General features: G+C 56.9%; 94 protein-coding genes and 1 tRNA gene (2 of these 95 cut by a window edge). 23 read left to right on the top strand and 72 right to left on the bottom strand.

The genetic code is table 11. From position 1 onward, the window contains the following. The 4 genes from NQT62_RS14265 to rpe form a co-directional block, all read right to left on the bottom strand. Window positions 1-87, bottom strand: partial view of a response regulator gene (locus tag NQT62_RS14265; RefSeq protein ID WP_256765407.1) — the beginning only. It extends 561 nt beyond the left edge of the window; the window shows 87 of its 648 coding nt (coding positions 1-87); it begins with the start codon at window positions 85-87; the stop codon falls past the left edge of the window. Between the two features lie 120 nt (window positions 88-207). Further along, complete coding sequence (gene trpE / locus NQT62_RS14260) at window positions 208-1,710, bottom strand: anthranilate synthase component I (protein WP_256765424.1); 1,503 nt, start codon at window positions 1,708-1,710, stop codon at window positions 208-210. Next, window positions 1,710-2,399 carry a phosphoglycolate phosphatase gene (locus NQT62_RS14255; protein ID WP_256765406.1) on the bottom strand — a complete coding sequence of 230 codons (690 nt, stop codon included), beginning with the start codon at window positions 2,397-2,399 and terminating at the stop codon, window positions 1,710-1,712. Before NQT62_RS14255 ends, trpE begins: the two co-directional genes overlap by 1 nt. Then, window positions 2,396-3,091, bottom strand: a complete 696-nt coding sequence (gene rpe, locus NQT62_RS14250) for a ribulose-phosphate 3-epimerase (protein WP_256765405.1) — start codon at window positions 3,089-3,091, stop codon at window positions 2,396-2,398. Before rpe ends, NQT62_RS14255 begins: the two co-directional genes overlap by 4 nt. Before the next feature lie 230 nt (window positions 3,092-3,321). Here rpe and apaG point away from each other — a divergent pair, with 230 nt between their 5' ends. After that, window positions 3,322-3,705 carry a Co2+/Mg2+ efflux facilitator ApaG/CorD gene (gene apaG, locus NQT62_RS14245; protein WP_256765404.1) on the top strand — a complete coding sequence of 128 codons (384 nt, stop codon included), beginning with the start codon at window positions 3,322-3,324 and terminating at the stop codon, window positions 3,703-3,705. Window positions 3,706-3,723: 18 nt separating this feature from the next. Here apaG and NQT62_RS14240 read toward each other — a convergent pair whose 3' ends face one another. Then, entirely contained in the window at window positions 3,724-3,915 is a 192-nt protein-coding gene (locus NQT62_RS14240) for a hypothetical protein (protein WP_256765403.1), read from the bottom strand. Between NQT62_RS14240 and mltA the strand changes: the two genes are divergently transcribed. Continuing rightward, window positions 3,914-5,176, top strand: coding sequence for a murein transglycosylase A (gene mltA, locus NQT62_RS14235; protein ID WP_256765402.1), 1,263 nt, complete (start codon window positions 3,914-3,916; stop codon window positions 5,174-5,176). The two genes, NQT62_RS14240 and mltA, sit on opposite strands and share 2 nt — an antisense overlap. Window positions 5,177-5,187: 11 nt before the next feature. On the opposite strand, the gene NQT62_RS14230 is transcribed toward mltA, so the two are convergent. The 6 genes from NQT62_RS14230 to NQT62_RS14205 all read right to left on the bottom strand — a co-directional run bounded on the left by NQT62_RS14230 (window position 5,188) and on the right by NQT62_RS14205 (window position 16,176). Further along, window positions 5,188-6,624, bottom strand: a complete 1,437-nt coding sequence (locus NQT62_RS14230) for an efflux transporter outer membrane subunit (RefSeq protein WP_256765401.1) — start codon at window positions 6,622-6,624, stop codon at window positions 5,188-5,190. Then, window positions 6,621-9,689: a multidrug efflux RND transporter permease subunit gene (locus tag NQT62_RS14225; RefSeq protein ID WP_256765400.1), complete on the bottom strand. Its 3,069-nt coding sequence runs from the start codon at window positions 9,687-9,689 to the stop codon at window positions 6,621-6,623. The genes NQT62_RS14230 and NQT62_RS14225 overlap by 4 nt, the downstream gene beginning before the upstream one ends. A gap of 2 nt (window positions 9,690-9,691) precedes the next feature. Continuing rightward, window positions 9,692-12,766, bottom strand: a complete 3,075-nt coding sequence (locus tag NQT62_RS14220) for an MdtB/MuxB family multidrug efflux RND transporter permease subunit (protein WP_256765399.1) — start codon at window positions 12,764-12,766, stop codon at window positions 9,692-9,694. Window positions 12,767-12,778: 12 nt separating this feature from the next. Continuing rightward, window positions 12,779-14,056 carry an MdtA/MuxA family multidrug efflux RND transporter periplasmic adaptor subunit gene (locus NQT62_RS14215; protein WP_256765398.1) on the bottom strand — a complete coding sequence of 426 codons (1,278 nt, stop codon included), beginning with the start codon at window positions 14,054-14,056 and terminating at the stop codon, window positions 12,779-12,781. An 18-nt stretch (window positions 14,057-14,074) separates the two neighbouring features. Continuing rightward, window positions 14,075-14,872 (bottom strand): DsbC family protein, encoded by a 798-nt coding sequence (locus NQT62_RS14210; RefSeq protein ID WP_256765397.1) that lies wholly within the window; start codon window positions 14,870-14,872, stop codon window positions 14,075-14,077. 65 nt (window positions 14,873-14,937) lie between these two features. Continuing rightward, window positions 14,938-16,176, bottom strand: coding sequence for an FAD-dependent monooxygenase (locus NQT62_RS14205; RefSeq protein ID WP_256765396.1), 1,239 nt, complete (start codon window positions 16,174-16,176; stop codon window positions 14,938-14,940). Between the two features lie 153 nt (window positions 16,177-16,329). Between NQT62_RS14205 and NQT62_RS14200 the strand changes: the two genes are divergently transcribed. Further along, a tRNA-Phe gene (locus tag NQT62_RS14200) sits at window positions 16,330-16,405 on the top strand. A gap of 22 nt (window positions 16,406-16,427) precedes the next feature. On the opposite strand, the gene NQT62_RS14195 is transcribed toward NQT62_RS14200, so the two are convergent. The 12 genes from NQT62_RS14195 to NQT62_RS14140 form a co-directional block, all read right to left on the bottom strand. Continuing rightward, window positions 16,428-17,453, bottom strand: coding sequence for a hypothetical protein (locus NQT62_RS14195; protein ID WP_256765395.1), 1,026 nt, complete (start codon window positions 17,451-17,453; stop codon window positions 16,428-16,430). A 99-nt stretch (window positions 17,454-17,552) separates the two neighbouring features. Next, window positions 17,553-17,819, bottom strand: a complete 267-nt coding sequence (locus tag NQT62_RS14190) for a hypothetical protein (protein ID WP_256765394.1) — start codon at window positions 17,817-17,819, stop codon at window positions 17,553-17,555. Between the two features lie 54 nt (window positions 17,820-17,873). Further along, a complete protein-coding gene (locus NQT62_RS14185) occupies window positions 17,874-19,355 on the bottom strand; it encodes a pilus assembly protein TadG-related protein (RefSeq protein WP_256765393.1) in 1,482 nt (493 codons plus the stop codon). A gap of 83 nt (window positions 19,356-19,438) precedes the next feature. After that, window positions 19,439-19,840, bottom strand: a complete 402-nt coding sequence (locus NQT62_RS14180) for a response regulator (RefSeq protein ID WP_256765392.1) — start codon at window positions 19,838-19,840, stop codon at window positions 19,439-19,441. Between the two features lie 109 nt (window positions 19,841-19,949). Then, on the bottom strand, window positions 19,950-20,582 hold the full coding sequence (locus tag NQT62_RS14175) for an AAA family ATPase (protein WP_256765391.1): 633 nt from the start codon (window positions 20,580-20,582) through the stop codon (window positions 19,950-19,952). Between the two features lie 41 nt (window positions 20,583-20,623). Further along, window positions 20,624-22,921: a penicillin acylase family protein gene (locus NQT62_RS14170; RefSeq protein ID WP_256765390.1), complete on the bottom strand. Its 2,298-nt coding sequence runs from the start codon at window positions 22,919-22,921 to the stop codon at window positions 20,624-20,626. 18 nt (window positions 22,922-22,939) lie between these two features. Continuing rightward, window positions 22,940-23,074: a hypothetical protein gene (locus NQT62_RS14165; RefSeq protein WP_256765389.1), complete on the bottom strand. Its 135-nt coding sequence runs from the start codon at window positions 23,072-23,074 to the stop codon at window positions 22,940-22,942. 84 nt (window positions 23,075-23,158) lie between these two features. Continuing rightward, window positions 23,159-23,956: a ParA family protein gene (locus tag NQT62_RS14160; protein ID WP_256765388.1), complete on the bottom strand. Its 798-nt coding sequence runs from the start codon at window positions 23,954-23,956 to the stop codon at window positions 23,159-23,161. 172 nt (window positions 23,957-24,128) lie between these two features. After that, entirely contained in the window at window positions 24,129-25,922 is a 1,794-nt protein-coding gene (locus NQT62_RS14155; protein WP_256765387.1) for a DUF1302 domain-containing protein, read from the bottom strand. Between the two features lie 232 nt (window positions 25,923-26,154). Next, window positions 26,155-28,308, bottom strand: a complete 2,154-nt coding sequence (locus NQT62_RS14150; RefSeq protein WP_256765386.1) for an alpha/beta hydrolase — start codon at window positions 28,306-28,308, stop codon at window positions 26,155-26,157. Window positions 28,309-28,355: 47 nt separating this feature from the next. Then, complete coding sequence (locus NQT62_RS14145; RefSeq protein WP_256765385.1) at window positions 28,356-29,453, bottom strand: hypothetical protein; 1,098 nt, start codon at window positions 29,451-29,453, stop codon at window positions 28,356-28,358. Between the two features lie 230 nt (window positions 29,454-29,683). Continuing rightward, window positions 29,684-30,856 (bottom strand): NAD-dependent epimerase/dehydratase family protein, encoded by a 1,173-nt coding sequence (locus NQT62_RS14140; RefSeq protein ID WP_256765384.1) that lies wholly within the window; start codon window positions 30,854-30,856, stop codon window positions 29,684-29,686. A gap of 133 nt (window positions 30,857-30,989) precedes the next feature. Here NQT62_RS14140 and NQT62_RS14135 point away from each other — a divergent pair, with 133 nt between their 5' ends. Further along, complete coding sequence (locus NQT62_RS14135; protein WP_256765383.1) at window positions 30,990-32,426, top strand: FecR family protein; 1,437 nt, start codon at window positions 30,990-30,992, stop codon at window positions 32,424-32,426. Window positions 32,427-32,489: 63 nt separating this feature from the next. On the opposite strand, the gene NQT62_RS14130 is transcribed toward NQT62_RS14135, so the two are convergent. From NQT62_RS14130 to NQT62_RS14075, 12 genes are all read right to left on the bottom strand, one after another. Then, window positions 32,490-43,289 (bottom strand): tail fiber domain-containing protein, encoded by a 10,800-nt coding sequence (locus tag NQT62_RS14130; protein WP_256765382.1) that lies wholly within the window; start codon window positions 43,287-43,289, stop codon window positions 32,490-32,492. Window positions 43,290-43,315: 26 nt separating this feature from the next. Further along, on the bottom strand, window positions 43,316-43,873 hold the full coding sequence (locus NQT62_RS14125; RefSeq protein ID WP_256765381.1) for a hypothetical protein: 558 nt from the start codon (window positions 43,871-43,873) through the stop codon (window positions 43,316-43,318). 120 nt (window positions 43,874-43,993) lie between these two features. Next, window positions 43,994-44,683 (bottom strand): hypothetical protein, encoded by a 690-nt coding sequence (locus NQT62_RS14120; protein ID WP_256765380.1) that lies wholly within the window; start codon window positions 44,681-44,683, stop codon window positions 43,994-43,996. A gap of 33 nt (window positions 44,684-44,716) precedes the next feature. Further along, a complete protein-coding gene (locus NQT62_RS14115; protein ID WP_256765379.1) occupies window positions 44,717-45,643 on the bottom strand; it encodes a peptidylprolyl isomerase in 927 nt (308 codons plus the stop codon). Next, window positions 45,636-46,121 carry a hypothetical protein gene (locus tag NQT62_RS14110; RefSeq protein WP_256765378.1) on the bottom strand — a complete coding sequence of 162 codons (486 nt, stop codon included), beginning with the start codon at window positions 46,119-46,121 and terminating at the stop codon, window positions 45,636-45,638. The genes NQT62_RS14115 and NQT62_RS14110 overlap by 8 nt, the downstream gene beginning before the upstream one ends. After that, window positions 46,118-46,981 carry a hypothetical protein gene (locus tag NQT62_RS14105; protein ID WP_256765377.1) on the bottom strand — a complete coding sequence of 288 codons (864 nt, stop codon included), beginning with the start codon at window positions 46,979-46,981 and terminating at the stop codon, window positions 46,118-46,120. Before NQT62_RS14105 ends, NQT62_RS14110 begins: the two co-directional genes overlap by 4 nt. A gap of 1 nt (window position 46,982) precedes the next feature. Continuing rightward, a complete protein-coding gene (locus NQT62_RS14100; RefSeq protein ID WP_256765376.1) occupies window positions 46,983-48,236 on the bottom strand; it encodes a type II secretion system F family protein in 1,254 nt (417 codons plus the stop codon). Between the two features lies 1 nt (window position 48,237). After that, the gene (locus NQT62_RS14095) at window positions 48,238-49,947 is read right to left on the bottom strand and encodes a GspE/PulE family protein (RefSeq protein WP_256765375.1); all 1,710 of its coding nucleotides are present in this window, start codon (window positions 49,945-49,947) and stop codon (window positions 48,238-48,240) included. A 9-nt stretch (window positions 49,948-49,956) separates the two neighbouring features. Further along, window positions 49,957-50,901, bottom strand: coding sequence for a hypothetical protein (locus NQT62_RS14090; RefSeq protein WP_256765374.1), 945 nt, complete (start codon window positions 50,899-50,901; stop codon window positions 49,957-49,959). Then, the gene (locus tag NQT62_RS14085) at window positions 50,898-52,481 is read right to left on the bottom strand and encodes a type II secretion system protein GspD (protein WP_256765373.1); all 1,584 of its coding nucleotides are present in this window, start codon (window positions 52,479-52,481) and stop codon (window positions 50,898-50,900) included. The genes NQT62_RS14090 and NQT62_RS14085 overlap by 4 nt, the downstream gene beginning before the upstream one ends. Window positions 52,482-52,592: 111 nt before the next feature. Next, window positions 52,593-53,345, bottom strand: coding sequence for an LrgB family protein (locus tag NQT62_RS14080; RefSeq protein WP_256765372.1), 753 nt, complete (start codon window positions 53,343-53,345; stop codon window positions 52,593-52,595). After that, window positions 53,338-53,706, bottom strand: coding sequence for a CidA/LrgA family protein (locus NQT62_RS14075; protein WP_256765371.1), 369 nt, complete (start codon window positions 53,704-53,706; stop codon window positions 53,338-53,340). Before NQT62_RS14075 ends, NQT62_RS14080 begins: the two co-directional genes overlap by 8 nt. 108 nt (window positions 53,707-53,814) lie before the next feature. On the opposite strand from NQT62_RS14075, the gene NQT62_RS14070 reads away from it, so the two are divergent. From NQT62_RS14070 to NQT62_RS14060, 3 genes are all read left to right on the top strand, one after another. Continuing rightward, complete coding sequence (locus NQT62_RS14070; protein ID WP_256765370.1) at window positions 53,815-54,591, top strand: SDR family NAD(P)-dependent oxidoreductase; 777 nt, start codon at window positions 53,815-53,817, stop codon at window positions 54,589-54,591. Window positions 54,592-54,674: 83 nt separating this feature from the next. Continuing rightward, the gene (locus NQT62_RS14065) at window positions 54,675-55,340 is read left to right on the top strand and encodes an OmpA family protein (protein ID WP_256765369.1); all 666 of its coding nucleotides are present in this window, start codon (window positions 54,675-54,677) and stop codon (window positions 55,338-55,340) included. 75 nt (window positions 55,341-55,415) lie between these two features. Beyond that, window positions 55,416-56,027 carry a hypothetical protein gene (locus NQT62_RS14060; protein ID WP_256765368.1) on the top strand — a complete coding sequence of 204 codons (612 nt, stop codon included), beginning with the start codon at window positions 55,416-55,418 and terminating at the stop codon, window positions 56,025-56,027. A gap of 12 nt (window positions 56,028-56,039) precedes the next feature. Here NQT62_RS14060 and NQT62_RS14055 read toward each other — a convergent pair whose 3' ends face one another. After that, on the bottom strand, window positions 56,040-57,806 hold the full coding sequence (locus tag NQT62_RS14055; protein WP_306173682.1) for an AMP-binding protein: 1,767 nt from the start codon (window positions 57,804-57,806) through the stop codon (window positions 56,040-56,042). A gap of 308 nt (window positions 57,807-58,114) precedes the next feature. Between NQT62_RS14055 and NQT62_RS14050 the strand changes: the two genes are divergently transcribed. Continuing rightward, the gene (locus NQT62_RS14050; RefSeq protein ID WP_256765367.1) at window positions 58,115-61,420 is read left to right on the top strand and encodes a hypothetical protein; all 3,306 of its coding nucleotides are present in this window, start codon (window positions 58,115-58,117) and stop codon (window positions 61,418-61,420) included. A gap of 1 nt (window position 61,421) precedes the next feature. Here NQT62_RS14050 and NQT62_RS14045 read toward each other — a convergent pair whose 3' ends face one another. From NQT62_RS14045 to NQT62_RS14030, 4 genes are all read right to left on the bottom strand, one after another. Then, the gene (locus NQT62_RS14045; RefSeq protein WP_256765366.1) at window positions 61,422-62,420 is read right to left on the bottom strand and encodes a CaiB/BaiF CoA transferase family protein; all 999 of its coding nucleotides are present in this window, start codon (window positions 62,418-62,420) and stop codon (window positions 61,422-61,424) included. Between the two features lie 122 nt (window positions 62,421-62,542). Further along, window positions 62,543-64,891 (bottom strand): acyl-CoA dehydrogenase, encoded by a 2,349-nt coding sequence (locus NQT62_RS14040; RefSeq protein WP_256765365.1) that lies wholly within the window; start codon window positions 64,889-64,891, stop codon window positions 62,543-62,545. Between the two features lie 114 nt (window positions 64,892-65,005). Further along, a complete protein-coding gene (locus NQT62_RS14035) occupies window positions 65,006-67,141 on the bottom strand; it encodes a 3-hydroxyacyl-CoA dehydrogenase NAD-binding domain-containing protein (RefSeq protein ID WP_256765364.1) in 2,136 nt (711 codons plus the stop codon). A gap of 18 nt (window positions 67,142-67,159) precedes the next feature. After that, window positions 67,160-68,365, bottom strand: coding sequence for an acetyl-CoA C-acetyltransferase (locus NQT62_RS14030; protein ID WP_256765363.1), 1,206 nt, complete (start codon window positions 68,363-68,365; stop codon window positions 67,160-67,162). Between the two features lie 211 nt (window positions 68,366-68,576). Here NQT62_RS14030 and NQT62_RS14025 point away from each other — a divergent pair, with 211 nt between their 5' ends. Then, window positions 68,577-69,800, top strand: coding sequence for a voltage-gated chloride channel family protein (locus NQT62_RS14025; RefSeq protein WP_256765362.1), 1,224 nt, complete (start codon window positions 68,577-68,579; stop codon window positions 69,798-69,800). A 22-nt stretch (window positions 69,801-69,822) separates the two neighbouring features. Here the strand turns inward: NQT62_RS14025 and NQT62_RS14020 are convergent, their stop codons facing one another. Together NQT62_RS14020 and NQT62_RS14015 are read right to left on the bottom strand one after the other, a co-directional pair. Continuing rightward, window positions 69,823-70,251, bottom strand: a complete 429-nt coding sequence (locus tag NQT62_RS14020) for a type II toxin-antitoxin system VapC family toxin (RefSeq protein WP_256765361.1) — start codon at window positions 70,249-70,251, stop codon at window positions 69,823-69,825. After that, window positions 70,248-70,442 carry a type II toxin-antitoxin system VapB family antitoxin gene (locus NQT62_RS14015; protein ID WP_256765360.1) on the bottom strand — a complete coding sequence of 65 codons (195 nt, stop codon included), beginning with the start codon at window positions 70,440-70,442 and terminating at the stop codon, window positions 70,248-70,250. The genes NQT62_RS14020 and NQT62_RS14015 overlap by 4 nt, the downstream gene beginning before the upstream one ends. Before the next feature lie 107 nt (window positions 70,443-70,549). Here NQT62_RS14015 and NQT62_RS14010 point away from each other — a divergent pair, with 107 nt between their 5' ends. Together NQT62_RS14010 and NQT62_RS14005 are read left to right on the top strand one after the other, a co-directional pair. Beyond that, window positions 70,550-71,191: a TetR/AcrR family transcriptional regulator gene (locus NQT62_RS14010; protein WP_256765359.1), complete on the top strand. Its 642-nt coding sequence runs from the start codon at window positions 70,550-70,552 to the stop codon at window positions 71,189-71,191. Between the two features lie 96 nt (window positions 71,192-71,287). Further along, window positions 71,288-72,463 (top strand): hypothetical protein, encoded by a 1,176-nt coding sequence (locus NQT62_RS14005; RefSeq protein ID WP_256765358.1) that lies wholly within the window; start codon window positions 71,288-71,290, stop codon window positions 72,461-72,463. Here the strand turns inward: NQT62_RS14005 and NQT62_RS14000 are convergent. Next, a complete protein-coding gene (locus NQT62_RS14000) occupies window positions 72,450-73,151 on the bottom strand; it encodes a DUF599 domain-containing protein (RefSeq protein WP_256765357.1) in 702 nt (233 codons plus the stop codon). The genes NQT62_RS14005 and NQT62_RS14000 overlap by 14 nt on opposite strands. A gap of 167 nt (window positions 73,152-73,318) precedes the next feature. On the opposite strand from NQT62_RS14000, the gene NQT62_RS13995 reads away from it, so the two are divergent. From NQT62_RS13995 to NQT62_RS13985, 3 genes are all read left to right on the top strand, one after another. Then, the gene (locus tag NQT62_RS13995) at window positions 73,319-73,768 is read left to right on the top strand and encodes an NlpC/P60 family protein (protein WP_256765356.1); all 450 of its coding nucleotides are present in this window, start codon (window positions 73,319-73,321) and stop codon (window positions 73,766-73,768) included. Window positions 73,769-74,113: 345 nt separating this feature from the next. Beyond that, complete coding sequence (locus NQT62_RS13990; RefSeq protein ID WP_256765355.1) at window positions 74,114-74,692, top strand: hypothetical protein; 579 nt, start codon at window positions 74,114-74,116, stop codon at window positions 74,690-74,692. 12 nt (window positions 74,693-74,704) lie between these two features. Then, window positions 74,705-75,310 carry a hypothetical protein gene (locus tag NQT62_RS13985; RefSeq protein ID WP_256765354.1) on the top strand — a complete coding sequence of 202 codons (606 nt, stop codon included), beginning with the start codon at window positions 74,705-74,707 and terminating at the stop codon, window positions 75,308-75,310. Window positions 75,311-75,382: 72 nt separating this feature from the next. Here NQT62_RS13985 and flgL read toward each other — a convergent pair whose 3' ends face one another. The 11 genes from flgL to NQT62_RS13930 form a co-directional block, all read right to left on the bottom strand. Then, window positions 75,383-76,333, bottom strand: coding sequence for a flagellar hook-associated protein FlgL (gene flgL, locus NQT62_RS13980; protein WP_256765353.1), 951 nt, complete (start codon window positions 76,331-76,333; stop codon window positions 75,383-75,385). Between the two features lie 11 nt (window positions 76,334-76,344). After that, a complete protein-coding gene (flgK, locus tag NQT62_RS13975) occupies window positions 76,345-78,081 on the bottom strand; it encodes a flagellar hook-associated protein FlgK (RefSeq protein ID WP_256765352.1) in 1,737 nt (578 codons plus the stop codon). A 16-nt stretch (window positions 78,082-78,097) separates the two neighbouring features. Continuing rightward, on the bottom strand, window positions 78,098-78,448 hold the full coding sequence (locus NQT62_RS13970; RefSeq protein WP_256765351.1) for a rod-binding protein: 351 nt from the start codon (window positions 78,446-78,448) through the stop codon (window positions 78,098-78,100). Continuing rightward, complete coding sequence (locus NQT62_RS13965) at window positions 78,448-79,572, bottom strand: flagellar basal body P-ring protein FlgI (RefSeq protein ID WP_256765350.1); 1,125 nt, start codon at window positions 79,570-79,572, stop codon at window positions 78,448-78,450. The genes NQT62_RS13970 and NQT62_RS13965 overlap by 1 nt, the downstream gene beginning before the upstream one ends. Before the next feature lie 12 nt (window positions 79,573-79,584). Next, complete coding sequence (locus tag NQT62_RS13960) at window positions 79,585-80,325, bottom strand: flagellar basal body L-ring protein FlgH (RefSeq protein WP_256765349.1); 741 nt, start codon at window positions 80,323-80,325, stop codon at window positions 79,585-79,587. An 18-nt stretch (window positions 80,326-80,343) separates the two neighbouring features. Then, window positions 80,344-81,126, bottom strand: coding sequence for a flagellar basal-body rod protein FlgG (gene flgG, locus NQT62_RS13955; RefSeq protein WP_256765348.1), 783 nt, complete (start codon window positions 81,124-81,126; stop codon window positions 80,344-80,346). A 27-nt stretch (window positions 81,127-81,153) separates the two neighbouring features. After that, window positions 81,154-81,915: a flagellar basal body rod protein FlgF gene (locus tag NQT62_RS13950; RefSeq protein ID WP_256765347.1), complete on the bottom strand. Its 762-nt coding sequence runs from the start codon at window positions 81,913-81,915 to the stop codon at window positions 81,154-81,156. Continuing rightward, entirely contained in the window at window positions 81,915-82,592 is a 678-nt protein-coding gene (locus NQT62_RS13945; RefSeq protein WP_256765346.1) for a flagellar hook assembly protein FlgD, read from the bottom strand. Before NQT62_RS13945 ends, NQT62_RS13950 begins: the two co-directional genes overlap by 1 nt. Before the next feature lie 83 nt (window positions 82,593-82,675). Beyond that, window positions 82,676-83,101 (bottom strand): flagellar basal body rod protein FlgC, encoded by a 426-nt coding sequence (gene flgC / locus NQT62_RS13940; RefSeq protein ID WP_256765345.1) that lies wholly within the window; start codon window positions 83,099-83,101, stop codon window positions 82,676-82,678. A 37-nt stretch (window positions 83,102-83,138) separates the two neighbouring features. Further along, window positions 83,139-83,555, bottom strand: a complete 417-nt coding sequence (gene flgB, locus NQT62_RS13935; RefSeq protein WP_256765344.1) for a flagellar basal body rod protein FlgB — start codon at window positions 83,553-83,555, stop codon at window positions 83,139-83,141. After that, window positions 83,545-85,740 (bottom strand): hypothetical protein, encoded by a 2,196-nt coding sequence (locus NQT62_RS13930; protein WP_256765343.1) that lies wholly within the window; start codon window positions 85,738-85,740, stop codon window positions 83,545-83,547. Before NQT62_RS13930 ends, flgB begins: the two co-directional genes overlap by 11 nt. 135 nt (window positions 85,741-85,875) lie before the next feature. On the opposite strand from NQT62_RS13930, the gene NQT62_RS13925 reads away from it, so the two are divergent. After that, window positions 85,876-86,379 (top strand): hypothetical protein, encoded by a 504-nt coding sequence (locus tag NQT62_RS13925; RefSeq protein WP_256765342.1) that lies wholly within the window; start codon window positions 85,876-85,878, stop codon window positions 86,377-86,379. Here the strand turns inward: NQT62_RS13925 and NQT62_RS13920 are convergent. Then, on the bottom strand, window positions 86,376-88,922 hold the full coding sequence (locus NQT62_RS13920) for a PP2C family protein-serine/threonine phosphatase (RefSeq protein ID WP_256765341.1): 2,547 nt from the start codon (window positions 88,920-88,922) through the stop codon (window positions 86,376-86,378). The two genes, NQT62_RS13925 and NQT62_RS13920, sit on opposite strands and share 4 nt — an antisense overlap. 456 nt (window positions 88,923-89,378) lie before the next feature. On the opposite strand from NQT62_RS13920, the gene NQT62_RS13915 reads away from it, so the two are divergent. Then, on the top strand, window positions 89,379-89,633 hold the full coding sequence (locus tag NQT62_RS13915; RefSeq protein ID WP_256765340.1) for a hypothetical protein: 255 nt from the start codon (window positions 89,379-89,381) through the stop codon (window positions 89,631-89,633). 1 nt (window position 89,634) lies between these two features. Here NQT62_RS13915 and NQT62_RS13910 read toward each other — a convergent pair whose 3' ends face one another. Next, window positions 89,635-91,767, bottom strand: a complete 2,133-nt coding sequence (locus NQT62_RS13910) for a S8 family serine peptidase (protein WP_256765339.1) — start codon at window positions 91,765-91,767, stop codon at window positions 89,635-89,637. 215 nt (window positions 91,768-91,982) lie between these two features. Here NQT62_RS13910 and NQT62_RS13905 point away from each other — a divergent pair, with 215 nt between their 5' ends. The 5 genes from NQT62_RS13905 (at window position 91,983) to fliD (ending at window position 97,360) form a co-directional block, all read left to right on the top strand. After that, window positions 91,983-92,711, top strand: a complete 729-nt coding sequence (locus tag NQT62_RS13905; RefSeq protein ID WP_256765338.1) for a DUF805 domain-containing protein — start codon at window positions 91,983-91,985, stop codon at window positions 92,709-92,711. A 28-nt stretch (window positions 92,712-92,739) separates the two neighbouring features. After that, window positions 92,740-93,459 carry a hypothetical protein gene (locus NQT62_RS13900; RefSeq protein ID WP_256765337.1) on the top strand — a complete coding sequence of 240 codons (720 nt, stop codon included), beginning with the start codon at window positions 92,740-92,742 and terminating at the stop codon, window positions 93,457-93,459. Between the two features lie 175 nt (window positions 93,460-93,634). After that, window positions 93,635-94,888: a flagellin N-terminal helical domain-containing protein gene (locus tag NQT62_RS13895; protein WP_256765336.1), complete on the top strand. Its 1,254-nt coding sequence runs from the start codon at window positions 93,635-93,637 to the stop codon at window positions 94,886-94,888. Window positions 94,889-95,123: 235 nt separating this feature from the next. Further along, the gene (locus NQT62_RS13890; RefSeq protein WP_256765335.1) at window positions 95,124-95,882 is read left to right on the top strand and encodes a hypothetical protein; all 759 of its coding nucleotides are present in this window, start codon (window positions 95,124-95,126) and stop codon (window positions 95,880-95,882) included. A gap of 2 nt (window positions 95,883-95,884) precedes the next feature. Then, on the top strand, window positions 95,885-97,360 hold the full coding sequence (gene fliD, locus NQT62_RS13885; protein ID WP_256765334.1) for a flagellar filament capping protein FliD: 1,476 nt from the start codon (window positions 95,885-95,887) through the stop codon (window positions 97,358-97,360). A gap of 17 nt (window positions 97,361-97,377) precedes the next feature. Here the strand turns inward: fliD and NQT62_RS13880 are convergent, their stop codons facing one another. The 4 genes from NQT62_RS13880 to NQT62_RS13865 all read right to left on the bottom strand — a co-directional run bounded on the left by NQT62_RS13880 (window position 97,378) and on the right by NQT62_RS13865 (window position 102,134). Then, window positions 97,378-98,796 (bottom strand): tetratricopeptide repeat protein, encoded by a 1,419-nt coding sequence (locus NQT62_RS13880; RefSeq protein WP_256765333.1) that lies wholly within the window; start codon window positions 98,794-98,796, stop codon window positions 97,378-97,380. Beyond that, the gene (gene motB, locus NQT62_RS13875; protein ID WP_256765332.1) at window positions 98,793-99,686 is read right to left on the bottom strand and encodes a flagellar motor protein MotB; all 894 of its coding nucleotides are present in this window, start codon (window positions 99,684-99,686) and stop codon (window positions 98,793-98,795) included. The genes NQT62_RS13880 and motB overlap by 4 nt, the downstream gene beginning before the upstream one ends. 6 nt (window positions 99,687-99,692) lie before the next feature. Then, window positions 99,693-100,613: a motility-associated protein gene (locus NQT62_RS13870; RefSeq protein ID WP_256765331.1), complete on the bottom strand. Its 921-nt coding sequence runs from the start codon at window positions 100,611-100,613 to the stop codon at window positions 99,693-99,695. 117 nt (window positions 100,614-100,730) lie between these two features. Next, a complete protein-coding gene (locus NQT62_RS13865) occupies window positions 100,731-102,134 on the bottom strand; it encodes a hypothetical protein (RefSeq protein WP_256765330.1) in 1,404 nt (467 codons plus the stop codon). 132 nt (window positions 102,135-102,266) lie between these two features. Here NQT62_RS13865 and NQT62_RS13860 point away from each other — a divergent pair, with 132 nt between their 5' ends. After that, window positions 102,267-102,614 carry a flagellar transcriptional regulator FlhD gene (locus tag NQT62_RS13860; RefSeq protein WP_256765329.1) on the top strand — a complete coding sequence of 116 codons (348 nt, stop codon included), beginning with the start codon at window positions 102,267-102,269 and terminating at the stop codon, window positions 102,612-102,614. A 2-nt stretch (window positions 102,615-102,616) separates the two neighbouring features. Then, window positions 102,617-103,198 carry a FlhC family transcriptional regulator gene (locus NQT62_RS13855; protein ID WP_256765328.1) on the top strand — a complete coding sequence of 194 codons (582 nt, stop codon included), beginning with the start codon at window positions 102,617-102,619 and terminating at the stop codon, window positions 103,196-103,198. Here the strand turns inward: NQT62_RS13855 and NQT62_RS13850 are convergent. The 12 genes from NQT62_RS13850 to fliS all read right to left on the bottom strand — a co-directional run. Continuing rightward, the gene (locus NQT62_RS13850) at window positions 103,168-103,572 is read right to left on the bottom strand and encodes a hypothetical protein (RefSeq protein ID WP_256765327.1); all 405 of its coding nucleotides are present in this window, start codon (window positions 103,570-103,572) and stop codon (window positions 103,168-103,170) included. The genes NQT62_RS13855 and NQT62_RS13850 overlap by 31 nt on opposite strands. Window positions 103,573-103,674: 102 nt before the next feature. Beyond that, window positions 103,675-104,391 (bottom strand): sigma-70 family RNA polymerase sigma factor, encoded by a 717-nt coding sequence (locus NQT62_RS13845; protein ID WP_256765326.1) that lies wholly within the window; start codon window positions 104,389-104,391, stop codon window positions 103,675-103,677. After that, window positions 104,369-105,583 (bottom strand): flagellar biosynthesis GTPase FlhF, encoded by a 1,215-nt coding sequence (gene flhF / locus NQT62_RS13840; protein WP_256765325.1) that lies wholly within the window; start codon window positions 105,581-105,583, stop codon window positions 104,369-104,371. Before flhF ends, NQT62_RS13845 begins: the two co-directional genes overlap by 23 nt. A 27-nt stretch (window positions 105,584-105,610) precedes the next feature. Continuing rightward, complete coding sequence (gene flhA, locus NQT62_RS13835; protein WP_256765324.1) at window positions 105,611-107,704, bottom strand: flagellar biosynthesis protein FlhA; 2,094 nt, start codon at window positions 107,702-107,704, stop codon at window positions 105,611-105,613. Then, window positions 107,701-108,192, bottom strand: coding sequence for a flagellar export protein FliJ (locus NQT62_RS13830; protein WP_256765323.1), 492 nt, complete (start codon window positions 108,190-108,192; stop codon window positions 107,701-107,703). The genes flhA and NQT62_RS13830 overlap by 4 nt, the downstream gene beginning before the upstream one ends. A 77-nt stretch (window positions 108,193-108,269) precedes the next feature. Further along, window positions 108,270-109,688: a flagellar protein export ATPase FliI gene (gene fliI / locus NQT62_RS13825; RefSeq protein ID WP_256765322.1), complete on the bottom strand. Its 1,419-nt coding sequence runs from the start codon at window positions 109,686-109,688 to the stop codon at window positions 108,270-108,272. Beyond that, a complete protein-coding gene (locus NQT62_RS13820; protein WP_256765321.1) occupies window positions 109,672-110,388 on the bottom strand; it encodes a FliH/SctL family protein in 717 nt (238 codons plus the stop codon). Before NQT62_RS13820 ends, fliI begins: the two co-directional genes overlap by 17 nt. Next, a complete protein-coding gene (gene fliG, locus NQT62_RS13815; RefSeq protein WP_256765320.1) occupies window positions 110,375-111,469 on the bottom strand; it encodes a flagellar motor switch protein FliG in 1,095 nt (364 codons plus the stop codon). The genes NQT62_RS13820 and fliG overlap by 14 nt, the downstream gene beginning before the upstream one ends. Window positions 111,470-111,477: 8 nt before the next feature. Further along, window positions 111,478-113,220 carry a flagellar basal-body MS-ring/collar protein FliF gene (gene fliF / locus NQT62_RS13810; RefSeq protein ID WP_256765319.1) on the bottom strand — a complete coding sequence of 581 codons (1,743 nt, stop codon included), beginning with the start codon at window positions 113,218-113,220 and terminating at the stop codon, window positions 111,478-111,480. 79 nt (window positions 113,221-113,299) lie between these two features. Next, the gene (locus NQT62_RS13805; protein ID WP_256765318.1) at window positions 113,300-114,538 is read right to left on the bottom strand and encodes a hypothetical protein; all 1,239 of its coding nucleotides are present in this window, start codon (window positions 114,536-114,538) and stop codon (window positions 113,300-113,302) included. 5 nt (window positions 114,539-114,543) lie between these two features. Continuing rightward, the gene (fliT, locus tag NQT62_RS13800) at window positions 114,544-114,891 is read right to left on the bottom strand and encodes a flagellar protein FliT (RefSeq protein WP_256765317.1); all 348 of its coding nucleotides are present in this window, start codon (window positions 114,889-114,891) and stop codon (window positions 114,544-114,546) included. A 14-nt stretch (window positions 114,892-114,905) separates the two neighbouring features. Continuing rightward, a protein-coding gene (gene fliS / locus NQT62_RS13795) for a flagellar export chaperone FliS (protein WP_256765316.1) crosses the window boundary here: on the bottom strand, window positions 114,906-115,343 show its 3' portion. Its footprint extends 12 nt past the window's final position; only the last 438 of its 450 coding nucleotides appear in the window; its start codon lies beyond the right edge, outside the window; it ends in the stop codon at window positions 114,906-114,908.

Genomic DNA, 115,343 nt, shown 5'->3' with positions numbered 1-115,343 from the left:
ATCTACGACACCGGGCCACTGCATTTCCAATGATTTGATCAATGCAAGCGCCGACTGGCGATCATCTTCCAAGAGCAACAGTTTCACACATCCTCCCGTTTTTTACAGGTGCACCATGCACGCCTGTAGTTAAAACGGGATGAGTACTCGGTGACTGTTCCCTGTTTGGGGGAGAGGTCCGTTCTGCTGAGGTTGAGCGACTTGGGGCTAGCTGAGCTCGCCGTCCAGTCCGTTTTGAACCAGCTCTGCAGCCCGCATGACAGCGCGGGCTTTGTTCTCGGTTTCCAGCCACTCACTGTCGGCCACGGAATCGGCCACCACACCAGCACCCGCTTGCACGTAGAGCATGTTGTCTTTCACGACACCACTGCGGATGGCAATGGCCACATCCATGGTGCCCGTGAAACTGAGGTAACCGCAAGCACCGCCATACACGCCCCGCTTCGTGGGCTCCAGTTCGTCGATGATTTCCATGGCGCGTACCTTGGGTGCACCAGACAGAGTGCCCGCCGGGAAGGTTGCACGCAACACGTCCATGGCCGACAAACCAGGCCTGAGCACACCCTGTACATTGCTCACGATGTGCATGACGTGTGAATACCGCTCAATCACCATTTTCTCGGTGACCTGTACGCTGCCGGTTTGCGCGATGCGACCGACATCATTGCGGGCCAGGTCGATCAACATCACATGCTCGGCAATTTCTTTCGGATCTGCCAACAACTCGTCGGCGAGCGCCAAATCCTGCTCGACAGTGCTCCCGCGAGGGCGTGTGCCGGCGATGGGACGCAAGGTGATGAGGGATTGTTGGTCAGCTTGCTGGTCTTGGCGAACCAGAATTTCGGGCGAGGAACCCACCACCTGGAAATCGCCAAAGTTGTAGTAAAACAGATAGGGCGATGGGTTGAGTGAGCGCAACGCGCGGTACAGAGAGAGCGCATTTTGCGTGAACCGTTTGGACAGCCGTTGGCCGATCACAACCTGCATGACATCGCCAGCCGCGATGTAATCCTTCGCTTTGGCCACCATGTCAAAGAAGTGGTCTTTGCTCATGTTGTGCTCAATCGGCGTGACCTCGGCAGCGCCACTAAGCGGGATAGACACTGGCGTGCGAAGCTGAACCATCAAGCGGTTTAGTTCAGCTGCACCCTCCTCATAGGCCTGTGCGCTGGACGGATCAACAAAGACGATGAGCTGAATCGTGCCTTTGATGTTGTCCACCACTGCCATGCGGTCGGTGAGCATCAGCAGAATATCGGGAATGCCCAGATCATCGGGCTTGCGGCTGTGTTCAAGACGGCCTTCGATGTACCGAACTGTGTCGTAACCAAAGTAACCGGCCAAGCCACCGAAAAACCGGGACGAGCCTTCAACAGACGGTACTTTAAAACGGGCGTGGTACTGCTCGATAAAAGCCAGCGGATCGCCGGAAAACTGCTCGGTCACGGTACGATGCCCCTGGCTGTCGGTGTGACTGACCTCCACGCGGTTTTCGATCACTTCCAGCGTGATGCTGGACGGCAAACCGATGAAGGAGTACCGACCGGAACGCTCGCCACCGACCACCGATTCCAGCAGGAAAGTGTTTTTTTGGTTGGCCAGTTTGAAGTAGATGGACAGCGGCGTGTCGAGGTCGGCGTAGCATCGGGCGATCAAGGGGATGCGGTTATAACCCTGTGCGACCAACGCATCAAATTCGGAGCGGGAAATCATGGATTCACCTGGATGGGCTGTTGGGCACACACGCGTTCGGCTGCCTGCAACAAGGTATTGATGTGGCCGTCGCACGGTGTGCTTTCAATGGGTCGACCTTCGTTGTAACCATACGGCAAGAGCCAACACGGCACGCCGGCTGCGCGGGCTGCTTGCGCATCATTGAGTGAGTCGCCAATAAACAGCGCCTCGCTGGGCGAGACACCCAAACGTTCGCAGGCTTTCAGCACCGGCAAGGGGTCGGGCTTTTTGCGCTCGAAAGTGTCGCCACCAATGACCACGCTGAAATAACAGGCAATGCCGCTGCGCGCCAGCAGTGGGCCTGTAAAGCGTTCAGGTTTGTTGGTTACCACCGCCAGTTTCAAACCGGCTTGCGCAAACGCCTCAAGCCCCTCAAGCACACCGGGGTAGAACTCGGCATGCTGCCCATTGATCTGTTCGTAATGGGCATGCCAAATGGCATTGGCTTTTTCAAACAGGGCGGCATCCGCGCGGCCATCCAAGCTGCCGGTCAGGCTGCGGTGAATCAGGTTTTCTGCACCCTTGCCCACATAGGTGGCCACTGTGGCCTCGTCCAGCTCCGGCAAGGCAAGGTCGCGCAACATGGCATTGACTGCGGCAGCCAGGTCGGGCACGGTGTGCAGCAAGGTCCCGTCCAGGTCAAACAGGATGGCGCGGATGCTCATGCTGCCCTCTGCGCTGCCACTCCAGCCAACTCGGCGCGCATGGCATCAATCACGGCTTTGTAATCGGGCTTGCCGAATATGGCGGAACCCGCCACAAAAGCGTCTGCGCCGGCTTTGGCAATGGCAGCAATGTTGTCGGGCTTTACGCCACCATCCACCTCGAGGCGAATGTTGTTTCCGCCGGCAGACACATGGGCGTCGATGCGACGGCGCACTTCGGCCAATTTGTTGAGGGTTTGGGGAATGAAACTTTGCCCACCAAAACCCGGGTTGACCGACATAAGCAAAACCAGGTCCAGCTTGTCCATGATGTGGTCCAGCCACTGCACAGGGGTGGCTGGGTTCAGAACCACACCGGCTTGGCAACCTTGGTCACGAATCAGGCTCAGGGTGCGGTCCAGGTGGTCGGTGCCCTCCGGGTGAACACTGATGATGTTGGCACCCGCTTTGGCAAAATCGGGAATGATTCGGTCTGCCGGGCGCACCATGAGGTGCACATCAATCGGGGCCGTGGTGTGGGGGCGTAAAGCCTCGCACACCAAGGGGCCAATGGTCAGGTTGGGCACATAGTGATTGTCCATCACATCAAAGTGAATCCAGTCTGCGCCCGCAGCAATCACATTTTTGACCTCTTCACCCAAACGGGCAAAATCGGCCGACAAAATACTGGGGGCAATCACGAAAGAATTCATGGACATCAACCTGGTGGAATGCGACATGGACACGGTGCGCAACGCACCTTGCAAAGCGCTAGTTTAATCCAAACAGGCTGCCTGACACTGCGTTGGCGACAACAGCGGGTGGGCTTCCATGCAGACGCTGCGGCAAGTCCAATTGTGAATTTGACGTTTTGGGCTCATACTGATCGACCGGAAACCCTTCACCGACGCCACGCGCCGACGAGCGCATATCAAGAGCCATTATGAGCAGCGATTCACCTTACCAGTTTGAAGTGCGTGTCAGCACCCAATTTCTTGATGAGCAAAGCGACAAGGACAAAGGGCCTTACGTGTTTGCCTACACCATTGAAATTGAGAACGTGGGCACCGCCACCGCCCAACTGGTGAGCCGTCACTGGATCATCACCGATGCCTACAAAATTGTTCAGGAAATTCGCGGCGATGGCGTGGTTGGGGAACAACCCACCCTGAAACCCGGTCAGATGTTCCAGTACACCAGCGGCTGCCCGCTACCCACGCCGGTGGGTACCATGAAAGGCGACTACACCTTTGTGGGCGAAGGCGGTGAGCAATTCCAGGTGGAAGTCCCGGAATTCATGCTGTCGATGCCACGGGTGTTGCACTGATTCTGTGCGAATTCCGCATTAAGTCTGCGGCTTGCCCGGATCAGACGATGCGGGGTCATCGTTGGGCTGACGAGCGGTCTGCGCCACGGGCTGATCAACAGCGGGTTCATCGGGTGGTGCAGCATGGTCAACCCGGGCCCGCAGCGTCCACCACATGATGAACACGATGGCGCCCAGCGCCAACACCATTTCTGCAATGAGTAACCACATGTTGATGTATTCCCTGAAAATGCGCCGTATTCAAATGTTCCGCATTGGGCGCTGGTTTTGCCAGATCACCCTGGCTGGCATTGTAGCCGGCTGCGCCACGCAATCGTTACCGCCACAGGCCCAAAAGCCGGTGAATTGTTCCTGCCCAGCCCCTGAGGAAAAACCAGCCGAGAAACCACCGGCCCTGCCTTTGCTGGAAAAGTCGAGTTTTTCGCAACTGCCGGGTTGGGCGAACACGCAAGGGCAGAAAGCCACGCTGAATGCCTTCATAGCGCAGTGTGGCGTATTGCAGCGTCGCAAAGCCACCCCAGCCGGATTGGTGGAGATGTGTAAGCGCGCATCCAGCCTCAACACCGATGAGGAGGCCCGCAACTGGATGGAGAAAGAACTGGATGTGTGGCAGCTGCAGCAGGAGGACGGTCGCAAGGAAGGCCTGTTGACGGGTTACTACGAGCCTTTGTTGAATGGCGCACGCAAGCCGGGTGGCCGCTTTGGTGTGCCCCTGTACGGCGTGCCCTCGGACTTGATCACGGTCAAGCTGGATGAGCTGGTGCCAGAGCTCAAGGGCAAACGCATTCGAGGCCGAATTGAAGGCAACACCTTGGTGCCCTATTACGACCGTGCCGAGTGGGAAACCAATGTGGGCCCACAACGCGGCAAGGTGCTGGTGTGGGTGGATGACAAACTGGACGCATTTTTGTTGCAGGTGCAGGGCTCGGGCCGTGTGAAATTGCCCGACGGCAGCGAGATCCGCTTGAGCTATGCGGACCAGAATGGCTACCCGTACAAGGCCATTGGTCGGGTGTTGGTGGAATGGGGTGAACTGACCACCGCACAGGCCACCATCCCGGGTATTCGCGCCTGGGCTGAGAAGAACCCAACCAAAGTGGACAAGCTGCTGAACAACAACCCCAGCGTGGTGTTTTTTGCGGAAAACACCGTGCTCAGCCCTGAGCAGGGCCCAATCGGCGCACTGGGCCTGCCCTTGACCGGGGAGTTCAGTCTGGCAGTGGACCGCAGCCTGGTGCCCTACGGTGCGTTAATGTGGCTGGACAGCACGAACCCACTAAACCAAAAACCAATACAACATGCTGCATTGGCCCAGGACACGGGTGGTGCAATCCGAGGCCGGGTGCGGGCGGATTATTTTTGGGGCACCGGGCATGCAGCCGGCGAGGCAGCGGGTAAAACCCGCCAAACCCTGCGGTTGTGGCTGCTGTGGCCCAAAGGTGTAGACCTGCCAAAAACTGCGAACGATTAACCTGCGAGCGACTAACGACCAGCAGCCCGCCCACCTGTGTTTTTCAACAATTGAACCACCGCAGCCACGCTGCGGTTCCACAGATTGATGCGGGCGGTTTCAGCATTCAGCTCGGCCACCTGGGCCGAGATCACCGTGAGGGCATCGGCCGTGCCCGCCTTGTATTGGTTCTCAGCCACCTCGCGGGCCAAGCGGGCCGACTGCAAGGCCTGCATTTGCGAGGCACGCTCCTCAGCCAAATAACGAATGGCTGCCAGGTTGTCTTCCACTTCCTGAAAGGCTGACAACACCGTTTGGCGATACGTGGCCGCTGTTTGATCGTACGCTGCACGGGCCTGCTCAACCTGCGCGGACCGGGCACCCGCATCAAACAGATTCAAAGCGAGTGCAGGCCCCACCGACCAGAACCGTGCCGGGGAAGCGGTGAGGTTGGTCCAACTGTTGCTGCGAAACCCGGTGCTGGCGGACAAATTCAAACTGGGGAAGTAGGCGGCACGGGCCACACCGATTTGGGCGTTGGCCGCGGCCACCTGCCGCTCGGCGGAATAGACATCAAACCGGCTGAGCAACAGTTCGGAGGGCAGTAAGTCCGGCGTGGCTGGTATGGCGGCCTGCTCGATGGACCAGCCACCACTGGGGTTCAAGGCCAGGGCTGCAGGGGCCATGCCCAGCAATACGGCGATGGCATTTTCAGTTTGTACCCGTGACAAAGTGGCTTCAGACAACTGCGTGCGGGTGTTGTTCAACACCGTGTCGGCTTGCGCCAAGTCGAGCTTGGACGCCACACCGGCATTGAGCCGGTTTTGGGTGAGGCTGCGAAACCGCGTGTAGGCTGCCACGCTGCGTTGAAGCAGGGCTTCCTGCTCCATCGAAGCCCGCCACAAAAAATAGCTTTGGGCCAACAAGGCCTGAGCACTCACCCGGGCAGAACCCACCAGCGCTGCGGCTGACTGGGCCCGGGCGTCCGCTGCGTCCACACCATTGGACAGTTTGCCCCACACGTCCACTTCCCAAGCCGCCTGGGCCGAGAGTGTGTACAGGTTGGTCACTGGCGACTGAATGACGGTGGAATTGCCCGTGTTGCCGTTGCGGCTGCGGGTGGCGCCCAGGTTGCCGTTCAAGGTGGGGAAGAGGCTGGCCCGTGCACCATCGAGTGCAGCCCGCGCACTGCGGTACTGGGCCTGTGCAATGGCAATGCCCGGGTTGTTTTGGGTGAGCTGTTCTTCCAGCTGGGCCAGGACTGGGTCGTCGAACACCACCCACCAGTCCGCACGGTACTGCACTTGCCCGGCTGTGGGGCGCCATGGGCCGTCCTGCTTGAATTCAGCGGGAACTGCGGTGCCGAGCGGGGGAGTGTTGTACGTTGGTGCCAGGCTGCAAGCGCTGACCGACAGCAACAGTGCTACAGCCCCACACCAGTGCGCAAGGCGTTTGGACAAAGCAATCATCGTTTCGACTTCCCTAGATAGCGGTCCAGCAGGATGTACACCACCGGTGTGGTGTACAGGGTCAACAGTTGGCTCATGAATAGGCCACCCACAATCGCGATGCCCAGCGGCGTGCGCAGTTCGGCACCATCCCCACTGCCCAGGGCCAGCGGCACGGCGCCCAACATGGCCGCCAAGGTGGTCATCAGAATGGGACGAAAGCGCAGCACCGCTGCCCGGTAAATGGCGGGCGCAGCCGATGAGCCTGTTCGGCGCTGCCGGTCGATCGCAAAGTCGATCATCATGATGGCGTTTTTTTTCACAATGCCGATGAGCAAGAGGACACCAATCAGCGCAATGACGCCAAACTCTTCACCGAACAGGATCAGCCCCAGCAAAGCGCCAACGCCAGCCGACGGCAAGGTGGACAAAATGGTGAGTGGGTGCACCAAGCTTTCATAAAGGATGCCCAAGACCAGGTAAATGGTCACCATGGCCGCCAAAATCAACAGCGGCTGGCTGGAGAGCGATTGCTGAAAAGCCCCCGCACTGCCTTGGAATGTGCCCCGCAGAGCCACCGGTGGCGTGAGACGATCATAAGCCTGTTGAACCGCTGCCGAGGCCTCACTGAGCGAATAGCCGGGTGCCAAACCAAAACTGATGGTGGAGGATGGAAAGCCACCATCGTGACTGACGGACAAGGGCGCATTGCCCGGCACCACCCGGGCAAAGGCCGACAGTGGCACTTGCCCGCCATCGGGCGTGGAGAAGCGAATGGCCTTCAGGCTTTCTGGCCCTTGCAGATAAAACTCGTTGAGCCCCAACACCACCCGGTATTGGTTCAAGGGATTGTAGATGGTTGACACCAAACGCTGCGAAAACGCGTTGTTCAACGTGGTGTCAATGTCACGCACACTCAGGCCAAAACGGGCAGCAGCATCGCGATCAATCACGAGGTTATTTTGCAAACCCTTGTCTTGTTGATCGGTGTCAATGTCCACCAACTGCGGCAAGGCTGACATGGCATCGCGGACTTTGGGCTCCCAATCGCGCAGCACGCTCAAGTCATCGGCCAGCAAGGTGAATTGAAACTCGGAACTGGTTTGACGCCCGCCAATGCGGACATCCTGCGCGGGTGTGAGGAACAACGAAGCGCCCGGCACATGGGCCAATTGCTTGCGCAGCCGCCCGAGCACTTCCACCATTTTTGCGCTGCGCTCCTTCAAGGGTTTAAGCGTGACGAACATAAAGCCACCATTGCGGCGCCCCCCACCCACAAAGCCCACCACTGCCGACACATCAGGGTCGGCTTGCACAATCGCCATGAGCTGGTTCATTTTGCCTTCCATGGCCTGGTAGGAAATGCTTTGATCACCACGAATGAAACCCAACAAACGACCGGTGTCCTGTTGAGGAAAAAAGCCCTTGGGAATGTGAATGTAGAGGTACACATTGAGTGCCACCGTGGCCAGCAACAGGACCATGACCACACAGGCGTGACGAATGGACCAGGCCAGGCTTTTTCGGTAACCCCGACGAATCGCTCGTAAACCACTGTCCACCCATGCCATGAAACGGCTGAAGCGCCCGGCCGAAGGCGATGGATCCGAGGGCTTCAGCAGATACGCAGCCATGGACGGTGTGAGCGTGAGCGACACCACCAGCGACACCACAATGGCTGCCGACAAGGTGACTGCAAACTCGCGGAAGAGCCGCCCCACAATGCCGCCCATCAACAACACCGGAATGAACACCGCGATGAGCGACAGGCTAATTGAGATGACGGTAAACCCAATTTCGCGAGACCCGTCCAGTGCTGCACGGTAGGCCGATTTTCCACGCTCCATGTGACGGACGATGTTTTCCTGCACCACAATGGCGTCGTCCACCACGAAGCCGGTGGCCACCACAATGGCCATCAACGAGAGGTTGTCCAGGCTGTAGCCCAGCAAATACATAATGGCAAACGTGCCAATCAATGAAACGGGCACGGCCACACTGGGAATAACCGCGGCGCGCCATTTTTTGAGGAACAGCAACACCACCATCAACACCAGGGCCACTGAAATCAACAGCGTTTTTTCCACTTCTTTCAGCGAGCCGCGAATGGTGGGCGTGCGGTCCAACACCACATCCACACTGATGGCCGCCGGCACCATGGCTCGCAGCTTGGGCAGCAACTCACGAATGCGGTCCACTGTGCCAATGATGTTGGCACCGGGCGAACGATACACCACCAACACCACTGCCGGCTTGCCGTTGGCGGCACCATAGGTGCGAATGTCCTGCACTGAATCAGACACGCGTGCCACATCCTGCAACTGGATGGCGGCACCATGTTGGTAACGCACCACCAAGGGCTTGTATTCATCGGCTTCTCTAGACTGACTGTTCAGCCCGATTTGCCAATAATGGTCGACGCTTTCGACCAAACCCACCGGGCGGTTGGTGTTGGAGTTGGCAATCGTATTGCGCACATCTTCCAGGCTAAGGCCTTTGGCCGACAGGCGGTTGGGGTCAACATCCACCCGTACAGCGGGCAATGCACCACCGCCAATGTTGACCTGCCCCACCCCATCAATTTGCGACAAGCGCTGCGAGAGGATGGTGGAAGCATAGTCGTACAACTCGCCGCGCGTGTGGTGCTCAGAGGTGAGAGCGAGAATAAGAATCGGAGAATCCGCCGGGTTGACCTTTCGATAGGTGGGATTGCTGGGCAAACCCGAGGGCAGCAGTGAGCGGGATGCATTGATGGCGGCTTGAACTTCTCGTGCTGCACCGTCAATGTCGCGGTCCAGATCAAACTGAATGGTGATGCCAGTGCTGCCCTGCGTACTGTTGGAGGTGATCTCGGTCACCCCCGCAATGCGCCCCAGGGCCCGTTCCAGTGGGGTGGCCACCGTGGCAGCCATGGTTTCAGCACTGGCACCGGGCAAGCTGGCCTGTACGCTGATGGTGGGAAAATCCACCTGCGGCAAAGGCGCTACTGGCAAGGCGAAAAAACCGAGAATGCCAGCCAACACCACACCCAGACTGAGCAAGACAGTGGCCACCGGCCGATGGATGAAAATGGCCGAAAACCCCATGCTCAGCCCTCAACCCGCTCGCGTTTTGCCCAGCGATCCAGCGCCAGGTAAATCACTGGCGTGGTGTAGAGCGTGAGCAACTGGCTGAGCAACAAACCACCCACCAAGGCGTAGCCCAGTGGCTGACGCAATTCAGCCCCAAAGCCGGTGCCCAACATCAAGGGCACTGCGCCCAACAACGCGGCCATGGTGGTCATCAGAATGGGCCGGAAGCGCAGCAGGCAAGCTTGGTAGATGGCCTCCTCAGGCGACAGGCCTTCGTTGCGCTCAGCGTCCAGCGCAAAGTCGATCATCATGATGGCGTTTTTCTTGACGATGCCAATCAGCAAAATAATGCCGATGATGCCGATGATGTCCAGCCCGGAACCGGTGGCCCACAAGGCGAGCAATGCACCCACACCAGCGGAAGGCAGGGTGGACAAAATGGTGAGCGGGTGAATAAAACTTTCATACAGCACACCCAGCACAATGTAGACCGTGACCAAGGCGGCCAAGATCAACAACACGGTGTTGCTCAACGATGACTCAAAGGCTTTGGCCGCTCCTTGAAAACCTGTTTCAATCGACACCGGCAAACCCATGGATTGTTGAACAGACCGGATAACCTCGACCGCTTCACCCAGCGACACACCGGGTGCCAAGTTGAACGACACCGTGGCCGAGGGAAACTGGGCAATGTGGTTGATGGCCAGTGCAGTCGGGCGTTCTTCAATGCGGGCCACCGACGACAACGGCACTTGCGTATTGTTGGCACCGGGCACGTAAATGTTGGCCAATGCATCCAGGCCCTCATCCGGGTCCGTCTGCCGTTCCAGAATGACACGGTACTGGTTGGACTGTGTGAAGATGGTGGAGATGAGCCGTTGACCAAATGCGTTGTACAGCGCGTTGTCGATGGCCGACACGGTAACACCCAAACGCCCGGCTGCCACGCGGTCAATATTGACATAGGCCTGCAGACCTTGGTCTTGCAGGTCAGACGCCACATCGCGCAGTTGGGTTTGCTGCCGCAAAGCCTCCACCAAACGCGGCACCCAGTCACTCAAGGTATCCAGGCTTGGCGTGGTCAGGGTGAATTGGTATTGAGTGCGGGACACATTGCCTTCAATGGTGAGGTCTTGCACAGGCTGCATGTACAACTCAATACCCGACACGGATTTCACGGCATCGTTGATGCGCCGAATAATCGCCTCAACCCGATCGGTCCGCTCTTCCAGGGGTTTGAGTGCAATCTGAATGCGACCCGAGTTGAGTGTGGTGTTGGTGCCATCCACGCCGATGAAGGAGGTGAGGCTGAGCACCGCGGGGTCTTTCAGAATGACCTCTGCCAAGCGTTGTTGGCGTTCAGACATGGCCGCAAATGACACCGATTGCGGTGCCACGGTGATGCCCTGGATGATGCCTGTGTCCTGCACCGGAAAGAAGCCCTTGGGAATGAACACATACAACAGCACGGTGAGCAGCAGTGTGGCCAAAGCAGCCAGCAGGGTGGTGGTGCGGTGCTTCAACACCCACACCAGCCCCACGGAATAGCGCTCAATCAGACGGTCAAAGAATGCCCCGGTTTTTTTGTAGAAAGCACCTTGCTCGTTTTCAGGCGTGTGCTTGAGCAGACGGGCGCACATCATGGGTGTGAGGGTGAGCGACACCACGGCAGAAATGAGAATGGCAATGGTGAGGGTGATGGCAAATTCATGAAAGAGGCGACCCACCACATCGCCCATGAAGAGCAGCGGAATGAGCACCGCAATCAGCGACACAGTCAGCGACACAATCGTGAAACCGATTTGCTTGGCCCCCTTAAGCGCCGCTTCCATGGGCTGCATGCCCTCTTCCACATAGCGGGCGCAGTTTTCAATCATGACAATGGCATCGTCCACCACAAAACCGGTGGAAATCACCATGGCCATCAAGGTGAGGTTGTTCAACGAAAAACCGATTTGGTACATCACGGCAAACGTACCAATTAGCGACACCGGCACTGCCAAACTCGGAATGAGGGTGGCACTGGCACTGCGCAAAAACAGGAAGATGACCAAAATAACCAGGGCCACCGCAATCAGCAGTTCAATTTGCACATCAGCCACCGAGGCCCGAATGGTGTTGGTGCGGTCGCTCAGCACATCCACATTCACAGAAGACGGCAAGCCATCTTTGAGCTGTGGCAAGGCCTTTTTCACTTTCTCGGCCACATCAATCACATTGGCGCCCGGTTGGCGCTGAATATTCAGGATCACCGCTTCCTGCGTGTTGGCCCAAGCAGCCAGGCGGGCGTTTTCGGCACCATCCACCAAGGTCGCCACATCGGCCAGGCGCACCGGCGCACCGTTTTTGTAGGCAATCACCACCTGCCCGTACTCTTGGGCAGTTTTCAGTTGGTCGTTGGCATCAATGGTGGAGGCCCGCAGCGGGCCATCAAAGCCGCCTTTGGAAATGTTCACATTGGTGGCGCCAATGGCTGTGCGCAGGGCATCCATGGACAAACCCAGGCTGTTCAAGGCTTCGGTGTTGACCTGAATGCGAACAGCTGGGCGCTTGCCCCCCGCAATGCTCACCAAACCCACACCAGGAATTTGGGAAATTTTCATCGCCACCCGGGTTTCAACCAGGTCGTACATGCGCGTCACAGGCAGGGTGGGCGAGGTGACGGCCAGCGTGAGAATGGGTGCATCGGCCGGGTTGACCTTGCTGTACACCGGGGGCAACGGCAGGTCAGACGGCAACAGGTTGGACGCTGCATTGATGGCCGCCTGCACCTCTTGCTCTGCCACATCCAGACTCAAATTGAGGTCGAAGCGCAAGGTGATGACCGACGCCCCACCCGAGCTGCTGGAGGACATTTGCGACAGACCGGGCATTTGGCCGAATTGCCGTTCCAGCGGTGCTGTAATGGATGATGTAACCACCTCGGGGCTGGCACCGGGATACAAGGCTGTGACCTGAATCGTGGGGTAATCCACCTCGGGCAGAGCAGCCACTGGCAACAAGCGGTAGGCAATGAGGCCGACCAGCACAATGGCCAGCATGAGGAGCGAGGTGGCCACAGGCCGCAGAATGAAGAGGCGCGAGGGGTTCATGGTTGCCCCGCCTTACTGCTCGGGTTTGTGACCCTTGCCACGTTTTTGCTTGTTACCCGCCGAAGGCGTTGCAGCACCCGGCTTGATCACTTCGACTTTGGCACCGTCCTTGAGTTTGTCAGTGCCGTCGCTGACCACCTGGTCGCCGGGTTTGAGTTCACCCTCCACCGCGGTGTAGTCGCCCTCCACATAACCCAGCTTGACCGGCACCATGGACACTGTGTTGTTAGCCTGCACTTTGTACACAAAGTTGCCTTTGGAGCCCCGCAAAATGGCGCCGTTGTTGACCACCAAAGCCTGGGGCTGAACGCCCAACACCAGCCGGATATTTACAAACTGGTTGGGGAAGAGTGCCGTGTTCTTGTTGGGGAACTCGGCCCGCAACTTGAGCGTGCCAGTGGCGGGGTCAATCTGGTTATCAATGGTGACCAGCTTGCCTTGCGCCAAGGGGTTGCGAAACTCGCGGTCCCAAGCCTCGACATCCATGGGCTTGCCGTCTTGAAAGCGGGACACCACATTGGGCAGTTGGGCCTCGGAAACCGTGAACAACACGGTCATGGGATCGAGCTGCGCAATGCTGGTCAGGCCATTGGCGTCGGACGCCTTCACCTGATTGCCCGGGTCCACCTGACGCAAACCAATGCGGCCTGAAATGGGTGCGGTAATGCGGGTGTATTGCAATTGCAGTTGCGCATTGTCCAACTGGCCTTGGTCGGTTTGCACCGTACCTTCCAGTTGCCGAACCAAGGCAGCCTGCGTGTCCACCTGCTGTTTGGCGATCGAGTCTTGCGACAACAAATCCTGATAACGCTTCAGGTCAAGCCGAGCGTTCTCCAATTGGGCCTGGTCGCGCATCAACTGGCCTTTGACTTGCGCCACCTGCGCCTTGAACGACCGTGGGTCGATTTCGGCCAGCAACTGGCCTTCACGGACCATTTGCCCTTCTTTGAAATGCAGTTTGAGCAATTCACCATCCACGCGGGAGCGAACCGTCACCAAACTACGCGGTGTGGCTGTGCCTATGGCATTGACGAGAATGCGAACATCGCGTTGCTGAACTTCAAGGGCAGACACAGGTTGCGGGCGGTCCATACCGCCTGGCCCACCACCAAAACCCCCGGTCTTTCTGCTGGAACCAGGCTCACCCGATGAGCCCGGGTTGGAGCCTGCACTGCGGTGCGTTGCATACCACACGCCACCCCCAATCAAACCCAGCAATAGAATGGCCAGCGCCAGCCGGCCGATGGTTAAACGACGGCCCGAGCGTGGTGCTGCTTCACTGCGAGTCATGGTGCTGCCCAAGTTGATTTATTTGGGTCGGGATGCCAAAGCCACCCGACGATTCAGTTCCGACGCGGGAATGGCACCACTGGCGCGGGTTCCGTCCTGGAAGAAAATGGTGGGTGTGCCACTGACGCCCATGCTGCGGCCCAAGGCCACCAGGTCGTTGATGGGCGGATTGCAATCGGCCTTGCCGCTGGGGGCTTGATCATTCATCATCCAGTCGTCCCACATTTTGGCCTTGTTGTCTGCACACATCACCTTTTGAGCCTTGTCCAGGGAATCCTTACCCAGAACCGGAAACACAAAGGTGTACACCGTGGTGTCCTGCAGTTTGCTCAGGGCCTCTTTGCGGAAGCGTTTGCAATAACCACAGTTGGGGTCTTCAAACACGGCGATTTTGCGCGCACCGTTGCCATGCACGGTTTTCAATGCCAGGTTCACTGGCAGGTCTTTTTCAAAATTGATGGCATTGAGCTTGTCCATCTTGGCTTCGGTCAGGTTGCTCATGGACTTGCTCTCCATGAGATCCCCCAAAATCATGTGACTACCGCTGGCATTGGTGTACACAATTTTCTTGCTGCCACTGTGGTTCACCACCACTTCAAACAGTCCGTCGATGTAGTCCACCTTTTCCACCGACAGAACCTTGACGCCCGAGGCGCCCAAGGACTCATTCATGGCGGCGGTGATGCGGTCGACCTGGGCTTTGGTGGCCGGAGAGGCCTGGACCACGTTCATGGCCAGCACACCCATGGACAAAACAACAGCCGCGGCACTGCGTGACAGGATGCGCTGGTGAGAGGCGGAAAACAGTCGATTCATGATGATTGGATAAAGTCTGAGTGTTTTTAGGACCGCAGCAGCGGCAATTTGTTCAATTCCCGACATTAACGCATGGCCTGCTGAGACAACCAGCGTTTGAGCATGGGAATTTGGTTGACCAGTTGCATGCCCTTGTTGCGCACAAAGGCGGCACCCGGCAAATCCAGCCGGAACAAGGTGTGCAGACCATCGGTAATGATGTGAACGGGTGCACAAGCCGCTTTGCGGCGTCGCTCCCAGGCACGCCAGAGTTGTTCATCGGCCAAACCCAAACGCTGCACGGCCAATAAACGTTTACGTGACGATAATAATTGCGCCAGTTCTGCCACATCCTCCAGTCCCAAATTCAGGCCCTGCCCTGCCAAAGGATGCACCACATGGGCTGCATCGCCCATCAGCACAACCCCTTGGTCAAACCACACGGGTGCCACACCATGTTTGAGCGGAAAAGCGTAGGTTTTGCCACAGGCGATGAGGTCGCCATACAGGTTTTTGACCGCACCGCTGGACACATCAGTCACCCGGCGGGCCATGGCGTCGGCGGGCAGTTGGAGGAAGGCCTGAGACTCATGCAGGGGCATGGACCAGACCATGGACACATAAGGCCCTGGCAAGGGCAACATGGCCAGAATGGAGTCACCCACAAACCATTGGCGCGCGCAGCCGTGGTGCGGCTTTTCGATGGCGAACGTGGTAACCACCCCCTCTGCACTGTAATCGTCCAGTTCAAAGTCAAGCCCAGCCTGGCGACGTGTCTCGCTTTGGGCACCATCGGCCGCAATCAGCAAGCCAGTCCGCACGGTTTTCAGGTTGGAGACCACGGCCCAGGCGCCGTCACGCTCACGCGACAGCCCTTCCACTTTGGAATCGATCCACTCAATGGCGGGCTGGTAGCGCATGGCCGCAAACAGGGCGTCAAACAGGCTGCTTTGCTCGATGATCCAGGTCAGGGTGTCCACCCCCGTGTCGCTGGCGGAAAACCGCAACTCACCCTGGTTATCCCCGGAAGAGTCGCCCCAGATTTGCATGTCGGTGACGGGCTGCACCTTTTCACTGGGAATGTTGTCCCACACGCGCAGCTTGTCGAGTAGGCGCTGGCTGCGGTGAGACAGCGCAAACACCCGAGGGTCGAAGCGTTGGTCTGGGTTGGGCACAAACTGGGGTGGCTTGCGCCCCACCACCGCCACCTTGAAGCCCTGCGACGCCAACACCAGGGCAGCGACCAAACCCACCACGCCGCAGCCAATGATGGCCGCGTCGGGGTGTTGTACAAGCTGGGCAGTGGGGCTGGCCGGGGCAATCATGGTATTTGGCAACACGCGGCATGGCGTGCCGATCAACGAAACGTGAACATCGTACCGCGATTTTGCACGCCCGGTTTGCTTCTTGGAAAAGTTTCAGATAAACTTGCGGGCTTCGGTGATGGATGGCCTAGCCAACACACACCGGGAAAGCGTGGCCGAGTAGCTCAGTCGGTAGAGCAGAGGATTGAAAATCCTTGTGTCGGCAGTTCGATTCTGTCCTCGGCCACCACCCTCCTTTCCTTTCTGCTCACTCATTGCAGTTTTGAGCTTGAAAAACGCCCTTCTCCCAGCCTTCCCCCAAAAAATACTTCCAGCCTGAAGATCAGGGCCCAGTAATCGCTGATGTTGGGTTCAGTGGGCATGTGCCATTCGGGCACCACATCCAGAAAAATAAATTTCTTGTGGATGTCGCGCCGCCAATACGCCTGCAGCACATAGTCGAACACGCTTTTCTGGCGCGCTGTGTCTCCCAGGGCGATCACGGCATAGCGCAGCCCGGTTCGAGAATCCAGCACCTGGTTGTATTCCAGGCTTTGTGAAAAGGCGGTGGCATGACGCTCTTCCTGCCATTCGGCCTGCCCGACCAGGCGCACCGACTGCGCCTCGTTCAGCGGGTGGTTGAGGTCGTAGTACACCCGAGCCACGTAACCCCGTTTGTCAAAATAGGTCAGTCGGTTGAAGCTGTTGAGCTCCCACCGGTCTTCCTCATCCAACACGAAACGCCGCTGGCTGGTTACCCGCACATACGGGTCCAGGTTGGAGCGAACCCGCACACCCGCCCCCAAACTGTTTTTCCAGCGGCCCATGCCATCGCCGGTGCCGCGTTGCTCCAGACCCAAACCGGAATTGTTGCCTTCCAGTTGACGATCGAAAAACCGGTTTGCGCTGTTGGGACGATTGACGGTCTGACGGTCTAGCAGGTCGTCGGCCTCATTCTCGATCAGCAAACGGATGCGGCGTTTGGCAGTGGGCAAATCCAGCCGGAAACGCACGCTCAGGTCACTGGCGGAATTGCCCCGAGTGGTCACCAGCTCTTGTCGAATGCGCAAATACGACTGGTTGTCGACAAACAAGCTGTCGTCGGTGCCAAAAAACCGGTCAATACTGCGGGAGGTGCTGTCAACAAATTCGCTCAGGCCGTAATGAACTTCGCGAACACGGGGCTGCATCCAGTCCGGCAGGTCCGTGTCGACCTGTGTCGCATCCGGCGAAGGGCCAGGGGCGGAATTCTCATCGGCGGCGTGGGCGCCCTGGCCAGCCAGAAAGACGGCTGCCATCAACATTGCTTGAAGAGTACGCATCGCTTGGGGACATGTTGTGTTTTTGTTCGGGGTGCTGCGGTACTGCAAAAACAATGGCTGCGGGTTGAATTGCGGTCAACCCTTGATGATCCCTTTTTGAACAGGCAACCACCAGGTAAAGCCATACACCAATGTTTGAACGGTGATGCGGGCCGTGGATACCCCCGAATGGCGTAGGCGAGACATCGCCAATGGGATTTCCAGCACATGGGCCACAAAAATGAGGATGGCCAGCGTGTCAAGCCAAGGCAGATTCAACTGGAGGACGGGGGCCACAATGGCCAGTAACCAGAATGCGATGAGGCCACCTTGGAGGGCACGCCACAGGGCTGGGTTGCTCATGTCTCACATCTCGCTGTTTTTGTTGTTGAAGTTTCAGTGTAGCGCAAGCGATGCTCAGCGCGTTAAAACCGCCGTTGAAAAACAGTCCATGCCATTGATCTGAACAGTGACACGGTTGACGTCCAGACCGATCACATCCAGTGCGGTGTCCAAAGTGCTGCCGACCACGTTCAGCGCTGCCTTCAAAGGATTATTGATCAATAGAATAGGCAAGTTCAAACCCAATACATTCGCAGTCAAATTTGTTGACAGGGTATTCAAACCTTTTTGGGCCTCAAAACTGTACGAGCCAGACACAGTGGGGTCGGGATAGCCTGCAAACTCCACATTGCTAGCGCTCCCGCTGGCCAGGCTGGTGTTGACATTGGCCACTGTGGGAATGCTGAGACTTGCAGTTAGCGGTGTGGAATACAGGTCGGCTAATGTGGCCGAGTCCGATTGTGGAAGGCGGCATTCAATTCCTTTAACGTCCACCCGCCCGCCACCCGAGGTTGCAGTCAGGTCCATCAAATTGTTGATGGAGGTCGACACGGAAATTTGTTCGGTTTTCGCCGAGGCCAACACAGCGCCACTGTTCAGGCTTTTTTTCGCAACAAACATTTGGGGAGGACTCAGCACGGAAATCCGCAGCAGCGTGCCCATGTTCACTTGGATGACGCCAGCAGGAATACCGGTGGCGGCAGCCAAGGCGGTGGTGTAAGCAATATTGCCCAAGCTCACCGTGGCTCCGGTGAGATCCCCGGCCACTGCAGTGGAAGGCCCGGTGAGAATTTTGCTCATTTGGAACGTGACGTTGTTTAGCTCACCACCGTTTGGAATGCTCACATTTGGCGCACCGTTACCAGCCACATTCAACGCCGCTTTCAACACCTTTGCTGCCGTTACATTGGCATTCAGCAACGTGTCCAAATTCAAGGTATCGCCGGCCTGGAACACATTGAGTTTCGTGCCCAGTTGAAGCAAATCAATTTGCGCATCCGAGGTCAACAATTGCTGAAAACCCACCGCATTGAGGTTAAGGCGGGTACCCAACGCCGAAAACAGGGGCGATAACGCCGAACCCTGGGTATTCAGTGCCAGCAGATTGGTACCCACAATGCCACTGATGAATGGTGTCACCGTGGCCTCGGCGATGGCCTTGACGGGTTTGTTGGTGAGAAAAGCCGCGGGCACGGTTCGGGTTACCGTGACCAACACCGATTGCTGGCAACTGCCGGCCGACAACGCGCTGTTGGTGCCCTTGACCACACAGTTGATGGTGATCTGGTCAGAACCTGCTTTCAAACCATTTTTGGACGCGTAGTCCCGCGCAGCCTGAAAGCCATTGGCAGCGTCGTCGATCTGACTGGCGGCCACCTTGGCCGTGAGGTCGGCAATGCGTTGTACTTCTTCGCGCTCCCACACCACCTGCCCCACGCCGAACACACCAAAGGCGGCAATCGTCATGCCCAGAATGAAAAGCGCCAGCAAGTAGGTGGCGCCCGATTGATGGCGAACATGTCGGTTGCGGTTCAGCCGCGTTTCAAAAGCATGCATGGTGCAACTGCAGACAGGGAGTTAACCCGATTCTGCAACAATTGCTCACAAATCTGAACCCTAAAGAGAGGGGGATCCCCAAATTATTGTGAACTGGCCCGTTTACCGGCCGATTTAATGCGTGCAACCAAGGCTTTGGCCACGCAGGCAATCAACTCCATGGGCGAGGACATGCGCAACACCTGCGCATCGGCCCCGGCCTTCCGGAGTGCCACGCTGTCCATCCACTGATCGCGCTCCTGGATAAAAACCACACCCAGCGCTGGGTGTTTGTTGCGAAGTTGATCCAAGGCCTGCTGGGCACGGGCTGTTGCCGGCAAATCACACAGCATCACATCCACTGTGTTGCCTTGTTGCAAGTAAAGGTCTGCCGCTTGCAGCCCTTCACAGGCTGTAACGCGGGCAAACTGACCCGTGTCGAGCAGCTCCTGTTTCAACTGCTGTCGGCTTGATTGGTTGCGGTCCACCACCAGCACTGTTGTCATGACCCCCTCACGCATTGGTATTTGCCCGTTGTTTAGCAAAAACGGTGCCTGAGAATTTGGCCTGCCATGGCGCAAACAGGCCTTGTTTTGGTGCAGACGGTGCTTGAACCTACGCCGCGGTGCGTGCCAGCGCGTTTTTGACTTCGCGCCACAGTTCGGCCACTTCAGCAGCCGCCTTGGAGCTGGGCGCGGCTTCACTGACCGACAAACCGCGGCTGAGACTGGTGACGAAGTCGCTCCGCTCATGAACAATGGTTTTGAACACGGGCACGCGGGTGGCTTTCAATAACTCAAACACAATGTCGGGGTTCTTGCTGATGGGCGATGCGCCATTGATGACCCACGACACGCGTGCACCGGCCTCCTGCGCCCATTCCAGGGTGCTGGTGGCGCTGTGAATGTCCAGCGGACTGGGCTTGGTGGGAATCATGACCAAGTCGGCCTGCCCCAGCGACTCGCGTATCCATTTTTTGTCAGTCGGTGGCATGTCGAGAAACACGGTGTCGTAGCCCTCGTCTTCCAATTCGCCCAGGGTAAGAAACACGTCGACTGAATTGCCTTTCAGGACAGTGGGGTGCCCTCGATCCCGAAGACTGGCCCAAAACAGGCTAGAGCCCTGCGGATCGAGGTCCACCAACGCCACCTTGCGTTTGCCTTGCTGGGCGGCCTCAGTGGCCAGGTTTAATGACAATGTGGTTTTGCCGGCACCACCCTTGCGGCTGCTAACGATCACAGTCTTCATAAAAGCCCGTCCTGCTGGGGAATGAATGAGAAGGCGAACGCTTATTCTAGCGTGCCAAGGCGATGGGTAAAGAGGGTGTCCACCGTCTGCGGCAACAGGGGCATCTGGATGGTTTGTGCCGCTTGCCACAGGGGGATTTGGTCGACCAGCAACTGGCTACCCACCCAGCCGTCCTGACCACCCAAGAGCACGAAATGGTTGGCATCCGGGTGGGACAAACAGGACCAATGGCGGCTTTGCGAACCGTAACTGGTCTCATCAAAACCCGTGATCAGTCCATGGGCGTTTTTCATGAGTGTTTCACGCGAGCCAGAAGCCGGGAAGGAGCGTGCAGAAAATAGCTTGCCCAGAATGGGCAGATAACCCAACACATGGCGCGGTCGAATTTTGTGCAGGTTGCCCCACATTTGCCAACGCTGCGCCATGCGACATGCTTCGTCCACACAGGCGGGCACATGCTGCGCGCGCTCTGCCGAGGTGAGGGCCTGGAGATCCTCCATCAAGCCATCGGTGAGATAGGTCCATTCATGCATCAGGCTGGGAACGCTGTCTTTCAAACGCAGACGGGCCAGCAGACGAACCAGGGCAGTCAGCAAGAATTCCATTTGCAGGGCGGCCATGCTGTCCGCACTGTATTGACCATTCCAATGTGTGATTGCCTTGCACAGCACCAGGTGGTCGGTGCGGTGAAGGTGTGGGGCACAGTAGTCCGCCAGCTGACGGGCCAGCATGGCCGCCTTGGGTGAAGTAACGTCGCGCTGGATGGCCAGCAGCTCATCCGTGGACAAGCGGCCCTTGGCGTTGAGCAGCTGCTGGGCACGGGCAACTCGGTCATCCCCATTGAACAGAAAACCCAAGCCTGGTGCATCGGCAGGCCGATTGTTGGCCGATACCAAATAACCCGATGCTGGGTTGATGATTTGTGGAAAGTCGTTTGCACACCGACGATGCGACCAACTGGCTGTGGCCAAGTCGCTGCTCAGTACCCAGTCCTCTTCCGGAAAGCCATCCCGATGGGGCAAGGTGGCGGCCAGTACATGGCCGATGTTGCCATGCCGGTCTGCAGCCAGCACATTCAAAGGGGTTACGCCAACACCCGCCATGGCGGCATGCACCTGGCTCACGGTGTGAGCCCGCATGGTTTGCAAAAAGCTGGTGACTTCATCGGTGACCCAATGGCCAGCCCAACGCAAAGCCAGGGTTTCCTGACCAAACAGGCGACCCAACGCGGGGCAATCGGTCAGCACCGGGCCATGACGGGAGTGGCGCAAACGCCGACGCCTGGACCAGGAAAAACGCACACGAATGCGGGTATCGACATCCGTGCAGTGGGCCTGATCGTCGTCACTCAGGCGGACACAATCGGACGCTGCCGCGCGCAGATTGGTGCCGCCCCATGCCACATCGGGGTTCCGCCCAAGCCCCAACACGGGCACCCCCGGAAACATCAGCCCCACGCACTGATAAGACGGGCTGTGCAAGCCCACCAACATCCAGACATTGGGCAGGTGCTGACCCAAGTGGGGGTCGTTCATCAACAGTGGAAAGCCCGTGCTGGTTTTGTGGGCCGACAGGGCAAAGGCATTGCTACCCGAGCGCCCCAACTCGGACAGGAAGTCGGCCAGGCGCTGCGCCACAGTGGGTTGTGTAGCAGACTCGGGCAACTCAAAGCTGGTGAGCACACCGGCCCCCACTTGCCGCAGCTTGCGCCACCAGTGCACAAAATCATGGTTGTGGCGTTGTTCAATCAGGGAGAAGTAAATGGACCAATTGACATCGGCACCCGCCAGGCGCCCAAGCAGTAACACGTCCAGTGGGGTGTAGGGCTCAGGCCGAATACCCAGCAACTTTTCATCCACGCCGCGGGGGCGTTTGGTCTGCACAGCATTCAATCCCAGTACAAATTGCTCAACCCATTGCCGGCTGTCGGCAGGCATGGCCTGCCACATGGCGGGGGCGGCTTTGGCAAAGTCCAGCAAGCGGATTAGGTGGTCCATGTCCACAAAGCCCGACCCACCCATTTCCGACAGGCGCCCCTGCGCCAAACGCTTGAGAAACTGCAACTGCGGACCGCGCTGAAATTCGGTGATCAATCCGAGTGCGTAGGCCGCTTGCGCATCGGTTTGGGCTGTGACGTAGGGAACAAAATGATCGTTGAAGCGAATGACTGTGCCCGGCTCAAGGCTGAGGTTCAGCGCGTTGAATTGGTCCAGCCGCGCTTGCAATGACAAGGTTGGATACCGCACCGACAACCAGCCAAAGCGGCTGGCTGCATGGGCCAGCAAGCGGGCCACCGCCCTGAAGACGCGGCTGCGCGAAGGGCCCAGGGTTTTGAACACGGGGGAACGGTCGCGGTTTTAGCGCAACCCGTAGGAAATCAATTTGCCCAACCTGCGTTGAAACACGCGCTGCTGGCGCTGGCTACGGATGGATTGGACACGCAGGCCCAGTTGGCTGGCCAAAGTGTGAAGGTGTTGAATGGCTGCGCGCATGGCGATCACGTTGAGCTGAATAAGCCATCAGTGTGCCCCTGCCGCATGACAACCGCGTGACAGGGGCCTGCCATGGTGGACGGCTTATGCCGCCTTTCGACCGGCCTTGACCGCTGCGCGCTCAAGTTCTTCATGCATGGCAATAAATTCCTGCGCCAGTTTGTGGGTGGGCATGAAATGGATCATGGGCTGCGAGGCCTCGTGGCTTTCGCGAATTTTGACCGACGATGACAACGTGGTGGGCAACACGGGCAAACCTTCCTCGCGCAACTCGGCCACCAGCTTTTGCGGCAAGCTGGCTCGGGGCTGAAACTGGTTCACCACGATGCCTTCCAGGGCCAGGCCCGGGTTGTGGTCAGCCCGAATTTCGTTGAGAGAATCGAGCAGGTTGTACAGGGCCCGGCGTGAAAACTCGTCACAATCGAACGGCACCAGCACGCTGTTGGCGGCGATGAGCGCAGAGCGGGAGAAAAAATTCAGCGCTGGCGGGGTGTCGATGTAGATGCGGTCGTACCGTCCACCCAGCTCGTCCAGCGCCTCCCGCAGCTTGAAAATTTTGTAACGGCTTTCCAGCTTCACCTGCAACTCCTCCAGCGCGGGATGGCTGGCCAACACATCGAGGTTTTCGTACGGTGTTTCGCTGATGAATTCACTGGCTTGCTTGGGTCGAATCTTGAAGTTCAAGGCCTGGTCAAACAGGTCGGCCAGGGTGTATTCCAGCGCCTCACCCCCCTGCCCGGTGATGTACTGGGTGCTATTGCCCTGGGGGTCCAGGTCGATCAAGAGGGTTTTAAGACCCGCATTGGCCGCAATGGCAGCCAGGTTGGCCGTGATGGTGGACTTGCCCACGCCACCTTTTTGGTTGAATACCACGCGACGCATGCGCCTGCTCCTCAATGTGATTGCTGGGTGTGATTTTCACTAATGTATCAAGTTTTTACAGGATCGTGCAGTGCAGCATTGCTGATGCTGTTGGGAAAGCAGCTGGCGTAAAAAAACCCGGCCAAGGCCGGGTTTGAGGTCACAGCCCGTGGGCTGCGAAGTTCTGTGGTTTTTAGAAAGAGTAGGAGGCAGACAAGCTGATGAAGTCGCGGTCGCGGAACACGTCATAAGCGGCCGAATTCACAAACTTGACGTAGTTAATGGAGGCCTTCGTGTTTGCATCAAACTCAAAGCCCAATCCCAAGCCCAGCGCCTGCCGGCCCTCATTGAAGGCTTGACCGGGTTCGGGCGACCAGCCGTCGACGTCATGCGCCCACGAAATTTGCGGGAACAGGTCGATGGAGCCGAGGGCATCGCGGTACTCGCCAGTCAAACGGGCACGGTAGCCCCAGGCAAAGTCAGTGACAAAGCCGCCGGAAGACACCGCATCAGGCGCAGACAAACTGCCGTTGGCCGTACCGAATACGGGGCTACGTCCGTACCTTGCCCCAGCAATACCACCGGCACCAGCGACGCCTTTTGCCTCAGGCAGGCCCGATACAAAGGTTGCTCCCACCTCAGCCAGGAACAAGTAGCGGCTGGCACCCAAGACCCGATCAAACTGTTTGATCACCGAACTTTGGATTTGGGTGACGTCGAATGTGTCGAAACCGCTGACCTTTTGACCAGCAGCGGCTGCGTTATACCGCTGACCAAAATAAGAGGCGCTTCCGTAACCGGCGTTCAATACGGAAAGCAACAGATCGGCGGTGTTCAACTGCAGCGGCACGTCTTTCGAGTATGTCACTTCCCCCGACCAAGCCCAGGAGCCCACATTGGTTGCAAAACTCAAACCAAAAACGCCGATGTCTTCCGGATACTCCAGCAGGTACTTTGCAGAAAACGGGCTGGCTGTGGTTTGCTTGACCGCGCTGATAATCGGCAAACGGCTGTGGTATTGGGTGTAGTAGGCGCCAAATTCTGCGCCCAAATCGGTAGAGTACTTTCTCAAGGCCACACCAAATTGGCCGCTGTTTTTGGGCTGAACGTCCAGTGTCCGGAATACGCCCACACCACCAGTCAATGCGGCGTTGGAGTCAGGCCCCACCGATACAAAGTTACAACCATCCCCTGCGATATCGTTGGAGGCAAAGTAGGTACCACAGCCTTCCGTCACGGTTTTGCGCCACTTCAGCTGATAAAACGCTTCCAGGCTGGTGGTGTCATTCAGGCCAAGGTTGAAGTAGAGATGCTCCGACGGGGTGAAGGCTTCCTTCAGGTCAACACCAGGGCGTCGCAATGCTGACAAATCCAGGGTGTTGATGCCGCTCAGCGGGCTGAAGATCAGCGTACTTTCACCCCACCCGATCACTTGACGGCCCAGGCGGACCGACAACGGCATGCCATTGATGTCCGTGTTTTTGTATCCGTAGGCGTCCAGCACATCAATGCCATCAAAGCGGCTGTAGGGGTTGAAACTACTGTCGTTCAGCTCGGTGTTGGGAATGTATCCATTGGGTGCATGGCCTTTGGCCACTGCACGATTATTCAGGGCATCGTCATAAAACCACTTCACCCGGGTAAAAAAGCCGTAGTCATCCGCCTTTTTCAATTCAAATTCGTGAATGCCCTTAATCACCGTCGAGAAACGGTCTCCGGCATCGTAGTTCAGGTTGCCGTCATCGGTTGTTGTACTGGCACCCCGACCACCCATGCCGTTGTTTGCGCCAATCAACCGGGGTTCGCGCCCCTCCACCCGCCAGGAACTGCCCACACTCACCGTGGAGTTCACCGTCAAGTCATAGTCACCAACTTGATAATTTTCCGCATGCGCCGGCAAAGCCGCTGCGGTTAGAAGACCCACTGCAATCATGCTGCGCACAGACGCACTGGTACGAGAACGCGAAAAAGACGCGAGTTTGGACATGTCACCTCCGTTGCACGCCCTTGGGGGCGCTGTTTTTAATCATTTTTAGAGTCATTGAACTGCCGCCATGCGCTGGTTCCTCCAAACCAGTGCGTTAGAGGCAATGTTCTAAAAATGTATCACCGGAATAAACAATGTGGGAAGCACTTAAAAACTTTGCCCCGGTGCAGTGGTGAATTCACTACAACACCAGGGCAAGATTGCAAAATAATGTAAGAAACTACCGATGCAATTACTTCAGGACTGGAAGGTTCAGGCTACCTTTCAAAGCCACCACGGGCGACAAGCCGTCCCGGGAACCGGTTCCCAAGTATTGGGGGTGATAGCCATACACCAGCAGGCCCAGCTTTTCACCGTCGGCCAGGCGCTCGGCCACGCCGTTCAATTCCACATGGCGCTTGCCAAAACCGCGGATGGGAGTGACCTGGTCATCAATGAGTCGCCAAGCACCATTGCGGTTGACGCCCAGCCCCACAAACAACATGGGGTCACAACCCGGGTCCAGCCCCAGCAGACCGATCGGTGAGGTATTGATACCCGTGTTCAACTGGCTGCAGGCTGGGTTCATCAGGGGCGCCGCTGGTGGTGCAATCTCCAGGGTCCCGGTGGTGATACCGGCCAGGGTGTTCACACCGGCGGGCAAATCGATCGGGAATACAGCCGGTGCAAAGGGGTACCGCAACAGCCCGCCAGCCGAGCTCAACAGCACCGACGTGGGATCGGCCCCTGGCGTGAAGTCGATGGTCACTGGCGCAATGGCTGACTTGGTGTTGCCGCCTTTCATGCTTGGGCCGTTGGCTGCAAAGAAGACGTTCTCATCCACCCACACCGACGAATTCGGGCTGGCCTGGCTGGCGCCCACATCGTCAGTCAGGCTGACGCAAATTTTGCCTTTGTTGGCAACCAGTTCAGCAAAGCCTTTGTTGTTGGCCACTTTGGCAATGGCCTGCGCTTCGCTGGGGGTGAACAACTTTTCCACCAGGAAGGCGAACTGGGCATCCTGAATGCTGAGTGCGCCGCATGCAAATGGGCCTGCCGGTTTCTGGAATTCAATCTCGTTCAAGCCATTTTGCGTACCCTGGGCAGCCAGGTCGGCCAGGCCGGGCACCATGGACGGCGACAGGGGCAGGATGTGTCCGCTTTGGTGGGTCAATAGCCGAACGTCGGCCGCTTTGCCCTTGCTGTCTTTCAATTGGCGATAACACTGCACATTGTGCCAGGCGTCATTGAAGTTAAAGAGCGTGTCGCGGAAACCTTGGGTAAAGAGCACGTCCACCGCGGGTGGCGTTTTGGGTGCCAGGCCGGCGGTCACTGTTTGTTGCAGGAAGGTTTGCGCGCCAGGAACTTCGGAATCGCACCAGTAGCTTGGGCTGTGATACCGGAAGAACGCCTTGGCCCCTTCCGGGAAACGGTTGGCCAGCGAGCCGCGCAACAGGGTTTCGCGAATCAGCATGTCCTGCCCGCTGGTTTGCAGGGCTTGCACCTGCCCGGCTTGCAGTTTGGGCTGAAGCGAACCACTTTCACCCCCCGCCACCAGCAACAAGGCCCAGCCCGACTTGACCGTGCCAAGGGGCGTGATTTCGCCCTCCGCGGGCTTGAAGTCTTTGATGCCATAAGCACCGCCGGGATTCAAACTGTAGCGCAGGTCGTTCCAGGTGATGTCCGGTGTCATGGCATCCAGCCGCTGCTTGGGGTCGATGTTGTTGATCAACAACTGATAACCACCCCCATAGCTGCCGCCGGTTGAACCCAAGACCAGGTTCAGCTTTTTGTTGCCCACCGGTTTGTCGTTGGCATAGCGCAGCCAGTCTAGGTGGGTTTCCGCCCAATCCAGAATCTGCAACAGGTCTTGCCCTTCAAAGTCAGGGTCCATCACTCGAACGGTGCCGCCACTGTCACCAAACCCGCGCTGGTCGATGCTGATCACGCCGGAACCGGCGTCCACCAGGCGCTTGAGCAAACCGGACGCGGTGGTTTCGCGGCTACCACCATAACCATGACCATGCAGCACCAGTGGATTGCCCTGTTTGCAATTGAAGGACGCCGGTTCGAACACCGTGAATGCGATGTTGTAGCCACTGGCCGATTGCAGGTTCACACTGAAGGTGCCGCCGCCAGCGCGTGGACTGTCCGCATTTTGACTACACGCTGGGGCCTCAAATTCACGGTTGGTACCGGCAAAGTCGGTGTTGGCCGAGTTGGCCGTCAACACCACAGGCACCGGATTGGGATTGGGATTCGGATTTTCAGTTGGCGTGGTGGGCGTGCCGCTGCCTGATGGATCACTGCCCAGCAATGCGCTGTCGCCGCCACCCAGGCAGCCGGTGAGGGAAATGCAAAGCAGGCCTGTGGACAGGCCAATGCCCAAGCGTGAAGGGTACTTCATGGTGATGTCTCCGGAGTGTGCCCTGTTGATTCGGGCTTCTGGCATTGTTACTGCCCGATGACAAACTCTGGATTCAGGGCGCTATCGTGGTCACTGACCGTCCTGAAGAACAGGGACATCAAGCCACCTTGCATGGAAGCCGCAGACCGGGGACTACCATTGAATTGCGCCTCATCAGCCCTGTTCATGATCTCGGCTAGATTCTGAATTTGGGCTGCGCGCCTGAATTTTTCAATCACTGCCTGGTCTTTTTTGGGGTCGGCCCAGTGTTTGCCATCTCGCGGAATGAGGCTGCGCAACAAAATAACAAGACCAGGATTCCACTGGCGCGCCTCGTACACCAGCATTTCATCATTGCTGTGGGCTTCGCGAAGCAGCCCCCAACCCTCTACATCGCGATGAGTGCTGTCGATTGTCCGCGTTGGGGCACCGAGCTGTGAACGGTCCCATGCCTCATCGCGAAACGGACCGGTTGTTGGATGAATGTCGTGCATCACGGCCGCTGAAATTCGGCAATCCATGCTCGGGTCGACATGACTGCCACTGGCGACATCGATCAAGTCATCCAGCGTGTCGAGTTTGATGGACTCCGTGCCTGGCCCCTCCAGCAAAGACCATGGCATACCCATGCGTTGCCGATGGTCAACCCACGCCTTGAAAGCCGACGGTGACAACAAGTTCAGGGGCAATACCGCCAACAAAGCCCGTGCGGCCAACTGGGGCGACGTAAACTCAAGTTGCGGCAACTCCTGAAGAAGTGACTGACTGGCGTGGTTTAGTTCAATCAGGTTGTCCTCCAACACCTTGAACCGATATTGGGCTTCCCGAGTGGTTTGGTACCGCGGTATCTTTGCCGACAGGCAAGCGCTGTCAATATTGACCGGATGGTTGTCGTACCTGAATATTTTCTCGTCTATTTTGCTGCGCAAGTCCATGCCGATTTTTTGCCCCAGCCCGTTTAAACCGGCAATACAAAAACGGGTGTTGATGAGGGTTTCCACCAGCGCAATCGAGTATTCCTGCTTGTTCACCGAGGAGGCCTTGATGCCACCTGTGTCCAGAAGGTGGTAGCGCATCTTTCCATTCAGATGACAGGGCAGTGGCAGCGGAACTGGGTCCAGGTTGCCGGGAACTGCGGGCGACATCTGCGGCCGCCACAACCTCGACACAGTACCGATAAACCTTGCCATCGGTCGCTGGGGATTTTCCCCCCTCTCAGGTACCGGGGGTGGTGCGCCTCGGGATGGGGCGCGACGATTACAAAAGGACATCAGTTGGCGAAACGGCATGGTGAGCACCCAGAAAATGCCCGATGGATTGAAGGGGCAGCACACCTTGAGTTGCCGTTTGAGGCATTGGGTTCAAGTCAAATTGTTTAAATCTGGTGATAGGCCCTGAACCAGTCCACGAACTGCTGAACACCGTCGCTCAGGGCGGTGTTGGGTCGAAAGGATGTGGCCCGTTGCAACGCCGTGGTGTCTGCACAGCTCTGGCTTTTTTCCAGGATGGGGCCCGTGATGAATTCTTTCACCGCACGGGTGTTCAGCGCGTTTTCCAGGGCCGCGATAAGCTCTTCAATCGAGACCGGCTGATTGTTGCCAATATTCAGCACTCGCCAGGGGGCGCTGCTGGTGGCCTGGTTGGGCATTTCAGTGAGCCAGGCAGGGTCTGGCTCAGCCGGTGTGTCACTGGCGCGAACCACCCCTTCCACCAAATCGGTGATGTAGGTGAAATCGCGGGTGTTGCTACCGTCGTTGTAAATCTGAATGGGTTTGCCTTCCAGGATTTTTTTGGCGAAGGCAAACAAGACCGAATCGGGTCGCCCCCAAGGGCCATACACGGAGAAAAAGCGCAACCCGGTGGTCGGCAGTTTGAACTGGTGGCTGTAAGAATGGGCCAACAATTCACAGGCACGCTGGGTGGCCGCATCCAGCCGCTGCGGGTGATTGGCGCTGTCGCGCTCACTCATGGGTTTCTGAAAACCCGCACCGTACACGGCATGGCTACTGGCATACGTTAAATGTTGAATGCGAAAATGGCGGCAAGCCTCCAGCAAAGCCACAAATGCGGTGATGTTGTTTTGCACGCAATCTTGCGGGCTGGAATTGCTCAGGTATTTGTCGGTTTGCCCAGCCAGGTGAATCACCCGTTGTACCTTGTAAGTCTCCAGCGTCTCCATCAGTTCCGGCCCCACACACAAGTCCGCTTTCACACTGTGGTACTTTGCGCCAGTCCGCTTGGCCACCTCATCCAGCATGGCCAGGCGCTCGCGTTTCAGACGGGTGTCGTAATGGGTATTCAGGCTGTCAAAACCAATGACTTTGTCGCCCCGTTCCAGCAAAGCCTTGGCGGTGTGAAAGCCGATGAAACCCGCATGACCCGTGATCAGCACGGTTTGCTTTTGATCAGCCTGCTTGATGCCTTTGGGATCGATCTCCTGCAATTCCGCCATGTCCTGGGTTGGGGTCACCAAAGGCCCGGTGGCTGCTGTCGTTTTTAATCCACCTTGGCCGGGGATTGCATCCCGGTGCTCATTGCGAATACCCATCGTGATTCCGCTAATTGGGGGATAAACAGCACCCCTATTTGGACAATTGATTTGAAAAGCTTTCTGCACACTAGGCTGATCATCTTGCGCAAGCACATGAAAAATCAACCGATTTCAAACAGGAGGCCCTCGAATGGCTGCACCCACCGCACTGATTAAAGATTTGGAAGGCGAAGTTAGCGTTACCCGAAACGGGGAAGTTGTCAACTTGAAAGCGGGCGACGCGCTGTTGCCCGGCGATGTGGTTAAGACAGGCTCCACAGGCCGGTTGGCGCTGGAATTTCCTGGCCTGGCTGGACAAGTGGCTGCCGCTGGCATCATGACTGCCAACGGCAAAATTACCCTGGGCGAACAGGAAGGCCCCAACGGCCCCCAAATGGTTGTGAGCGAGGACGGGGATTGCTTTGAATTCACGACCGAAGTCGCCGAGAACTCGGCAGCCATGGAAGCCGACGGGGGCATGGGCCTGTTTGGTGCGCTGGCTGGCGCGGGCGGCGGCGGTGCACTGGGTCTTGGTGCCCTGGCAGCCGGTGCATTTGTGGCCGGTGGCGGCAGCGATGGCGGCGACTCCGGCAGCAACCTCAGCACATCGGGCTCGGGTGGCAACGGCGGCAGTGGCTTGGGCGGCGGGCTCAACAGCGGCGAATTTTCAAGCCAGGACAGCCCACAAAGCCTGCAGGAATTTGCCAACCAGAACCTGACCCAAGAGAACCTGCAGACTTCCCTGCTCGACCCAATCACAACCGCAGGACAGAACAGCGCCAGCGACCCAGCCTCAACCCCGGACAACCTGTCGACCGGTGTACAAGACAGCGGGATGGGTGGTGCAGAAAACCTGCATGACCTGTTGGTGGCAGCCACTGGCCCTGGCACCCCTCAAGCGGACGTGGTGAATCAACTGGTTGACGGCCTGGATGCTACACCGCTGGGTGAGCCGCTGGCCCCCGTCACCCATGAATTGCAAAGCCTGGTGAACACGGACATTGGTCTGAACACCCTGCTGGATGCGGCACCGCTGGATGGACTGACATCGGGTGGGCTGGTCACGTCCGTGGTGAACACCGCCAGCGAACTGTTAAGCCCCGTGGCTCAACAAGTGGAGCCTGTGGGCATGGTTCTGGACCAATTGGGTTCAGTCGCCCCGCAAGTCGACACTGTGCTGGACGGTTTGGTTGGCCAATTGACTCAAGGCCTGGAAACCGTGTTGTCCGGCGGTTCTTCCAGCGGCACACCCGATTTGAGCACCGTGCTGAGCCAATTGAACCCGGATGGACTGCCTGCTGTTGATGGGTTGCCATCGGGGGACCTGCTGTCGGCTGGCTTGCCCACCGGCGATGCACTGCCCACCAGCGGTTTGCCCACTGAATTGGCACCGCTGGCCGGACAGGTGGAAGGCTTGCTCGGTGGAGCCGACACATTGACGAACGCGCTGCAAGGCGCGTCTTCACCTGCAGGCGGCGGTGGCGGTGAAATCATCAACACAGTGACCAGTGGGATTTCTTCTGGTGCCGATGCGTTGGGACACAGCGGTTTGCCGATAGACCCCACCCACCTCAATACCGGTATTTGATCAGCCAGTATTGATTGCATGAATAAAGAGGCTCACTGGGTGAGCCTCTTTTTTTTTGAACAATCAACCCATCTTGATCCAGCTGGCGCGGATCATTTTTCCGGCAGCCAAGGCTTTGACCGAGTTGCCGTCGCCGATCAGGTCGATACCCTCACTCTTGATGGGAATCACCTTAACCTGGCCTGCGTTCACGATCACCGTGGCGGTGGCATAGCTGCCATCCATGGCACTGGTGTTGACGGTGTAATGGCCGTCAGCCGGTGCAGCAAACAAGAATGCTGGCATGCCTGCGCCCGCATACACTTCCGCGCTGCCTGTGTTCACCACCTCAGCTTTCACATTGCGTGCGGTGGCGATGTTGGCCTTCAGGCTATCTACTTCCAGATTGCGAATGCGGGCCATTTCCGCTTCCAAACGTTCGGTGTATGCAGCCTTGGTGCGCAGGGCTTCGGCGGTGAAATTGCTCACAACCAGGTTGGGGGTGTGAACGGTCAAGGTGCTGCCATCATCGGACACGGTGAAGGTGTTGCTCCACGTGGCCTCCACTTTGCTCAGGCGGCTTTCGGTGGTGCCCACCCGCTTGTCCAAGCGCCCCAGGGCGTCGTCCAGTGCGGTAATTCTCTCCGTGTTGGCAGCAATTTTGAGCGCATTCTCAGCAATTTTTTCCACGTTTACATCAATGGCTTTTTGCAACGAGTCCATTCGGGTATTGGCCGATGTTTTCCAGTCTTCCAAACCTTTTACCCGGTCGTCCATTTGGTCTACACGAACACCCAGTTCACCCAGCTTCTTGCCCTGGGTTTGTACCGTGCTGTCCAGTGATTTCAGCTGCGCATTTAGTTTGCCGACACCGGCTGCAGCCAAGGCACCCAAGCCACTATAGTCCACACTGTAATAACCACTGACATTGACCTGCGCCAATTCGGGAAACAGCATCGCCAACTCCTGTGCAATCACACCGACGCGAACCTGTCCCGTGGGGTCATTGATGAGGCGATAGCGATAGGCACTCATGCGCGTCAGGTTGTCCAGAATGGTTTGGTTGTCCATCTGGTTAATGTCGGTTTTTAGGCGGCGGTCTGAGGTCAGTTGCACACCGGAGGCATACACATTACCGCTGGCGCGAATGTCGCCGGTGACCTGCAATTTTCCACCCAGCAAGTTGCCCGATGTGGCTGCGCCGTCTGCTCCAATCACGGTGGTGTCGGTGGTTCGGCCCAGCACAATGGTGTTGCTGGTACTCACCAAGCTTTCAGCACCTAAGGCTGTGGCGTAACTTAATTGAGTCGCCGTACCTGGGCGAGCACTGCTTCCCAAAAATGTATTATATGCGCCCGTTGTGTTGGCAAATGAGGTATCCCCGCCAGGAGAAGCGTAACCCGCACGCGAACCCACCGCCACATTAGATCCCCCTGTGGAGGCACCATACAAACCTAAATATCCGATGGCGACGTTTTGACTGGCTGCCGTCGCATTGCGCATCGCCGACCTACCAACGACAACATTACTATCACCTGTGGAATTAAATTCCATGGCATATGAACCAATGGTGACATTGTCACCACCATTAGACGCTCGGTTGGCCAAGCTACCGATGGCGATATTATTCGAAGCGTTTCCATATTGGAGGGCCAACGTCCCCAAAGCCACATTGTTACTGCCGGTAGTCACGCCAGTCAGCGCATTGTTTCCAAACGCCAGATTTTGAATACCACTGGTTAAGCTCACCAAGGTGCCTGGCCCAAACGCAAAATTACTCCCCGATAAATTACCAGCGTTATCGACATCGGTCTTTGTTAGCACAACATCACCGGAGCGGCTATTAAAAGTTTTTACGCCTGTGTTAGCAATCAAGATCGATCCCGAGCCGTTGGTGATGGATAGTCCTGCTCCAGCTGTCAAGTTGCCCAAACTGAACCCAGCCCCATTGCCAATTAACAATGCCCCATTGGCCGCCGCAGAACCATCCAAACCTGTGCCACCACGGGCTGCCGAGACGGTACCATTACTGATATTGCTGCCATTCAGGTTGGTCAGTGCACTGCCATCACCACTGAATGAAGCAGCAGAAAATGCACCGCCAATGCCGAGGCTTCCAGTGATGCCCACATCACCCGTAACCTGCAAAATCTTGTTCTGAAGAATTCCACTGCTGGCGGTGCCCGTGGCACCAATCACGGTGGTGTCGGTGGTTCGGCCTAATACAATTGTATTGCTGGTCGAGACCTGCGCATCAGACCCCAAGGCAGTGGCGTAATTCAATTGAACGCCCGAATTCGGTCGTGCGTAGGCGCCCAAATAAGTATTATTGCTGCCGGTGGTGTTGGGGTTGGTTGCACTAAATGCGCTGTCGGCGTAACCGGCATTCACACCCAACGCCACGTTGGCAGAACCTGTGGTATTGGCCCACAAGGCTGACATGCCCAAAGCCGAGTTAAGTGCCCCCGTGGTGGAACTGTACAAAGCACTTTGGCCCAGCGCCGAGTTAAAGCCACCCGTGGTGGCCTTTCGCAGGGCGCTTTGGCCTACAGCAGTGTTATTGGAGGCAGTGGTTTGATCGCCCAGCGCCGAACCACCCAATGCTGTGTTGTTGCTGCCAGAAGTGTTGACATACATGGCATAGGCGCCCACCACCGTGTTGTTACTGCCATCCACGTTCTGAATCAAACTGGACAAGCCAACGGCTGTGTTTTGTGCGCCCGAGGTATTGTCGCGCAGCGCATTAATACCCAGTACCGTGTTTTGACCACCTCCGCTCTGAGCATTCACCATGTTGTTTCCACCCACAACCATGTTGGGTACAGCCACGCCACCCGATGAGTCAGACACCAACAATCGCAAGGCAGACACAGCGCCAGAGAAATTGCCTGTTGTTGCATTCAGGGTATTCAGTGTTAAAGCACCGCCCAGAGACAAATCACCGGTGACGCCCACATCACCCGTGACCTGCAAAATCTTGTTCTGCAGAATTCCACTGGTGGCGGTGCCTGTGGCACCAATCACGGTGCTGTCGGTGGTGCGGCCCAACACGATGGTGTTGCTGGTGCTGACGGATGAAAATGCGCCCAGCGCTGTGGAATAGGACAGATTTGAATCGCTTGGTCCAGCCGAGTGCCCAATCGCCGTGTTGTAACTCCCCGTTGTGTTGGTTGCCAATGCAGAGTAGCCCACTGCCGTGTTTCGATCGCCGGTCGTGTTGTTGTACAAGGCATAAGTACCATCAGCCGTGTTTCTCACACCAGTGCTGCTGAATTGCAACGCACCAAAACCCGTGGCAGTGTTGCTTTCACCGGTGGTATTCGATTGGAGGGATCGATAGCCTGCAGCCGTGTTTTGATAACCCGTGCTGTTGAATTCAAGTGCCTTGTACCCGGTGGCTGTGTTTTGATTGCCTGTGGTATTGAACTTCAGCGCATGGTAGCCAGTGGCCGTGTTGGCGTATCCAGTGGTGTTGCTCAGCAGCGCACTGTAACCGAATGCACTGTTTCTATAGCCTGTTGTGTTGGCATATAGCGCACTACTACCCATTGCAGTGTTGGAATAACCTGTCGTGTTGGAGGTCAAGGCATACACCCCCACCGCAGCGTTGTCCGAGCCGGTTGTGTTGGCATACAAAGCATCAGTTCCAATGGCAATGTTGTTATTGCCGGTGGTGTTGCTAATCAGGGCCGACGCGCCCAGTGCCGTGTTCAGATAACCCGTGGTGTTGGAGTTCATGGCCAGGTGCCCAATGGCCACATTCAATCCACCCGATGTGTTGTTGGCCATCGAGCCGTTACCAATGGCCACATTGCCGCCAGCGCCACTGGGAACACCTCCCAGCGCCCCAACCCCGATCACGATATTTGGATTTGTAACGCCGCCGGAAGAATCACCCAACAACAGACGGTTTGCAGCCAAATTGCCTGTGAATACAGCGGAAGCACCGGTGATCACGCCACCCAAAGACAGATTGCCACTAATGCCGACATCCCCAGTGACCTGCAATATTTTGTTTTGCAGAAGGCCGCTGGTGGCAGTGCCCGTGGCACCAATCACTGTGCTGTCCGTGGTGCGGCCCAGCACAATGGTATTGCTGGTAGTCACCACTGCATTATTGCCCAGCACGGTGGCATAGCTCAGATTGTTTGAAATCTGGGTATTGTTACCAATCGATAAATTGTTGCTACCGTTTGTTAGACCCTGTGCGGCTTGTTCGCCGATGGCGATGTTACCGGAGCCTGTCAATAAGGAACCCCCAGCGCGATGACCAATTGCAATATTGCTGGCACCAGCGGTTAAGCTGGACATCGCATAATGGCCCAACACCGTATTTGCACCACCAGAGCTAAGCCCGTAGAGGCTATTGTTTCCGACAGCAACGTTGTAAACACTCCCCGCCATTTGCAGGGCGTTAACGCCAACAGCCACGTTTTGAGAGCCAGTCATGTAAGCCGCAGCACTGGAACCAATCGCGGTGACCAAAGAGCCATTGCCGCTAAACATGGCATAGCTGCCAAAAGCGGTATTGTAGGATGCCGTTGTAACGCCTTGCATACTTTCCCGACCAACCGCAACATTACCCTCACCAGAGGTGTTGGAAGACAAAGCGTTGCGCCCAACAGCAGTGTTACCACCGGTGCCGCTGGGTGTTCCTTGCATGGCCCCCAAACCAACCACCACGTTGGGTATTAAAACCCCGGTTGAATCGCCAACAAGGATACGCTGCGCAGTGACAGCACCGATGAAGTTCGCTGTATTTGCAGCCAGGGTGCTCGCAGTGAGAGTACCGCCGATGGTTAAACCATTAGAAATGCCCACATCACCAGTGACCTGCAATATTTTGTTTTGCAGAATGCCACTGGTGGCTGCACCCGTTGCACCAATCACAGTGGTATCGATGGTACGACCCAGCACAATGGTATTACTGGTGCTAACAGCTGCGTCCGATCCCAGTGCTGTGGCGTAAGACAGGTTGTCAGTCACCGGGAACGAATGGGCACCCAAATAGGTGTTGTTGTTGCCGTAACGTTGGTTTGAAGCATGGGAATAGTTTCTGGATCGACCTGCATCCAGGCCCACACCGGTATTTTCATTGCCCGTGGTGTTGGCGGTCATCGCGCCATCCCCGATGCCCGTATTGCCATAGCCGTCCGTGTCGTACAAGGCACGTGTTCCGATGGCCGTGTTGCTATACCCACTGATCAAATAGTTGAGGGATTCAGGGCCTACCGCAACGTTATTGAAACCAGTTTCGAGACTGATTTGTGCACCATCCCCGATGGCAATGTTATAGCCGCCACTAATATTGCTGCTTAAGGTGTAGTTACCGATTGCGATGTTTTCATAACCGCTTTCAACATTGGTCAAGGTGTTATTGCCAATCACAATGTTGCCCGCCGCGTTGCTGAACTGAACTCGACCTGCATTCACAACGCCGGCGATCGTTGCAGAGGATGCGGACAACCCACCGGTCAACGCCAGGTTATCGCCATTGAACGAGGCCGCTGACAAAGTGCCGCCAACGCTGAGGTTTCCAGTGATACCGACATCACCAGTGACTTGCAAAATTTTGTTTTGCAGAATGCCGCTACTGGCCATACCCTCGGCCCCAATCACTGTGGTGTCGACGGTGCGGCCCAATACGATCGTATTGCTGGTGCCGACACCAGCCCCCGACCCCAGGGCGGTGGCAAAGGACAAACTGTCGGTCACTGGATACGTATAAGCCCCCAGATAAGTGTTGTTGTTGCCGTAACGCTGATTGGCTGCTGGCTCAAACAATCGATTTCCACCCGCATTCAAACCAACACCGGTATTTTCGCTGCCAGTGGTATTGGTACCCAAAGCTGCCGCACCCACACCGGTATTGCCATAACCATCTGTGGTGTACAAGGCGCTGGCCCCGATGGCTGTGTTGCTACTGCCATTCACCAGGATATGCAATGAGTTACCACCCACAGAGACGTTATCGGAACCGGTTTGTGCATTGAGCATGGCGCCGGCACCCATCGCAATGTTGTAGGTGCCACTCACATTGAATGGAAGGGTTCCATTGCCAATCGCGATGTTTTCATATCCACTGTTCAGATCAAGCAGGTTGAAGTTACCCACTGAAATATTGCCAACAGCACTTGCAGAAAGAAGTCGGCTTACGTTGAGAAAGTCGGTAATAAATGCCGAATTCGCTGACAACCCACCGGTCAATGTCAGGTTGTCTCCATTCAATGAGGCTGCTGAAAAAGCGCCACCAAGGCTGAGGTTTCCCGTGATGCCAACATCGCCGGTAACCTGCAAAATTTTGTTTTGCAAAATGCCGCTACTGGCTGTACCGGTAGCACCAATCACCGTGCTGTCGGTGGTGCGGCCCAGCACAACCGTATTGCTGGTGCTGACCAATGCCGCAGAGCCCAGGGCAGTGGCGTAATTCAGTTGCGTGGTGGTACCGGGCATGGTGTAGGCACCAATGAATGTATTGTTGCTGCCGGTGATGTTCGCATTGGTGTCATTTGAATCAACAGTGGAATAACCGGCATAAATGCCAAGAGCCACGTTGTCACTACCCAGTGTGTTGCTGCCCAGCGCTTGTGCACCCACCGCTGTGTTGGTAAGTCCCTCTGTATTGCTGCCCAATGCTGAAAGACCAAACGCGCTGTTACCATTCGCCAAGGTGTTGGCGCTTAACGCAAGCGTGCCCATGGCTGTATTACCCAAACCACTGGTGTTCGATCCAAGGGCAGACGCCCCCACGGCGCTATTAAAAATGCCGTCCAGATTTTTTTCCAAGACGTTATTGCCCACAGCCACGTTGAAAGCGCCATGGGTGTTATTCATCAAGGCACTGGACCCGATACCGACGTTGAAGTATCCGGATTGATTGTCTTGCAGCGCACTGATCCCCACCGCGGTGTTTGCGCCAAATCCGCTTTGTGGACCCTGCATGGCCGCTTGACCAATGATCACGCTCGGCAAGTCAACGCCACCCGAGGAATCGGCCAGAATCAAGCGCTGCGCAGACACATTCCCGTTAAACGATGCTGTGGTTCCTACCAATGCACCATTCAAGGCAAGACCACCAAATGTGGGTGTACTGGTGGTGGCAATGCTTTGCGGCAGGCTCAAGGTGATGCTGCCAGCGCCGTTGGCGACATTGATTTGCTCGGCAGTGCCGGTCAGTGTGCTCAATGTATAACCACTGCCGTTCCCAATCAGCAACGTGCCGTTGGCCGCTGCTGAACCATTTACACCGGTGCCGCCAAATGCAGTGCCCAACATACCACTGGTGATGTTGCTGGCATTCAGGTTGGTCAGTGCACTGCCATCACCACTGAATGATGCCGCTGAAAACGCACCACCAATACTGAGGTTTCCTGTGATGCCCACATCGCCGGTGACTTGCAATATTTTGTTTTGCAAAATGCCGCTGCTGGCGGTGCCCGTGGCACCAATCACCGTGCTGTCCGTGGTGCGGCCCAGCACCACTGTGTTGCTGGTACCAACCAAGGCGCCAGATCCCAATGCTGTGGCGTAATTCAGCTGCGTGGTGGTACCAGGCATGGCGAATGCACCCACGAAGGTGTTGTTGCTGCCTGTGGTATTGGCGTTCGATGTGCTGCCGCCAATTGTTGAGAAACCTGCTGATTGACCCATGGCCACGTTGTAGCTGCCGGTTGTGTTGCTGTACAGTGCAGCGCTTCCCAAAGCGGCGTTTTGCTGGCCTGTTGCATTGGAAAACATGCTCAAACGACCAATGGATGTATTCTGCGCCCCGGTTGTGGTGCTGAACAAAGCACCCTGCCCCACCACGGTGTTGTCTGAACCCGTGGTGAGGCCAAAGGCAGCACCGTCACCAAAGACGGCGTTGTTGCTGGCGGTGGTTGCGGAAAACAGCGCCGCTGAACCAAATGCGGAATTTTTTTGTCCGGTGGTATTGCTGTACAGTGCAGCCCGCCCCATCGCCGTGTTGGAAAAACCCGTGGTATTGAAAAGCAAAGCCTCTGCACCCACAGCGGTGTTGTCGCGGCCTGTGCTATTGGCCGCCAATGTGCTGTAACCAACCCCTGTGTTGAACACGCCGTCATTGCTGGCAGCCGAGGCTGTGAGGCTGGCCAGAACCCCGGCACCAATGGCCACGTTGCCTGCACGGCGCTCGCTGGCCAGGGCACTGGTGCCCAAAGCCAGGTTGGTTTGCGGGGACGCTGCACCAATGGAACTGGCCGATGTCAGCGCTGCATCAATGTTTGCCTTGGTCATGGGTAGGACTGCCTGCCCACCCAGGTAAAGGCTTTGTGCATCCACACGGCCAGTAAACACAGCCGACTGGTCCGGAAACAGGGTGAGCACGGTGTTGTAGGTCTGGTCTCCCACATTGCCTGTATTGCCATTGCCCACCCGGAAATTTAGGCCATTGTCGGCGCCACCGGCATCCACATTGGTCTGATGGTCACCCACTCGAATCCGCAAATGGTCCCAGGGAGAAAAGCCATCGGTTGAGAAAACCCGCAGATCGCGAAGGGACGTGCTACTGCCCAAATTGGAGGTGTTCAAGGCCACACTGTTGGTGACATTCAAGGTGCCGTTCAAGTTCATGCCGGCAAAGGTGGGTGTACTGGTGGTGGCAATATTTTGCGGCAGGCTCAAGGTGATGCTGCCAGCACCATTGGCGACATTAACTTGGTTTGCAGTGCCGGTGAGTGTACCCAGTGTATAGCCACTGCCGTTGCCAATCAGCAATGCCCCATTGGCTGCTGCGGAGCCATTCACCCCGGTGCCCCCAAAGGCAACAGGTACTAATCCACTGTTGATGTTGCTGCCGTTCAGGTTGGTCAGGCCGCTGCCATTGCCGCTGAACGAGGCTGCTGAAAACGCGCCGGCAATGCTGAGGTTTCCAGTGATGCCCACATCGCCGGTGACTTGCAATATTTTGTTTTGCAGAATGCCGCCACTGGCCGTGCCTGTAGAGCCGATCACGGTTTTGTCCGTGGCGCGTCCCAACACAATGGTATTGCTGGTGGTGACCAGGCTCTCCGAACCCAGGGCTGTGGCGTAAGTCAGCTGGGTGGTTGTGCCTGGCATGGCATTAGCACCCACAAATGTGTTGTTGTTGCCAGTGATGTTGGCGTTGGTAGAGTTGTTACTAGCATTGGAGTAACCCGCGTTTAGGCCAATTGCGACGTTCCGCGCACCCTGGGTGTTTTTGTATAAGGCGGCAGCACCAAATGCGGTGTTCCCGAATCCGTCAATATTGCCAGCCAATGCAGATATTCCTAATGCACTATTGGCGCTACCGATCGTATTGGCAGACAATGAATTAAGGCCTATTGCAGTATTGTTCTGCCCATGGCTGTTGGATTGAAGCGCGTAAGCGCCAAACGCGCTGTTATAAAACCCGTCGGAGTTCTGCTGCAGGGCATTAAATCCAGCAGCGGTATTCATTCCGCCCGATATATTGGTGAGCAACGCATTTGTTCCAATCGCCACGTTGTAGGCACCGGAAAGATTACTTTGGAGCGCGCTGATGCCCACTGCTGTATTTCCGCCCGATCCAGTTTGAGAACCTTGCATGGCCGTCAGACCAACAATCAGGTTTGGGTCAGAAACCCCACCTGTAGAGTCGGCCAGGATCAAACGCTGGGCAGACACATTTCCACTAAATGATGCGGTGGTGCCCACCAATGCACCATTCAGCATCAAGCCACCAAAAGTGGGGGTGCTGGTGGTGGAAATGCTTTGTGGCAAGCTCAGGGTGATGCTGCCAGCGCCAGTGGTGACGTTGACTTGATCGGCTATTCCGACGATATTGCCTAGACTGAATCCCGCGCCATTGCCAATTAACAATTGACCATTGGCCGCAGTGGAGCTGTCCACGCCAGTGCCGCCGAATGCAGCGCCCAACACGCCGGTCGTGATATTTGCAGCATTCAGGTTGGTGAGCGCACTGCCATTGCCTGCCAGGGTTGCTGCGGTGAGCGCACCGCTCACGTCCAGGTTGCCAGTCACGGTGGAATTGCCAGTGATTTTTGCGCCGCCGGCAGTCACCGTGATGCCGTTGGATGCAGTGACTGCGCCACTGAAAGTTGACGAGCCTGCCACAGTGAGGTTGCTGCTGAAATTGGCCACTGTGGCCTGAAATTCAGCAACCGTGACTTTGCCTGCGGTGTACGACACTGCGCCAGTGCCATTGGCTGCAGAATCATCATTGAATGTGGGGCCGGCATACACCGGCACCCAGGAGCCCGCCGAATAGGTATAGAGCCGGTTGCTTTCTCTGACCAGGCGTACATCTCCATCGGTGCCCTGCGTGGCCAACAAGTCTGCATAGGTGGCCACACTGCTTCGGTACTGCTGCGATGCGGTCTGCTGTGGTTGACGAATTTCAATGTAATCATCGCCCGCTGCGGTTCGGGTGGCCAGAATTTGGGCACACGATGTTTCGATGGCACCATTCAACCCAGCCGATACCACCGCATACACCAGTGGGACGGACGCACCAAGACCTGCATTGAAACCGCCGCCAGCGGTTGAACTGGCATTGTCCCAAGCGCAATAGCCCAAGGGGCGACCACCACCGTCCCGCGTGGGCACGCCGTAGCCGTTGGGCACTGTGCCCATGTCGGCAGGAAAAAAACTGAGCGCAGCGCTCATGGGTAGGCCACGCAACACACCATTTTGGTCGCTGACAAAACCCTGCAAACCCTGATTAACCTGAGAGACCGTGTTGCGCAAGGTGAATTGGCGAACCAGCTGGGTGGCTGTGAAAGCGGCCGATGTTTCGCTGGACCCAGCATGCCCCACACCAGGGGCCATCAGCATGGCGAACAACACCACACACACCAGCCGACTGGTGACCCGTTCAACATGAAACGATTTCACAAAGCTGCGCATATTCTCTGTCTCCCGTGCAGCACCTTTCACTGCAACACCGTGATGTACAACACATCCCCGCTCACCGTCGTCACCAAACTCAGTTGCCGCTGCAACCGTGTTCGAACCACAGCACCGCCGCCCGCCACTTTGGGAACAAGGAGTAACCGGATGCCGTTGGTCTCCGTGTGCTCATACACCCAGGGCTGAAATTCTGGTGGTGTTTGCGGCAGTGGCACACCATCCCCCAACTGCCCCAAACCCAGCGCACCACCCGGTGATCCAGGGCACTTCACATTGCTCAGGTCGTCCCGGTTCAACTGGGCGTTGCTTGGCGCCGGGTATGGGTGGCGGGCATTGAACTGTGCATGGTCACCATTCGGATACACCGCGGCACACAAAAACACCTTGCTTCGAATGATTTCAATTTGTGCGTTCACTTCTTCCACCGTTTGTTGCACAATGCGGGCCTGCTCATTGTTTGAATACAATCGGCTGTACGCCAGGCCAACCACACTCATCAAGGCCAACCCATACAGCAAGTAGGCGGTAACAAAACCCCGCCCCCGCTGCCTAGGTGACTGTCCAACCTGCTTCGAATGCATGACACACGCCCTCTCTATCTGCTTTAACGCCAGCATCATCCAGGGAGCACATCGCCCGCTTCGGGGATAAAAAACCCCACCAGGGGTGGGGCGATGGGTGCTTGCGTTTGCTGCTGGCCATCAGTTCTCCTGAACCACCTTGAAGTACAGGTAACTGTTGTCCGATGTTTGAACACACCCTTCAGGCCAGCCCGTGGGGTCAGTGCCGGTGGCGCCGCTCAAGCCGCCATCACCACCGATGGTTTGCCAGGTTGACAGTGCTGCGGTGGCCACGGGAATTCCAGGGCCGCCATACAACAGGCGGTTGACTCGCTCGCACACGTCTTGGCGCACCGAGGGCAAAAACACCAACGGATCGGCTGAACCAGAACCAATGCCCTTGCCTGGCGTACCGCGGTTGTAAAACCAGTGCCCAGCCTGGTTGGCGCTGGGCGCCGCATTGGCCACTGTTGCATTAAATGCTGACGTGGGCATGATCTGTGGCAAGGCGTAACGGGCCGTTGGGTCGAACAGACCTTGACTGGCCGTGGCCGAAAAGTCCAGGGTGTTGAGCACGGCACTGGCGCCAAAATCGCTTGCAAAACGCGACACACCGTCCCGCAAATCACTGGCCTGTTTCAAGATGACGGACGCATTGACTTTGGCCTGCTCCACGTCGGTTTGAGATGTGGGGCTTCGATTGGCCAGGGCAAAGCCACCCAAGATGGCAGTCATCAATGCGATACCGAACAACAGCGCTGCCTGAATGAAACCGAACTGATGGTGTCGACGAGGCCAGGCTGGTTTGTTGCGTCTGGTTTGAGTGTTCATGAAAATCTCCGGCGAATGTGTTTGGAACCTGGTTTAACCCAGCTCGACTTTGGCCTGCTTGCGGGCCTGTTCCAGTTCCTGGTTGAATCGTTGCAGTGCCAGGGTTTGTCGAATTTCATCCTTCACTGCGTCCACGGTGGGTTTGTCCAGCTGCTTGACGTCATCCACGCGCAGCACCAGCAAACCGTTGCGAAGCTGCAGCACCTCGCTAAACTCCCCCTTCTTCATCTTGGCAGCCACCCGCCCCAGGTTGTAGGGCAACGCCGTGGCTGCTGCATACCCATCCCCCTGTTCAATCAACGGCTTGAGCTGGGCCAGTGCCTTGCTGTCGCCGTCTTTCAGATTTTTCAACACGGTTTGTGCATCGTTAATCTGCCCGCTCAGGTAGTAACTCACCTTGAACAGCTTGAAATTTTCATCGCGCACATTGGTTTTGTAATAGTCCTGAATTTGTTCGTCTGTCACTGCATCCCGCAGTTCCTGAATGCGGCGTGTGGTGTACAGGGTCGCCAGTACTTCACGCTCAGCCGCTTTCAAGGTTGCATCGGCTTCTTTGCTGTACAGTTCGCGGCCTCGTTCAGCCGCCAGTACCTTGTTGATGTACCGGTCAATCACGATCGCACGGTCGACGCCCGAATTGATCAACCCCCGGATTTCCGAATCCACCACTTTTTGACCATTGACAACCGCCACCACGGTGGTGGGCTCTGGGTCCTGTGGGCCACTCGCTTTGGTTGCCGCTGAAGCGCTGGTGACTCCCGACCATGTTTTGGCGCCGGTGACTGCCCACCCACCCCACAGCAGGGCTGCACAGGTAACACCGACCACTGACCACTTGAGCACCGACTTTGGATTTTTCGCAGCCGACACCTCCGCCAAATCCTCGGGTGCCACCGGCATGCTCACCGGCCCTGGCATTGTGTCGTCTGCTGTTTCAGAAATATTGACTGAATCATTCATTTCCCTGCCCTCTCAGTTTGACTTGAACCTTTTCGGTAATACCCTTGACCACGGCATACGATGCCTTTCCCTTACAAGAGGCCAGACAAATGTCGTCGGCCTTCCAAATCACTTTTTTCGACACACCCTGAATGCTGTTCAGCACAAACATGAATTCAGGAAAGTTGGCCTCTTTCGCAATGGAAATTTCCAGACTGTCTTTGCTGGCCTCCACCACCACCGCCGGGCTTAACCGTTGCAACACTGCGGCGTACTCGGCGTACAGGCTTGCTGGCACAGGTTCTGTCAGCAGCTTGAACTGCGGAAGCTCCGCATTTTTTTTCTCGGTTTGCTCAGACTTGATGAAATCTTTCACCGCAAGCGCTGTAACCACCACCATCAACACGGCAGCCATCATGACCATCAGCGGCGCAAGGCCCAACAATCGGGAAACCTCGTTCAGCAACATGGACGCATCCGTTTTCAGATCCAGTTTCATTTTTTCTCCACAACAGTTTTACGGACAGTCAACAAGCCCTCCAAATCCCTCAGATCGGTGACCACATCGCGGCCCAATTGATCGAGATAGTCCTGACTAACCCAACTGGGCAACACGATTTCGAATTGCTCGCGGTGCTCACCCTGCAAGTGGTATTGCTCAATCCATCCACCCGAGCGCACAACCGTGGCAGACACCTGTTGAATGCGGGAAATTTGCATGGCGAGCGGCTGTTGGATGCTGACTTTTTCCAGCGTGGCATTCAGGTCGTTTTCAACAGCGCGCACATTCAAGTGCTGGGCGTTCAATGAAGACTGCACGGCACCAAACACATGAATGCCCAGAAAGATCGCAGTGCTGCCCGCCAGAATGGCCATGGAGACTTTCTGAACCCAGCCCCCCACGCGCTCACTGACGCCCAAAATGGCCTGGGGAATGCTGCTCAGTACCTCGCCACCACCGGGTTTGACGGGGTGAATCGGTAAATCAAGCCCCAGCAGGTGTTCCGACAGGATCTCGCTGTCGTTGCACAAAAACTGGAGGTTACCGGCTTCGATGATGAGCGCAGCACTGTAATCGGACTCGCTGAGCAGGTAGATGCCATCGCCTTGATGCTGCGGTTTGCCTGGCAAACAATCAATGAAAGGAATGAGTGTTCCGGCGCTGGAACCCATCCAGCGACTTTCCACAGCAAAGTAATACACATAACCAGACCGCACGGTGATGTGCACATGCAGCCGATTGGTGCCCAAAATGGCATATGCATGGTTGCCCACCACCCGCAGCGCACTGGCGCTGCCCACAGGCAGACGGCCAGCAATCAGGTTTGCATAAACCGATTTCATTGAGATGTCACTCACATTAACCTCCACCGGTCAACACAACTTCGTTTTGCAGATACACCACGGCGAGGCTGAACAACACCGCAATGCCGGAGTACACCAAGGAGGCCACAAAGGCGAACGCCGCAAATTTTTTGGCCAGGGTATTGGCGCGGTCCTCACGGGTGCTGGAAATCGAATCCAGGCACTCGGCCAACTGCGATTGGTCCCGGTGCGCGCGAATGAGCAAGCGCTCACTGCTGTCCAACATGGGGTGATTGAACGCCGCTGCCGGATGTTCGCCAATTTCAGACCGGGCGATGATGTCACCCCACATGGCATTGACTGACGGCACCAGTGTCCCTTTTCGGGCGATGGACACCGCGGTCAGGAAGGTCACACCACCTCGAAGCAGGGACGACAACACCCGCGTGGTGGCCGATACACTGGAGCAAGCGAGCAGCGGCCCCAGCACTGGTGTTTTTTCCAGAAAGCCCAAAGCCTGTGCCCGCACCTTGGCATCGGGGGAAAACAACATCATCGTGAAATACAACAACACCACCACAAACACAAACGACAGCACCAGCAAACCGTTGTTGACCAGTTCTGCCAGGTGCAGTGAGGTTTGGTAGCGTGCGACTTTGCCCGGGTCGTCACTCAGCAATGGTGTTTTTTTCAATTGCTCAATCAAGCCAAAGCGCATGCCAATCACGGTTGATACCGCCATGATCAGGTCCAGCACGGTCCAGGTCACCGCCCCGAACATTAGCTTCAAGGTTGAAGAACCTTTTTCATAAAAACTCACAGCCGTTTCGAGCGCTTTACTCAATTGACCGGCAGCTTCTCCGGCACTCAACACGGCCAGGGTTGAGTCATCAAACCAGTTCAAAATGTCCAGCGACTGCACAAAACCAAAGCCCTGGCGAAGTGCATTCAGGCTTTCATTCAATGCCACCCGCGGTTCGCCCAGTTCACCCAGAATCACCTGTTCCAGTGCCTTTTCTGGCGAAAGGCCAGAGCGGACATTGAATGCAAGTGCCTGCAAAAATTTTTGTTTGTAACTGCGATTCACCGAGGGGTTGAACAGCCGCTTAATCTGGCCACTGGGCTTGATCTCGGTCAACTCCAGCACCACGCCGCCCCGGTCGATCACCGCTTGCATCGCTTCACGGGGTTTGGACGCGGCAACCACCAGCTCATGGCGAAAGTATCCGGTCAAGGCTGGGTCGGGACGGCCTGTCGCATCCAGCATGGACGGTGCCAAATATCGGATCCGGAAGTTGCACAAGGACATCTCAGGCTCCTTCCAACAAGTTGAACACGGTGGCTGCGTCGATCAGGCCTTGTGACAACAGGCCACGCAAGGTATCAATCCGGCTGATGAACTCAATCCCGTTGTCAGGATTCAGGTCTGCGGGCAACTCAACCCGACCATCCCGAAAGGCTTTCACAAAACTTGATCGTGGCGCATCGTCCATGGGCACGTGCATGGTTTCATGCGCAGCCACACGACCCCGGTAACCAGTGCCTCCGCACAGGCCACAACCCATGGTCTTTTGAAGGCTGCCAAATTCACGGAGCAAGCCCCCGGTGCACTTCGCCAGCCGATGGTTCAAGCGATCCAACTCGGGGGGGTCGCATGGCACAGCGCAACTGCACAGGCGCGGCAACAATCGCTGGTGAATCACCAATCGCAAGTAGTTGGCCATCAAAAATTCAGCATCCTCCCGGTGAACCGGGTCGATGATGGACATGAACCGCTCCGTGACCTGCACAGCGCTGTTGGCATGAATGGTTGAAATCACCAGATGCCCGCTTTCCGCAAAAGCCAGGGCAGCCCGTGCTGAATCGGCATCGCGTATTTCACCGAAAATCAGAATGTCTGGGTCCTGCCGCAAAATGGAACGCTCCAGCTCAATCGCTTTTTGACGAATCAACGCCTGCAACTGGATTTGTTTGGCAAACGGCAGCAAGTATTCCACCGGGTCTTCCACGGTGATGAGGTTCATGGAGTCCCGTCGGAACCCGCAGGCCATGGTGTACTGGGTGGTGCTTTTACCCGATCCAGTGGCCCCGGAAATAAACACCAATCCGCCAGACTTCCCGTGCTGGCCCGTGATGGAACGCATCAATGCAAGAATTCGGGGTTGGCTGGGAAACAACGCCTGAAGACTGGGCAACATGGCAGGGTCGAGCGCACGCATCACCACCGACTCACCGTCGACCAATGGCTGGGTTGAAATCCGGAAGTCCACCACCCGGCCGTCATGCTCCACCGACAAACGACCGTCCTGCGCCGTGCGGCTATTGGAGGCGTCCATGCCCGCTTCAATCTTGATGCGCGCCACCAGGGATTGCATCAACAATTCCGGCAACAAATGGGTGGGCCGCATCACCGAGTCAACTCGATAAGCCAGCCATGCATCGGGATCGGGTTTGCGGTTCAAGTGAATGTCACTGGCCCGAAGTGTCAATGCCTCCCTGAGCACCGCATACACCAAGGCCCGCAATCGGCCGGCTTCCAGGCCCTCGGTGCGCAGCGCTTCAATCAACCCGGACACCGAGCTCGATTGCTGTGCAGCCTGAATCAAACCCATGACCTCAACCCGGCTGGCGGGTAACAGCCGCAAGTTCTTGATGGGCACCCGAACCAGTTGTCGCAACTGATCAACCTGACGCGCATTGAGCGGCTGGCATGTTTTGAGTGTGAGCTGCCCCTTGGACAGGTCCACCGGCATGCAACCAAAGCGCTGGCACACATCCATGGGCAATGTGCCCTCAATGGCCATTGAAATTTCTGCCGAGGTGTGCCGGAAATCATCCCGATCAGCCAAGTCATCCAGGTTGATGAACCGTGCGCGCAAGGCCAGGGCGCTCAATTCTGCAGAACGTCCTTCGGAGCGCATGTGAACATGTTGCTGCCGCAACAGATTCAACTGCGCAGGATCCAGACCTGCATCACTGAGGTCTGACTCACCCAACTTGATTTGTGGATTGCGTATCATCCCGGGGCCTCAGTTCAAGGGGGCGGCCAGGCCTGGCGATGTTCCGAAGCCGGGCGACGGATATCCCCCACCGCCGCCGCCGAAGCCACCACCAAAGCCACCACTTCCATAACCTCCAAAGCCGCCACCGCCAGCACCACCAAATCCACCCTGCACCGTGTTGCCCGTGATCCGACTGGAGATGGCCGGCTTCAGATACTTGAATGCCTCGGTGTCCACTTTTTCCAAGCTATCCTTGGTAGGAACCAATGCCGTGTTGGGTGCAGACTCAATCGCACCGAAAAATACAGTGACCCAACGGCCCTGGTTACTCAGCCATTCCACCGTCACATCCGGACCATCCAGTTTCGCACGCAGGGTATACCCACTCAGATTGGTAGGCTGCCCCACCTTCAGGCGCAACACCGATGACGCAACAATCGGGCTCACTGCTTGAGCCTGTGATGAAGATCGACCACCTGAATTTTGCCCAGGGCCCTGCGACCCCTGAGCACTTGAAATACCCTGCCCTGCGGTTGTTGCAGGGGTGATGGGGCCAAGCGCAGGAATGGCATACTCGCTGCGGCGCAAGACCACTGCACCACTGACATGGGCACTCACCGTCATTTCACTGAACATGTTCAGCAGTGGAACGGGCACGTTCGACGCATTCAACTCCTGCTGGCGAATATTGAAATCCTCCTGCGTGATCCGGCCTGCCGCTTTTTCTCGCAAGGCCTCATCCCCGCCAGCCCCTGGCAAAGCCGCTGACGGTGCTCGACCTGCTGACGCGCCAGGCCCTCCAGAGGGGGCATCGGCCGACGGTGCGCCCGGCATGGCCGAAGCCGGCCGAACCAGGGGATTGGTGATCAATTGCTGGGCATAACCGCCATGGGCAGGAAATACCAGGCCCGTTACCAGCAGGGTTGACATGCACCCCAATCGGCATGCACGTGTTTGCAATGCGTTCTTCATGGTTGTGTCCCCTCATCGGCCACATCGCCGAACAGGAAAGGCAGCAAGGTGCGGCGGGTTTTTCGATGGCTAGCCGTCTCAGCAGGTGCCGGTGTAACAACGGGCATCGCCGACACTGCAGGCATGGTCTCCGGCGCGGGTGCCGCAACAGCCATGCCTGGTTTGGCGCTATCAAACACCAGCAAGCGCGGGCGAATGGTGATCACCAACTCGGTCTGCTTGGTCACCTGCGATTTGGTCAACACCGGAAAGCCACTTTGATAGTCGTCCTGCGTGCGAGACACGGTGATGCCTCCAAGCAAAATGGTGTCGCCAGGCCTGCACCTCACCTGAGTCTTGAGTTCACGGTCAGCCACCTCGGGCAAATTCAAGTCAATGCCCAGGGCGGTAAACTTCGTCAGCGACAACAACTCGGTGATCGAAATATTGATGCGTGTGTAAATGGTGGAGTCGTGTGCCTCACCAGTGAGCGACATCTCAAGACCAGTGCGCAGGCTTTGCGTATCGGCAGTGGACTGCGCCACGCCATTGACGATTTGTGAACCCACCCGAGCCACATAAATGGTGGACTGGCCCACACGAATGGAACCGTTCGTGCCATTCATCAACCCGATTTTGGGTTGGCTCAAGGTTTTGACATCACCCTGTGTCCGCAAGAAATCCACCAACAGCTTGGTCGAGAAATTTTGACCAAACACCAGGGTCTCAATGCCGGTGGACGTTCTGGAGATTTGGGAAATTCGGTCGGCTGTGCTGCTGGGGCCAGACAGTGCAGAATCTGGCGCCGTGTTCAAGCCCCGACCAGTTTTGTACTGCTCCCAGCGAACGCCCATGTTGTTGTTGTCATTCAAATCGACCTGCAACACATTCATGTCATACACAATCATGGAGCGGGTAGCCCGGGCCTTGTCGAGGTAATCCTGAATGGAATTCAAGGCACGCCGGTTTGCACGAAACACCAAGGATCGATTGATCCGGTCCAGGTAAACATCCCGCGCACCCAGAAACTGCAGTGTGTTGGTTACACCGGCCATGCTGTCTTCGCTCAGCACGGGGGGCATGGTCACCACAAACTGTTGTTCGGGCATGATTCGCAACACACCACTGTCGGTCATGGTCCAGAAAAAGCCCATGATCTCGCCAAGCTTGCCCATCACGTCGGTGAGCGACCCACTCAGGTTATTCAACGTCACGACACCGTAGCGGGCCATGGCATCGGCGCCGCCTTCAAAGCTCAGGGGGGTGTTGGTATTGGCAAACAACAACTGGAGTACATCAAACAAACCCCGCTCAGTCACCGACAGATTGCTGACCGGCACATTGGGCAAGGCACCTTGCGATGTTTGTGGACGCACCCAGAACGTGTCATCGGGCATGCGGTCAATCGGCAACGTCACGGTGGCCGAGCTCTCATCCTGAACCGTCAGCTCAGGTTGCTTGATGGTGTTGCGGATGGTTTTTTCAGAACCCCAGGGCCGCAGCGGGGCGCAAGCTGACACACACAGGGCAACGGCCAGACCAACACCCAGGTGGCGGGTTTGCCAGTTGTGCCTGCATCGCGGTAAAAAGAGGTTGGCCATCGTGTGGATCCTTGTGTCGTCTTGACACCAGTATCCCCAAGCTAACCGGGTTAAACATCCCTCGAAGGAGTCAGCCTTTCGACCCCACTCCTACGGGGTATCAAGCCTTCATCAGCTGGCCAAAGCCCTGTACAACAAAGGGATCAACACCGCACCCACCACACCATGCAAACCCATGCCCAGGCTTGCAAACCGGCCAGCCTCGGGGTGAACGGCAAACGCACGGGCAGTACCAATTCCATGGGCAGCCAGACCAATGGTAAAGCCGCGAACCCACCACCGCCGCAGCCCCATGGCATTGAACAGCACCGTGCCCATGGCCGCACCCAAAATGCCGGTGATGACTGCAAAGATGGCCGTCAGGGTTGGCGAAGCACCCACACGCTCGCTGATGCCCATGGCAATGGGTGAGGTCACCGATTTGGCCCACAGGCTGTGCACCAGCTCGGGCTGAAGATTTAAAACCCGAGCCAAGCCCACCGAGCTTGCAATGGCCACCCCACCACCACCCAACAATGCCAACATCAGGATCAGCAGCATGCGGCCAGTGCGGCCTCGCACGGCCTGCAGGCCATGGTAAATGGGTACAGACAGGGAGACTGTTGCAGTGCCCAGCAAAAAATGCACAAACTGAGCCCCTGCAAAGTATTGCTGATAACTCCACCCAGACACGGTCAAAAACGCCGCGATCAGCAACACGGCAATCAACACTGGGTTACAGAACGGGTGTTGACGACTGCGTTGATAACACCACACACCGACCTGATAGGCCAACAAGGTCAACAACAAGGCTGTTAATGGATTGCCAGACAGGTACACCCAAATTTGGGGAATATCCGACAGGCGCAAGGCATGATCATGCATCGTGGTTCTCTCCAAAACCAGGCATGAAACGCTGAGCCAGTCGGTCCAGCAGCCAGGCCGTGCCCACCAGGGTGCACGCCACACTGCCCGCCAACACCAGCAACAATGCAAGGCCCTGCGCTGCCAACACGGGCCAGTACACCACCACGCCCACAGCGGCTGGCACAAACAGCAAACCCAGGTTGGCGGTGAACATGGCCGAGGTATTGCCCACATCCTCCGGCACACCGCCACGCCACACAAACCAGGCGAGCAAGGCCATGAGGCCAAACACTGGACCCGGTATCATGGGGAACAGGCTGACACTCACCAACTCGCCCAAGGCCTGAAAGGCCAGCAATATCGTCAACGGTTTCAACATGATCACGCACTCTGAGTCTCGTCAGGCCCTAGAGTAAACCATCCACCAGTCAGGCTCCCGCAGGGGAAGAAGTTTCCCTACACTGTCGACATTCTTGGGAGAAGCTTGATGAACAAACCCTATGCCCTCATCACGGGCGCATCCAGCGGTATTGGACTGGAAATGGCTCGGCAACTGGCCGCCAGCCAGCACCACCTCATTCTGGTGGCCCGCAGTGAGGCCACACTGTGCGACATCGCATCCGAGCTGCATGCGCAGCATGGCGTCAATGTCGAGGTATACGCCATGGACCTGTCCAAACCAGGCTCGGCACGCGGCCTGATCCACGCCATCGGCGAAGGGGGGCTTGAGCGCATCGACCTGCTGGTCAACAACGCCGGCTTTGGCATTCATGAGCGCTTCAACCACATCAGCCTGGAACAAACCCAGGCCATGATGCAGTTGAACATGAACACCCTGTGCGAACTGACCTACGCGCTGGTTCCAGTGATGACCCGGATGGGGCGCGGCCGCATCATCAACCTGGCGTCGGTCGCTGCATTTCAGCCCTGCCCCAACTTTGCCGTGTATGCAGCCACCAAAGCCTTTGTACTGAGCTTGAGCGAGGCGTTGAACCTGGAACTGCAGGGCACCGGCGTAACGGTCACAGCCGTATGCCCTGGCGCCACGAATACGCGCTTTCACGACGTGGCTGGCAGCAGCAACGCCCTGGCCATGAAACTGATGGACAGTGCCGACAAGGTGGCCCGCCTCAGTTTGAAGGCCGCCAGCGCCGGAAAAAGTGTGGTGATCACCGGCTTGACCAACAAGCCAATTCCCTGGGCTTCACGCCTGTTGCCGCGGTCGGTGGTTGGCCGCACAGCGGGTTTCCTGTTTCGCCGATGACCAGGCAACGCCTGCACCCGAGGTCAACCGGACCCACCACCCCACGTTAACCCAATGAACCGTTGAACAATCAGGAGTACACCATGACACGACACCCCTTTACCCAGGTTTTGCTCGGTGCGATTGCACTGGCCGCAACGGGCTGCGCCCAATTGCAACTGGAACCCCAAGCGCCGAGCCAGCCAGCACCCAACTCGCCGGTGGCCATCGCGGGTTGCCCCATGGCTGCTGAACGGCCTGTGGACAGCAACAAGAAAATCATTGGAACAGCCGTGGGTGCGCTGGGTGGGGCCGTTGTGGGCAATGCCATCGGGGGCAAGAACACCGTGCGTGGTGCCGCGTTGGGTGGCTTGTTCGGTTATCTGGTGGGCAGTCAGATTGCAGTGCGGGAGCAACGGGACGGATCGGTCATGCTGGACATTCCCGGTGCTGCACTGTTTGACACCAACAAAACCGCCATCAAGCCACAGTTTGCCGGCACGCTGGACCAAATTGCAGCAACCCTGCGCGATCACCCCGACACCATTGTCTGCGTGATTGGCTACACCGACAGCGTGGGTAGCGATCAATCCAACAAAGACCTCTCAGTTCGCCGGGCGCAGTCGGTTACCAGCTTCCTGACTGGCAAGGGCATCGCCGGCAGCCGCCTGACTGCCGCTGGGCTTGGTGAACAGTTCCCGGTGGCGAGCAACGACACCGAGCAAGGCCGCTCACAAAACCGCCGGGTGGAAATGTACGTTCGCAATTAAGTGACACTGCGGTGGATGGAACAAACCGCTGGCTGAACACCACAGACGGGTCCTTTGAACAACAAGACCCCAATCATGCCAGAACCATCCACCGGCACCACTCAGCCAACCATCACCGCACAACCAACTTCCACCGTTTCCCAACCGGTCCAACTGCTGCCCAAACTCGGTCATGCGTATGCTGTTATCGAGCTGACCGATGCAGTGCATCGGCTCATGATTCAATTGTTGGCCCAGTCGATGAACACACAGGCCGCTCGATTTTGCCAGCCCGACTTCGGCCTCATGGCACTGGCCTTGTCCAATTGCGAATCCATGTTGAAGTATGTCCACCCCGACATGCTGCACGATTATCGGTTGACTGCACGTCACACCGACGACGGTCTGCACATTGAACTGAGCTCAGGGCCAACGGAAAAACCGGACATCCACCTGGACTATCGGGTGAACCTGGAAAACAAGGAAGAAGGGGTGTATGGGCCCGCACCGGGAACCCGAGAGCGTTTATTGGTGTGCGGACGCCATGCGGTGCCCGGCAGCTCACAGCCGATTGTTGGGCATTTTACGTATCACCGGGACCCGTTTTGCAACGCCAGGGTTCATTGGGCCAACACCCCGCCTGCCTTCGACCCTGTACAGAGCCTGACCTACGCGCTGGCTGTTCAGAGAAGCCCTGAACAGCCCTGACTGCGCTGTAAGTTATGCAGTCTGCGCAGGTTTGTCGCGCAACTCACGGCGCAGAATTTTGCCCACCGGTGTTTTGGGCAAATCGTCGCGGAACTCCACAAAGCTCGGAATCTTGTAACCCGTCAAACCCTTGCGGCAGTGGGCAATCACGTCTTCTTTGGTCAGCGACGGGTCTTTTTTAACCACCACCAACTTGACCTTTTCACCGGTGACCGGGTCGGGCACACCCACCACACCACACTCCAGTACACCGGGGTGCTGCGCAACCACGTCTTCAATTTCATTGGGGAACACGTTGAAGCCCGACACGATGATCATGTCTTTTTTGCGGTCCACGATTTTCAGGAAACCCTGCTCATCCATGGTGCCAATGTCGCCAGTTGCCAACCAGCCATCCTTGTCGATGGTTTTGGCGGTTTCGTCGGGACGGTTCAGGTAACCCAACATCACTTGCGGACCACGCACACAAATTTCACCAGGCTCATTCAAACCAACCCACAGACCGTTGTCACCCCGCAAACGCACTTCAGTGCCTGGCAGGGGCAAGCCCACATTGCCCCGGAAAGCGGGACGTGGCGCGCCATGCAGGGGTGGTACAGACACCACAGGCGAGGTTTCAGTCATGCCAAAACCTTCGGAAATGGCGCAGCCAGTAACCTTGAACCAGCGCTCGGCAATCGGCTGTTGCAAGGCCATGCCGCCGCTCATTGCAAATTTCATCTTGGAGAAATCGCGACTGCAGAACTCTTCATTGTTCAGGAAGGCATTGAACAAGGTATTCACCGCCGTGATAACGTGGAACTCTTCCTTGCGCAGCACCTTCATCACCGTGCCCACATCCCGCGGGTTGGCAATCAAAATATTGCGGGCACCGAATGTCATGAACAGCATGCAGTTCACGGCCAGCGCATAAATGTGATAAAGCGGCAGCATGGTCACCACGGTGATGGGTTCCTTGCCAATGGCCTCGCTCATCCAGGCCAAGCCCTGCTCCAGGTTGCTCATCAGGTTGCGTTGGGTCAGCATGGCACCCTTGGACACGCCGGTGGTGCCGCCGGTGTACTGCAACAAGGCCACATCGTCCAGCTTCGGGTTGGGTTTCGGGTAGCTCACCCCCTTGCCTGCTGCCAACGCTTTTTTAACGGGTACAGCCTGCGGCAAGTTGTAAGCTGGCACCATTTTCTTGACGGTGCGCATCACAAAGTTCACCACCATGCCCTTCAAACCGCCGAGCAAATCGCCCAGCTGCGTGATCACGATGTGCTTCACCTGCGTGCCTTCCAGGGCGTTTTGCAAGGTGTTGGCGAAATTCTCGAACACCACAATGGTCTGTGCGCCCGAGTCCTTCAACTGGTGATTCAATTCACGCACGGTGTACAAGGGGTTCACGTTGGTGAGCGTACAACCCAGCTTCATGGCACCGATGAAACACACGGGGAATTGCACGCAGTTGGGCAACATCACAGCCACCACGTCGCCAGCCTTCACGCCAACCGACTGGAGATAGCCAGCAAACTGGTCTGACAGCGCATCCACCTCGCGGTAAGTGAACTCAGTGCCAGCCGACACAAAGGCAGGGCGGTCAGCAAAATCTTTCAGACACTTGGTCATCAATTCCAGCATGCTGTTGTAGCGCACTGGGGGCATTTCGCCGCTCACGCCCGGGGGGTAACTTTTCGTCCAGTAGCGGGACTCAAACAATGCTTGGGCTTCTGCGCTGACAAAGCCGTTGAATTGGTCAGCCGAAACAGAAGCGGCCTCATCGGGACGTGCAGACATGTGGTATCTCCTGATCACCCTGGTGATCGGCCGTTTTTTTCGGTAGGCCCATGCTGCGCCACGGAAAAAACCGGACCTGAACCCGGACGGTGTTGTTGTGGTATTAAGCCCTCAAAATGAGGCTATTTCTTGAATTTTACCCAACATTATCACCATTTTGAGGTGTGTGGTAAGTCAACTGTCAGGAAATCGTGGGCTGCCTCAAAATCGCCTGGAACTGCAGGCCACAGCGCAACACCAAGTTGGAATTTTCAGCAACTTTCATCTGCAATACAGCCGCCCACCGGCCAGCGCTTCAGGACCTCACCATGCCAGCCAACCCCATCCATTTCATCCCTGCACAGGCCACCGAGTCGGCCATTCCAGCAGTTCAAGCCCCACCCGAGCTGCAGCCCCGGCAACCGGTGTATTTTGAAGCACACGGCTTGCGGGACACCCACCTTCAGCTTGAGGAGTTCAGGCAGTCTGGGCAATTGGGGCACTGCACCCATCAACTGTGCAACACCATCCAACAAATCATTGACCATTTGGAGCGTTGGCACGAGGACCGCGAATCCACCGGGACCACCCCCAACAGTGATGCCATCGAACCGTGGTATGACTTTAAAAACCGAATTGCTGAGCTGGCCAACCATCCTCACCTGGGCGGCTCCATCAACACCGCCACATTGCTGGGCCCAGTCAAACGGATGATAGAACAACTGCTGGCCCAGTGTCTGTCGGCCAATGCCAACCCCGCCCAGCTCAGCGGTGCGCTGGAGAATGTGGCTGCCCGCCTCCCACTGTGCAGCACCGGCATCCAGAAAGAATGCCAGGATGCCTTGTTGGCCCTGAACAGCGGGTTGTCCAACCGGTATGCACAGGTTCGACAAACCCTGGCGGAATCGACGATTCAAGCGGTGTGCCACGCACTGTATGGCCAGCAAATGTACTACGACAACAATGAACTGCACCTGGTGCAGGGCTTCCTGAATGAAATGGCCGACCTGGGTCTGCAGACCATGGTGGATCACTATGCCGGTCAGCCCGAGGCGAGCGAGGTTGCCCAGGTTCGTGCTCAGGTGATCGAACACCTGGCCAACGGCGCTGCGCTGCGGCAGTTGGCCGATCAGATTCATGCCGAATTTTGCAGCCGCGCACTGGCGCTTCAACATGGCGATATGCCCGTGATTCACGAGCGATTGCTTACCCAAGCGCAACTGGAATGCAGTGCGGAAGTATCCACCTTGATGCAACAAGTGTGTGAGGCGATGCAAACTCTCCATGAACTGCCACCCGTGGCCTGGTGGGACTTTTTCCTGTTCAACGGCTGCGACTACCGCCTGCCCCAACATGCCACAGGCCGTCTGATTCACGCGCTGAAAAATACCCTACAACATGATATTTCCGTACCCGAAGAACTTGAACTCCAAGCAGTTGGACAGTTCACCACAACATCACCCAGCCAAGGCGAATCCGGCAAAACCTGCCAAGTGCACTACCATGAAAACAACTGGTGGATTACCCAGCCAGCGCACGATTCGGGCGGCCCAGCGGAGGATGTGCTGGAACTGGACGCAGACCACCTGCAGCAGTGGATCCGGCAGACCGATTCGCAAACCCTGCTGCGGGACACCTTGTTGCCAGCCATTCAGCAGCACATCAAGCACAACCCGAACGATGATTTGGTGTTGGAGACCCTGCTGGCGCGGGCAAAGGTTTTGTTCCAGCGAACGGTATTGAACGACTCGCCACAGACCGATCAAACGCGCCGCTTCATCAGCGCTTCTCGAGCGTGGTTGGAGTTGTGTCTGGCTCGGGGCTTTGCGGAAGGTGTGGCATTTTTACTGGATTCACTGGACACAGAAAACCAAACCGCTATAGCCCATGCAGTGGGCGACACGGAATGGATCCAGCTGATGGAAACCCTGCATGCCGTGCGTCCCGACTTGTGCAAAAAACTCCTGCCCTCTGCGACCCCGCACCGCCACTCGGCTCTGATGCTCCATGCCATCCAGACCGATCACATCGACTTGTTTCAAGACGTGGCGCAATGGCATCAAGATGATGAACACAACAATCGCATTTCACCCCTGATGATGGCCATGGAGTGCGATGCATTTGACATGGCGCAAATGATCGCATCGACGCCACTGCACTGCTGGACCACATTGACGACTGCGGTACAGGCTTTGAAGTTTGCCGCTTACCCTTATTCAAACCACGACGCGAGGCGACGGTATCAGGTGCTTCGACGATTTCAGCGAGAAGCGCTGGCAGACCCAACAGTCCGCAATCAGCTGCTGAACGAACTGAGCCGAACTGCGCGCGCAGGTCAATGGACAGCGCATCACCTGCTGGCCACATCGGTGCTGCATTCATTGCATGACATTCAATCAGCAGCCATTCCCCGCGACTTCGATCAGCAGATCGCACACGCCCTGGATACTGACCGCGCCTTTGAACAGGCGCAATTCATGCCCCTGCTCAACATCCTGTTGTGCAACACACTGGCCAAACGTCCCGATGCCGATTTACCGCTGCTTCAACACCGCCAGGGCATGGCAATACAGCACCTGTGTAACTGGGTATCACAAGGGAACACGACCAATCCGCAACCCTATGCACTGGCGGTACAGAACTTGCTGGCGTGCAGTTCGGTGTACCCACCGGGCGCATTGCTGGAAAGCCCCCAAACACTGGGGCGATTACTCAGCCTGCACTCGGGGCAAGCGCCCGGCCCTGAACTGTTGCAACTGCTTCGCGTCGCACCCGGATTTGCCATTCTCAACACTGTGCATGAACAGTTCAAACGCCATGAGCCCCTTCGGGCGCAAGCCAGGGACATGGGTTTGCGTACCCTGAATGCGTTGAGGGCTCAGCGCGTGCTGTTGGACAATCGACGACCCGCCGCAGCGGTTTTTCAGGAACTGCTGATGGATGAATTGCAGCTTGACCGTCAGTTCAGATTGGGCATGAATGCCGAACAGAAAGCGCTCTACGTCCGCCTGCTGAAGGATTTCAATGGCCTGGTCGTGGACGCTGGAGAATTCATGGCCCACCGTCCACCGGTCAAACCTCGGTTAAGTCACATTCTGGAATTGGCGGGACAACTGCTCAACGATCCAGATGCACTGCTGGATGTGTTGGCGAGCTGGGAGGAAGAGCTGGCATCCGACCCCAGCCAGGCGCGGTGGGCTGCGCCGTTGCACACCAACCACGGCCCCGTTGAGTCGCTGTTCATCCAGGACCTTTGGTTGCACATGGCACAGCATTTTCAACAGCATGCGCCCCTGGCCAGACTGAAATACACGGAATCGGTGCTTCGGCAGTTGAACCAAATGCCAATCACCGCGCCGATGGATCACCAAGATGCTGAGAGTTCACTGGAACGTTTAAGCACTCGCCTGCGGCAATGGCATTTGGCATATGGCTTTGTTGATCGAGCGCTTCGGCACCAAAGCCACAGAACCTGGATAGAGGCGACCCTGCGGTCCATCCATCGGCTGTCAGAGCAACTGGCACAGCGCACAGGCCTGCCCGCAGCCCCGCTGCATGACTTACGCACACTGACCCAACAAGTGCTCCATGACATGCAGGAGGCTGCGGACCATCACATGCCTGGACCGGCTTGATTCAGGCCATCAATCCACGCGCTTTCACTTCGGCCCGCGTCAGTACCGGTGTTACACAAGCATCCACAGCCGCAAACACCTGTTCCCAATGCGACAACGGTTGTGAAGCAATCAGGGCTGTCATGTTGCTCAGCATCTCGCGGGCCTGGGGAGTGCCCGGCATCGCCCCCCGGCTCCAGTGGATGCCTGCCCAATCTGGTTGACCCAAGGCTTCACACGCCACCTTCCAGAATTTGTGCTCAAGCGAACCCACGGCCAAATGACGACCATCAGCGGTTTTGTAGACGTTGTAGCAAGCCAAGCCACCACTGAGCAAATCATCCTGATGGCGGGCAGGCTTGCCGGTCAACATGATCCACATGTGCTCCATGCTCTCGGGCATGATGTTTTGCTTCCACAGGTTGTGGGTCATGGACACATCCACAAAACTACCTTGCCCGGTGCGCTGCGCTTTCAGCAGGGCCGCCAAAATACCCTGCACTGCATAAGCAGTGCCGCCAAACAAGTCACCAAATTGCACAGCCGGCACGGGTAGATCGCCCTGCGCGGTTTGCAAGCCGGCCAGCACGCCGCTCAAGGCCATGTAGTTGATGTCGTGGCCCGCTTTTTCTGCCAACGGCCCTGCTTGACCGTAGCCGGTGATGCAACACATCACAAGCCTGGGGTTCAAGGCTTTCAGCGTGTCGTAACCACAGCCCATTTCTGCCATGACACCCGGTCGAAAACCATCGATCAACACATCGGCTGTTGCCGCATGGTCTTTCAGGGATTGAATACCCTCCGGTGTTCGAAAATCGGCAGTCATGATCTGCTTCTTGCTGTTCAACGCCTGATACAACATCGGCATGCTTTTGGCGTCATCGCCATGCGGTGGTTCCAGTTTGATGACCTTGGCCCCCATTTGCTGCAGGATCAGCGATGTGGCTGGCCCTGGTAAATTGCGGGACAGGTCCAACACGGTAATGCCTTCCAACAGTGTTGCATCTTGAATGGGGGACATGACAAGAACTCCAGGAATAAATCGAACGTTTGTTTGAATAATAACCGAAAACAAAACGCCTCGACCACGGTCGAGGCGTCTGTGTGACCGAGCTCACTGCATGAGCCCAACCTCATCAGGCATCAAGCCACCACGCGCAGCTTTTCAACCGGTGCGTCGTGTGCAACACCGTGCCCAACGTTGGGTACATTGGCACACTCAAAGCCAGGCGCATAAGTCACGCCTTCTTTACCGAAGAACTCGGCCGGCGTGAACTCATCCACCATGATGGCTTCCAGGCTCAAGCGGTTGGCGCGGTCCAGCAGCACTTTGTCGGCGGCGGTAATAATGCCCTTGGCCAACGCGGCGGCGGCCATGTCCTGCACGCTGCCTTTGTCGATCAGCTTGGCGCGGCGTGCCTGCAGAATTTTCATCTGCACGACGTCGGCTGCCTGCACAGCCTGGAAAGCCGCCATCAAGCGCTTCACACCTTTGGTACGAGCCAACACCTCATCGCTGTCCAACTCGGCCAAGTCGATCTTGGGCATGGCCAGGTCACCCAGAATACGGGCAGACTGCGCATCGGTCTTGGTGATGGTTTTGGCCACCACTGGCACCAGGCGGTCGCGGCTTGCGCCCACCAGCGGGCTCATGCGCAGACCGAAGTAGCCCACGGTGCGCATCCACTTGCCCAGCAGGTTGTTGCCGAAGTTGGCATAAATGGCTTCAAACGCACGCTGCACTTTTTCCAGGGAATACTCGACCGCATACTGCACCAGGGGCAGATCTTCTTTGATCTCACCTTCTGCGATGTAGCGGCGAATGGTGGAGATGGCCATGAGCTGCCAAGCCAGCGCATCGGCAAAGTGGCCGGTGAGCTGTTGGCGGGCTTTCAGTTTCCCACCCACGTTGATGAGCGCCATGTCAGTGAGGTAGGCATAGCGGGTGGAGGCCCAGGCCAGTTTCTTCAGGTAAGGCGTAACGCCGTCAATCTGGGGAACACTGGCAAGCGCCCCACGTGTGGCGGTCATGCCGATCAGCCGCAGCGTGTTGGTCACCATGTGGCCAATCCAGCCTTTCAGCGCGCTGCTGAAAGTGGGCAGGTCGTTGGCTTCCAGCGCGTTGGCAATTTTGAACGCATAGGGGTGGCAACGCACCGCGCCTTGGCCAAAGGTGATCAGGCTGCGGGTCATGATGTTGGCCCCTTCCACCGTGATGGCCACCGGTGCCGAGCAGTAGCCGCGACCAATGATGTTGTTGGGGCCTTGCATCACGCCGGCACCCGCCATCACATCCATGGCGTTTTTGGCCTGCTCACGGGAAAGCTCCGTGAGGTAAGCCTTCCACACGGCCGACACCACGGGTGGCTGCTCACCATTGTCCAGCGCGCTCAGGGCATAAATGCGGGAGCCTTCAGCCAGATAAGCCATCGCTGCAATTTCAGCCAACTTTTCCTGTACACCTTCCATTTCAGCAATCGGCATACCAAACTGTTGACGCACTTTGGCATAGGCACCAGCGGCAGCCGCTGCGGCACGCACACCACCCACCGCACCAGCCGGCAGCGACACAGCACGGCCACCGGCCAGCTGTTCCATCAGCATGCGCCAGCCCTGGCCTGCGCATTCCTTGCCGCCGATGATTTCATCGGCATCAATCACCACATCGTTGCCCACAATCGGGCCGTTGTAGAAAGCATCGCCAATCGGCTGGTGGTGCTTGCCCATTTCAAGGCCCGGTGTGCCTCGGTGAACCAGTGCCACGGTGATACCCGCGTCTTCACCTTTGCCCAGCAGGTTTTGCGGGTCGTGCAGTTTGAAAGCGAGCGAAATCAGGTTGGCCACCGGGGCCAGCGTGATGTAGCGCTTGCGGAAATTCAGTTTGATTTGCACCTTGCCTTCTGCATTCTTGAACGCCACACCCCGGGCCAGAATGGAGGCTGCGTCGGACCCAGCGGTGGGCTCCGTCAAACCGAAGCAAGGCAGGTATTCACCCGTGGCGAGCTTGGGCAAGTAATGGTCTTTTTGGCCTTGGGTGCCGTAATGCTTAATCAGCTCGGCAGCGCCCAGGCTGTTGGGGATGACCACCAACGTGGACAACAGCGGGCTGTAGCTGGTGAGCATGGCCATGATGGTGGAGATGGCATTGGCCGAAAATTCCAAACCACCGTAGGCCTGCGGAATCAGGAAGGAATAGAAACCTTTCTTGGCCAGAAAGTCGATGGCCGCTGGCGGGATCACGCGGGTGGTGGCCACCTCGTGCGGATCGAACAAGGTGCACAACTCTTGCACAGGGCCGTCTACAAAAGCGCGCTCGCGGGCGTTCAGCTTGCTGTAAGGCTCGGCAAACATTTTGGCAAAGTCTGGCTTGCCAGAAAACACCTGGCCGTCAATCCACACCGTGCCGGCCTCCAGGGCCTGGCGCTCGGTGGCTGAAATTTGGGGCATGGCTTTGGCTTTGATCAAGCCGTTCATGACTGCTTTAAAGACCATGGTACTGCTCCTGTTTGTCTTTTGTTTTTGGGGTGCGGCCACTGTGCATGCACGGTGGCCGTTTGTGTGGGTGTACACCTCTACACCGAGGTGTGCACCCACGTAGCGAAGGGCTTAGTCCTGCAGGGTTTTGCCCTGCGCGGCCAGCTCGACCAACATGCTGGCCGGCTTGAAGCGCTCACCGTACTTGGCGGCCAGTTCTTCGCAACGGTTCACAAACTGCCGCAAACCTTTGGCATTGATGAACTGCAACATCCCGCCAGTGAACGGTGCAAATCCCAACCCGAAGATTGAACCGATGTTGCCGTCGGCCACGGTGCGCAGTACTTTTTCTTGTAAGCACTTGGCGGCTTCGTTGGCCTGGATGTACATCAAACGGTCCTGAATTTCCTGGCTGGACGGTTGCTCTTTCGCCAAAGGGAATTCATCGGCCAAACCAGGCCACAGGGTTTTGCCCGTGGCGGTGTAGTCGTAATAGCCCTTGCCGGCCTTCTTGCCAATGCGGCCATGCTTTTCTGCAATGGTGCGCATCACTTTCGAACCAGGGTGCTCGGGGAACTTCTGGCCTGCGGCTTCCATGTCTTTGCGGGTTTGGTTTTCAATCAGGATGGACAGCGACAAGCTCACCTCATCGTGAATGGCCAACGGTGGCATGGGCATGCCCGACTCCAACCCCGCCATTTCGATGCTGCGGGGGTGCACGCCTTCGGCCACCATGGCAGCACCTTCCATCAGGTAGGTACCAAACACACGGCTGGTGAAGAAGCCGCGACTGTCGTTCACCACAATCGGTGTTTTGCCGATTTGCTGAACATAGTCGAAGCCCTTGGCCAGGGTGTTGTCGTCGGTTTGCTTGCCGCAGATGATTTCAACCAATGGCATTTTGTCCACCGGGCTGAAGAAGTGCAGACCAATAAACTGGTTGGGGCGCTTGGAGGCTTCCGCCAAACCAGTGATGGGCAAGGTCGATGTGTTGGATGCAAACACCGCCGATGCTGGAATCACCGCTTCGGCTTTGGCTGTCACGTCGGCTTTCACACCGCGGTCTTCAAACACGGCTTCAATCACCAGGTCAGCACCTTCCAGCAAGCTGTAGTCGGTGGTGGGGGTGATGAGGGCGAGCAGCTTTTCTTTTTTCTCTGGGGTGCTCTTGCGCTTGGCAATCGCCTTGTCCAGCAGGTTGGTGGAATAGGCCTTGCCCTTCTCTGCAGACTCTTGTGTGGCGTCAATCAACACCACTTCAATGCCCACCTTGGCCGACACATACGCAATGCCGGCACCCATCATGCCTGCGCCCAACACACCGATTTTTTTCACGGTGTTTTTCGCAGGGCCTTGTGGTCGGCTTTGGCCTTTTTTGATGGCATTGAGCTGGTACCACAGGGTGTTCATCATGTTCTTGCTTTCCTGCGACAACACGCAAGCAGCGAAGAAACGGCTTTCGGTTTTCAGGCCGGTGTCGATGTCCGTCAAACCACCTTCAAACACGCAGCTCATGATGTGCTGAATGGCTGGGTAGTTGCCGTAGGCTTTTTGGTTGGCCATGGATGGACCAATCGCCCACACTTGCGCAATGGCGGGGTGCTTGGAATCACCACCAGGGAACTTGAAACCCTTTTGATCCCAGGGCTGTTGCACCTTGGGGTTGGCCACACACCAGGCGCGCGCCTTGGCGATCATGTCGTCGATGGTATCGGCGGTGTCATTGATGATGCCCTTCTTCACGGCCTGCTCAACGCGCAGCTCTGAACCCTGGGTCATCATTTCCAATGCACCCTGAATACCGATGATGCGGGGCAAACGCTGTGTACCGCCACCGCCTGGCAACAGGCCCAGTTTCACTTCGGGCAAACCAAACTTGGCTTTGGGGTTGTTCAGTGCAATGCGGTGGTTACAGGCCAACGCCAGTTCCAAACCGCCGCCCAGCGCGGTGCCGTTCAAGGCGCACACAATCGGCTTCTCGCATCTTTCCATGCGGCGCAGCAGGGTTTTAAACGCCTCGGCCAGTTCAAACGCCTCTTCCGCTTTGGTGATGGCATACACCTTGTCCAGGTCAGCACCTGCCAGAAATTCAGGCTTGCCCGATGTCAGCACCACGCCCTTCACGGCGGCGTCGGTTTCAATCTTGCTGAGCACCTCGGCGAAAGGGCCCATCAATTCTTCATTCAATACGTTCATGGAACGGCCGGGCATGTCCAGTGTGACCACTGCAATGCCGTCCTGGCCGAGTTCAAATTTCACTGCACTCATGTGTGTTCTCCTTCGGCCTTAAATGCGTTCGATGATGGTGGCAATGCCCATGCCGCCGCCCACGCACAGCGTGGCGCAGCCCAGGGTTTTGTCCTGCCGCTCCAGTTCATCGAGCAACGTGCCCAGAATGATGGCGCCGGTGGCACCCAGTGGGTGGCCCATGGCAATCGAACCACCGTTGACGTTCACGCGGTCCAAGCTGACACCCAGGTTACGGGCAGTCTGCATGGGTACCACGGCAAACGCCTCGTTGATTTCCCACAGATCGATGTCGGAAGCCTTCAGACCCGCCTTGCGCAGCGCTTTCTGGCATGCGGGTGTTGGACCAGTCAGCATGATGGTGGGTTCAGAACCAATCACTGCGGCTGCACGAATGCGGGCTCGCGGCTTGAGCCCGGCGGCTTTGCCAGCCGACTCGGAGCCCACCAGCACCAGCGCAGCGCCGTCCACAATCCCGGAGCTGTTGCCGGCATGGTGCACGTGGTTGATGTTTTCAACGGTGGTGTATTTGCGCAGGGCTGTGGCATCAAAACCCATTTGGCCCATCATGGCAAACGACGGCTGCAAGGTGGCCAGGCTTTCCACGGTGGCATTGCCACGAATAAATTCATCATGGTCCAACATCACCATGCCATTGATGTCGCGCACGGCCACGCGGCTTTTGTTGAAACGGCCCTCGGCTTGGGCCTTGGCTGCGCGTCGCTGGCTTTCCACCGCGTACGCATCCACATCAGCACGGGAAAAACCTTCCAGTGTTGCGATCAGGTCGGCCGAAATACCCTGGGGCACAAAGCCCAGTTTGTTGTTGATGCGAGGGTCCATGAACCAGGCACCCCCGTCACTGCCCATGGCCCAACGGCTCATGCTTTCAACGCCGCCAGCCACCACCAGGTCTTCCATGCCACTGCCCACTTTGGCAGCTGCCAGGTTCACCGATTCCAGGCCCGATGCGCAAAAGCGGCTCTGGGTAACACCCGCCACGGTTTCGGCCCAGCCGGCGTCCAGCACCGCAGTGCGGGCCACATCGGCACCCTGCTCGCCCACGGGGGTTACACAACCCAGCACCACGTCGTCCACCAGGCTGGTGTCCAGCTGGTTGCGGTCGCGCAGGGCGGTCAGCAAATTGTTCAACAACCACACGGGCGTTGCCCCGTGCAGGCTTCCGTCTTTCTTTCCCTTTCCTCGGGGTGTTCGTACTGCATCGAAAATCAGTGCAGATGGCATGCTTTGACTCCTGTTGGATTGCATTTCGGTAATCGCCATTACCGATTTGGAAGTGAGTTCTTCACAGTCCAGAATGTCGATGTGCAAACGCACAATCAACCCACCAAGTTACTTTAGAGTATCGACTCTAGGAATTTGGTAATATGCATTACCCATTTTGAAGACCAACCCCCAGCGGGTTGCCCCGAGACTTCGGTATACACTGGCGCCTATGCCAATCCACCCACGACTGTCCGACCACCTGGAACGCACCGCCAATACGGCCCGCTGGATCGCCCTGGCGAGCCTCGTGGCCGTGCTGGCAGGCTCTGCGTCTGCATGGTTTCTGATCGCACTGGATTGGGTTGGCCAGACCCGGACCACCCACCCCCAACTGGTGCTGGGGCTGCCGTTGGCTGGCCTGGTGGTGGGCTGGGTGTATTTGCGGTTTGGACAGCAGGTGGAGGCTGGCAACAACCTGCTGATCGATGAGATCCACGACCCCAAAAAAACCATTCCGCTGCGCATGGCTCCACTGGTGCTGGGGGGCACACTGATTTCACACCTGTTTGGCGCCTCAGTGGGCCGCGAGGGCACGGCCGTGCAAATGGGTGGGGCACTGGCCGACCAACTCACGCACCTGTTTCGCCTGAAACCCGAAGACCGCCGAATTTTGCTCATGAGTGGCGTGAGTGCGGGCTTTGCCTCCGTGTTTGGCACGCCCGTGGCAGGCGCCATTTGGGGACTGGAAGTGCTCACCACCGGCAAGTTGAAGTACGACGCCCTGCTGCCCTGCACGGTGGCCGCTGTGGTCGCCCACGAGGTTTGCCTGCTGTGGGGCGTGGAGCACACCCATTATGTGGTGGCCAGCATTCCGGCCATCAGCCTGTGGGGCTTGTGCGCGGTGGCGCTGGCCGGTGCTGCATTTGGGTTGGGCGGCAAACTGTTTGCCGAAACCACCCATGCATTGGCAGGCTTCATGAAACAGCGCGTTGCCTACGCGCCACTGCGGCCATTCCTGGGTGGCTGTCTGCTGGCTGCGTTGTTCTGGAGCTTCCCGCTGGACCGCTATCAGGGCTTGGGCATTCCGGTCATTCTGGAAAGTTTCGAACACCCGCTGGCCATCACCGACTTCATCGGCAAGCTGTCGCTGACCGTGCTCTCGCTGGGCAGTGGCTTCAAAGGCGGTGAAGTAACGCCACTGTTTTTCCTCGGCGCCACCCTGGGCAACGCATTGGCCCCGTTGCTGCACATGCCGTTTGCGCTCATGGCTGGTGTTGGCTTCGTGGCGCTGTTTGCCGGGGCATCCAACACCCCGATTGCCTGCACCATCATGGCGATGGAACTGTTTGGCAGCGGCATGGGCGTGTATGCAGGCCTGGCCTGCGTCATGAGCTATCTGTTTTCAGGCCACAGCAGCATCTACAAGGCCCAGCGGCGCGGGTTACCCAAGTGAGCATGGCCTGCTGGCTGCGGGTTCAGGTGTCCGAGCCGGCAGCACCATAATCGGCTTGGGTATCGTGCATGAAAAAGCGGTCCTGAATGGGTGCATGCACACCGAGGTTCTTGCACACGCGCAACAATTGCCAATCCCGGGTCCACAGGGTGGCACCCGGGCTTAGCAACACCGATGCCAGCAAATGCACATCCACATAGCTCAATCCCTGGCCATGCAGCCCGCGCAGGGTGATTAGGCGCCACACTTCCTCGGGCGAGGCCTGCACCACGGACTCCAGGTCACTGAGCAGTTTGAGGACCTCATCGCGCTGAAGAAGGTTGGTTAAGGCCAACTCGCCCAAGACACAGGGGTGCATCAACACACACCCCTCGTTGAGCAAGCGGACCAACTGCGGCTCACGGTGAATAAGGTGCCCCACCCACACCGAGGTATCCACCAACACCTTCATGGCTGCATCTGCCGGCGGGGTACCGCTTGAAGGCCGGGCTGCGTGCCCCCCAGCAGGGCCAGGCGACGGGCGCTCTCACGTTGAATGAGTGCACGAAGTGCCTCGCGCAGCAACTCGGTACGCTCGGTGGTGCCGGTGAGTTCCTCGGCTTTGCTCAACAACGTGTCGTCCAGGTTTACGGTGGTTCTCACAATGGGGTCCAGTGCATCAAAAAGTTCATCACCTGATGCTAGGTGCAGCAACACCCGTTGATCAACGCGCGGCTCCGTTCTGCCTCACACGGGTTACACTTCTGGCCATGAACCATTCCACGCCAGAGACCATGTCCACACGCGACGACGGCGCGACCGCCCATCCATCAACCATGCGAAAAGCCACGCTGGAGCGGATTGAAAAATCGGTTCTGGAGTTGTTTACATCGGCTGATTTCAACTCGGTGGCATTGATTGACGTGGCGCGCATGGCCAATGTGTCGCTACAAACCATTTACAAATATTTCGGCAGCAAAGAACAACTGGTGGCCTACGTGCTGGACAGCGCGTTAAGCCGCCTGGCCGACCGAATGATTGATCACCTGGAAGGCATTGAGGACATCCGAGAGCGATTGCGAAAAACCTTGTGGGTGATGCTGGATTATTTTGACCGACACCCCAAGGTGATCGTGATGATGACACAGTCGATTCCGGCGCACCGCTACCGGGACCTGCCTGTGTATGAAAGCCCCCAGCTGATGGCGGCTTTTCTGGGGCTGCTCAAGGATGGACAGCACCGCGGGGTGCTGAACAACCAGGTGTCCAGCAAAGTACTGCTGGATGTGTTCATGGGCATTTTTGGCCGTGTGGTGCAAATGCATTTTTTGCGGCGGGAACCCAACCCGCTGCTGGAACAGTTCGAGAGCCTGTTTGCCATGGTGTGGGGGGCATTGAAAAACCCGGCTTGAGAATGGAACCGCTGGCTTTCAAATCACCACCCAAATGGATGATGTGTTTAACAATATTCGACCAGATCGTCCATTTCAAACGCTGCGGGTGTATGCATGTCTTCCCTTCCCCACATTGGCCACACCCCCCTGCCAAAAGCCAGGGGGCCAGTCAACAACCCACCGCCGACCGTGGCACCGGGGCCTCACCCAACACTGCAAACCCACCTGGCGGCCATGGTGGACTATGCAGATCGACACTTGCCCATGGGAAAAGCCCGATCCGACTGCCTGGAAGCGCTCCGTCGGTATGGGCAACGGCATGCGCGCCGGGGTGGTGAACACCCGCCATCGCCCATTGAAGCCACTGCACAGAATGCCTTGGGCGAATTTGTTGAGGCACTGGGCAATCCAGACCTGGGCCAGCACCACAAAACCAGCGCGCTGCTCAACTTGGCACAGGGGCTGGGCGTTTGCAAGGAAGGGGAATGCCTGAACATCCTGGAAAGCACACGAATGCTCAAAGGCAGCGCGGCCGGTTTGAAGATGCGGTGGCAGCAAGCTGTTCATCAACTGCTTGAGCAACAGCTGCTTGCTTTGGTTCGACATGAAGGCAGCATTCACCGAAGCGCCAGCCTTGCCAAACAACTCGAAATTCACGATGTTCAAACCCTGAAAAACCACCTGGCGGCTGAATGGGGGCTTCCTGTTCACCAAGACCGACATGCCTCTGCGGCGTTCTGCCAACAGGCCGGCAACATGGCGCGTGCATTGCTCCAACGCACTGTCACGCCACAGGCGGTGGCGCGTTGCCTGAGTGAACAGTTGGTGGCCATCTTGACCACCGCGCTGGGCAGTGAGCTGCACACAGGCATCCCCAGCAGCGCCCTGAAAGGCGACACGGTACAACGTCTGCTGCAAACCGAATTTGGAGATGATGTGGACCTGCACGCCCTGCTGGAATTCAATGACGACTACAGCACCGTGCGGTTGAAACCCGATGCGCAAATCGAAGCACACCTTCTGGAACTGGGCAAACAACAAGAACTGCTGGCCAGCCTGCCTGGGCAAGACGGCACACAGCCGCCGGTCGCACTGACGTTTGACGAGGCCCTGCAGCACGTCGAACATTTGCGGGGGGAATGGCCCACCGCAGCACAGCGGTATTCAGCGGCGCTTTACAGCCTGGGCAAGCATTGGGGTCTGCCCCCGCTTGTGGCGGCCACAGCCGACCCAGCGGACGACCCCATGAAGCGGCACCACCGTGACCGTGCCCGGCTTACTTGGACATGATTTTCAGGGCTTCAGAGTAAAAGTCCCGGTGAACCAGAATCAGCACCACCAAGCTGCTGAATGCAATCAACATCACTGGGTTGATCATCCAGGTCACGGAGGCAATGCCAAAATAATAACTGCGCAAGCCGCGGTTGAAATCATCGCCCGCCAGGCTGTTGATTCGCGCCATGCGCTCCACATGCGCATCAATGTCGGGATCGTCCTTGGCATTTTCCGGTGTTGCGCCCACCAGGATGGTGAGCAAGTTGAACTGCCGCAAGCTCCAGGTGAATTTGAAGTAAGCCACCACAAACACGGTCAACACCAACAGCACCTTGATTTCCATCAACCCACGCGGCACGTCGCGACTAAAGGGCAAATCGGATGCGATGTTGACCAGTTGATCCAGCGTACCCAGCAACGCAAACAAACCCGCAATGATGTAGATGGTGGTGTTGGCGTAAAAGGTCACGCTGTTGACCAGGTTGCCAATGAGGGCTGTATCACCGACCCGGTTGGTCCGTTTGATCAACTCTGCAGCCCAGGCCTGGCGATATTCGTGCGTGGTGCGGCTTAAGCCTTTTCGACCAAACCGTTTGGAGCCCTCCAGCAGGTAACCGTAACCACGAAAACACACGAGAAAAAACACCAAAGAAAACCAATCCAGTGGCGTTAGAAGTGAAAGTGATGCATGAACTGTTGGCATGAATGAAGCATGGGTTGGTGATGAAAAGATTGTGACACAGGTGGAAAAGTTACGAATTGTTGATCCCGATATGGCGTGTTAAGTTTTGCTCCATCACGTGCAGTTTGGGGTGATCAACCGACGGGAGAAGAGCAGAAATGCCAAGACAGGTGGGGTTGAGAAAATGGGTGCACGCATGGAGCTGCGCTGCGCTGCTGCTGGTGACCTACGGGCTGTTGCCGAGCAAAGCCATGGCCAATGATGGCAATCCAAACGTGGAAGAAGCCATCCTTGAGCATTACGACGAATGGCGCGGCACACGGCACAAATTGGGCGGAACCAGCCATGCCGGTGTGGACTGCTCCAGTTTCATCCAGAAGCTGTACGAGAAACATTTCGGGATAGAGCTGCCCCGAAGTTCGCGCGAGCAAATGCAACTGGGCACCACGGTCGACAAATCAAATCTGCGCACTGGTGACCTGCTGTTTTTCCGCACGGGCCCCACCCTGAAGCATGTGGCGGTGTACATCGGCAACAACCGCTTTTTGCATGTGTCCACTCGACGCGGTGTCATGCTGAGCGACCTGGATGAAAGCTATTGGCGCAAGCGGTTCCTCAAAGCCCAGCGGCTCATGTGATGAGCCGCAAATTTCTTAAAACATACCATCGGTGATTTACCGACACCCCTTAAATCCCCCATCTTTTAGGGGGCTTGAGATTTGTTCATTCTGACAACAACTTACAAAGCCGTAAGCGGCGAAACGGTCTTTCACCATTCGAAACCGGTCGATGTCAAAACCACCATTTTTAACAATGTGTCTACATTTGACACAATTTGACACTTCAAACATTAGAAAGCGTCGCAAAATAAATCACTAAATGCCTGTAATAGTGCGGATTTTAAGTTTTGAGCAGGTGCTCTATTCTTGATTTGTACAGGTTGCCAATCGACCTGAAACATATTCCAAGAAGAGCGTGTGCCCATGAGCATCACTTCCACAAGTTGCAGAGAAAGCCAACGGGTGTATGAGCTGAACGCAGCCTACATCCAACTGATCCAACATTTGCAATGGAATAAGCAGGTCGACGAACTGGCCGAAACGTTGCACATGGATGCAGACCTGCTGGCTGGCCTTGCACAAGCCGATGAGCCCGGCATACAGGACTTGCTCAACGGCCGCACCACCACCTTGTTTTCACTGGAAGTGTCAGCCACTGAATTGACAGATCTGCTGGCCGAACAGGCCGAGCGCAAGGTGTCGGTGCTGGGCAGTTTGTTCACAGCCAATTCACTGATGCTGGAGGTGGCCGCCACCCCATCCCGCGCATTCATCAAGTGGGTGCTGCAGGAAATCCAAAGCTGGTCGACCTTTAGCACCACCACAAACTACCGGTTCAATTGTTCGCAGTCGGTGGTGGAACAAATTGCACGACTCGACGCCGCCAGTGTGCTCAAGCTGGCCAAATCAGCAGCCACATGCACAAAGCCACGTTTCACAGCGGCACATTTGCAAGTGCTGGGCAAAACAGGCCTGGTGCCTGTTGGCTTGTTGTTTGATTGAAGGAAACGACCCATGCAGGAATTCGCCAGCGTTGCCAATCACTTCTTCTGCCAAAAGGTAACCGACCAGTGGATTATTGATCGGCTGTTCAGCCACGATTTGCGCCAGGTGGAAGTACGTCAGGCTGTTCACACATTCTTGAACGGGCGGGACAACAAAGAAATTCAGCAGTACATCAACAAGTTCAAGAACCCGAACCGAAAAGGTTCTGGCGGTACATACTGCCAAAACCCGATGCGGAACAACCGGGACTTGGCGTTGATTTACACTGTGCTGTGTAAACAGATCGTCAAACTGGAAGCCTGCTATCGGCAGCAAATTCAACCGGAGAGCCCACTGGCGCAACACCAGCGCCTCATGCTGATGGCAACCCTGCGAGTGTGGGACAGCTTCAAGAATCAAGACCTGGTCACCAAGAAAAAAATTCGCCTCATTGATTTGGTCGCTGTCATGAGTTACTACCTGCACAACGACTGGCAACTGGCGCAGTGCAACTACTGCAACAGCATTGGTAGCCGGATGGATGGTATTCAGACTCCTTGCACGGTTTGCGCTGTTCGGCAGGAAAAGAAAGCGAGCCTTCGCTTGGCACAGGCCCGGGAGTCGGTGCGCATTTAATGACTTTGGGAATGAGCAAGCATGAGAACTTGCAGGGAATGATTGACGGGCTCACAGTGTGAGCCCGTTTTTTTATGCAATGAAATTAAAGAGCGACAGCTTGGCGATGTTGGAATAGGACAACTGAAAAGCCTGCGCCTGCGACTGCCCTTGCACCAATTTGGAAATGGCATCAGCCACATCGGTGTCGACAGCGTCTTTTTTCATTTGGGCGTAGGTGGACTGGTCTGATGAATTGATGGCCTCATTCGCATCCAATGTGGCCAGTCGAATCCCAACCGCGGTTCGGGAATTCTGAACCTTGTCGAATACCGCATCCAGCTGGCTGGCCACTGGGGCCAATTGCGCGGCACTGGCGTTGTTGTTCAACAAGTTGATGGCGTCGTCCAGCAGCGAAAACACATTGACCTCGGGTGTGGCAGTCAGCGCATCGGCGTCTGACAACACCACGGCCTCGCGGGCGGTCAGGCCCAAATTGACAAAAATGCCGTTGCCCACTTCCACGGTTAAACCAGCACTGCCCGCACTGGCAGCCACCTCACCCTGGTACACCGGAAAGGTCGGGCCTGGGCTTTGAACTGCAAACGTTTGCTGATCCTCGGACTTTCCTGAAAACAAATACCGGCCTGATAGGTCCTTCTGATTGAAGGTTTGCAGCAGATCGTCACGCAGGGATTGCACGGTGATGGCGATGGTTTTTTTATCGGCCGCGCTCAAGGTGCCGTTGGCCGCTTGAATCATGCGCTCTTTGACATCCACCAGGTTGTCTGAAGCGCGGGAGAGCCCGGTTTCGATTTGCTCGAGCTGTGTGCGTGCAAACACAATGTTGCGGTTGTATTGAGCTGCGCGGTCGATGCCCCGCTGCGCCTGAATGCCCTGGAACAGTCGGGTTGGGTCGTCCGATGGACGGTCCACCGACACCCCGGAGGCAATTTGCTGCTGTAGTTCAACCAACTGGGCTTGCACATCGGTCAGCTTGCCCACATTGCATTGGAAATATTGAAGTGACGATACACGCATCATGGCTCCAGTGCTTAGCGGACAGCGGTCAGAAGGTCGTCGAACAGCTCTTTGGACAAGCTGATGATTTTGGCGTTGGCACTGTAGGCCTGCTGATACTGAATCAGCTTGGCAGCCTCTTCATCCAGGTTGACGCCAGACTGTGCAGATTGCTCGGCATTCAGGGATTCCAACACCCCCAGGCTGGTCTTGGCGGAGTTGTCAGCCACGCGCACATCGTTGCCCACGGTGGTGAGCAGGCGGCTGAATGTGTCGCGCACGGAAATGCCGCTGCTGCCTGCACGCTGGAACAGGGTGGCCTGGTCGAGCACGCGGGTCATTTTCAACACCTGCGTGTTGTCGCCCACCGAGGCACCGGGTGCACGGGTGGCCACCTGGTCGGTGCCCAGGTTTTCCAGTCGGAGATTCAGTGCAGCCTTGGCTGTCAGCTTCACCTGAAAACTGTCGCCCGGCACAAATGCGCCGCCCGAGATCGAGAATGTGAATGCATCGGGCACTTGGTAGTTGCCGCCCCCCAGGTCAGTGGCAACCTGACCGGCCGACTTGGACCCCAAGGGGCGATAGCGCACCTCGGGTGTGCCCGCATTGTTCAAGACGAACACCTCGTACTCGTTGGACTGCAACGTGCTGGTGTTGACTGTGCCCACCGCCAGGCGTGTGTTGGCATCGCTGTTGAATGCATTGGCCACCACCCGCGAAAAGCCATTGTCCAGGGGGTCGCTGGTGTTTTTCGCAAACGAGAGCAGCGGCTTGCCGGGCACATTGGCAGCGGGCGGGCCTGGATCATCCACCAGCTCAACGCCACCGGCCTGGATGGCATTGACCTGATCATGAATGCTCAATGCCATCAAACCCAGGGTGTTTTGATACTGATTGATCGCCGTATCCCGAAACTCCAGCAAAGCAGACAGTTCGCCACGGCCGAGGTTTTTGTTGGCAAAGCGAATGGGGGCGCCACCGGTTTCAGGGTCGCGCGCAATCACGGTGGTTTCGGGGTCGCTGGCATCAGACAGGGCCAGCAATGAATATGCTTTGTCGAATGTAACCAGCGGTTGACCCTGGCGCATCAGGATATTCAATTCCCCACGCTCGCCTTCAATCACCTGAACATCGACTTTCTCGGACAGTTGCAAAATCAAATCCTCCCGCTGATCCAGCAGGTTCAGCGGAACCCCTTTCCCGTCACCCGTCAGGTATGACTTCGCAATCGACTTGTTGAGGTCTGCAATATTGCCGGTGAGATCGTTGATCTGGTTGACCGTGAATTGAATCTGTTCGGTGTTGTCTCGCCGGACGGCATCAAACCGGCCACTGACGCTGTTGAACTGCTCGACCAGAAACTGTGTGCTGGACAGGAACTGTTGACGGGAGGGATTGTCCGCAGGTCGCAGGCTTAGGTCCTGCGCGGCATTGGTGAATGCCGTCATGGCATCGGCCAAGGCGTTGTTGCCATCGGCAAAAATTTCATCCACACGCGACAACTGACCTTTCAACGTCGATGCATATTGTGACTCGGAACCTGTTTTCAAAATCTGGTTGTACAGGAACTGGTTGGTCACCCGGTCAACCCCAGTGCTTTGCACACCCTGACCCACATAACCGCCCAGCAAGAACTGACTCAGGCCTGAAGCCTGTTTCAAGACTTGCCGCTTGTAGGCCGGGTTGTTGGCGTTGGCCACGTTGCTGGACGTCACCGAGAGCGCATCCCGCGACGTGAGCAAACCTGACAAACCCACCGATAATATGCTCATGCGCTGTGTTCCAGTGTTATTGCGAATCAGGTGGATCTACGGTTTTCGGGGCACTGAACTGTAGAATCATCTGCTCGATTTGCTGCGCAAACCCCAGGCCCTTGCCCGCCAAACTGTGGGCAATTTGCTGATTGAACATGCCCTGGTAACTCTTCATCGCATCGGACGAGAACAAGCCGTCTTCAGTGCCCTCGCCGGCTTTGGCGGCTTTCAGCAACTCCGACAACAACAGCGCTTCAAATTCCTGTGCGGCTGCCTTGGCGGCCTGGCGCTGCTGATCGGGCGTTCCGGTGCTCAGGCGCTTGAGTTGTGACAGGCCCTGTGAATCCCAGTACGCTGTGTTGTTGCCCACATCACCGCTGGCCATCAAATCACCTCAATTTCCGCGCGAATGCTGCCGGAACGTTCAATGGCCTGGAGGATGGAAATCAGGTCATCCACGGTGGCGTTCATTTTGTTCAAACTCGTCACCAAATCATTGAGGTTATCCGCCGCTTCCAGCTTCATGACCTGGCCACCTGTGCGCGTGATGTTGATGTCGGTTCGGTTTGCAACAATGGTTTGACCATTGCTGAAGGGGCCTGGCTGGCTGATGAGCGGTGTCTGGGTAATTTCAACCGTGAGGCTGCCATGGGCCACCACCACTGGCGACAGTTTCACCGATTGGTTCATGGCCACTGCGCCTGTCTTTGAATCGACCACCACGCGGGCAGCAGGGCCAGTCGGTTCAATGGGCATGGCCTGAATGGACGCAATAAAAGCCACCCGCTCATTGGGTCGAATCGGTGCCTTGATGGAGATGGTTCGGGCGTCCATCGGTTGGGCGGTGTATTCACCAAACTTGGCGTTGATGTTCTCGGAAATGCTGTAGGCATCGCCAAAGTCGCTGCGCAACAATTCCAGCCGAATGACTTTGGGGTCATCGCCGTTGTTGTCCACCGCTTGCTCAACAATGGCGCCATTGGGAATACGGCCATTGCTGAGCTGATTGATTTTTTTCAAATTGCCGTTGGCCTCAGCGCCAGCCCCGCCCACCACCACCTGCCCTTGTGCCAGGGCGTACACATTGCCATCCACGCCCTTCAACGGTGTAATCAACAACGTGCCACCGCGGATGGAGCGAGCATTGCCGATGCTGGAGACCGTGACATCAATGGTTTGCCCAGGTGCCATGAATGGGGGCAGGATGGCGGTGACCATGACACTGGCCACGTTGCGGGTTTCCAGCCGAACGCCGTCGGGCAATGCAATGCCTTGGCGAGCCAGCATGGTTGCGGTGCTTTGAGAGGTGAAGGGCGTTTGCGTGGTTCGGTCACCCGTGCCATCCAAACCCACCACCAGGCCGTATCCGAAAATCTGGTTGGGACGAACGCCAGCGATGCTGGTGAGGTCTTTGATGCGCACGCGCTGTTGCTGGGCCTGAACCCCTTGCACCAAGAGCGAGAGGGCGGCGACGGTCAAACACAGCAAACGGTTGCGCAGGGTCATCATGACAGGGGTCCACTAAAACGGTAAAACACTGAGAAACACGCGGGACAAAAAGCCCATCATCTGCACATCGTCGATGGTGCCGGAGCCCACCACTTCAATGCGTGCATCGGCCACATTGGTCGATACCACGCGGCTGCCAGGCTTCAAGGTGAAGGGGTCAACCACGCCATAAAACCGAAGGGTTTCAACCTGACGATTCACGCCCAATTGTTTTTCACCCGCCACGCGCAGGTAACCATTGGGCAACACCTCAATGACTCGGGTGGTGATGGTGCCATTCAATGCGTTGGTGGCCGAGGTGCGGCCATCGCCGGAAAAATCCTTGCTGCCCGATGCACTGCCGTTCAGACCGTTAAAGCCCCCAATGCTGGGCACGTTCACGCTGGCTGAATCGCTGCGTTTGGCCGAGGTTGTTTTGGCCTGGAGGGCGGAGGTGCTTTCCTGAACATCGATCACCACCACATCGCCAACGTATTTGGCTTTGTTGTCTTCATACAAAGACCGGTAGCCTGAACTGGAATAGATGGCGCCCGATTTGGGTGGAATGCGCATGCCGGCCATGTCTTCAAACAAGGCCTGCTGGCGGGCTTTTTCGGCCTGCCAGTCTTTGGGGTCGGCTCGCCCCTGCGCACCCATGGTGCTAACCCCGGCCTCGGGCGGAAAATCCACACGCGGTTCAAATCCAGCACACGCGGTGAGCAGCAGCAACAGCCACGGTGAACAGTGCCAGGGTTTGCGTAACAGCGCGTGCATGGTCGGTGCTCCGGCGGCTTACAGTTGGCCCAGGCGTTGCAGCATCTGGTCCGATGCGGTCACAGCCTTGGAATTGATTTCGTAAGCACGTTGCGTGGAAATCAAGCCCACCAACTCTTCGACCACATTGACGTTGGAAGTTTCGACATACAACTGTTGCAAGCGGCCTGCACCATTGACACCGGGCTCCAGTTCCTGAGGTTCACCAGAGGCTTCTGTTTGCAAATACAGGTTACCGCCGATGGAATTCAAACCAGCCGGATTGATGAAGGTGGCCAGGTTGAGGCGGCCCAATTCCTGAAGTTGAACCTGGCCGGCCAGGCGAGCCGACACCTGCCCATCGGCCGCGATGGTGATTTGCTCGGTTTCCGGCGGCACTGTGATGGGGCCTGACACGGGAAAACCAGCGGTGGTCACCAACACCCCTTCTGCATTGAGCTGAAAGCTGCCGTCGCGAGTGTAGGCGATGGTGCCATCGGGTTGCTCCACCTGGAAAAAACCGGCGCCATTGATGGCCACATCCAGCGGGTTGCCCGTTTGTTGCAAATTGCCTTGACTGAAATTTCGCACAGCAGCCACGGTGCGAACACCGGTGCCCACCTGCAGCCCGGTGGGAGCCTTGGTTTGGTCGGTGGTGGGTGCACCCGGCTCACGCAGGTTCTGGTACAGCAAGTCCTCAAACACCGCGCGGGACCGTTTGAAGCCGTTGGTGGAGGTGTTGGCCAGGTTGTTGGAAATCACATCCAGCTGGGTTTGCTGGGCCTCCAGGCCGGTTTTGGCAATGTACAGGGATCGAAGCATGGCAAGTCCTCGCCGGGTTGATTCGCTTTAGTTGAACTGCAAAAGGCTGTCGGCCTTTTGATCGCTTTCCTTGGTCATGCTGACGGTTTTCATGCTGACGTCGAATGTGCGCTGGGCTGCAATCATTTCAACAATGGCCTCCGCCGGATTGACGTTGCTGCCTTCCAGATAACCAGCCCTCAGGCGCACGTTTTGAGCCTGCTCAGGCGCCACTGCACCGGCCTTGGGCTGAAAGTAACCGTCGGGCGCGCGTTCCAGTGTATTGGCTTCCGGATTGACCAATCGCAGTTGACCAATGTCCTGCAAAGCCACATTGTTGCCGTTGCCATTGCGAACAGACACCAGGCCGGTGTCGCTGATTTGCACCCGTGCACCTTCTGGAATTTCCAGCGCGCCGCCCTCGCCCAACACGGGCAGACCATCGGTGTTTACCAAGACGCCTGCATTGTTCACCACCAGGGAGCCGGCACGGGTATAGCCTTCTGCACCATTGGCCCGCTGCACCACCAGCCAGCCTGGTGTGCTGACTGCAATGTCCAAGTCCCGTCCGGTTTGTTGCATCACACCCGGTCGGGCGTCGTAACCTGTCACTGTTTCTGTGGCGAAGGTGCGGGTGTCCAGCCGCGCTTCACCACTGGGCGTGAGGGCGACCAGCGGCGTGCTGCGCAAGGCCACCACCTGGGCCCGAAAGCCACTGGTGTTCACGTTGGCCAAATTGTTGGCGATGTTTTCCTGCCGTGACATGGCCGCTGCGGCTGCATTGGCTGCCAAAAATCCCACTTTGTCCATCAGAACACCTTCACAATGTCACTCATCTTGATCGAGCCGCCGCGGGCGGTGCCAATGGAAAATCCGGATGCGCCGTTGTTGTCAACGCTTTGAATGACGTCATAGCTGTAGGTGGACAGGGCGGTCATGCTGTCACCGCTCACACCCTGCACATCGAAGGTGTAGTTGCCGGCGGGCAGTTTGGTCCCATTGTCGTCTTTGCCATCCCAGGTGAATTCACCCATGCCCCGGGCGGTTCTGCCCAAGTCGAGGTTGCGCACCACTTGGCCGGCGCCATTTTTGATGCTGACCACGGTACGGTCATACGCGCCATCCGCCCGGAACTGGCCCGCTGTGGGCTGGTCTGAATAGGTCAGGCGATTGCCTTGCACCAACACCAGTTTGTCCACCAGGGCCACCGCTTGCGAGAACTGGCCCGCAGCGATGATTTCACCGAGACCTTCCATGGTTTTGTTCAAATTCTGAATGCCCGACACGGTGTTGAGCTGGGCCATCTGGCTGGTGACTTGCGCATTGTCCATGGGTGCCAGTGGGTCTTGGTTGCGCAACTGGGCCACCAACAATTCCAGAAAGCGGGTCTGGATGGCTTCAACATCTTCGGGTTTGCCCAACAAGCCGGCCGTGTTGTTGGCCTTCTGTGCCGAGCGTGCTGCGGTGGAATCAACGGATGCAACCATGTCCAACTCCTGTGTGGGTTGATACCATCATGGCAAATCGGGCGCAGGGGATGAGAAATGAAATCGGTGATTTCAAACCGATTTCAGTTGTTCCCCAGGTTGAGGGTCTTGATCATGAGGTTCTTGGTGGTGTTCATCACTTCGGCATTGGTTTGGTATGAACGCGATGCCTCCACCATGTCCACCATTTCCTGGGCTGGGTTGATGTCGGGCATGTACACATAACCTTGGGCATCGGCCAACTGGTGCTGTGGGTTGTAGATTTTTTTCGGATCAATCTTGTCGTTCAGCACTTCCTTGGCGCGCACCTGCACCGCGGCGTTGGCTTTGTTCATGCCGCGTTTTTTCTCCAGCACCGCTTCAAACACCACGCGCTTGGCTTTGTAAGTGTCGTCCTGTGTGGCTGATACGGTGCCAGCGTTGGCCATGTTACTGGCAGTGGCGTTCAAGCGCTGGCTTTGTGCGCGCATGGCCGATGCGGCCACTTTGAAAGAATCAAACAAAGACATGGTTCACCTCACTGTGTTCAAACAGCTGTCGATTGGATCAATTGCCCGTGATGGCACTGCGCATGGTTCGAACAAGGCCAGACAAAGACTGGCTTGCCGCCTCGTACTTCACGGTGTTTTCTGAAAACGCGGCGCGCTCAATGTCCATGTCCACCGTGTTGTTGTCCAGGGACTTCTTTTCCACTTCACGGAATTTCAGCAGCAAGTCGCTGCCATTGACGCCCTTGCCTTTTTTAACCAGGTGCGCGGGGTGTGTGGCGGCGGTGTTGATGGTGGAACCGGATTTCCCCCCTGTTTTGGCTTGGCGCAGGGCTTGAGAAAAATCAAAGTCCACCGACTTGTAATTGGGTGTGTCGGCGTTGGCCATGTTGCCCGCAATCACCTCCTGCCGCGTGGCGCGCAGTTTCAGCGCATCGGCATACGTGCCCATGGCTTCGCGAATTTTATCGACCATGAAGAGCCTCCACATTGGCCAGTTTGATTTGACTCAGTTCAATCAGGTGGGCAATGTCGTCCCGCCACACGCCCACGTTTTGCAGTGTGCTTTTCAATCCGGCGAATGATTCCACCAATTGAACTTCCTGGTGTGCAGACAGATAGGCACCGTCGGCCGGTGTGGCCTTGGTGTGCCGGTCCCACGCCACGCGATAGGAACCCAGGTTGTGACTGGGGTTGGGGTTGTGCTTCAGGGCTTCATCGCTGAGCACTTGTTCATAAGCCTTGAGCGAACCGAGTGAGCGGTCCATGGCCAGTTGGTCGGCCTTGCTGGCAAATTGCTGTGGGGCGTCGAAATAATCGCCACAGCGCATCAACACATCCAGCAGGGCCAGCGTGCCCAGCAAGCCCTCGTGGTGCCGCGGCCCTTGCGCAAACACCGCCAAGAAATGCAGCAGCAACAGGTCCATGGGCTGCTCTTCCAGAATGACATCATTCCAGCCCACCACATGCCCCTGCCCCAAGGCCTGCCACAGCGGAATGCTGGCACCCCAGGTTCCACCGGGGCGCACCGGGCACTGCAAAAACTCATAAAACGATGCAGCAGGCAAAAAGCCATGGCACTGGTAAAACCGCATGTTGAAGGCGGTGTTCTGACGCAAACCAGTGTCGCCACCTTCGTATTCCTTGATCAGCTCCTGCGACACAACACGGGCTTGCTTCAACAGTTTTTTGTGCATCATGGAATAACGACTCACCACTTCACCCACCCAGCTTTCAATCAATGTGGCGTGGGACAAATTCGTGGTGAAGACCCGTTCAAACCATGCTGAAAACGGCTCTTGCGCAATGTGCCGTTTGGTGAGCGGGTGAATGCGGCTCATGAAGAGTTCTGCATCTTCATGGGGTGCAACCAGTTGGCGTGGGCGAAACAGGTGAATGGCGGTGGCGCTGAGGTAACCCTGGCTTTCGGTGGGCTTGAACAGGGTGTGATTGCGATGGGCTGGCAAACCGGACTGCCCGAGAAACAACTCATGCTCCAAGGTTTCCTGGGTGTCGAGCCGAACAAAATCGGGTTGAATGACCAGGGACCGGTTGCGGCCCATTTGCCCCATCAGCTTCCAGGAATTGAGCATGGAACCCACGGTGACATTGCGGCCCAACAAGGGCAGCATTTTCAAGGCATCGCGGGTGCGGCGTGAAATTTCGGTGGGCTCAAAGCGCTTTTCCTGCTGGTACAACGGCGGAAATTCACGCTCCAGCGACTCCACCCAGTCTTCGAATTCCTGCTCATTGAACAGGGCCGAGCGGGTGTGACTCACCAGCTCGGTGCCGGCTTGCACCTGAAAGTCCAGCACCTGAGTACTGGGGTCAAACACCGAGGGCTTTAATTGGGTTTGCTGTTGCTTTTCGGCCAGCACGCGGGACCGAAATGCCTGCACCTGAAACTCATCGAGAAAGAATGTGGCCAGGTCAAGCTGCGCCCGCGATTGCAATTCCAGGTGAGCGGGTGTGGCCATGAATTGCGCCAAAGGCGCTTGGGCCACGTCGACTGCTTTTTTGCGCACGGGCGGCGCCTTGGGCACCACGGGGTCTGGCTGTGCTGGTGGCTTTGCAACCACCTCGGTTGCCTTGGGTTTTCGGGGCGCGCGCTTGGGTTTGCCTGCGGCAGCCAGTACATTGGCCTGGGTGCGGGCGCGCTGCTTGATGATTTCCAGGGCGTGCAAGTCAGCAGCCAAGCCACGCAGCGGCTGCGGCGCGGGGTTGACTGGCACCGTGGTGGCCGGTAATTGTCCCAGCTTCAATTCCACAATCGGCTTGATTTGCTTTTTACTCTCCACCTCGGAATCCAGGTCTTCCCAGGTGTCGGGCAGCTCGCCAGGCTTGCGTTCAAGACCATAGGGCTTGAGCGAGATGCTGGTGGATGCTGCATGGCTGGACAGTTTTTTTTCGATTTGCGCAATGAACTCCGCGCGGTTGACCATGCTGCGGGCGCGGTTGCCGATGCTCACACTGCTGGCCTCGCTGGCGGCTTCGGTGCTTTGCCCCAGCGCAAACGGATTGGGCAACTCCGGTGGCATGGGGGCCTGCATCAGGGGGTCTGCATCGCCAGGCGCAGCCAAGCCCATGCCCTGGTCAGCCTGCTGCTGACGGGCCGTTAGCATCTTCGACAAGCGCTTGGACAATAGCTCCCGACTTCCCATGTGCCCTTCCTTCACCCGATATCGGCCCATTCAGGCTGATTTCAATTCTTGTGCAATGTGAAGTTCAGCGTAAAGTGTTTGAGAAGAAATGACACAAACGAAATCCCCGAAAAACAGGGCATTTGAATGTCGAGCATGAACACACTGAGCACCTTTGGTACACCGGAATCCAATGAACAGTTGGCCGCGGATCAACGCATCTCGGGCTTGCGGTCCAGGTACCGGTATTTCGATGAATTCAATGAGCGGGACCAGACCAAGCTGTTTCAGGTGATGGGGTTGCTCGGCTTTTTCCGCCGCAAAGGTTTACCCGAGCTTGGGTTTGAATCGGCCATGGTGATGCTGCTGGTGGCACAACGGCAGTCGGAAGGGAAAACAACCACCCATGCCCAATGGCAAACCATTTTGGGCTTGAAAGGCGATGCAGCCGCGCGGGTTGCCCTTGAACTGGGCTTTGCCATGAAGCCGGTGCGCAGCGGCAAAAACGCCGACCGCGGCGACACCCATGCCCTCACCATTCCAGCGCATGGCTTGCTGCAATTGCTGGGCAGCGGCGACGAACACACCGAACTTCAACTGACCGCCAGCGGAAAAAAAGTCATCGAGGATTTAACCCGACTGTCGGTATTCAAAGACTAAACCCTGGGCGAAGGCAAGGGTTTCGCCTGCTGAGCGGGCACTGGTGCAGCAGGCGAACACTGGGCCGGAATGCTGCTCAAGCCAATCGAGAGCATGGAAATGTCACGGGCAATGGTCGGCTTGATGTTGTTCAACCGTTGTTCAATCTGCTCGCTGAGCTGGGCCTGCGTTTGGGCGTACAACTCGGCCAACAGGCGTTGTGTTTTGCCCGCCTGCAGCATGGGGAAATCATTCTCGAACAGGGTTTTCGACAACCCATCCGAGAACATCAGCAACTGCTCATTCGCCTGGAGCGTGAAGTGTGCATCGGTGAAGGTTTCAGACTCATTCTCGCCAATGCGTGGCCCACAACTGCCCACCATCTTGGAGTATCCATCCTGACGAACAATCACACAGTCCGGATGCCCGGCATTGCTGAGTACCCCCTGTCCGGTTTCGCAGTCTAGAGAGCCATACACCATGGAGCAGTTGAATCGGTATGCAGCCGGAAAACCCATCACGGTGGCATTCAACAAGCGCAACACCTCCGATGGCGAACGTATCGGGCCCAAGCCACTTAAGGGGTCTACCGTGGTGGATTCTGCGGAGGTGGAGTCCCGGTAAAGCCCGGTGAGCAACCTGGCCAACGACCAACCTTTCACGGCAGCCAGCACACCCTGCTCGGTTACATCGAGGTTAAAAAACCCCACCACCGATTTTGAAATTTTGAACACCCCAATGAAGTCGCCGGACACATACCCGGCTGGCTTGTACACCCAGTCCATCTGAAGGTTGTGGAGCTGAGCCATGGGTTTGGGCAAGGTGTTGCGCTGCATGCGTGCCACCTTCTGCATGTCCTGATCAATTTCTTCACGCAATTGCAACAATTGCTTTCTCTGCTCGGGCAGCGACTTCAGCAACTGAATATGCCATGCACTTTTTTGAAGGACGAAGCGAAGTTCTCGCTGGCTGCACGGCAATTGCAAGAAGGTATCCGCACCCAGGTGGATCAAGTCGCTGGCCTGGCGGAATTCACCGGGCCCTTGGCAAGCCATGACAAACACCCAGCGGTCGGGTATGAACTCACGTGCCAACTGCGTCCACTTGGAGCCCTTGAGGGTTCCATCGGCGCATTCAATGGCCACCATGTCCACACCGCGAAGAATGGGGTCACCAACCCGCATGAAATAGTTGGAACGCACGCGCTGCACAGCAACCCCGCATTCGCGAAGCTGCGCAGCCAAAGCCTCGAACAAGTCGTCGGAGTCGAACACCACCAAGGCTTTGCTGTAGGTGGGGTTGAACAGGCTGGGCGCCGGGTTGACGCCAGCGAGACTGGCTCCACCCGCAGTGGCCTGCGGTGCGTCAGCCGGTGTGTTCTGACCAGCATCCGACAACACGTCCACCGACACCAGTTGGGTGTTCTGCGAATACAGGTCAATGCCCAGGATGGTGACATCATCCGAGAACAGTTGATGGGTTGGTTTTTCAGCCCAGGCCTGCAGGTAAAACAGGGCATTCTGGATGAGCGTGCGCAAGTGGCGCCCGGGGTACTGGCGTATCCAGGCATCCAGATTTTCCATGCCCAACAGTTCATGTTCATCACCAGCGCGAAACACATCGGCCAAGCCATCTGAAGCCATCAACAATTGATCGGTGGGCAGTAAGGTGAGCGATTGGGTGGTGTATTGATGGTCGGGAAACAGACCCAATGGCATGTCAGGCTCACCGATTGAGCTCACCCCACCGTCCTGATGAAGAACCCAAGGCCTGGGCATACCGGCCAGGCTGATGCTGAGTGTGCCGCTGGCAGGCTTGAACAGACCATACATGGCGCACAGGTAAGCATGGTCTTCATCGGTGGTTTGGTAGGCCATGTTGAGCACCGACAGCACTTCACCGGGTGTTCTCAGGCGGGGCGCCTGGTGTTCATGTTCACGTTCATGAAACAAGGCGCTTTGATGTGGCTCCAGGCTGAATAACCGTGCAAAGCCCAATGCCCGAATGGCGGCGGGAATGCCGTGGCCAACCACGTCGACCATGTAAAAACCCCAGGTGTCTTCATCGACCGAGAAGACACCACACTGGTCACCAGAGACCACCGAATATGGTTTGGAATACATGTACACCGACGCTTGGTCCACCTTTTGACCATGGGCCGGCATCATGGCCAATTGCAGTTGCCGAAGGATGAACAGCTCCTTGTCCAGCGCCTTGCGGACTTGGGGCAGTTCGTCGTTGATGGCCAGTAACTCTTTGTTCAAGCCCAACACGCGGCGGGCGCTCAGCAGGCTTAAACGCAGGGATACACTTTGCAACGGCAAGGGCAGCACGTCATCCACATGGTGGGTGAGCGCCTGCTGGCGCACGGCGTCATCATCTTCATGAACGGTGAGGATCATGTAGGTGTAACGGGGCAGCTTGAGCTGACGGGCCTGCTCGGCAAACTGGAAGGCTTCGCTTGAATGGGGCGGGCAATGACCAATCAACAAATGGGACACACCGCTTTGAACCAAACCCAAGGCCTTGCCATACGACTCGACGGGCACCGGGTGCAAGCCCAAGGCGTGACAATGGGTGCTTAACTAGCTCAACTGGTCATCTGGGTGACCCACCAACAGCACAGCATGCTTCGAATTCACGACTGGCTCCACAGTAATGGGACATTGGCTTTCAACAACACTGGCGCTGGGTACCACATACAACAACATCCGGAAAAAAACACCCCCGCACAGCCCGGCAAACCGAGGCTATGAGAGCGCGTGGACAGTGATTAAACTCAGCATGGCAAAAGATTAAATATTTTTAATTGTTGATTTAAAGAATACAGCAGGATGCGACTTTCAGGTCAAAAATAGTGTGTCAGATTGGCGGCAGCCTCGCCTACCCGACACATGACACCACTGAACGCTTTTAACCCATGCGCAATGCGGACAATCGCCTTGCTGCACCAAACTTTACGGATTGTTGTGTGCGCTGGATTGGTATACAACGAGGTTGTTTGAACCCCGTTACCACCCATGCTGACTTACCTATTAAGGGTGCGATTGAAAGGCGACACCCAGCAGATCCGCCCCCTGGACCCTGCCTACACACTGGAAATTGAACAGGCAGGCGATGCCGACTCGGGCATGGCCCGGGTGACGTGCCGGGTGCTGGAACGCACCCTGTTGTCGGCCATGGCCAAGGTGAAAGACGACCTGCGGCTTCAACTGCCGGGCATGCAACTGGTGGAATTTGAAAGCTGCAAGCGGGAGTACCCGCCGTTGCGGTGAGTCAACATCCAGAACAAGGCGATGAGCGCCCAACACGGGCGCGCCGAACACCCCACAGCCCCAACAGCAACACCAAGCACTCGGCAAACCGCAAGGCACCACCACCGCCACCACCCGATGAAGAGGGTGCAGGGGCTGCTGCCTGGCTACCACTGGGCTGTAGCGTTGGGTCACTCACGGCGATGTTTCGCGTGTTTGGGTCCAGCGTGATATTGGACACAAAAGTGGACTGTCCTGCTGCTGCAGGTTGATAGTTTTGGCTTTGAACGGCCCGGTCAGCCTGGAACCGCAACGTGTAGGCACCTGGCACCGACACGGTGACCAAAAAGGACTTGCTGTCGGGGCTGTAAGACACTGCGTACGTATTGGCAGCCACAGCACTGTCATTGGCTGTCATTTGAACAGACAATGGGTCGACATTGTCCACTGTACCGGTGAACTGCACACTGCGTGATTCTGGTGGGTTTTGCCCACCAGCCTCTGACCCGGCATCGGGCGCTGTCACCGAGGGTTGATCCGGTTCAACCGTTGAAGGCGGCGGTGGCGCATTCGATGAGCCAGGCGACGGGGCCACAGGTGCAGCTTGAGCCAGCAAATCCTCACCGGTCACTGTCTTCAAAAACTCCACGGTGTTCAAAATGGTGCCACAGGGGCGCATGTTGTTGCTGGGTTGGGTGTTGGCACCACAAAAATCTCGCTGATCTTGGTATTCGTACCCCGTGCTCTTCAAGGCATTGATGATGGCTTGTCGATTGCTCATGCTTTGTAACAAGCCAATTTTGACGGCACTGGCCAACACGGCAGACACCAGCGGTGTTGAAAAACTGGTACCGGTCGCGTAGGAAAAACCACTGCTGTTGGCATTGATGCTGGGGTCGGTCACTGGCAGCAGGTTTGCGCGCGCACCTTCGCCGCCCAATGTGGCAGTGATCAACGCCGGACTCACGTTGCTGTAGGTGGCGCTGCCATAGCTGGTGGTGGCTGCGCCGACGGAAATAACACCATTGCAATTGGCTGGCGAGCTGGGCACCCTGGTTGAGCCGTATAAACCATCGTTCCCGGCGGCTGCCACAATCAGCGCTTGGGTGTTGTTGTTCACAAAGTCGATGGCGGCTTGTTCAAACTGGGTACAGGTGCCCTGACCGCCGAGTGAGAGGTTGATGACGTCGGCTGGTTTGGCATTGGCTGGCAACACCGGAAAAAAATCGTGTTGTGTGTCTTGCCGGTCTTCCTGAACAAATCGCTCATACAAATCGACGGACCACACCAAGCCCAGCATCACCGCGAGGCTGTTGCCACCGGTGTCAGACAGCACCCGGATTTGGGACACCTTGAAATCGGGGTTGATACCGGCAACACCCACCGTGTTTCGACTGGCGTTGATGAGCGATTGCACCTTGCTGCCATGGTAGAACGGCTCGATGCCATTGGGTCCTGAGTTGGCGGGCTCGCTGGCATTGGGAAACAAGGCGGCGTTGTAATTCAAGCGCCCAGCCTGCGTGTCCAGTGGCACCCCCTCTACAAAGTTGGCCTGTACGTCGAACTGACCCGCCAAATCACCATTGGCCACCACACCGGAATCCAACACCGCCACGCGCACGCTGCGGTCTGTTTGTTTGGCAGTGCGTTCCATCACACGAACAAACTGGCTGTTGTACACGTTGCTGGTGGATTCGCTGGCGCCGGTGTACAACGCAAACTGGGGTGTGTAACCCGGGTCGTTAAACTGGTGCAGGCTGTACCGGCGGTTCTCAGAAACGGACACCACACCCGGCATGTTGCGCAGGCGTTCCACCGCCGACTGTAACTCGGCCCGCGTATTCACAGTGGGCAATTGAACCAACCAAAACCGTTGCAAAAGCCGACCACCCACAACGGCTTGAAGCCGAAGTGTGTCCAACAACTGCTCGACGTTGGCGCGCACCACGCTGGCTTGTGCTGTTGCACCGGCCACGGGTGCCATCTCAATGAATACGACACGTTCATCGGCTGTCAGGCTTTCCGGTTGGGGCACTGCAAGGGAGGTACCACCCGATTTTTTTTGGAATGCCGTGGTTGAACCAACAGCCACTTGAACAACCAGAATTGCAGACAGTGCGGCCACTGCAAATTTGCCGAAAGAAAGGTGAATCATTGTTGACGAATTGTTGTGATTTTTAGAACCACAGATTCTGTGGGCTTCGTTCTTTCACTGAAATACCAGAATTGAGTGACAACTTTTGAATACCAGAAACTTTTGCACTATCACATTTCCGATTTCGGCATTTTTGTTTATGACTTAGTCTGCAAAGCGTTTGTATCGCAGTGCGTGCAACGCTTTTTTATTGACCTTTTTTCTGGCTCTATTCTATGTTCAACACCTTATTTTCATTCAGCGGCACCGTCAGCCGCTCACGTTACCTGGTTGCCACACTCAGCTATTACCTCGTTGTGATGGCCATTTATTTCATGGTGTTTGCAGGCGCTGTTGCAGGCGCCGTGAAAGGTTCGTTTGGCGGTCTTGGTTTTTCATTTTTGCTGGGGTTTTTGATGTACGGCTCACTGCTGTGGGCATCGATTGCACTGTCGATCAAACGGTGTCGTGATGCTGGGCTACATCCTGTGTTGGTGGTGCTGTTTCTGTTGTTCGGGCCATTGATGTGGCTATTCCTTTGCATTTACGGCGGTGATCGCCCTGTGGTGTCAGCACCAGCAACACAAGCAACACCCGCACCTGCAACCCTTGCACCAGAAACCGTGCCAACCCACACCAGCGTCACACCTGCTGTGGAAGCACCTGCCCCGGTGCCCGTCATTGAAACTGTGCCCAGCAAACCGGTGAACCCCAAACTGATAATGGGCGGCGCAGTGGCCATTGTGCTGCTGATTGCCTTGGTGATGAATATCGGCCTGGGCAACAAAACCACGGCACCGGTTGTTGAACAGGCTGAGCCAGCTCAGCTGCCGGCTTCAAAACCAAGCCGTGCAGCGGTGACCACGGCTAACACAACAGCACCCAAAACCAACACGCCAAGCCAGCAAGACAAAGCCAAATTGAAACAAGCGAACCGCAGTCTGGATGATTTGCTGCGCCAATAACACCATTGTTTACTTATTTGAGATTCGTATGACAGTTAACTTTTGTAAATCGGCCATGGCATTGGCCACGTCGTTGTTGTTGGTTTCCTGCGCAGCACCGGGAACCAACAGCAATCCCGATGGATCAACCACAGCAACAGCACCCGCTTCAAAAACCGAAGCAGCAGCGGCCGGCGCAACCCTGGGTTGCCTGGGCGGAGCCATTCTTGCTGAACTGATGGGCAAGGATGCCAAAGTGGGTTGCGCTGCAGGCGCACTGCTCGGTGGTTTGGCTGGTTATGAAAAGGCACGCCAAGCGGAAATTGATGCGGCTGAGGCAGCACAGCGTGAGGCTGTGCAAGCCTACGCTGCGCTGCCTGCCAATCAACAACCCAAAATGTCTGCCGTGAAAACTGTGGATGTTGTGGCGGAAGACCCCAAAACCAAAGAGAAAAAATCCGTGAAGGCTTTTGACTCGGTGAGTTTGGATTTGCCCATTTCAACCAAAGAGCTGCCCGAATACGACCAAGCCATCGGCAAATTAAAAGCGTTGGCGGAAAAGGTTGCGGATGAACGCGGGTCTGCCGACATTTCGATTGGCATGACAGCAACCGATGCGAAAGCCCGGAAAGTAAAACTGGAGACGGCCACCGTACACACCAAGAAAGGCAATCCGATTACGGTCGGCCGGTATGTGAGCGAGCAAATTCCAAAAGGCACAGAGCGATTCACTGTGAAAGCTGGGAAGCTGAATACCAAAGTGTCCTGAACTGCTCCAACCCAACCCCTGCGCCAAAACACCAGCAACGGCGCAGGGAGCCTACCCACTCCACCGGTTGTCTACAAAAATAAAGTTCAGTTGCCCTACCCCCGTAACAGGGTAACAAGGGGGAGAAAACCCCTCGACAACAACGCCAAACAGACAGATCAACGGGAGAGTTAACATGGCAGGAATTAATACAAACGTCGCCAGCTTGTTCGCACAGAACAACCTGAGCAAATCCGGTGCCGCACTGAGCACCGCCATTGCACGCCTGTCGTCAGGCTTGCGTGTGAACAGCGCCAAGGATGATGCAGCCGGCCTGGCCATTTCCGAAAAGTTCCGCGCGCAAATTGGTGGCTTCGAAGTGGCCAAACGCAACAGCAATGATGGCATTTCGTCCTTGGAAGTGGCTGAAGGCGCATTGGGCTCTGTGACTGACAGCCTGCAACGCATGCGTGAACTGGCTGTTCAGGCATCGACGGGTACACTGACCTCCGCAGATCGCGATCAGTTGACAGAAGAATATGATGCATTGAAATCCAACGTCTCCAGCATCATTCAGAACACCAACTTCAACGGCATCAAGCTTCTGACAACCACTGCATTGGATTTGGATGTGCAGATTGGCGCGAACAGCACAGACAGCCTGATTGTTAAACTCGGTGATATCGAGGGCGCCTTCAACACATTTTCCACAACGACGTCTAGTACAACGCCGAACGATGCCAATACAACAACCCTTACACTGAATGATCTGAAATCCACGACAGCCAATAATCTCGGAGGTGTGGTCGATGGAACAGCAGTTCTGGCTGCTGATGGCGACTCTTCTACGTTTGACCTAGATGGCGATGGCCGTGCAGATTTGAGAGCAACGAGGACTGGTGACGGTACAGCAACAGTCAATTTTTTAGATCGAAACGGAAATACAATTGGTGACGCAGTCACCGGCGTCAACACTGGCGCGGGTTCTAACGATATCGGAAACATTGTGCTCAGCGGTGCTGGTGGGCTTGGTGTTCCAAATACATTGGCCACAGGCGGAACAACCTCGGTGAAAGTCGGCGCATTGTCCATCCAATTGGTTAGCAACGGCACTAACTTCACTGATGCAAATTACCTGTCCGGCGCAGCCATCGATGGCTCCGACGGCACCAAAGCCCGCGCGGCCATCACCAAGCTGGACACTTTCCTGAACGAAGTGAGCAAACAGCGCTCCGTCCTCGGCGCCGGCATCAACCGCCTGGACTCTGTGGTGGCCAACCTGGACACCAGCAGCACCTCGCTGTCCGCCGCCCGCGGTCGCATCATCGACGCCGACTTTGCCAAGGAAACTGCCAACCTCACCCGTGCGCAGATTCTGCAGCAGGCTGGTACCTCTGTGCTGGCCCAGGCCAACCAGATCCCATCGGGCGTACTGTCCCTGCTGCGTTAATCCACACGCGGCAGCAAACCCCGGGCGGTTACCCGCCGCCTTGGGGCTGTATACAGCAGCTTTTCGGGTCAAAACCCTGGTTTTGGCCCGATTTCTTTTGTGGCACGGCTGTGTTTGCGGTGTAGGGTGGTGTTTGTAAAGTTCACATTCCCTTGAGCCGTATTCCACAGTGAGGTTGCAACATGGGTTGAGCCACGCCTTGTGCAAGTTGGCTTGATTGCATGGAGAAACGACTATGCCGCAAAGCACCGACACCACCTTGAGCAGCGCCGTGAGCCAGAACAGTTTGAACTTGATCAAGCCTTTTTCCGCGGAGGCCCCAGTGAACAAGGGGAACCCGGGGGCGGCTGTTCGCGCTCAAACCAGCGAGAGCACGGTGGAACTCAGCTCCGTAAAACGCCAACAGGTGGACACGGCCAATGCGTTCCTGAAAGAACTGCAAGGTGCACGCAGCGTGTTTCAGGCAGCCACCAGCGCTTTTCAGGAAATTCGCCCACTGCTGTTGGGTGAAGGTGGCCCAGCCAGCGACGACACCCTCAAAAAGGCCGGTGACAAATCCCTGCGCCTGCTGAGCGAACTGGCCAATGTGCGGGCCGAGCAAGAGCTGGCCGATGTGCAACGGCGCCTGGCCAATTCCGACACGGCCAACTTTACCGATGTGGTGGAAGCGGTGGCGGTGCTGGCCAAGGTGGCCAAGCAAGGCCTGGATGGGGCTGGCCAAACCGAACTGAAACAACTGGCGCAAGCCGTGAGCCTGGTGAACGAGGCGTTGAACAAGGCGCAAACACGGCTGGAGAAACTGACCAGCACGGTGAGTGCGGCCAGCAGCAAAGCCGAGGCCGACCTGGGCACCCGCGAGGGGCTGGAGCGCGTGCTGGGCAAACTGGGGGAAAGCATGCAAGGCCAGCGAGACAGCGCGCTGAAAGCCCAAGCCAATGTGAATGCAGACATGGTGGCCCGCATGTTGAAAGATTCTGACGCGGGTGGTGCCTAAGCATGGGGATTACTGCAAACGGCTTGGGCTCGGGCCTGGACATCAATGGCATTGTGGGCCAATTGGTGAACCTGGAGCGGGCCAAGTTTGCGCCCAAAACCCAGCAACAGGCGGACTACAAAGACCGCATTAGCCAGTTTGGCTTGATCAAAAGCAACCTGGCCAGCCTGCAGGACGCTGCCAAAAAAATTCGGGAGCTGGCTGCGGGCACCCAAAAAACCCAAAATACCAACCCCGAGATTGTGACCCCCACGTTGGTGAACGGCACCAACAACACCTACACGGTGAAGGTGAACCAGTTGGCCACCAAGCAGTTGGTGCAAACCACCGGCTACAACGCCGGCAAGTTGACCACTGGCGTGGCGGCCAGCACGCAAGGCACCCTTCGATTTACCTTTGGTGCACTGGCGAGCAATGCCAATGGCGTGGCCGATGCAGACACTGGCCGAGCGTTTACCAGCGATGGCACCACTGTGGACCTGGCGCTCACGGCCAATGCCAGTGGCGAATACAACTTGAGTGACATTGCCGCCGCCATCAATGCCGACACCACGTTGAAAACCCGCATCAGCGCCCGAGTGGACGATGTGATTGGCACACCCAACAAGCGCCTGGTGATTGAAAGTAAGGGCACGGGCACAGCACAGGCCTTTCAGATTGGCGATGCCGGGGGTGCCCCCACCAATGGCTTGGAGGCTTTGTTGTTTGACCCGGCCGTGGGCAGTGCGGGGGATGTGACCCAGGTGTCGGCCGCGAAAGACGCCAAAGCGGTGGTGAATGGCAACATTGGCGTGGCCAGCAGCAGCAACCAGTTCAACAATGCAGTGGCTGGCTTGAGCTTTGCGGCGCTGAAGGTGGACGCGGCCACCGCCACCATCACCGGCACCTTTGGTGTGGACAATGCCGCCGTGAAGTCAAAAATTGCCGACTTCATCACCACCTACAACAAAACCGTTGGCAACCTGAAGGCCAACCAGGACAAGGACGCCAAGCTGTCCAGCGAAAGCCTGCCCGGTCAAATTGAACAGTCCATTCGCCGGGTGTTGGCCGCCGGTGCAGATGTGGGTGGCACCCAAAAATACCTGAGCGACTTGGGCATCAAGATTGATAAAACCGGTTTGATGGTGCTGGATGACAGCGCCAAGCTGGATGCACTGGTGGCCAGCGACCCCAATGGCGCTGTGAACATTTTGGGCAGTACCAGCAGCGGCAACACGGGCTTGCTGAGCAATTTGGACAAGGTGCTGAAGGACCTCACCGGCATTGCAGGCCCACTGGCCCAGCGCAGCGATTCACTGAACGCGGCCATTCGCCGCATTGACAATGACCGCATTCAATTCAACAAACGGGTGGACCGCATTCAGGAACGGCTGTTCAAGCAGTTCTCGGCACTGGATGCCAGCATTTCCAGCCTGCAAAGTAGCCAGAATTTGCTAACCCAGCGCCTGGGTGCCCTGCAACAGCAACAGCAGGGCTAAAGCCCAGGCTGGAAAGGTCAGTATGCTGCTTTCGCCGGTGCTGCGGGTGTTTGCATGGCCCGGTGAATGCGCAATACGGTGGCGGTGCTGGCGGTGGTTTTGAGCAACTGCTGGCGCAGCGACTCTGCTTTCTTCAACAAGCCCAAACGGGCGCACAGGGTCATCAGCGTAATGCGCCCTTCCGTGCACAGTTGAATGCCCTTGCTGATTTGTTTCTTCACCACCACTTCCAGGTCGGCCCTGGCGCGCTCCACATCGTTGTTCAGGTAGTGGCCGTACACAATCAGCAGGTTTTCGGCCATCTCGGCTTCCGCGGCATCAATCACACTGCGCATGCGGCCCAACACCTTGTAGGCCTCATCGGGGCGCTGGTTGTCGATTTGGGCTTGGGCCAGGCGGTAAAAGTCGTTGGCCGACACCAGGGTGGTGCCCACCGTGCGGTCAATCAGCCGGTTCAGGTAATTTCGTTTTTTGTCATCGTAGCCTTGCAGGTCGGCCAGTTCGGACAAGCAGCGCAAGCGCTTGATGGAGGGTGCAACCACCGCACTCAAGCCTTCCAGCACACTGAGTGCCTCTTCCACGCGGCTGGACTCGATCAGTAAATCGGCCAGTTCGTCATGCGCCTGGATGAAGTGCGGGGCATAGGTGATGGCTTTGCGCAGCCAGCTTTCCGCTTCGCCTTTGTCGCCCTTGATGCGGCTTAAGCGTGCCAAGGTGAGGTCGATCCAGCCGGGTGCCTGCAGCGAGGTGTGGTTTTTCAACAGGGCTTCGGCTTCATCATGCCGTTTGGCCTGCAGCAACACCTCCACCTTCAGGCGGAATACATCCTTGTCGTATTGTGGAAAGTCACGCAGCACTTCATCACACAGCACCAAGGCGGCGTCGTACTGTTTGTAGTGCTTGGCCTTTAAGGCGGCCTTGAGCACCATGCGGCGTGCATGAATGCGAATGACACGCTTGGACAACTCTTCGGCAGAAAAGGGTTTGATCAGGAAGGCTTCGGGTTCAAATTCCATCATGCCCACCAGCGCGCTGGAGGAGCGGTCGCCCGACACCACAATGATGCTGCTGCCAAAATGGGCGGCCTGCTTGGTGCGAAGTTCTTCCATGACCACGGCACCATTGCGGCGTTCGTCAATGTTGTAGTCACAAAACACGAAGTCGTAATTGCGCTCCAGCACGTAGCGGAAAAAATCGTTCGGGTTGTTCACCACATCAAACTGCGTACTGCCCATTTGGGCCAGTTCATCTTTCAAATGCTTGGTGGAGGGTGCGCTGCGGTCCAGAATCAGGACGGTGGTGCCTTGCAGGGGAAGCGAATCCTTGAACGCATTGTTGCGCGGCAATGGCTCGCTTTCGCGAATGCCGGTGAACTTGTCGATTCGCGGCAGTGATTCGAGAAAACTCACATCTTCCTTGTTGTCGTTGCTGTTCATAGGCCTTCCAGTATTCGACGCTTCAGCAAATCCACTTCCGCTTTTTTGGTGAGCACCAAAATTTCAATGCGGCGGTTAACCGGGTCGGCCGGGTCTTCCACCATGGGGTTGGCGTCGGCCATGCCCACCACGCGAATCACTTTTTGTTCCAGCAGGCCACTGCTCACCATGGCGCGGCGCGATGAATTGGCTCGGTCGGAAGACAATTCCCAATTGGAATAGGTGCCACCGCGGGCGGAGAAGGCAATGCCGTCGGTGTGTCCAGTCACCGTCATGCGGTTGTCGACCTGGTTCAGCACTTGGGTGAGGCGCCCCAGAATATCGGCTGCGTAGGGGCGCAGGTTGGCGCTGCCCGAATCAAACATCGGGCGCTTGCCGCCGTCAATCAACTGAATCAACAAACCTTCCACCGAGTTGTCGAGTTTGATTTGGTCTCGATACGGGCGGGTGTTGGGGTCTTTGTCGATCATGGCCTGCAGCTGGTCTTTGAGGTTTTCCAGGCGCTGCTGATCGGCCTTCTCTTGCTGAATCTTCAGTTCTTGCCGGGCCATCTCCAGCATGCTGGATTGAGGCTTGACCTCTTTGGCCGCCTCTTTTTTGTCCTGCTCGCGGGCTTTGCCACCTTGTGTGTCTTTTTTGCTGTCGCTTTGCGATGCAGACTGCCCCTTGGCTTGTGTGGCCGTGGGCTTGCTGAGCGTGAAGTAATCGGCCAAACCGGCCAGGTCAGACGGGCGCGGAGAAGACAGAAGCCACATCAGCAGGAAGAAGGCCATCATGGCGGTCACGAAGTCGGCATAGGCCAGCTTCCAGGCACCAAAGGGCTTGGGAACCTCATCGTCACTTTGTCGACGAACCAGCACAATGGCTGGCTTGGGGCTGGCGTCTTTCATGACGATTTAACGGGCCTGAAAGATGTTGGTGGCCGAAGCGCCTGCTGCACCACCGCTGCCGGTGCCTGCATTGCGCAGTTCCTTGATGCGCAGCTCCATGTCGTCATAGCTGGGGCGCACACCGCTGAACAGGGTTTTGCGACCAAACTCCACCGACAATGCCGGCGAAAAACCGTAACCAATGTGCGCCACCAAAATGGCTTGTATGCACTCCAGCTTTTTAACCTGGTCGGCCAGGCGGCTTTCCACAAACTGCCCCAAAGGCCCCACATAGGCGTAGGCAATCAACACGCCAATGAAGGTGCCCACCAGCGCACTGCCGATCATCACACCCAGTTCGGCATTGCTCACCTGGCCCACCGAGCCCATGACGTGCACCACACCCATCACGGCGGCCATGATGCCGAAGGCGGGCAAGGCATCGGCTGTTTTGTAGATGGCACCGGCTGCCTTGTCGTTTTCCTTTCGGCGCGCGGTGATTTCATCGTCCATGGCGCTTTGAATTTGTTGACCACTCATTTTGGAGGTCACCATCATCCGCAAATAGTCGGTGATGAAATTCAGGGTTTGTGGGTCGCGAACCACGGAAGGATAACGACCAAACAGGTTGCTGGACTCGGGCCGTTCAATGTCGGCCTCAATGGCAATCATGCCCTCACGGCTGAGTTTGGCCAGCACATCGTGCATCACGCCCATGACGTCCATGTATTCGTCAGTTTGCATTTCGGGCTGCATGCTTTTCTTGAGCACACCTTTGAGGATGGTCAGCGATTTCTGACTGGTGCCCAAGTAAAACGCCGCAGCCGCGCCGCCCACGATGATGAGATACTCCGCAGGCTGTAACAGCAGGTAGAGCTGGCCACCGGCCAGCATATAGCCACCAAAAATACTGAGTGTGGCCACGATAAAACTGATGAGTATTTTCATGGTGTGTGCGCAAAGCCTTTGTCAATTCATTATCTGTGGCACAGCGGCCCTGCCGGCAATTTGAAACAGGCTAAAAACAGGTGGTTTCAAACAGGCGACAGGCAATTGCGCTGGCTCCTACGGGGTTTTCAGCAGTTTTCGAACACCGCCTTGTGCATCGACGCGAACACCATCCAGCCCTTCAAAATTCACCCGGGGTGTGATGGACACATTGGGTGCCAAAGCAAACTCTTTGAGGTACAGCGATTGCTCCGCATCGTTCAACCAGCGTTTCAAATCATTGGCCCACAACCCGGCCAATGTGGTACCCCGCTGGCCACTGGCTGAATCCATGGCGGCCAGTTGCCGTTGAAGCAGACTGGCGTTGCGGGTGGTTTTGCTGTCATAAGGGCCTTTCAGTTCGCGGGCGGTAAACAGCCCGGTCTCCATGGCTTGTGCCAGTTGCTTCTTGCCAAATTTGTCAAACGGAATGGTGAGTTGATTGGTGATGTCGATGGAACGGCCCAGGTGAATCAGGCCGGTGTTGAAGTCCAGCTGCGGGTTCAGGCTGATTCGGGTGTCCCACACCACGGGTGCGGCATTGATTTCACCAGTCAAGGTGTGCTGCAACCGCAGGCCTTTCTGGATCAGCAGGTTGTAGGCAGACTGAACATTGAACTCATGGCTTTTGGCGGTTGCAAAACCACCGCATGACTGCATGGCCGATTGCAACAGGAATTGCAGGGAGGGACTGTGACCCACAAAAAGACTGGTGTCGGTTTTGGTTTTGTCCAGTAACACATCGCCCCATTTCAATGCACCGGTTTCTGCGCTCAACACCCACTGGATTTGATCGGTGTCATCGCTTTCGGCAATCACGCGCATGTCCAGGTCTTTCACGTTGTGGGTATCGCTGCTGATTTGGTCTGCATGCACGTGAAGCTCGGAGTTCAGGGCATCACGGGTGTCCCATTTGAGTTTCAGGCTCACCTGACGAGCCAGAAGGTCATCCGGCTGCTCGGTGACAGCAGCCAGCTTGATGAGCTGTGCAGCCATGTCGAGCTCAATTTGGCGGCTGCCCACTTGAAGCTTGAGTGCCGGTGCCAGCGCGAAGGTGCTCATCCATGGGGAGGGTTGCAGGCTGACATCCACCGAGTTGGCTTTGCGCAAGGTGGTCACGGTCAACAGGGGATCGGTGTCGTCAGAATCGGCGGGGAACCATTGAAAATTGCCGTGCTCGTAAAAAAACGGCACCTGACCCATGGTGTATTTGACCACGCCAACATCCAGCACTTCTGCATTGCAGCGGTTCAGCACCGACACCCGGAACTGTCCGGTGGACACTGGAAAGGAATCGCCCTGCTCGAGGTCACCCAAGCCCAGGCGCAAGTGGCCCAACTCGAGACCCGATTCACCAGCCCAGGATTGAATGGTGTGTTGAAACTGACGGGCCTGGTAATAGATGAAGCCGGTGGCACCGCCACCCAGCAGCAGAAGCAGGAGGAGAAATCCTCCAATAAATGCGGTTTTCTTTTTCATCATGGCGTCCCATCGAGCAATACACTGAATGAAACGCCGCGAAGCTTGACTGAAGTTTGCAGACCCAGTGAGGCGATTGTACGGCGAAGTTGAAATGAAACACAAGCACCCCCAAGGCTGCTGTTCGGAGGAACCATGAGTGCATTGAGCGTGGGCAAAGGAAGCGCAGAACGCATGTTGAATGAGCTGCGGGAATTGAACCTGAATTTCCTGATGCTGGCCCAGCGCATGCTGAACGACAACAAGGTGACTGCCAAAGCGCAATTGGGCCTGCCCGATGGTGTGGCCGACACCCTGATGGACATGAGCACCACGGACCTGATGCGCCTGGCCTCCACATCGCTGTCGCTGTGCACCTTGCGGTTTGACCATGAAAAACTGTGGGCACTGGCCAATGACCAGTCCACCGACCCTCGACTCACGGCCCTGCATGCAAGCATTCTCGGATTTCGTCACCCGGTTGAGCACAAGTTGGCGGGCTGACCATGGGCACTGCGTTGAAGAAAAGCGTACTGGACGATGCGCAGGCCGTTCAAAAGGCTGCCCAGCTGATTGCGCTGGGTGCGCGCTTGCAGGTGATTCAGTCAGAGTTTCCCCAGTTGTCGCGTGACCGCTGCCTGTCGATTTACAAGGAAGTAAAAGGTGAAGCGCCCCAGAAGGGGCCATTGCCGTTTTCCACCGAGTGGTTTTTATTCCGTGCGCCCAATGCCCATGCCAGTTTGTTCATGAGCATCTACAACACGGTGGAATGCGACAACCCGCAGCTTGGAAAAACCGATGTATTGATTGCGGCATACACCTTGTACCTGCAAACGGTGCAGGCCATCGACAACCCACCCATTTTAAGCATGACCCGCGCCTGGAGCTTGTTTCGCCATGTGGCCAGCGGTGTGCTACGAACCATCACCTGCCATCAATGCCAGGGCAATTTCGTGGTGGATCCGTATGATGTGGCGGGGCAGTTTCAGTGTGCGCTGTGCGACATCCAGAGCCGGCCTGGCCCCAAGATTTGCTTTGACAACAAACACTACCAGCGCTATTTGACTGAAGAAGAAAGTGAAGTTTGAGCCTGCACATACAGTGGGCGACATTGCGCATTGGCCGGCAATGTTTGGGGTGGTTCGGAAAACACCTTGACCAGTTTCTCACCCGGTTGAATGATGGCCCACGCCACAGGCTTGCAATCGGCGGGCGGTGTTAAGCGTGCATCCACCCAACCGTCTTTGTAACCCTGCTGATAATCACCCTGCCCCAACACGGATTTCAATGCACTGCGTGACTTTCTCAACTCGGCCAAGAGCATGAGCACCGTGGCTGGGTTGATCAGCGAACCCCGTGCATAGTCACCCGTGATCAGTGCATCACGTGCTTGCGCCTCCAGCGACTCATAAAATCCGTCGTGAATGTCTCGGGGATTGGGGGCTGAATTGGTTTGGCTCATGATGACAAGTACCCGCACACAGGGAAAACATGTCACCACTGTAGACCAGCACCCCGACACACAAAGGGCTGAACAAAGCGGGTTTACCGGGGCTTTTTTGAATCAGCCCGCCAGGCGCTGGGCTGCCATGCCTTTCAGGATGGTTAAGGCCTGGTTGTGCATTTGGTAGGCGCGGGATTCATTGACGCCCATGAGGCTGCCAATTTCCTTGAATGTCATTTCCTGTTCAAAATACAGGCGCAACACCAATTGCTCACGGTCTGACAAACCGTCAATCAGGTTGAGCAATTCTTCACGGCTTTCACGTTGGGCCAGCGTGTCTTCCAGCGTGTCTTGCTGCTCGGTCAACCGGTCCATCACCTGCTGCACGCCCTGGGTGTCGTCGGCCATGTCTTCCAACGACACCCATTGGGTTTGTTCAAAATCACTGAGCCAGCTTCGGTACTCCACCAGCGGCAAATTCAGTGCTGCGGCACACTCCATTTCAGAGGGCTCCCGGCCCAGTTGGTGGGCCAGCTGCTGGCGCTGGCGCTCCACCTGCTTGCGCATTTGCCGCACCGCGCGGGGCAAATGGTCTTTTTCACGCAGGTCGTCCATGATGGCGCCGCGTATCCGGAAATGTGCATACGCCTCAAAGGACGATTCGCCATGGGTGTAGCGCTGCAGGGCATCCATCAGGCCGATCATGCCCACTTGTACCAAGTCGTCCAATTCCACATTGGCGGTCAGTTTGCTGCGGATCTGGGCAGCAATGCGCTGCACCTCGGGCATGTGCCGCTCCAGCAGCGCGGCTTTTTCAAGTGCGTCGAATGTCATCATTCACCACCTGATTGGCCACGCCATAACGCAGCCACTGAACTTCCTCTTCCGTGCGGGCATAGGCTTGTTCGTATTGGCGACGCATGGCCCGTTGCACCAGAAAGTGCGCATCGGCCAGGTAGAGGTCTTCGGGAACCCGCTGACCAGTCGACATGTACATCAAATTAAGATTTTCGCGCAGCGCCAGGTCGATGCTGCCTGCAATGTAAGAGCACTCATCGAGCTTGGTGAGCACAGCCCCGTAAAAACCGTTACCGCGGAAGCGGTCTGCCACTTCACTCAAAGCCCGGGGCTGGGACGACACATTCATCACCAGCAGCTTTTGAATATCGTGACGGTCCAGCAGGCCGATCTGCTCGGTGATTTGCACATCGCGGGGGGACAAGCCCATGGTGTCGATCAACACCAAGTGTTTTTTCGACAGGGTTTTGAGGTGCGATTCCAACTCGCCAGCATTGAGTGCCACGTGCACGGGCACGCCAATGACTTTGGCGTAAGTCCGCAACTGGTCAATCGCGCAAATGCGGTAGGTGTCGGTGGTGATCAGGGCAACGGAGGCGCGGTCTTTCAGGGCCAGGCAACGCGCAGCAATTTTGGCAATGGTGGTTGTTTTTCCGCTGCCGGTGGGGCCAACCACAGCGTACACACCGCCTTTCTGAATCATCTCGATGTCAGGCTGAAGCGCGGTGAGTTTGCTAGCGATGGCTTCAATCACCCAGGCGCTGGCTTTGACATGGTCCAGTCCCTCCGGAATGCCATCGACCAGCGTGCGGGCCACCAGTGGCGAGAACCCCAGGTCTTGAAGGTCTTGCCAGATTTTGCCGCGCAAGGGGTCGCCAGTGGCCCAGTTCTGCCAACTGATCTGACTGAATTGCTGTTGCACCAAGTTCTTGAGCTGGGCCACTTCCCGAGCCAGTGCCTCGGTCATGTCGGGTTGTGCAGCCTCGCGATTGTCCAGCTCAACACCCTGGGGGCGAGGTTCCTTGTGCGCAGGATCGGACGGACGCTTTCGCGTGGTGAGCTTGGCCTTGGGTACACTGCCATCCGGGCTGAGGTCCAGCGAGGCCACCGCCTGGGCGCTGGCGAAAATCACTTCGACGCCGTTGTCCACCTGCTTGGTCGACACGATCACCACGTCATCACCAAATTCATCGGTGATCAATTTCAAGGCTTCCGCTGAGGTTGCTGCCAATCGTTTCTGCAACACATTCGCACCCAATTATTTAATGACAGACAACACGGAGACTTTTTTGTACTCCGGCACTTCGCTATGACTCAAAATCGTCAGGCCTGGCGCAGCTTTGCGCAGCAGCTGTGCAAGCGCTGGGCGCAAGAAATCCTGCACCAGCAACACGGGGCTTTGGCCCATGGCGAGCAGGCGCTGCGCCTCATGCGTGAGCTTGTTGCTCATGGTGTTGGCCAGGTTGGGCTCAATCGCCACGTCGGCCGGTGCCTGCCCTTGGTTGGACTGGATAATCATGTTTTCCAGCTTGGGGTCGAATACCAACACTTGCAAATCCCGGTCGGGAGCAGCCAAGCCTTGAACAATCGAACTGGATAGGGCAATGCGAACCAAGCCGGTGAGTTCAACTGGATTTTGGGTTTTGGGTGCGTGTTCCAGCAGCGTTTCCAAAATGGTTCGCATGTCGCGAATGCTGACCCTGTCATCCAAGAGGTTGTGCAGCACTTTTTGGAATGCCGACAGGGACAACATTTTTGGAATCAACTCGTCAGCCACCTTGGGATACAACTTGCCAAAGTGTTCCAGCAGTTGCTGGCATTCCACGCGGCCGATCAGTTTGGACGCGTGGTTGGACAACAGGTGCGACACATGAGTTGCAATCACGGTGGCTGCGTCCACCACGGTGTAGCCACCGGCCTGGGCGCGCTCGGTCATGTCCTGCTCAATCCAGTAGGCTGGCATGCCAAACGTGGGGTCAACAGTTTGAGGGCCAGGCAAGCGCAGCACCACCTCGCCTGGATCAATCGCCAACCACGCACCCGGCTCAACATCGGCCTGCGCCATGTTGACGCCTTTGATCAGCAGGCGGTAACTGTTGGGTGGCAAATCCAGGTTGTCTCGCACATGGATGGGGGGTGGCAGAAAGCCCATTTCCTGGGTGAATTTTTTCCGGATGGCCTTGATGCGTTTGAGCAGATCGCTGTCAGGCCCTTTGTCCACCAGGGGAATCAGGCGATAGCCAATTTCAAGGGCCAGGGGTTCAACGGGTTTGATGTCATCCCAACTGGCATCGGCCACCTCTTTCATGGCGCGGCTCACGGCCTGCTCGGTGTTGTCTTCCACTGGGGCCATGGACCGCTTTTGCAGCCAGTAAGCCAGCCCGGCCATGCCGGCACCGAACATCAGGAATGGCAGGTTGGGCATGCCGGGAATGAAACCCAGCAACAACAACACGCCTGCACACATGGCAAACACCTGGGGGGACTGCGCCAGTTGCGAGGCCACCTGGGTGCCGATGTCCTGCCCTTGGCCCACGCGCGCCACCACCAAACCGGCAGCCACGGAAATCAATAGCGCAGGCACTTGGGCCACCAGGCCATCGCCAATGGCGAGCAATACATATTTTTGCCCGGCGCTGGCAAAGCCAAGGTCGTACTGCAACATGCCAACAGCCAGTCCGCCCACAATGTTGATGATGAGAATGAACACACCCGCCACGGCATCACCACGAACAAATTTCGACGCACCATCCATGGAGCCGTAAAACTCCGACTCTTGTGCGGTTTCCTGTCGACGCTTCTTGGCCTCGGCCTCGGTAATCAACCCAGCATTCAAATCGGCATCAATGGCCATTTGCTTACCGGGCATGGCGTCCAGGGTGAAACGGGCAGACACTTCTGCAATGCGTCCAGCGCCTTTGGTGATCACCACAAAGTTAATCACCATCAAGATGACAAACACGATAATGCCGACCGCCAAATTGCCACCAATCAAGAAGTGGCCAAAAGCCTCAATCACTTTGCCGGCTGAATCAGTGCCCTCATGACCATGCAAAAGCACCACGCGGGTGGAGGCCACATTCAGGCTTAGGCGCAGCAACGTGGTGATCAGCAACACCGTTGGGAAAGACGAAAAATCCAGCGGTTTTTTGGTGTACAGGGCTGCCACCAACACCACCATGGACAGCGCAATGTTGAAGGTGAACAGCACATCCAGCGCCATGGCTGGCAATGGCAACACCATCATGGCCAACACCAGCAAAATGAACACTGGCGCAGCAAGGGCACGGGCCTTGTTCAGGTCTACCGCATTTTTCAGGACATCATTCAGGGTGGCTTGGGGCACGCTCATGCCAGCCTCCCTTCTGCAGACTTCAGCAGCAGGGTGCGGGCATACCGACCATTGGCCAGCTCATCCAGTTCTTTTTGCTCACGGCGAAGCTGTTTTTCTTCCAGAACAGCCTCGCGCCTTGCCAGCAATTGCTCCAGCGTTTTCTGCTTGAGCTTCAGGTGTTTCAAATTTTCAGCCGCTTGCCGCAGGTAGGCCTTGTTGGTTTCATTTTGCCGAACCTGCGCAGCCAAGGCCGACATGAGCTTTCCGGCAAACTGATTGTGCGCCTTCAATTCGGTGCCACTGATGGTGTGCGGGGTGAGTTCATCAACCGCTGTGCATTGCCCCATGAATGCCAATTTTTCTGAATACTGGCGAACGTAATCGGTCAGCATGTGGATGCTGTGCTGACCTTTCTCGATGCTGGACTGGATCAAGGCCATGTGCGATTCCATCTCGCTGACTTCGAGACTGATGCGGTCCTTCAACAGTTCAATGGCTTTGCTCATGATTCCCCCACGATGAATTCAGTGTACGGGGGAGCCTTCTTGGCATGCGGGAAGAAATCTGGCGAAAAGCGCCTGTTTCACTGCGCTGTGGCGTCCGGGTTGAACACCCGGGCCAGTGCATCCAGGCTGTCGAGCATGTTGCAGCTTTCCTGAATGCCTTGCTGCAAAAACCCGCGCATGGCAGGCTGCAGGTCGATGGCCTTGTCGATCATGGGGTCGGCACCGCGCTGATAGGCCCCAATCGAAATCAGGTCCTGGTTGGCGGTGTACTTGGAATACAGCGCTTTGAAATAGCGCGCAGTGTCCATGTGCACGGTCTCTGTGACGTTGTGCATCACACGGGAAATGGATTGCTCAATGTCCAGTGCCGGGTAGTGACCCTGCTCGGCCAGCTTTCGGGACAACACAAAATGGCCATCCAGAATGGCCCGGGCCGCATCGGCAATGGGGTCTTGCTGGTCATCCCCCTCGGACAGCACCGTGTAAAACGCTGTGATAGACCCACCCGACGTGGAGGAATTTCCGGCCCGCTCCACCAGGGCGGGCAGTTTGGCAAATACGCTAGGGGGATAGCCTTTGGTGGCCGGTGCCTCACCAATGGCCAGCGCGATTTCCCGCTGCGCTTGAGCATAGCGGGTCAACGAGTCCATGATCAGCAGCACATCATGCCCCTGGTCTCGAAAGTGCTCTGCCAGGGTGCTGGCATAGGCGGCACCCTGAAGGCGCAGCAGGGCTGAACTGTCCGCTGGTGCTGCCACCACCACCGACCGTTTCAAACCATCCTCACCCAGAATGTCTTCAATGAACTCCTTGACTTCACGACCCCGTTCACCAATCAGGCCCACCACAATCCGGCTTGCGGAGGTGAAGCGGGCCATCATGCCCAGCAGCACCGACTTACCCACACCAGAGCCTGCAAACAGGCCCAGGCGTTGGCCCTTGCCCACCGTCAACAATGCGTTGATGGCGCGCACACCCACATCAATCGGTTGACGAACTGGCACCCGCTCAATGGGGTTGACCGCACGTGCAGCCAGTGGCGAGCTGTGTGAAAACCGGATGGGCCCGAGGCCATCCAAAGGGCGTGCGTTGGCATCCAGCACACGACCCAGCAACCCGTCACCCACCGGCAGGTGTTTGCTGTGTTGCTGCTCTGGCAAATAGGCGGGCAACCGCTGGTGGAGCCTGGGCAATGGCCACTGTGCCGGCTGCGGCGTGATGCGCAAACCCGGTCGAAGCCCGGCCGTTTCGCCATGGGGCATCAGGTAGGTGTAGCCATCCGAGAAGCCGACCACTTCGGCCTCCAGCATTTGCAGTCCCGCATGGATGTGACACAAGGTGCCCACCGCCAACTCCAGGCCGGCAGCCTGAACCACCAAGCCTTGGACACGCATCAAACGACCGGACACCACCGCTTGATCGGTGCGAACCACCTGCGCAGTGCAATCATCCAGCCAGTTGAGCAAGGCCGATGGTGGCTCAACCGGGCTGTGCATGGTGCAAGTGTTCCGGTTGGTCTGACAGGGCCGAGAACACATTGCGCCAGCGGGTCTCCAGCGAATAATCCATTTGCCCTGCGGTGTGATACACCATGAAACCGCCTTCGGCCAACCGCGGGTCCTCTTTGAAATTGACCGCCACCGACTGCTGAACCTGCGTGGACAACGGGCCCAGCGCTTGCAAGTGGTATTGCATGTTGGCAATGGTGGCCGGTGCAGCAGCCACGGTGATATACACCACATCCGCCGAGATGGACTGGATGGCGGCTTTCAGCAGCGCGGCAATCGATTCGGGACAACGAACGGTGTGGTCCTGCACGACTTGACGGGCCGATACCACCACCAGGTCCAGCATCCGTTCGGCCAGCCGGTTTTGAATGGCACTTAATTCGGCTTGCAGTTGTACACACACTTGCGCCAAGCGCGCTGCTTCCTCATTGGCCAGCTTCAAGCCGTCGTTGTACCCTTCACGGTGGCCATCCTCGTAACCCTGCTCGCGGCTTTGGTGAACCACCTGCTCAACATCGTGCTCTTTTTGTCGCAGGGCTTGTGCCTTGCGAATGATGTCCTCTTCACGCTGCTTGATCAGTGCCTTGTGGGCCAACAAATCGCCAATGGGGTTGTTGGAGTCGGGCGCCAGGGCTTTCCAGGGTGTGGCCGTTTCCACACCTTTCACAATCCGCTTAGACAAAAGCATCCTCTCCCGATCCACCCAACACAATTTGCCCTTCGTCGGCCAACCGGCGAACCACCCGCAGAATTTCCTTTTGTGCAGCATCCACATCCGAGATGCGCACCGGCCCCTTGTTCAGCAGTTCGTCGCGAACCGCTTCCGAGGCGCGCTGGCTCATGTTCTGGAAAATGCGTTCCTTGAGGTTTTCTGGTGCGCCTTTCAATGCAATCACCAAAATGGCGTTGTCGATTTCGCGCAGGGTTTGTTGCAAGCTGCGGCTGTCCAGGTCCATCAGGTTGTCAAACACAAACATCTCGTCCTGAATTTTCTGGGCCAATTGATCGTCGTATTCCCGGATGCTTTCCAGCACCGCCTGTTCATTGGCTGTGCCCACATAGTTGAGGATTTCCGCCGCTGTTTTGGTGCCACCCAAGGTGCTTTTCTTGACCTTCTCACCGCCAGCCAGGGCTTTGGACAACACCTCGTTCAACTCGCGCAGCGCATTGGGTTGTACGCCATCCAACGTGGAAATGCGGATGGTCACATCCTTGCGCACTTTGTCTGGAAACTCGTTGAGAATGGCTGCGGCATGATCTCGTTCCAAGTGAACCAGAATGGTGGCGATGATCTGCGGGTGTTCGTTTTTAATCAGCTCGGCCACGCTGGATGCATCCACCCACTTCAGGCTTTCAATGCCCGAGGTGTCGCCCGACTGAAGAATGCGATCAGCCAGGAAACCGGCCCGCTCTTCGCCCAGCGCTTTGTTCAGCATGGACCGGATGTATTGATCCGACGAGGTGCCGATGGCGCTTTGGTCCAAGGTGATTTCTAAAAACTCTCGGGTCACGGAATCCACACGGTCTTGCTTTACATCGCGCAAGTTGGTCATGCGGGTGAGCAACCGGTTTACATCGCGCGGACCGAAAAACTTGAGCACCTCGGCTGCATCGTCCGCACCAAGGCTCAGCATGAAAATCGCCGCTTTGTCCAAACCGTCTTCACGGCGGGCTGGTGCAGCTGGTGTTGCGACGGGCGCAGACGCTGAGCCTGCAGCGTTCTTTCCATCCACGGGTGTTTCAGCATTCACAGGGGCTTGGCTGGCCATAGTCGTTCTCAATCACCAATCCAGGACTTAACGATGTTGGCTGCCAATTCAGGGTTTTGGCGAACCACGCGCTGTACTTCTTCCACTTGCCGGTTGTCGGAGCTTGAAATCAAAATCGGTGGTTGATCTGTTTTCCGCTGCAGCACCACAGGCTCGGGCCACAGTGCGGGATCCTCCTCCATCAACGGGTCTTGCTGGACTTGCAGCGGGGCAGGCTTGTCGCCATCCCGTGATTTCAACATGGGCCGCAACAAGCCAAAAATCAATCCCAAGGCCACCGCAGACAATGCCAAAGGCACTGCAGCATTCTTGACCAACGATTGCCACGGCAATGGCTCGGTCACGGCTTCCAAACTCTCGGGTTTGCCCACGAAACTTTGGTTGAGTACCGACAAGGTGTCACCTCGGTTGGCATCAATGCCCAAGGCATCCGAGACCATTTTTTGGATGGATGCCATTTCGGCTGGCGTAAATGGAACCTCACGGGTTTCTCCCCGACTGTTGGTCACGCTTTTGTAGTTCAACAAAACCGCTGCGTTGATTTGCGCCACATCCACCTGGTTGGATTTGGTCCGCACAATCTCCCGATCCACCTCATAATTGACCAGCGATTCCCGACTTTGAACACCACCGTTGCTGTTTGAATTGTTGGCGCCATTGCCAGCGTTGGGTGCTGCACCAATTCGTGCCACGGTTTCGCCTGGGGAATTGGAAATCATGCCAGGCACGCCCTGTGGATTCAGCCCGGCACCCTCGGCATTCAAGGATTGCTGCTGGCTTCGGATGCTGGCATTGCCACTCTCATTGTTGGGCTTGTAACTTTCTTCGGACCGCTCCACTTCCTTGAAATTGACCTTGGCGGTGACACTGGCGCGCACATTGCCATCACCCACAATCGGCACCAGCAAATCCATGATGCGCTTGTTGTAGGTGTCTTCCATTTTCTGGACCTTGGCCATCTGGTCTGCTGTCAGCGAAGCCGGGTCATTCGGACTGGAGTTGGCTGTCAGCAAAGCGCCTGTTTGGTCCACAATGCTGACATCACGGGGGCTGAGTTGGGGCACGCTGCTGGCCACCAAATGGACAATGCCGTCGACCTGTTCCCGGCTGAGGTATTTTCCGCGATTCAGGTTGACCACGATGGACGCTGTCGGCTTTTGTTGATCACGCAGAAACACACTGTTTTTTGGCAACGCCAAATGAACCCGCGCAGAATGCACGGCATCCAGCGACTGAATAGACCGGATCAGTTCACCCTCCAGGCCCCGCTGAAAATTCACCTGCTCCTGAAATTGGGTCACGCCCATTTTCTGGTTTTCAAACAACTCAAAACCCACCACGCTGCCTTTTGGCAAACCTTGGCTGGCCAATTGCAACCGGGTTTCGTACACCTTGTCGGCGGGTACCAAAATGGCACCCCCGTTGTCGCTGTATTGGTAAGGCACACCCATTTGCTTCAGGGAGTTGATGATGGCGCCGCCGTCTGTTTCATTGACGCTGGTGAACAGCACTTTGTAGTCCGGACGGGTGGACCACAACGTGGCGGCCACCAGCAAACCGAGCAACATCGGCAGTGCAATCAACAAGGTCAGGCGCTTTTGGGGGCTCAGCCCGCGAAGTCCTTTGAAGAGGCGATCCGGATTCCATGCCGCCCCGGCCGTCCCGGCTTGCGCCAGCGGGCCTGGAACAGGCGACAGGGCCTGCGTGGCCACAGCATTGCCTGCATTGGGTACGGTTTGCAGTTCCGACATGACAACTCACAAAAATTTCGGGATTTGAAACTATTGTGTGGATTGCCCTGCGGAACGGGGAAGAAGAAAGAGGGGGTTTTTAGGCGTTTTCATCCGGAAAGGTTTGCACGTGAACCCGGGCGCCGCTCAATGCACGGCTCAATTGGTGGGCAGCGCTCTCGGGCGGCTGCTTGCCCTCTTCAAAAGTCACCGTTAGATCAGTGCTGTGCCGGGCGATCACACCCTGCGCGTGGACTCGCCCCAAGGTGGGCAGTTGCATGCGGATGTCAAACTCAAACCGATTGTAGGGTGTGGGCTGCGCAGCCTGTTCGGCAGACGACTCATCGGTTGGATCGTCGCTGTCTTGCCGGCTGGCCGCGATGGTCAGGTGGATGGGTTCGCCCGTTAGCCCGGGCATCACCAGGCTCAAGCGGGGCGTGTGCAGCAAATTCAATTGCAGGTTGGTTAACCAAGCCGACTTGTTCTGTTCGGGGTTGAACGAGGCCTCCGTTCCCGCCAAGGCCTGGGCCTGCCCCCAATCCGACTGTGGCTCTTCGCCCAGCTCGGTCAAGGTCCACTTGCCTTCTCGCCACAGTCGCACATGCGACTCGTAAAACAACCCGCTGCGCTGTATGGCCAACTGCAGTTGACGGGCCAGCTGGGTCGCGTTGTCGCGCAGGTCATCCGCGCCGCCGTCGATCAAACCCAGGGCTTCGGTCAAGGGGTGCATGCGCTCGGGGGGCCGTTGTTCCCCATCGGCTGGTTCACCCAACAACACGCGGCTGAGCAAGCCCAATTGCGTGGCCATCAACACCAATCGAACCCCCTCGCGTGGACCCATGGCCTGAACCAACTTGCCCAGCAGTTGCCCGCTCTCACTCACATCGGTTTGGACATCCTCGCTGTGCAGGGCCCGAAATGCGGGAAAGGACAGGTCATCGGGTTCTAGGTCACTTGCACCAGACTGCAACAGCGCCTGCCGGCTAAGCACGCCCACAAAGTCAGATGACTCGGTTAACTCACCGGGCAAGTCTCCAGCGCCCCGGAGGATGGAATCTCGCGCGGTGATGTTGACCACCAGGGTGGCACCAATGGCCGGTGGCTTGGCCCCCACGGGCAGCAGCAAACGGACCACCAAATTCCCAACCTTCAACTTGGCCAGCCCTTGGGGGTCGTACCCCATGAACTGGCCACTCAGGGCCCTGCCCTGCAAGCGCTGGTTTTGATAATCCTCGCCCACCTGCGCAGCCATGGCACCCTGCACCGCGGAAATGGAATGGGACAACAAGGCCTGGGTTTTTTGTTGCAACTGTGGACTGGGCAGCCCTTCCAGCTTCATGGTGCTTATTCCCCGTAGCCCTTCTCAAGGCGGTCTGCATTGTTTTGCAACACCAGCGCTCGTTCCAGTTCATCGGTTCGCAACTTGACCAACTGGTGGGTCTGATCGTTGTCATTCATGATTTGGCGCAAATACACGGTGCGAAGCAGGATCTCCGATTCCGTCAGCGTTTGGGGATCTTCCGGGTAATTGTTCAGCGACTGGACCAGTTGACTGAATTGCTGCTCCTGAAGGGCGAATTCATCCCACTGGGATTGCTGTGCTGACCGCAACAGACGCGCGGCCTGCTCGGCAATTTGTGCATACAGGGCAATGACGGGATGGGCATCGGGCTCGGGTCGAAACTGGTTCATGGTCCCGCCCCGACTTACACGCCAGCGCTGGCGGATTTGGCAGCACTGTCGGCCACATGGGCAATTTCGACCCAGCCAGCCCGTATTTCACCCATGATGTCGATGCACACTTGCAACAAGGCCGGGTCATTGCGCGCTGACGACAAGACCAACTGCTGTGTGGTGTATTCGTACAGGCCTTTCAGGCGAAGGGCAATCTCACCGCCCTCCTCCATGTTCAGGGCGGCCATCAAGCCGTCCTGAATGATTTGTATCGCCTTGCCAATGCAGGTGCCTTTTTCAGCATACCGGCGTTCTTCCATGTGGATGACAGCCAGGCGCATGCGTTTGATTGCCTCGTCCATCAGCATGGTTATCAAACCATGCGGCGTGGCTGAAATCACCGCGGTGTTCAAATCCACCGATTTGTATGCCTTGGCACCGTACATGCGCGCTATGTCCACATTGACATC

Source organism: Limnobacter humi, from assembly GCF_024518835.1.
GTDB classification, from domain to species: domain Bacteria; phylum Pseudomonadota; class Gammaproteobacteria; order Burkholderiales; family Burkholderiaceae_B; genus Limnobacter; species Limnobacter humi.
The sequence above is the reverse complement of the archived record's forward strand: the minus strand, read 5'-3'. Positions and strand labels throughout refer to the sequence as shown.

Coding starts and splice junctions, on each gene's coding strand:
- NQT62_RS13890 (WP_256765335.1), top strand. CDS start 95,124: ATGCCGCAAAGCACCGACACCACCTTGAGCAGCGCCGTGAGCCAGAAC.
- flhA (WP_256765324.1), bottom strand. CDS start 107,704: ATGAGCGTGCCCCAAGCCACCCTGAATGATGTCCTGAAAAATGCGGTA.
- NQT62_RS14205 (WP_256765396.1), bottom strand. CDS start 16,176: ATGATTGCCCCGGCCAGCCCCACTGCCCAGCTTGTACAACACCCCGAC.
- NQT62_RS14055 (WP_306173682.1), bottom strand. CDS start 57,806: ATGTCTGCACGTCCCGATGAGGCCGCTTCTGTTTCGGCTGACCAATTC.
- NQT62_RS13925 (WP_256765342.1), top strand. CDS start 85,876: ATGAACACACTGAGCACCTTTGGTACACCGGAATCCAATGAACAGTTG.
- NQT62_RS13930 (WP_256765343.1), bottom strand. CDS start 85,740: ATGGGAAGTCGGGAGCTATTGTCCAAGCGCTTGTCGAAGATGCTAACG.
- flgG (WP_256765348.1), bottom strand. CDS start 81,126: ATGCTTCGATCCCTGTACATTGCCAAAACCGGCCTGGAGGCCCAGCAA.
- NQT62_RS14080 (WP_256765372.1), bottom strand. CDS start 53,345: ATGCATGATCATGCCTTGCGCCTGTCGGATATTCCCCAAATTTGGGTG.
- NQT62_RS13960 (WP_256765349.1), bottom strand. CDS start 80,325: ATGCACGCGCTGTTACGCAAACCCTGGCACTGTTCACCGTGGCTGTTG.
- NQT62_RS14180 (WP_256765392.1), bottom strand. CDS start 19,840: ATGACAACAGTGCTGGTGGTGGACCGCAACCAATCAAGCCGACAGCAG.
- mltA (WP_256765402.1), top strand. CDS start 3,914: ATGTTGATGTATTCCCTGAAAATGCGCCGTATTCAAATGTTCCGCATT.
- flgL (WP_256765353.1), bottom strand. CDS start 76,333: ATGATGCGTGTATCGTCACTTCAATATTTCCAATGCAATGTGGGCAAG.
- NQT62_RS13970 (WP_256765351.1), bottom strand. CDS start 78,448: ATGGCCAGCGGTGATGTGGGCAACAACACAGCGTACTGGGATTCACAG.
- NQT62_RS14020 (WP_256765361.1), bottom strand. CDS start 70,251: ATGAAGGTGTTGGTGGATACCTCGGTGTGGGTGGGGCACCTTATTCAC.
- NQT62_RS14085 (WP_256765373.1), bottom strand. CDS start 52,481: ATGGCCAACCTCTTTTTACCGCGATGCAGGCACAACTGGCAAACCCGC.
- NQT62_RS14255 (WP_256765406.1), bottom strand. CDS start 2,399: ATGAGCATCCGCGCCATCCTGTTTGACCTGGACGGGACCTTGCTGCAC.
- NQT62_RS13950 (WP_256765347.1), bottom strand. CDS start 81,915: ATGGACAAAGTGGGATTTTTGGCAGCCAATGCAGCCGCAGCGGCCATG.
- NQT62_RS13895 (WP_256765336.1), top strand. CDS start 93,635: ATGGCAGGAATTAATACAAACGTCGCCAGCTTGTTCGCACAGAACAAC.
- NQT62_RS13855 (WP_256765328.1), top strand. CDS start 102,617: ATGGGCACTGCGTTGAAGAAAAGCGTACTGGACGATGCGCAGGCCGTT.
- NQT62_RS14025 (WP_256765362.1), top strand. CDS start 68,577: ATGCCAATCCACCCACGACTGTCCGACCACCTGGAACGCACCGCCAAT.
- NQT62_RS14110 (WP_256765378.1), bottom strand. CDS start 46,121: ATGAAACTGGATCTGAAAACGGATGCGTCCATGTTGCTGAACGAGGTT.
- rpe (WP_256765405.1), bottom strand. CDS start 3,091: ATGAATTCTTTCGTGATTGCCCCCAGTATTTTGTCGGCCGATTTTGCC.
- NQT62_RS14095 (WP_256765375.1), bottom strand. CDS start 49,947: ATGATACGCAATCCACAAATCAAGTTGGGTGAGTCAGACCTCAGTGAT.
- NQT62_RS13870 (WP_256765331.1), bottom strand. CDS start 100,613: ATGAAAATACTCATCAGTTTTATCGTGGCCACACTCAGTATTTTTGGT.
- NQT62_RS14070 (WP_256765370.1), top strand. CDS start 53,815: ATGAACAAACCCTATGCCCTCATCACGGGCGCATCCAGCGGTATTGGA.
- NQT62_RS14040 (WP_256765365.1), bottom strand. CDS start 64,891: ATGGTCTTTAAAGCAGTCATGAACGGCTTGATCAAAGCCAAAGCCATG.
- fliF (WP_256765319.1), bottom strand. CDS start 113,220: ATGTCGGAACTGCAAACCGTACCCAATGCAGGCAATGCTGTGGCCACG.
- apaG (WP_256765404.1), top strand. CDS start 3,322: ATGAGCAGCGATTCACCTTACCAGTTTGAAGTGCGTGTCAGCACCCAA.
- NQT62_RS14185 (WP_256765393.1), bottom strand. CDS start 19,355: ATGCATGCTTTTGAAACGCGGCTGAACCGCAACCGACATGTTCGCCAT.
- NQT62_RS14005 (WP_256765358.1), top strand. CDS start 71,288: ATGTCTTCCCTTCCCCACATTGGCCACACCCCCCTGCCAAAAGCCAGG.
- NQT62_RS14045 (WP_256765366.1), bottom strand. CDS start 62,420: ATGTCCCCCATTCAAGATGCAACACTGTTGGAAGGCATTACCGTGTTG.
- NQT62_RS14100 (WP_256765376.1), bottom strand. CDS start 48,236: ATGTCCTTGTGCAACTTCCGGATCCGATATTTGGCACCGTCCATGCTG.
- fliT (WP_256765317.1), bottom strand. CDS start 114,891: ATGAACCAGTTTCGACCCGAGCCCGATGCCCATCCCGTCATTGCCCTG.
- NQT62_RS14060 (WP_256765368.1), top strand. CDS start 55,416: ATGCCAGAACCATCCACCGGCACCACTCAGCCAACCATCACCGCACAA.
- fliD (WP_256765334.1), top strand. CDS start 95,885: ATGGGGATTACTGCAAACGGCTTGGGCTCGGGCCTGGACATCAATGGC.
- NQT62_RS13915 (WP_256765340.1), top strand. CDS start 89,379: ATGCTGACTTACCTATTAAGGGTGCGATTGAAAGGCGACACCCAGCAG.
- NQT62_RS14155 (WP_256765387.1), bottom strand. CDS start 25,922: ATGTCCAAACTCGCGTCTTTTTCGCGTTCTCGTACCAGTGCGTCTGTG.
- NQT62_RS14225 (WP_256765400.1), bottom strand. CDS start 9,689: ATGGGGTTTTCGGCCATTTTCATCCATCGGCCGGTGGCCACTGTCTTG.
- NQT62_RS14145 (WP_256765385.1), bottom strand. CDS start 29,453: ATGTCGCCCGCAGTTCCCGGCAACCTGGACCCAGTTCCGCTGCCACTG.
- NQT62_RS13945 (WP_256765346.1), bottom strand. CDS start 82,592: ATGGTTGCATCCGTTGATTCCACCGCAGCACGCTCGGCACAGAAGGCC.
- NQT62_RS13850 (WP_256765327.1), bottom strand. CDS start 103,572: ATGAGCCAAACCAATTCAGCCCCCAATCCCCGAGACATTCACGACGGA.
- NQT62_RS14140 (WP_256765384.1), bottom strand. CDS start 30,856: ATGGGTATTCGCAATGAGCACCGGGATGCAATCCCCGGCCAAGGTGGA.
- NQT62_RS14000 (WP_256765357.1), bottom strand. CDS start 73,151: ATGCCAACAGTTCATGCATCACTTTCACTTCTAACGCCACTGGATTGG.
- motB (WP_256765332.1), bottom strand. CDS start 99,686: ATGAAAGACGCCAGCCCCAAGCCAGCCATTGTGCTGGTTCGTCGACAA.
- NQT62_RS14195 (WP_256765395.1), bottom strand. CDS start 17,453: ATGGCAGCCGTCTTTCTGGCTGGCCAGGGCGCCCACGCCGCCGATGAG.
- NQT62_RS13985 (WP_256765354.1), top strand. CDS start 74,705: ATGCAGGAATTCGCCAGCGTTGCCAATCACTTCTTCTGCCAAAAGGTA.
- NQT62_RS14190 (WP_256765394.1), bottom strand. CDS start 17,819: ATGAGCAACCCAGCCCTGTGGCGTGCCCTCCAAGGTGGCCTCATCGCA.
- NQT62_RS14165 (WP_256765389.1), bottom strand. CDS start 23,074: ATGCGCGCAGCCATTCAACACCTTCACACTTTGGCCAGCCAACTGGGC.
- NQT62_RS14135 (WP_256765383.1), top strand. CDS start 30,990: ATGGCTGCACCCACCGCACTGATTAAAGATTTGGAAGGCGAAGTTAGC.
- NQT62_RS14125 (WP_256765381.1), bottom strand. CDS start 43,873: ATGCATTCGAAGCAGGTTGGACAGTCACCTAGGCAGCGGGGGCGGGGT.
- NQT62_RS14175 (WP_256765391.1), bottom strand. CDS start 20,582: ATGAAGACTGTGATCGTTAGCAGCCGCAAGGGTGGTGCCGGCAAAACC.
- NQT62_RS13830 (WP_256765323.1), bottom strand. CDS start 108,192: ATGAGCAAAGCCATTGAACTGTTGAAGGACCGCATCAGTCTCGAAGTC.
- NQT62_RS13990 (WP_256765355.1), top strand. CDS start 74,114: ATGAGCATCACTTCCACAAGTTGCAGAGAAAGCCAACGGGTGTATGAG.
- NQT62_RS14030 (WP_256765363.1), bottom strand. CDS start 68,365: ATGCCATCTGCACTGATTTTCGATGCAGTACGAACACCCCGAGGAAAG.
- fliI (WP_256765322.1), bottom strand. CDS start 109,688: ATGCACAGCCCGGTTGAGCCACCATCGGCCTTGCTCAACTGGCTGGAT.
- NQT62_RS14075 (WP_256765371.1), bottom strand. CDS start 53,706: ATGTTGAAACCGTTGACGATATTGCTGGCCTTTCAGGCCTTGGGCGAG.
- NQT62_RS14240 (WP_256765403.1), bottom strand. CDS start 3,915: ATGTGGTTACTCATTGCAGAAATGGTGTTGGCGCTGGGCGCCATCGTG.
- NQT62_RS14160 (WP_256765388.1), bottom strand. CDS start 23,956: ATGCGTCGCGTGGTATTCAACCAAAAAGGTGGCGTGGGCAAGTCCACC.
- NQT62_RS14115 (WP_256765379.1), bottom strand. CDS start 45,643: ATGAATGATTCAGTCAATATTTCTGAAACAGCAGACGACACAATGCCA.
- NQT62_RS13865 (WP_256765330.1), bottom strand. CDS start 102,134: ATGATGAAAAAGAAAACCGCATTTATTGGAGGATTTCTCCTCCTGCTT.
- NQT62_RS14010 (WP_256765359.1), top strand. CDS start 70,550: ATGAACCATTCCACGCCAGAGACCATGTCCACACGCGACGACGGCGCG.
- flgB (WP_256765344.1), bottom strand. CDS start 83,555: ATGGTCGATAAAATTCGCGAAGCCATGGGCACGTATGCCGATGCGCTG.
- NQT62_RS13820 (WP_256765321.1), bottom strand. CDS start 110,388: ATGCTTTTGTCTAAGCGGATTGTGAAAGGTGTGGAAACGGCCACACCC.
- NQT62_RS14120 (WP_256765380.1), bottom strand. CDS start 44,683: ATGAACACTCAAACCAGACGCAACAAACCAGCCTGGCCTCGTCGACAC.
- NQT62_RS14230 (WP_256765401.1), bottom strand. CDS start 6,624: ATGATTGCTTTGTCCAAACGCCTTGCGCACTGGTGTGGGGCTGTAGCA.
- NQT62_RS14210 (WP_256765397.1), bottom strand. CDS start 14,872: ATGAATCGACTGTTTTCCGCCTCTCACCAGCGCATCCTGTCACGCAGT.
- NQT62_RS13905 (WP_256765338.1), top strand. CDS start 91,983: ATGTTCAACACCTTATTTTCATTCAGCGGCACCGTCAGCCGCTCACGT.
- flgC (WP_256765345.1), bottom strand. CDS start 83,101: ATGTCTTTGTTTGATTCTTTCAAAGTGGCCGCATCGGCCATGCGCGCA.
- fliG (WP_256765320.1), bottom strand. CDS start 111,469: ATGGCCAGCCAAGCCCCTGTGAATGCTGAAACACCCGTGGATGGAAAG.
- NQT62_RS14220 (WP_256765399.1), bottom strand. CDS start 12,766: ATGAACCCCTCGCGCCTCTTCATTCTGCGGCCTGTGGCCACCTCGCTC.
- NQT62_RS14215 (WP_256765398.1), bottom strand. CDS start 14,056: ATGACTCGCAGTGAAGCAGCACCACGCTCGGGCCGTCGTTTAACCATC.
- flgK (WP_256765352.1), bottom strand. CDS start 78,081: ATGAGCATATTATCGGTGGGTTTGTCAGGTTTGCTCACGTCGCGGGAT.
- NQT62_RS14130 (WP_256765382.1), bottom strand. CDS start 43,289: ATGCGCAGCTTTGTGAAATCGTTTCATGTTGAACGGGTCACCAGTCGG.
- NQT62_RS14050 (WP_256765367.1), top strand. CDS start 58,115: ATGCCAGCCAACCCCATCCATTTCATCCCTGCACAGGCCACCGAGTCG.
- NQT62_RS13965 (WP_256765350.1), bottom strand. CDS start 79,572: ATGATGACCCTGCGCAACCGTTTGCTGTGTTTGACCGTCGCCGCCCTC.
- NQT62_RS14065 (WP_256765369.1), top strand. CDS start 54,675: ATGACACGACACCCCTTTACCCAGGTTTTGCTCGGTGCGATTGCACTG.
- NQT62_RS13805 (WP_256765318.1), bottom strand. CDS start 114,538: ATGAAGCTGGAAGGGCTGCCCAGTCCACAGTTGCAACAAAAAACCCAG.
- NQT62_RS13910 (WP_256765339.1), bottom strand. CDS start 91,767: ATGATTCACCTTTCTTTCGGCAAATTTGCAGTGGCCGCACTGTCTGCA.
- NQT62_RS13860 (WP_256765329.1), top strand. CDS start 102,267: ATGAGTGCATTGAGCGTGGGCAAAGGAAGCGCAGAACGCATGTTGAAT.
- NQT62_RS14035 (WP_256765364.1), bottom strand. CDS start 67,141: ATGAGTGCAGTGAAATTTGAACTCGGCCAGGACGGCATTGCAGTGGTC.
- NQT62_RS13845 (WP_256765326.1), bottom strand. CDS start 104,391: ATGATGACATTCGACGCACTTGAAAAAGCCGCGCTGCTGGAGCGGCAC.
- NQT62_RS14150 (WP_256765386.1), bottom strand. CDS start 28,308: ATGAAGTACCCTTCACGCTTGGGCATTGGCCTGTCCACAGGCCTGCTT.
- NQT62_RS14090 (WP_256765374.1), bottom strand. CDS start 50,901: ATGAAGAACGCATTGCAAACACGTGCATGCCGATTGGGGTGCATGTCA.
- NQT62_RS13900 (WP_256765337.1), top strand. CDS start 92,740: ATGACAGTTAACTTTTGTAAATCGGCCATGGCATTGGCCACGTCGTTG.
- NQT62_RS13880 (WP_256765333.1), bottom strand. CDS start 98,796: ATGAACAGCAACGACAACAAGGAAGATGTGAGTTTTCTCGAATCACTG.